Below are 114,371 nucleotides of genomic sequence, written 5' to 3'. Positions count from 1 at the left end.
ACCGCTACTCCCGCCGCCCGCCCGGCGTTCCCCGCGCTCGCCGACGTCACCCGTCTGCGCAGCGACTTCCACCGCGTCAAGACCGAACGGAACCTGCGCGATCGCGACGCCGCCGCCGCCCTGGGCGTCTCCGAAGGCGAGACGGTCGCGGCGTTCGTCGGCGAGCACGTCGTGAGGCTGCGTCCCGAGTTCATCGAGATTGTCGAAGCGTTGCCCGCGCTGGGGCGCGTGATGGCGCTCACGCGCAACAACGCCGCGGTTCACGAAAAGGACGGTCAGTACGAGAAGCTCTCGCACACGGGCACCATTGGCCTGGGGCTCGGCAAAGACCTCGACCTGCGCGTCTTCTATCACCAATGGGCGTTCGGGTATGCCGTCGAAACGCCGACGGAGAACGGCCCCCGCCGCTCGTTGCAGTTCTTCGACAAGACCGGCACTGCCGTGCACAAGATGTTCCTGCGCGATCACAGCGACGCGCTTGCGTATGACGCCCTCGTCGCCCGCTTTCGCGCGAGCGACCAGACGCCGGGTCAGCACGTCGTCGCTGCCGACGCCCCGAAGGCCGAGACGCCCGACGCCGACATCGACGCCGCCGCCTTCCAGCGCGACTGGCTGGCCATGACCGACACCCATCAGTTCTTCGAACTGCTCAAGCGGCACCGAGTGTCGCGCGCCCAAGCGTTGCGTCTCGCCCCCGAAGGTCATGCGCAGCGCGTGAGGGCGGCATCGGTGCGCGCGTTGCTCGACGATGCCGCCGGCACCGCCCTGCCGATCATGGTGTTCGTCGGCAACGCGGGCATGATCCAGATCCACACGGGGCCAGTCACGACGATTCGCGTCATGGGTCCGTGGGTCAATGTGCTCGATCCGGGCTTCAACCTGCATCTGCGTGAAGACCTCGTCGACTCGGCCTGGATCGTGCGCAAGCCGACAGCAGATGGCATCGTCACCTCGCTGGAACTGCTCGATGCCTCGGGCATGGTGATCGCCATGTTCTTTGGTGAGCGCAAGCCCGGGCAGGCCGAGCGCGACGACTGGCGCGAGACGCTCGCTCGAGTGAGGCATGCGTCGCACGCGGAAGACGCACAAGGCGTCACGGAGACTTCGACGTGAACCGCCCGATCGACACACGCGGGGCCTCGCGGCGCGCGCTGTTGACCAGGAGCGCTGCGCTGGCAGCCGGCGCGTGGCTGGGCGCGCGAGTCATGACGGCGCAGGCCAACGCAACGACGCCTGAGGCGCCTGGGCGAGGCGGTCCGAAGCGCGTCGTGGTCGCAGGCGGCGCACTCACCGAAATCGTCTACGCGCTCGGTGCGCAGGATCGCGTGATCGCCAACGATCTGACGAGCCTGTATCCGGAAGCGGCCACCCGGCTGCCCAAGATCGGGTACCTGCGCACCTTGTCGGCGGAAGGCGTGCTCTCGCTGCGTCCCGACCTGCTGCTCGCGGGCGCGGAAGCGGGTCCGCCCAACGTGCTGTCGCAGATCGCGGCGGCGGGCGTGCCTGTCGAGCGCTTCGTACACGGCTATACCGCCGAGCGAGTGATCGACAACATTCGCGCCGTTGCCACCGCTCTGCGCGTGCCCAAGGACGGCGCACGTGTGGCGGACCGCTTTACCGCCGACTGGCTGCGCGTTCGCGACGACGTCGAACAACGGTATGGCATCGCGCGCCGCCCACGCGTGCTGTTCATCCTCGGCCACATGGGCAACCAGGTGATGGTGGCGGGGCAAGACACAGCGGCGCACGCCATGCTCGCCTACGCCGGTGCGGAGAATGCGTTGCGTGGCTTCACCGGCTACCGGCCGCTGACGGCGGAAGCGGCCGTCGCGGCCCAGCCCGACGTGCTGCTCACGACCACAACCGGGCCATCGCCCGCCGATCCCGCGGTAACGCTGCTCGCACAACCGGGGCTCGCGAACACACCCGCCGGACGCGCCAAACGCGTGGTGAGCTTCGATGCGCTGTATCTGCTCGGCTTCGGTCCGCGACTGCCGCTGGCGGTCGCCGATCTCGCGCTGCGCGTGCACACCGTTTGACCATGCGCCAAGGCTATCCCGAAATCCGCCATTCGCCCGCAAACGAAACTATGCCAGCCGCGCCTGCGCTACCAAAGTCGTTGCCATCACGCCCCTCTGAAGCGGGACGGCCCACGACCGTTGCCGCCACACTGCATCACACCGGCACGGTGCGACGCCGCCCGCCACGATGGTGCGTCATGACGGCACTGGCCGCCTTGCTCGCCGTCGCGGTGCTCGCTGCGCTGTGCGGCGGGGCCTATCGCATCGCGCCCGGAGAAGCGATTGCTGTGCTGTTCCGGGGCGCCACGGGGGACTTCGCGCAGGACCAGGCACGCAACGTCATGTTGCAGATTCGCCTGCCGCGCATCGTGCTCGGTATCCTGGTCGGCGCGGGCTTCGGCGCCGCCGGTGCCGCGTTGCAGGCCCTCTTCCGCAACCCGCTCGCCGACCCCGGACTGATCGGCGTGGCCAGCGGTGCGGCGTTGGGCGCGGCAGGGGTGATCGTCCTCGGCGGTGTTCTGCTTCCGGCGGCGCTCGCGGCGTCGCTCGGCCTGTGGTTGCTGCCGGTGGCGGCGTTCGTCGGCGCGCTTGGCGTCACCACGCTCGTCTACCGTCTGGCCGCGGGACGCGGTCGCCTCGCCCTGCCGTTGCTGTTGCTCGCCGGCATTGCGATCAATGCCGTCTCGGGGGCGGCCATCGGTTTGCTCACCTACCTCGCCGACGATACGCAGTTGCGCACGCTCACCTTCTGGACGCTCGGCAGTCTCGGCGGCGCGCAATGGCCGATGCTCGGCGTAATCGTATGGCCGGTCGCGCTGGGGATCGTCGCGCTCGCCACACAGTGCCGCTCGCTGAACGCCTTGTTGCTGGGCGAAGCGGAGGCGTTGCATCTGGGCGTCGCCGTGCAGTCGGTCAAGCGTCGAGTGATGGTGGCATGCGCGCTGTGCATCGGTGCGCTGGTCGCGTCGAGCGGCATGATCGGATTCATCGGCCTGATCGCACCGCATATCGTGCGGCTGGTCGTCGGGCCCGACCCGCGCGCCGTGCTCCCGGCAGCCGCGCTCTTCGGTGCGATCCTGACGTTGCTTGCCGATCTGGTCGCGCGCACCTGGGTTTCGCCGGCCGAGTTACCGTTGGGCATTCTCACGGCACTGCTCGGCGCGCCGTTCTTCCTGATGCTGCTGTGGCGACGCCGCGGACAGTTTGGGCTATGACGCTCATCGATCCGGTCTGATAGAACAGGACATCGCCATGCTCAGTGCACACGACCTCACGATTGCCCACACCGATTCGCCCGTGCTCGACGGCCTGTCGCTCGACATCCGTCCCGGCGAACTGCTGGTGCTGCTTGGCCGCAACGGCGCGGGCAAGAGCACGCTGCTCAAGGCGATGGCCGGCGATCCGCTGCCCACGCGCACGCACATGCGCGGCGACATCACGCTCAACGGTGCGCCGCTCGCGCAATACGCCCCGGCGGCGTTGGCTCGCTTGCGTGCCGTGCTGCCGCAAACGGCGCAGTTGGCGTTTCCGTTCAGTGCGCTTGATATCGTGGCGATGGGGCGTCTGCCCTACCCGAAATCGCACAGACGGGACGCCTCCGGCAAGACCGTCGCGAGCGATACGGAAATCGCGACGCTCGCGCTGGAACGCGCGGGGGCGCTGCCGCTACGGCAGCGTGACGTGATGACCTTGTCTGGCGGGGAATGGGCGCGAGTGCAGTTTGCACGAGTCCTTGCGCAGCTATGGCCCGACGACGAGGCTTCGGCCCCGTCGGTGCCGCGCTATCTGCTGCTGGACGAACCGACGGCGGCGCTCGACCTGGCGCATCAGCATCACCTGCTCTCGCTCACGCGCGAACTTGCCGCAACGTGGGGATTCGGTGCGATGGCCATCGTGCACGACGTCAACCTCGCGGCGCGTCACGCGGACCGTATGGCGTTGCTTGCCAACGGACGCATTCTTGCAGAAGGGATACCTCGCGACGTGATGCGCGCCGACCTCATCGAGGCAACGCTCGGCTTGCCGGTGCACGTGATGACGCCTGAGACATTGCCCGGCTATCCAAGGCTCAAAGCCGCATCCGCAGGCGTGCCCTTCGCATTGCCCGCGTGAACACGCCACGCGGTTCACGCGTCGGCGCGACCTGGGCCCAACCCCGTTCATCCCAACGGCGTCAGACCGCTCAGGCAGCGGGCACGCCGTCCTTTGCGAGATTCGCGCGTGCGCACAAGACGGCGGCGAGATCCCACAGGGCGTAGCCCACGCTCTTGAAAATCACCGGCCCGCTCGAACGGAAGCGATCAGGGGTGATGATGGCGTCGAGCAACGGTGCGGCACGTCCCCAGTCGATGGCCGCATGCAGCAGATCGCCGGCTTCGTGCTTGACCTCCCAGGTATCGACGACGAGCGTGCCGCGCACGGCGGCGTCGCGACACAGCTGCGGCGGCAACTCGCGCATGTCCGGACGGAACGCACCGACGCCCGCGACGAAGATGTCGTCGCGCCAGCGCAGCACGTCGCTATCGGGCAGCACAGGCTCGCTGCTGGTGGTCGCGGCAATCACGATGCTCACGGTGTTCAGCACAGGCTCCACCGCGTCGACCACGGTCGCTTCCACACCAAGCGTAGCGGCATGTTCCGCGAGCGCGTGGGCGCGCTCCGCGCTGCGTGAAAAGATCATGAAGTGCCGCGTGCCCATGCCTGCGGCAAACGCTTCCAGGTGCGCCCTCGCCTGCACGCCCGCTCCGACGATCAACACCGGTCCCTTGGGGCGCGGCGCGAACTTGCGGGCGGCGAACAGCGTCACGGCGGCCGTGCGTCGACCGGTGATGGTGGGCCCGTCGAGCAACATTAATCGCTCTCCGGTATGCGGATCGAACACCATCACCTCACCGATGATGGAAGGCTTTCCCGCACGGCAATTCTCCGGATGCACGGTGATGTGCTTGGTCATCGCGACATCGCGATTGGCGGCGGGCATCACCAGCAGCACACCGCCACGGCGGCCGCGTTCCGGTTCGGTCAACGCGAAATGCAGACGCGCGGGCGCGCGCGCGGTGCCCGCGCGCATCTCCATGAGCATGGCCTCGATGCCGTCGGCCAACTGAGGGTACGGCAACAACTGTGCGGTTTGACGCGCATCCAGCGTGATCATCGATATGTCTCCGCTCCGGGGCGTGCGTCATTGTCGGGCGGCGGCGCGCTCGTCGCCGTCACATTGCGTCACGCATTGGCAGGTCTGATTCGAGTGTAGCCTGCATCGCGTGAACGCGTCTGCCGCATCAAAAATTATTCGCGATGCAGCGCACATGCGCTCAGCGACTCGCATTGCGCATGCGCTTGCCATCGTCGAGCGTCGCACCGCGCACTTCGAAGTGCACGCGGTCACGCATTGCTCCGGCAGCATCGACGAGTTCGAGCGTGTGACGCCCCGGCCACGGCAGCCACCCCACACGCGCACGGCCCGCAAGCGGCTTGCCGTCGAGCCGCCATGCCGCCCCCTTCGGCCAGGCGGCCGCCACCTGGAACCACAGACGCTGGTTCGCCGGCGGAATATCCGGGTCGAGCGCCACGATCGTGCCGTCGGGCGGCCCGGCAATTCGCCAGAGCGGTCCGCCGGGCGCTTTGGTCGCGAGCGAGGAAAGCACGATTGTGCGCTGCGACGTTCCGCGAAGGAACCACTCGTCGCGTGCAGGTTCAACGCGCTCGGCGTACTGCACCGCAACATGCTCAAGTCCGGGCGGCGGCGTGGGCGGCAGGCTCGCCGTGCGTCGATGCAGATAGTCCATGAGGCGATGCCAGATCGGTGCGGCTCCCGACACCCCGGAGACGTCCCACATCGGCGCACCGTCGGCATTGCCCACCCACACCCCGACCGTATAGTGTCGCGAGTACCCGACGGCCCAGTTGTCGCGCATGTCCTTGCTGGTGCCCGTCTTCACGGCGGTCCAGTAGCGCGTCGAGAGCGGGCTGTCGAGCCCGAACGTGCGGGTGCGCGCCTGCCGGTCGGCGATCATGTCAGAGACGATGAAACTCACCTGCGGCGAAAAGACGGTCGTGGGCATCACCTCCCTCGCGCGCGCTTTCGTGACGTCACCCGCGCGCGGGCGTACCGACGCCGGCATGCGCTCGTTCACGCCGCTGGCGGTGCCTCCGTTGGCGAGCGCGCGATAGGCATTCGCGAGCGTGAGCAGTGTCACGTCGGCGCTGCCAAGCGCGAGACTGTAGCCGTAGAAGTCGCCGCTTTGCGTGAGCGGCAAGCCGAGTGACACGAGCGTCTGGGCGAACCTGCGCGGTGTGACCATCACGAGCGTGCGCACGGCCGGCACGTTCAGCGACGAGGCCAGCGCCGTACGCGCGCTGATCCAGCCCTTGAAGTGATGATCGTAGTTCTGCGGAATGTACAGGCCGCCCCCCGTGGGCAGATCGATGGGAGAATCGTCGAGGAGCGACGCTGCCGTCAGGCGATGCTCCGCAATCGCCTGGGCGTAGAGAAATGGCTTGAGTGTCGAGCCGGCCTGTCGCAGCGACGTGACGCCATCGACCTGCGCCGCCGACGACAATGGCCCGGAGGAACCAACCCACGCGAGAATGTCGCCGCTTGCGTTATCGATGACGACAATGGCCCCGTCCTGCACGTTGCGCGAACGTCCCGGCGTGCCCAGCTCGCGCAGCGTCTGCTGCAAGGTGGTCACCGCCATGCGCTGGAGATTTGCGTCCAGCGTGCTGACAATTCGCGTGCCCGCGGGCGGACGACTCGCGCTGAACACTCGACGCGCGAAATGCGGTGCAAGGCCAACGGCATCGCGCGTCGTCATGACGCTTGCCGGTCGCGAAAACACGAGTTGCGCGTAGCCATCGAGGCCGTTGCAGTCAGACGCCTGCCTCATGTCACGCAGAATGCCGCAGGCGCGCTGCGCCACGCGCGCGGCGGGCGCGTTCGGCGCGCGCAGCAGCGCAACGGCCAACGCCGATTCGCGCGCGTCGAGTCCGCTGGGGAACTTGCCGAACAGCGTTTGCGAGACGGCCGAGATGCCGACGAGCTCGCCCCGAAACGGCACGAGGTTCAGATAGGCCTCGAGAATCTGATCCTTACGCCAGCGCTGCTCCAGCCACAACGCCGTTGCCGCCTGACCGATCTTCTGCGAAACGGATCGATTGCGGGTACTCGGTCGCAGATCGTCGTCGAGCAGCCCCGCCAACTGCATCGTCAGCGTGGAGGCGCCGCGCGTGCGCGTGTGCCAGAGGTTGCCCCACGCGGCGGCGGCCACGCCGCGCCAATCGACGCCACTGTGCTCGTAAAAGCGCTTGTCCTCGGAAACGATCAACGCCTCGCGAAAAGCGGGCGAGACATCGGCGAGCGTTACCCAGTCGCCGCGTTGCGCCTGCATGTCGGCCCGCAGGCGCTGCAAGGGTTCGCCGCGACGATCCAGCAGGATCCAGTCCGACGCGCGCCAGTCACGATGCACCTCGTCAAACGACGGGACGGCGCGCGCGGGTGCCGGGGACAGAAATGCCCCGAGCATCAGCGCAACGCTCAACACGACCTGACGGCCAACGCCCCAGCCCCGATGTTCAATCACGGCGCACATGCGTCTCACCCGGTTGCGACAAATCCGCGGGACGCACTGCCAGGATGCCGGCCGCGAGCATCAGTTGCGCGAGTGCGTAAAGAATCCAGATGGCGTACTCCTGCGCCATGATGGGGCCCACGAAGCGCGTGGTGCCGATGAGCGCGTCCGAGACCGTGAAAAGCAGCGCGCCGACGGCGGCCCATTCGCTCGGCAGGTCGGCCAGCAGCGCCGCCGAGGCCATCATCGCCAGCACGATCACGTAGCACGCCACTGGTGCCTTGAGTTCCCCCATTCCCGGCCAGTACATCGCGTACGCCAGCGCCGCCGCCGCCCACACCAGCACGATGGCGACGCGATGCCAACCGGGCACCTTCGCCCAAGGGCGCCGCAAGCGCCAGAACAACACGAAATACGCGAGATGGGCCAGCAGGAATGCGCCAAGGCCCAGAATGAAACCTTGCGCCAAGGTCGGCGAGGCGAGCAGCACGTCACCCGCGCCCGACAGGATCAGCGCCGCGCAAAGCCACACCCGCTCGCGCGGCACCCGGTGGTAAAGCGCCGCGAACAACAACAATGCACACAACAGCACCTTTGCAATGCCCTGGTCGGCATAAGGTGCGCCGCGCAACGCCAACGCATAGGCGGCGCCCGCAATCGCGGCCAGCCACCAGAAGCGGCGCGCCTCTCGTGGCAGCGCCGCCGCCGGGTCAAAGAAGTTCGACGTCATGACAGTGCGCCCCCATTCGTCATTACTTCGCCGGCACCACTTGCACCGGCGCGTTAGGCGTCTCGCCGTACATCGCCGGTTCGTACATCGCCTCGACCCGCGTTGGCGGTGTCGCGAACGTGCCGACGTTGTTCAGCCGCACCGTGTACTCGATCCGATGCTGCCCCTTCGGCAGGTAATCGTAGTAGGCACGGTAGGTGTCCTGCGCGCGCTCCTCGAAAGCGGGCGTGGCGCCTTCGCTCTTCTCGCCTTGCGTGGCGATGACCGAATCGCGTCCAAGCCCGCCACCCAGCACTGTCGCCCCGCCAGGCAGCGGATCGCTCACCACGACCCAGCGCATGTCGGCCTGCGCGTCGATATCCAGACGCACGCGCAATACCGCACCACGCACGAAGCGATCTCCCGAACGATCGGCGACGTCCTGCACTTGAACACTGCGCGTCACGCGATAGCCGGCGGAGAACGGCGCCTTGAGCGGAACGGCGGCCAGGCTCTGGATCGTTGCCCAAGGCTTGCCGGCGCCCGTCTGATCCAGGCGCAATACATCGCGCGCGCTGTCCTTTCCGGCTGCCGCGTTGCTCAACCATGGCAACGAGACGGCCGGCGGCACGGTGCCTGCCTTGAGCTTGTCCCAGTCGACGGTTTGCACGCTGCCGCTCGTCTGGTTGTCGCGCTGCCACTGAATGGCCGTGTGTCCCGTCGGCGTGTCGCGCTCGAATCGTGCCGAGAATCGATCCACGGCCAAACCGCCCCAGACGTTCGCCGTGGTCGTCGACCAGGCCCCGCGCGACTGCAGTCCCAGCAGGCCGATCACGAGACGCGGCATCTCGTCCTTCCATGCCGGGTTCGCGTTCATCAGCAACGCCAGCCGCGCCGCGTTAGTCTCGGGGCCGACCATCAGCCACCAGAGCCCGTCGCTTGCCTGCGTGGAGAAACCCACACGTGTTCCCTGATATGACAGACGCGCCCGCAGGATCTGCTCGGCCTGCGCCATGCGCTCGGCACGCTGTGGCGCGTCGGGCAGGCGCTGCAGGATCGCGTACCAGTCGATGACCGCAGACGTCGGCCAGTCGTTCGGCGCGAGGGTGAGCGAACTCAGCATGCGTGCGCTTGCCCGACCGTACCGGGACAACGCTTCGATGGCGCTCAGCTTGCGCAACGTCAGGTCGTCACGCGGGGCCCAGAAGCGGCGCGTGAGACGCCCTTCGACGAACGCCGTCAGTCCGTCCTCCATGCGTGCCAGCGCGTCGTCCGGCAACGCATAGCCTGGGTCGAGCGCCTTCGCTTCGCTGCTTACGGCCAGCAGATAGGCAGTGAGCGTATCGCTGCCCTGATTCGCAAAACCCTCTTGCGGCGGGAAGTAGCTCGCCAGCCCGTCGTCGTCGAGATACGACGGCAGCGTGCCCATCACCCGTTTCCACTGCGCAGTGTCGCGCATGCCGATCGCCTTCGACGCCAGTTGCTCCAGGCAACCGTACGGATAGACCTCGAACCAGCGCTTCACTCCCGGCAATCCCTGCGACAGACGCGGTTGCAGGCTGATGCGAACCCCGCCGCGCAACTTTCCGGTGCTGTCTGCCACCGCGCCCGCTGGCGGTGCCATGGGCAGCGTCAGACTGCCTTCCACCTGCGTGAGCACCGACTGCTGGACGCTCGCAGGCAACGACGGCTGAATGTCCTGCCCGACCTTGATGGCATCGCTCGCGGCGGGCGCCGTGCCCGTCGCCGGTGCCCGTGCGCTGACTTCCCACAACACGCGTTGGGCACGCGTGTCCGCCAGTCCGGCAGGCGCCGTCACGTCCCACGTCACTTCACGCGATTCGCCGGCCGGCACGTCAACCCGCTGCGGTGCCAGGGTCAGTTGCGTGGCGCGTGCGGTCAACTGCACCTGCATCGCATGTTGCGTGGTATTGCGCACGGTGAATTGGGCACGATACATGTCGCCCTCGCGCACCAGCGGCGGCAAACCCGAGATCAATTGCAGGTCCTGCGTGGTGCGAATGGTCGCCGTCCCGGTGCCGAACCAGCCAAGCGCCTGCGCACCGGGCCTGCCATCATCGGCCACGGCCACGATGCGGAAACTGGACAGCGCGTCGCCCAGCGGCACGTCCACACTCGCCTCGCCCTTGTCGTCGAGCACGACGCGCGGTTGCCAGAGCAGCAGCGTGTCGAACAGCTCGCGCGTCGGACTCTTGCCGCCGCCGCCGCCCGCCGGTACGGCCTTGCGACCGTAGTGGCGGCGTCCGATGATCTCCATCTGCGCGGTGGCCGTCGTCACGCCGTAGCTGCGACGCTGCCACATGGCATCGAGCAGATTCCAGCTGGTATTCGGCGCCAGCTCCAGCAGCGCCTCGTCGACGGCCGCAACGGCAACCTCGGTGCCGGCCACGACAGGCTTGCCGTCCGGCTGCGTGACTTTGATGCGCACCTTGGCATGACCGCGCACCGGGTACGTCGCCGCGTCCGGCTTTACTTCCACGCCAAGACGCTGCCCCGCCGTGCCTACACGCAACTCGGTCAAGCCGAAGCGATAGGCCGGTTTGCCCAGATCCACCAGCCCCGTCGGGGCCTGATACTCCCGGCCCTCGTACCAAAACGCCCGGAACCATTCCAGCGGCTGCTTCCAGCCCCATTGGAAGAACGAGTACCAGGGCACTTCATGGATTCGACCCCGCACCGCGAGCACCGACACGTAAACGTTGGGGCCCCAGGTGGGTTCGACCTTGAGCGAAATGCTGGGGTCCTTGCCGGAGATCTCCATCGTGCGCGTCTGGATCACGCCTTCGCGCTCGATCGCGACGAGCGCCGTTGCCGAGCGGAACGGCATGCGCACCTGAAGCTTGGCCGTCTCGCCCGGCTCGTAAGCCCGGCGCTCCGGTAGCACATCCATCCGGTCGGTATTGTCACCGCCGAACCAGACCTCGCCGCGTCCCGTCACCCACACGCTCGTTGTCGACGTACTCAGATTGCCCTTGTCGTCCTTGGCCTGTGCCACGAGCGTAATTTCGCCCGGCTGCGAGAGCGAAACGTCGCACGCCAGCAAACCGCGCTCGTCCGTCTTGCCGCTGCACACCGTGCCGAGATCCTTGACCTCGGTGTGGTTGTCGTACGCATAGAACCCCCCCACCATGCGCTTGCGACTGCTGGTGGTCATCCGCGCCTCGGCGCGCACGTCCATCGCCACCCCGGCCTTCGGCTTGCCCTGCAAATCAAGCGCGAGCGCCTTCACCGGAAGCTTGTGGGTCACCGACACCCAGCTCTCGCTGCGCACGCCTGTGATGAGATTCGCGGGCCACAACGTGGCATTGCCCCGAAGCGTCTGAATTTCGCCGTTCGGATCCGCGAAGCTCGCCTCGAGCACGAGATCGCTTGGACGGTCGACCTTGGGCAAGTCCTTGAGCGTCAGATTACCTGCACCGTTTCTGTCGAGCACAAGCCGTTGCTTGTCGGCGACCAGCTTCTGATCGCTCGCTCCCGCACTCTCGTCATTGCCCTGATCCCCGTCATCGGCCCCCGATTGCGCCGACGGCGGACGGTACGGCGTGAAGCTGAAATCGTCGTACCCGTCGAAGGTCATGTCTCGCACGCGCAACAACGCCGAGACGCGCACCGGCAAGTTGCCCGCCGGGCCACCCGCCACGTAGTTCACCTGCACATTTACCGGGGCTTCGGTCTTGTTGATGAGCGGTGACTTCGCGGCATCGCGCACACCAATCGATCCGGCCAGCACCGGCAGACGGAAAGCCTCCACGCGGAAATGCCCCGCGTCGAGCGATGATGGATACGACTTCGGACGCGAATCCGCCTCCGTGTAGTCGAGCGTCACCGCGTACTCGCCAAGCTTCGCGCCCTGTGGAATCTGGAAAGTGTTTTCGGCGAGCCGTCCATTGCGCCACTTGATGGGCTGCGTGTAGGTTTGTCCGGAACCCTCATGGGTGATCGTCAATTGCGACGGCAGACTCGCGGGCAACACCAGCCCCTGCATCGTTTCCTGACGGATGAAGTGCTTCATCGACACCGTTTCGCCAACGCGGAACAGCACGCGGTCGAATACCGTTTGCGCGCGCACGGTGGGACTGCTGCCACCGTCGGTCGGCACATGAAACCGCCAGGGCTCGATGCCGCGATCCCAGTCGGAAGACACGAACGCCATGTCGGGATCGTTACCCTGCGTGCGGGCGACCACGAAGTACCCCGAGCGCATCGTCTTCTCGCAGTACCGGTATCGCTCGAGCGACTTGTCGATCTTCGCCACGCCCGTCTTGTCGGTCACGGCGCTCGCCACTTCGCTGCCATCGCAATCGAGCACTCGCACCTTCGCATTGGCCACCGGCTGGCCTTTGTCCAGCGTCGTCACCCACGCAATGGCATTCTCGCGGCCCATCTTGAAATGCACCCCAAGATTGGTGACGAGCACCGTCGTGCGTACGTACATCGGCAACGACTTGCCCAACAGGGCCGCCCCGAGCGATGGCGAGGCCAACTCCACGACATAAAAGCCGGGCTTCTGGAATGGAATGCCGACCACTTCGAACGGGCGCGGATCTTTCTCCTTGGGCACGGGCAGGGTCAACGCCTGGACGCCAGGCCATCCGGACAGCAACGACAGGCTGCGCGTGTCATAACGCGTGATCTTGTCCTCGACAATCACCGCGGCATTCGGCCCGAACGCCACATTGGCCGCCGGGGCAGTAAGAATCGACGGCATCGCCTGCGCAATCTGCTTGCGGGTCATCGTCGTTTCGTCGAATCGGCGCACGCGCGACATCCAGTTCATGACCTCGGCGTCGTCGTCGACCCGCAGTTGCAGGGTGCGCCCGCTCTCGCCGCCCCCGCCGGTCTTCGCGGCCTCGCCAGCCACCCCCAGCCCGTTGATCTGCAGCGCAGGCTCGACCTTGCGCAGCGTGACCGGCAGCATCGGCGGCATGCCGGGCTCGGCAAAGCGCTCCACAATGCCGAACGGCGCGGCCGCGAACTTGGCCAGCGGCGGCATCGTCGCTGTCTTCGTCTTCAACGGGAATTCGCCTGCGTTGTCGAGCGCTCGGCCACTGTCGTCCGTAAATCCTTTCGGCAGCGAGATCGTCAGCTCGGCCTTCTCGGGGAACGGCGCGTTGAAGGTGACATCGCTCACACTGGACGTGCGATCCGAATCGCTGAACGTCGGCGACCGTTCGGCACCCGCGCCATGCAGACGAATCTTGGCCGCCATGTCGCGCGCAACGGGCGAGTTGAACGTCAGACGCAGTGGCCGCAACGGCGTGCAGGGCGCGTTCGCATTCTCGCGCTCGCAACTGAAACTGGCCGTGAACGGTTCACGCACGTCGTATTCAAAACGTCGCGCCTGCTTCGTTGGCACGCCCGATGGCGTGGTGATACCCGCGCCCCACACCAGATGCATCTTGGCGCCCGCCGCAAGCGTTCGGTTGCATTGCAGCATGACGACACGCGCTGCCTGCTTCTCCAGACTGAAACGCTTGAGCAACGCCAAACGCGTGCCGCCCTCGATTCCCTTCACGCCGATGCGTTCCCCAACCCCTTCCGTTTCGCACCAGGCGTGTTGAATCACACTGGCGGGCTGCGCCGCGCCATTGAGCGTAAGGATGAAGATCTGGTTTTCGTCGATGGGACCGTACGACGGACGGATGGACGTGACGGCCGGGCCGCCCGTGTTGAACGCGTAACGCGTGGTGCCCGACAGCGCGGCGCCCGAGACGGCGGACAACCCGCCGCGCAGCTCCACCGAGCATTTCGCACCCGGCGGCAGCGACGACTTGAAATCGTAGACCCAGATCTTCGGTTCGAGCCAATGGCCCTCGCCTGCGAGCGACGTGTCGGTGCACTTCACGGCGGCTGGCGCCTGCGCGCGCGGATCGCCCACCGGCACCATGGCTTCGTCGAACTTCACGACGACCTGGTCCACACTCGCGACCTCGCCTTGCGGACTGACGCTCGTGACGCGCGCCGCCTGCACGGGCGACGCGGCGAACCCACCAAGACACAGCACCGCCCACACCCACGGCGCGGCCGGCCAGACGCGTTGCGTTCGGCTTTGCATGCCGGTCTCCTCCCGAGTTCTGGTCAGGCGATTCTACCCCGCAGTCGTTGGCATTTCGAACCGTTTCCCTTCCCATGCACATCGGGAAACCGCATTTCGGATCGGCCGCTCGACCGAGGCGGAATCTTCTGGGTTGGGTTCCAGGATTCGCCTATGTCACACTGGCACCTTTCCATGTTCGCAACGTGGGCGCGTCATGTCTCTAGCCATTCTCCACCCCAAGAAGAACGCACTGGTCTATCTGGTGAAGATTCTTAGCGGCTCGCTGATCGTCTGGTTCGGCCTGCGGGCGGCAGGCTTTCCAGAGCCTTATTGGGCAATGATCTCGCTCATCATCGTGACCGAACCGGACCCGATGCAGGCGCGCAGCAACTTCAAGGCGCGCTCGATCAACACGATCACCGGGGCCGTCATCGCTTGCATCGTCTTACTCGTCTTCGGGCCCGGGCTGGCGGCCATGCTTGTGGGCATCACGCTGGCCACGCTGGCTGCAATGCTGGTGCAGAACTATCCGGCCAATTGGCGTCTGGGCCCGGCCACCGTGGTCATTCTGATGTCGGCAGCGTTGAGCGGACAGGGGCAAGGGCTGCATCAGGAGCTCAGCCTCGCCATGTTGCGCGTGATCGAAGTGCTGATCGGCTCCACTGTCGCGCTCATTCAGTCGCTAATCTATGGGCGCTACGTGAAGCCCTGGTTGATGCCCACTGACTGAGCCGTCGAACATAAGGCCGCGCAAACGGCTTGCCGTCCGATCCATCGATCGGACAAGCGAACGCCTGCCCCAAGCGCGCAGGGACATGCCGGGACATCCGGCAAAGGGCGGGAAAATAGCGATGCGAGGCGGCGTGGCGCCGCGCCCGCTCAGCGAGACGATTGTCGGTTCGCCAGATAGTGCAGCGGCAGCGCATTGCTGCGCTTGAAAGCGCTGAGCACGATGTTCGAGCGCACGTTCTCCACGCCCGGCACCTGCATCAGCCGCTTCATGACGAAGGCCGACAGGGCATTCAGATCCGGCACCACGATGCGCAGCAGGTAATCCGCCTCGCCAACCACCGCGTGACACTCGAGCACTTCGGGCAACAGATCGATTTCCGCCTGAAAACGTTCGATGACCTGATCGCCATGATGTTGCAGACGCAACGTCGTGAATGCCGTCACGGCCAGACCCAACGCTTCGGGTCGCAGCACCACACGATATCCCTCGATAACGCCTTCAGCCTCGAGCCGCTGCAGGCGGCGGCCTATCTGCGACGCGGAAAGCGCCACGTGCTCCGCTAACTGATGGTGCGTGGCACGCCCCTCCTTCTGCAACGCGTCCAGAAGAGCCAAATCGAAGTGATCCAGAACAAGCATGACGATTCTCCGCAATAATTCACATTTTTATGCGAAATTTATGCAAACGACTTTCACCACAGGCGCATTATGCGCCCATTTCGCATGCCATGCGCACTACACTTTCAATCACTGTCACTGCCTGATTGAGTCGTTCGCATCATGTCCCTTACTGCCATGCTCCGAGAGCAATTCGATGCCGGTCTCACGACCCGGCCCGACTTCACCATTGAACAACCCGTCGATCAATACGGCGCGGTCGATCACGCGGTGTGGCAGCAACTCTACGAACGTCAAACGGCGATGCTGCCGGGCCGGGTCTGCGATGCGTTCATGGACGGCATTCGCGCCCTCGACATGGACGCGCGTCGCGTGCCGGAGTTCGAACACCTGAACGAAAAACTGATGGCGGCGACCGGCTGGCAGGTCGTTGCCGTACCCGGACTCGTGCCGGACGATGTCTTTTTCGAGCATCTCGCAAACCGCCGCTTCCCGGCGACGTGGTGGATGCGCCGTCCCGACCAGCTCGACTACCTGCAAGAGCCCGACTGCTTTCACGACGTCTTCGGTCACGTGCCGCTGCTCGCCAATCCGGTGTTCGCCGATTTCATGCAAGCCTACGGCAAAGCCGGCAAGGTCGCGCAATCGCTGGGGGCACTCCCGTTGCTCGCCCGTCTGTACTGGTACACCGTCGAATTCGGCCTGATGCGCGACGGCGACGGCCTGCGCATCTATGGCGCCGGAATTGTCTCGAGCCGCGGCGAAACCGACTTCTCGCTGACCTCGCGCGCGCCGAATCGGCTCGGATTTTCGCTCGAGCGGGTACTGCGCACGCAATACCGCATCGACACATTCCAGCAGACGTACTTCGTGATCGACGACTTCGCCCAACTGTTCGACGCCATGCGTGCCGACCTGCCCACGCTGTTCAAAACGTTTGCCGAGCAGCCGGCATTCGAGGCCAACGCCCGCCATACCGACGACACACCTATCCTGTTGCCGGCATGATGCACGGTCTGGCAGGCCCCGGGTCGCGCCGCGGCCTGTCGTTCGACGCCTCCTGGCGCCCGGTCTTATGTCCCGACCCTTCGCGTTATAGGACAGGGCTCACGCACACGCCCAGCTCGCCTGTGAAACAATAGGTCGCATGAACCGGCAACCCTGCCGCTTCGTGGGCGCTGCGTGCGGCCCAGCCGACAACCCTCCTGACAACCGTACGCAGCCATCACTGACGCCATGCCGGCGTCGGTGCATGCCCGTTGGCCCGATTTGCACTGAACGCTTTGAAAGGAATGCCATGACAACACGACTCTCCTCCGAGGCACGCGCCAGCCTGACCGAAGTGCTGCCAGAGTGGCACCAGGTGGTCGGACGCGACGCCATCCAGCGCAGCTTCACATTCCACGACTTCAATGAGGCCTTCGGCTTCATGGCTCAGGTCGCGCTCAAGGCCGAGAAGATGAACCACCATCCAGAGTGGTTCAACGTCTATAACCGGGTAGACATCACCCTCTCGACGCACGACGCCGACGGCCTGACCCAACGCGATGTCGATCTGGCCGTGGCCATCGACCAGTTCGCAGGCGATCGCGCCTCCAACTGACCTGCCGCTGCGCGCTTGCTGCCGCGGGTAACGCCCGACGCGTTCAGCGCTTCGGTGCGAGCAGCGTGCCACGGCACGCCTTGGTACCGCAGTGGCAAGCGTATTCGCGTTTCAGTTTTGCCGTGTAGCGCGCGTCGATCACCAGACCGTAGTCGTAAAACAACTCTTCGCCAGGCTCGATGTCGCGCACGGCATAGATATAGACATGTTCGCCCTCTTCACGCGCTTCGCAGTTGGGTGAGCAGGCGTGGTTGATCCAGCGGGCGTTGTTGCCGTCGACCTTGCCGTCGATGCATCGTCCGTCTTCCAGACTGAAGTAGAAGGTGTGCGTCGGGTGGGCCGGATCGTGAGGATGGCGGCGCAAGGCCTCACGCCACGAAATGATCTCGCCCTTGTACTCGATCACGCGATCCCCTTTCTTGAGACGCTTGAGCGCGTACACCCCCTTACCGTGGACGCCGGACTTCCTGACTTCGATTCTGCGCTTGGCTGCCATCTCTGTGCGATGAGGTTTCGTGGATGCAAAAAAGCGCAGTGTACAGGCAGGCGACACTCATGTGCGTGACAAGCGTCGACGAAAAAAAACGTCACCCGGTACCGAATGACGTTCTCCCCCTGGCTCGCGCCGCCTGCGCGTGACGAATGCCGGTCAGCCGCTCAGGTTTTGCTATACAGCTTCCAGACTTTGCGCTGCATGGCGATGTCGGCGTCCTCATGCGCGTTGCAGTCCAGCGGCAGGCGCGAATCGTCGTACGTCACATTGAAGTGATCGCAGTGGTATTGGCCTTTGCCGCGCGCCGAGACTTCGAAGTGGCTGCACGTCAGGCACATGCGTTGCGGTGGTACGTCGCCCCGCTCCTGCATCGTGAAGATCAGCTTGACGAGCGTTCGGTAGAGTTGGGCACATTCCTTCTCGCCCAGCGATTCCGACGCCGTGGTCAGGAAGTTCGGCCATTGCGACGCCTTTTTTGCTGCCGTCTTGCCGCGCGCAGTCAGACGCAGCGCCAGGGCACGGCCGTCGTTCGCATCGCGACGCTTCTCGACCAGACCCTTGTTTTCCAACGTGCTTACGGCCTCGCTGACCGTGGCCGATGTGAGTGCGGCATCCTCCGCAATCTCGCCCAATCGCATCGGCACGCCACGCGAGAGCAAGAGCGTCAGAATCTCGCCCTGCGTCGGCGTCAATCCAGCCATTGCCGCGCCCTCCCAGGCGTGGCTCCGTAACGCGGTTCCCATGCGCAACAAACCGGCTGTCACGCGCTTGGGCAGCGCTTCATCTAGTGGGGTCGGAGTAGCCATGATTTTCGTTAGGATTTCTAAAAACTATACGTCAGTAAAACAGCTTGTCAAATGAACTTACGGGCGGTGCATCACACGTCTCGTCATTGCCTTGCATCCATGTCGGCGCCCCGCCCGGGGGAAACCCTAAGCCACTTCCGTGTCGATACGCGACGGCAAGTCGCTGTTGAACCCACCGCCCCACCACGATTCCATTGTGTGTTCTGAGTTTGATTTTGGCGTATCAGTTCTTGTACTGATCTCCCAAATCCTACTCAAGATGTTTACAAAATATTGGTGTCCTGCGCACTCGCTTTGCGAAGGATCAAATTGGGAAAAACATTTCGCATCCCATGCCAATTACACGGCAGATCGAGCAGGCGTCGCCCGCAGCGGCCGTTGGGAACCGCCTCGCATCCCGCACGATCGCCGCGCACATCGGCAAAGCCTCGCCAGACATGGCTCGCAGACCTTAGCGATCCCACCCACGGGCCACCATCGCGGACAACGATCTTGTGAAAATCCACTCGATTTTCGAGACATTTCGGCGCCATCCGACATGCGGCGTGAGCGTACCCGATGCCCTGCGTTTCGTAGCAAACGTCCAACGACATGCGAATCATTTGAAACGCGACCGTAAATCGCCAATCGGCGAGGGAGGTGCTGCGCAGGAAACTGGAGGGAAGTGCGGGGCAACGTGTCCGCAGGAGGCCCCTTCCGGACACGCGAATTGAAGAATTTGACAGTACCAACGATCTCGCTCGTTACATTCAGCAAAACCAGCATCTTTCACTTCTTGCACCACGCACGCCAAGTCACATTTCAAAGTGGCGAGATTGTATCCGCGAACCGTTCGGCTAACGCAGGAACGTCAAAATTATCCACAAAACCCCGTTTTCGAGGGTGTCCTGCACAATATTTAGGCGCCTGTGGATAACTTTCTGGATAACCTGTCGGACTGGTTGTGCATGGGTTCGGGATAACTCGCGAATCTTTCCACAAGGCCAAAAACTGTTCCGAGTTGTTCTTGGGATACCCGCTGTTTTTCCATCCAGTTCTCATTCGGGCAACTTTCTGTTTACTCAACGTTAACTGTGGTTATCCACAGGAGTGGGCCGCCTTTGTTAACTACTACTATGTATACATACAGTAAACCTATTAAAACCTTAAAACCTTGCTATGGGCGACGCAAAATCGGCAAAACGCGCTCAGCCTGAATCGTGGAAAACGCATCGCTTGCGATGCACGATTCGGCCAACGGCGCCGGGACACGGCGCGTCGTGGGTGGGACTAAGCGGAAACGTTTGCTGCCCGGTAGCGCGTGCTGGACGGTTGCAAAACGTACGGGCAAGAAAAAACCCCGCCAAGGCGGGGTTCCTCACACCGATCGCATAACAACGATCGCGTCCAGAGACCGACGGTACCCAGTCCGGCCCGTCGGCCAAGGCCTCAGTTCATGCGGCCCATCGCAAGCATTGTTGGCGAACCATTTCGTTGAGTGACTTGGCTTCCCCGTGGACGTCGCGCAGCCAAACAGCGTCGTTCTTGCCGGATGCGACAAGCTGACGGACTTCTTCGCAGGCTGCTTCGGCCTCCAGCACCGCCGCGTGCGGCTTGATGATCTCCAGCGTCCGCATGATGTGATGCCCCAATGTGGTGCGCTCGCCGGTCTGAGGATCGACGTAAGCCCCTTCCAGCCCAAAGCGGCAAGCTTCGAAGCGATTGAACGTGTAGACGAGGTAATCGTCCTCGCTCAGCACGAACGGACGCTCCTCGAGCAGATAACGGGCCAGGGACTGGATGTAACAGGCGATAGCGGCCGCGCGGCCGACCGATAAGGGGGTATCCATGACTCGCACTTCGATCGTCCCAAAACCCGGTTTCGGCCGAATATCCCAGTAGAAGTCCTTCATGCTCTCGACGACGCCGGTTTTCACCATCTTGTCGAAGTACGTCTCGAAGTCTTCCCACTTCAGCACGAATGGCGCGCGGCCCGAGAGTGGGAACGCGAACACCGAGTTCAGACGTGCCGAGTGGAAGCCCGTGTCGACACCTTGCACATAGGGCGATGAGGCCGATAGCGCGATGAAGTGCGGGATATAGCGCGACATGGCGTGCAGCAGGTACAAGGCGCTGTCCGGATCCGGGCAGCCGATGTGCACGTGCTGGCCGAAGACCGTGAACTGCTTGGCCAGGTAGCCGTATAACTCGGACAGGAAGTGAAAACGTGGCGAATCATAGATCGTACGTTCGCTCCAGCGCTGAAAGGCATGGGTGCCGCCGCCGCACAAGCCAACGTTGAGCTGCTCGCTCGCCGCCACCAGCACGTCTCGAACCCGGCCCAGCTGCGCGACGGCATCGCTATGTCGATGGCAGATGTCCGTCGACAGCTCGATCATGCTTTCCGTCATCTCTGGCTTGATCTCGCCCGGGTGTGTCTCCTTGGCCACGAGCCGCATCAGATCGGCGGCGGCTTTGGTCAGATCGTAATCGTGGCGATTGACGATCTGCATCTCCAGCTCCACACCGAAAGTGCACGGCTTCGAGGGAATGAATGCTTCTAATGACATGGTTTAATCCTTCCGTTCACCGACCAGGGCCAACGCCCAATAAACCACCAGCGGCGCGACCAGTTGCAGTGCTGCGACCGTGCACATCACCACGGCCTTGAGCGTCGGGTCGAACTGCGGGTAAATGTCGTACGTGTCGGCAACGAGTACGAACGCGAGACTGGCCATCGGGCACAACGACAACCCGAGCGCGACGGCCTGCTTGTAACTGATCCCCGCCTGATGGGCGACGGCGACCGTGCCCACCACCTTGGCGATGCCGCGCACCACGATGATGGCTGCCGCGGCCAGACCGCCGATCACGACGTATTCCCACCGGAACGCCAGCGACGTCAGCACGAAGAGCACCACCGCAAGCAACCAGCCGGCCGTGCCGAAGTACGCGGGCCAAAGCTGCGGACGCTCATCCAGATTTCGGAAAATGATCCCGGCAAGCAGCAATGTGAGCGAGTTCGGTAACTTGAGCATATGCACCAGCGCGACCATCAGCATGATCAGGCCGATGAGAATCACGAAAGCATGCTGGTCCTGGCTACCGAACTTGCGAAAGATCAGATTGCACGCCTTGGCCAGTACGAACGCCAGCACGATCGAGCCAATGAGCAGGTACAAAGGATGAAACAGGACGACCCACACGCTCGAGTGATACGCCTGGTGCATCCATCCGTAGACAAGCTTCACCGCGACGACCGCGTACACGCTGTTAAGCGCCGCCAGGGCCAGCAAACGCTCCGTTACCTGCCCCTCGGCACGCAGCTCGTTCTTGAGCTGGATCACCACGGCCGGCGAGGTCGCCATGCTGATGGCGGCGATGAGCACTGCGCTCAGCGGCGCCACCCCGAACACCCACAGCACGGCATAGACCGCCACGAAGGTGAGCAAAGCTTCGAGCGCGCTGGTAACGATGATCCAAGGGTTGGCCCGCATCCATTTCAGGTTGAGGCGGCTGCCCAGTTCGAACAGCAACAAACCCAGCGCCAGATCGATCAGCAGCCGGATGGCCGCGCTCGTCTGCGCGTCCAGCATCGAGGAAAGACCCAGGGTACCGCCGACCAGCCCGACCACGGCGTAACCGGTGATCCGCGGCAGGCGCAGTCTCCGGAAACAGATTTCCCCCGCGAGTCCGGCAAAAACCAATGCCAGCCCAGCGAAGAAAACGGGATCGGGCGTCGGCGGCCAGCCCGGAAAGAGGGACAGTTCCGACGTCATTAATGCTCGCTTTGCGCCGCTTGACGGCGCATCAAGTGGTGGAAAGGAAAGAAAGTCGCGCGCGGGGTTGCAGATTAAGAACAAATGCACGACGAACCCGAAGGGTTGGGCCCATTTTGCCACACTCGGTTTCCGACGCTTCCAAACGGGCGTCTCGATGGCAGGAGGTTTGACCTGGCACAAACCCATTTCATCCCGATGCCGAACGGTGGGGACGGCGCACCTTGGAGGCGGGATATGGCCCTTCAGCCGGGAGTTACGGGGGCAAGCCCCGAAGGGGCGCCGCCCCCGCATGGGGCGGGGTTACCGTCGCTATAGGGTCAGATTCGATTTATTGAATCCCCGTGTATTTTCGGAGAACGACGGCAGGCGGGCGTGGGCCGCGCGTCATGAAGGAACGTGGGAAACGTCGATGGGAGATAGCGAGGTCGCGGGTCGCGGGGGCGGCGAGCGAAGGATCCGGCCAAGCCCGACGGCGCGCGAAGCCGGCGTGCCTGTTGGGGCACGCGCGTTGTCAGCCTTTGCGCAGCCAGTGCATCAGGTATCGCGCCGGGTCGATGGCGTCGGCCAGATCGCTGCCGACCGGCCACGGTTCGCCCTCGATCTGACTGGCGACCAGCTCCGCGCACAACGACGCGAACACCAGGCCCCGAGAGCCGAACGCGAAGCTGGCATACAGGCCGTCAAGGCGCGGCAGATCTCGGAGATGCCCGCCGCCCAGCTGTTGACGTTGCGTGTCGAGAATGGCCATGTCAGGCAGTTGCCCCGCCATCGGCAGGCGGTCGGGCACCATGGAGCGAAACGCCGTGCGCCCGCCCAATTCGGCGGCGGCGTGCTCGCTCGCCAGCCCACCATCGCCGAGCGTGCTCGCATGGGCTGGCAACAGCGCGGCAAGCCGACGCAGATTGGCCTGGTGATCGGTGACGCGTATGGCCTCGGCCGGGTCGTCGAAGCCGTAGGTCGCACCTGTGATGGGCCCAGTGCCCCCCAGCGACGACGGCGTTACGTAACCGTCTCCGCAGACCGGCACGCGCAGGTCGGTCAACATGTCGGGGGGCAGGAACGTCAATTGCCCGCGCACCCGTTTGACGGGCAAAAACTCGGGCGCGAGGTACGGCGCGAGCAGTTTCTGGGAGATGTCTGCGGCCGTCACAACGATGGCGTCGGCCTCGGCCAACACGTGACCCGCTTCGTCGATCGCGGTCCAGCGGCCATTGCAGCGTTCGAGCCGTTCCACGTTCACGCCGTAGCGGGCATCGAGCAACGGCCCGGCAGCAACCAATTCGGCCCGGCAGAGCATCGCCGGCGCCAGCCAGCCGCCTTCCGGAAACCAGACGCCGCCGCGCGCGAGCGTTTCGCCGGCAAGCGCCGATGCTTGCGCCGCATCAACCCACTTCGCGTACGTCTGCGGATACCGGTGCGCCGCTATGAGTTGCTGCAACGCGTGCGCCTGATCGTCGTCCGTGGCAACCTGGAGCAAGCCGTCGGCATGCCCGGGCAGTCCACCCGGCAGCGTTCTCCACTGCGAGAGTGAGTACAGAAAGCCCGCCCGCGTCAAGCGAGACAGCACGTTATCGTCAACCGAGAGTTGCGGATGAAAGACCCCCGCCGGGTTGCCCGACGCCGCCGTGCCAGGCGCTTGTGCCCGTTCGAACAGGCGCACCCGCCAGCCGCGGGCGACAAGACGCCGCACCATCGCCGCCCCCGCCATTCCCGCGCCGACCACAATCGCCTCACGGGCGCGCTGCGGGGGCACGGTGGGCGGATCGTAACGCCGCATGCGATAAGGCGGCGCGTAATCGCCCGCAAGCACGTCCGGCTTGCCGCCGTGTCCGGCACGCGGGGCGACTTGGAAACCCGCGCCGATGAGATCACGTCGTACCGCTTCGACGGCGGTATGCGTCGCCAGCGTGGCCCCGTCACGTGCCAGACGGCCAAGCGTCTTGAAGACGTTAGGCGTCCACAGATCGGCGTTTTTTTCAGGCGTGAAACCGTCGAGATAAAACGCGTCCGCGCCGGCTCGCAGCGACGGCATCAGATCGAAGAAGTCGCCGAAACCGACGCTCAGGACCACGCCGGGCGCCGGCTCCAGCCGGTGCCAGCCTGCCACGGGGCCTGGCCAGACGTCGCACAGCTTCTGTACCAGAGGCGCGAGTTGCGTCATGCCGGGCAGAACGAGCATCGCCTCGAGACAATGCCGTAAATCCTGCACCCGGAACGGAAACTTCTCCACCGACACGAAATGCAGCCGCGCGGGCCGTTGCGGATCGTCCCGCCAGGCGGCCCACGTTGCCAGGAAATTCAGACCCAGGCCGAAGCCGGTCTCGACGATCACGAAAGCCTCGCGACCGCGCCAGCGTTCGGGCAGACGGTTGCCGCCCAGAAAGGTATGTCGCACCTGACCGAGCGCGTCGTCAGTGCGGTGATAGGCCTCGTCGAAGACTGCCGAACAGGGGGTGCCGTCCGCGCCGGTCGCCGGTTCTGCCGGCATGATGGGACTGGCGCCTGCGCGACGCTTCATTCGCCGCCCCGCTCTTCTGTCACGATCTCGATGAGTCCCGGTAGCGACACCACGCCCAACCATTCGCCCGCCTCGTTCGCCACGGGTACCCAGTCGACGTGCAGCTTGCCGACGGCGCGCAGCGCGCCGACCAGCGTCATCTCGCCATCGAGCGCTTTGCACGGCACGATCACCTCCGTCCAGACAGCGGGTTCGCCGGTGGCCTGCCGCCGCCACCAGCGTGCGGCGTCGAGTGTTCCGACAAGACGGCCGTCCTGGTCGCGGACGACGAGGTTGCGATAGCCGGTGGCGATAAAGCGCTCGCCGAGGGCTTCCGAGGTCATGGCGTCGTTGACGACGGCGTCGTTGTCCGTCGCCAGCGACGACAGGCGCATCTCGCTGCCCTCGCCGGTCATCGACAGCCATCGGCCTGCCACCTGATTGCGGCGCAGCGATTTTGCGTAGACGGAATCCGCGCGTAATGTGTGAGCTGTGATGTAGGCCGTCACGCACGCCAACATCAGCGGCAGCACGACCTGATAACTCAGCGTCATCTCGAAGATCATCAGAATCGACATCAGCGGCGCATAGGTCGTTGCCGCAAGGAACGCTCCCATGCCGACCACGGCGTAGCTGCTCGCCACCGAGGCGGCGGCAGGCGCGAGCGCATTCATCGCGATGCCATAGAGGCTGCCGAGCGCGGCACCGACGAAGAGCGTTGGCGTGAACACGCCACCCACGGCGCCGGAGCCCGCCGACGATGCGGTCGCCAGCACCTTGAACACCAGCACCATTGCGAGCGCTTGCCATGCCCAATGCGTGTGCAGGATCGAGTTGACCACGCTGTAGCCGTTACCCCAGACGTGCGGCACCTTCAGCGACAGTATCCCCACGATGAAGCCGCCAAGTGTGAGGCGCAGGAACAGCGGCACGGGTAGCGCGCTGAAACGATGCTTGGCGGTGTCGAGCAGGCGCAGGAACAGCGGCGCGAGTACGCCGGCGAGAATGCCGAGGCCGACGTAGAAAAAGACTTCCCAGCCGGAAACGAAATCGAAGCGAGGCATCTGGTAGACCGCTTCGTAGCCGAGAAACTGACGGATGACGATATTCGCGATGACTGAGGCGACGACCAGCGGGCCGAGCGTTGCGGTTGAAATCGAGCCGTAGACGATTTCGGAGATGAACAGCGCGCCCGCGATCGGCGCGTTATACGCCGACGTGATACCGGCCGTCGCCCCGCAAGCGACGAGCAGGCGCAAGCGCTCGGGCGGGAAGGCGAGCATGCGGCCGACGAGCGACGCGAACATTGCGGCGAGTTGCACCATAGGCCCTTCCCGGCCGATCGACGCGCCCGAGGCCACCGAGCACAGCGACGACAAGCTTTTGACCAGGGTCTGGCGCAGGCTCAGCACGCCGGTGCCGATGGCAATGGCTTCCATGTAGTCGTCGGAGCCCTTCTTCGGCACCCACAACGTGGCGAACTGCAGGATCAGCCCGGCGATCAGGCCGCCGGTGGTCGGCAGCAGCAGGCGTTGCCACCAGTTCAGGCCTTGCGCCAGCTCGACCATGCCGCTGCGGTGGCCGGCGAGGAGAAATTGCAATCCCGAGAGCGCTTCGCGAAACGCCACGGTGGCTAACGCCCCCAGCAGACCGACGATGCCGGCAAGCAGCAACGTGATTTGCAGGGTATTCGGGGCGAACTGACGCCGCACCCATACAACAATGGGCGATTTCGCCCAGGCAGATACTGCTGACACGGATAAAAGACAGTCGAGATCGGAATTGGGTCTCATGGTATCGAGCGACGCTCATTTTTGAAAGCGCGCCGCTGGACGGCGGGTTAACGCAACAAAACTGAGTAATGCTCAGGAAATGGGGTTTTGGGCGTTGATGACGGAGAATTGATCATCCGAATCGAATGTCAGTGTCGCGCGCATCGATTTGCCGATTTCGACTTTTTCAAAGCGATCGCGAGTAGAGGCCGCGACCGACGCGGAGATTATCTGAGCGTTATTCAGATAAAGGTAAATTTCGAGGCTGCAAACGCATTTGAACGGATGCGCGTGACCGTTTCCCGTGACGGTTGCCGCCGACAACGACATCGTCCGAAGGCGGCGCCGCGCGACAAACGGTCGGCGCGGCCGCCCGACGCTCGATATACCTACCCTGTCGTCGCACCTTCACTCGCAACGGTGGGGCCGGTGCCGTTCCACCGAAACGCCTGGTGCGGCACGTAAGGCGACGTGTCATTGCACCTGGCCACATTCCACGCGGTGAAATAGAATGGCGCGCAATTGAATTGGATTTGAAAAGTCGTCTACGAATGGCAGTGAACAAAAAAGCCGCACAAAAAACACCCGTGCGCCTGGAAGATCAGTTGGGTTTCGCGCTGTACTCGGCATCGCTTGCCATGACGAAAGCCTATAAGCCGGTGCTCGATAGACTGGGCCTAACGTATTCGCAATACCTGGCGATGCTCGTGCTTTGGGAGCAGGACGACATTGCCGTCAATCAGCTTGGTGCGCGCCTCGGACTCGACTCCGGCACGCTGACGCCGCTGCTGAAACGACTCGAATCCATGGGGCTTTTGACGCGTCGACGAGGCGAAGTGGATGAACGTCAGGTGTTCATCGATCTTACGCCACGAGGGGTGAGTCTGCGTCGTGACGCGCGTCAGGTGCCCGCGCAAATACAGGCGGCCACGGGGCAGTCCGATGCCGCGCAAAAGACCTTGCGCACGCTGCTTCTTCAGCTCAAAGACACCCTGAACGACGCTTGATCTCAAGCGAAACGCGCGCTTCCCTTTGGGTAAGCGCGCGTCATTCAATTGTGCGCAATGGTTCGCGCGAACGGGGAAAGATCAGTTGGCTGGGACGAGCGATTCAATGCCATCGATCTTGTCGACGGTGTAGCCGGCATTGCGCCAGGCATCGAGTCCACCGAGCAACGGACGAACTTCCGCGAAGCCCTGCTGACGCAGGCGCTGCGCCAGGCGCGCGGCCGATACTTCATTCGGGCACGCGCAAAACACGACGATGCGGCGATCGCGCGGTACATCTCGCAACTTTTCCTCGATTTCGCTCGGGGCGATGGCCAGCGCTCCGGGGATCGTGAACGGATCGACCGCCCGAAGTGCGGCGGAGCGCACGTCGATCACAACGGGCGTGACGTCGTCTTTCATCCAGCTTTCCAACGTCTGAACGCCAATGCGCGCCATGCGTAGCGAGCGCAGCAGACGGTATCGATTGAGCCAGCGGTTGAGCAGATACAGCGCGAAAACGAGCACGATCAGCCACAGCACGCCGCGGCCGAGCGTGTCGAAGGTGTCGAGCAGGGCGACGATGTGCGAGGCGAAGCCCACGCCGAGCGCCACGGCGACACCCGACCAGACCAAAGCGCCGATTGCGTCGTACATCAAGAACGTGCGCCACGACACCCCCAGCGCACCGGCCATCGGCACCGACAGCGCCGAGAGTCCCGGCACGAAGCGGGCAAACATCAAGACGCGCACGCCGTGGCGGCCCATCGCACCCTCCGTGCGGCTCACACACGTATCGGGCGAGATCGACAGGCGACACATCAGCCGCAAGATATGGTGACCATAGCGGCGTCCGGCAAGAAACCAGAGCGCGTCGCCCAGCAGCGCGGCGCCGATCGCCAGCGCGACGATCAGCGGCGCCGGGAACAGCGATGTCGACGCCGTGACAATGAGTGTGGGATAGGCCGGCAACGGCAGCCCCAATGCCTGTCCGAAGATATTCAGAAAGACCAGCCAGAGCCCGTAGCGGGCGATCAGATCGAACAGCATGCAGGATCCCTGTCGGCAAATAGTCGCAATACCGCATGGTAGCGTCCGGCGGTCACAGCCAGAAGCCGCGAAGCGGAGACGTAGTGTTGCTTTTCTGGAACGATTGCGGTGTCGCGTTGCGACGGGGGGGGGCGGGGTCGTCACGGGGCGCCCGCGTCAGTGCCCGACCGCCGCCTGGGCCCCGCGCTTCGGTCGAGTCAGCCAGACGAGCACCGCCATGGCGAGAAAGACATATCCCGACAGATGAAAGATGTCGTTCGTCGCCAGCATGAACGATTGACGTGTCACGAGATCGTTGAGCACGCCGAAGTCGGTCCCGTTCGCGAGTCCCAGCCCTTGGCGCAGTTGGTCGAGATAGCTCGTCGTCGCGTTGGAATACGGCGTGAGGTTCTCGGCGAGCCGGGCGTGATGGTAGATCGCCCGGTCCTCCCACAGGGTGGTGCTCACGGCTGTGCCGATAGCGCCCGAGAGCGTGCGGAAGAAGTTCGACAGGCCGGCCGCCGCCGCCAGGCGCTCGTCGGACATGCTCGAGAGCGTGATGGTCGTCATCGGCACGAAGAAGCACGCAATGCCGATGCCCTGGACGAGCCGGGGCTCGATCACCTTCGCGAACGACAGATTTAACGCGAAGTGCGAATTCCAGAACGACACGCCGGCGAACACGACAAACGCGAACGAGGCCACCGCGCGCAGGTTCAGCCGGTTCATGTTCTGGCCGATGATCGGCGAGAGCACCAGCGCCAGCAGGCCCACGGGGGCCGTTGCCAACCCGGCCTTGCCTGCCGTGTAGTCCATCACCGTTTGCAACCACAGCGGGAAGATGACCACCGAGGCGAAGAATGTCATGAAGCCGAACGAGATCACCACGACGCCCAACGCGAAGTTGCGATCCTTGAACAGCGTGAGGTCGACGATGGGCTTGTCGGACGTCAGCTCCCAGATAATCAGGAACGACAGGCAGATGGCCGCGGCGAGCGCGAGCGTGACGATCAAGCCGCTGTTGAACCAGTCGCGGTCCTTGCCGAGGTCGAGCATCATCTGCAACGAACCCACGCCGATAGCAAGCAGCGCGAGACCGATCAGGTCGATGGGCAGCTTCTGGGTCTTCGTCTCATGCCCGCGCAGCAGGACGAAGCAGGACACGGCGGAGAAGATCCCGACCGGCACGTTGATGTAGAAGATCCATGGCCAGGTGTAGTTGTCGGTGATCCATCCGCCCACCACGGGACCGAAGATCGGCGCGACGATCACGGTCATGGCCCACAGGCCGAGTGCAAGACCGCGTTTTTTTTCCGGGAAGCTGCGCAGTAGGATGGTTTGCGAGAGCGGCACCATCGGGCCGGATACGAGCCCCTGCAGCAGCCGGAAGAGGACGAGCGTCTCCATATTGGGCGCCAGACCGCACAACATCGACGCCACGGTGAACGCCGCGACCGACGACACGAACAGCTTCGCCTCCCCAACGCGACGTGCCAGCCACCCAGTGAGAGGCACCGCGATGGCCGCGGCCACCGCGTAAGAGCTGATGACCCATGTGCCCTGGCTGTTCGATACCCCGACGCTGCCTGCAATGGTGGGCACCGCAACGTTCGCGATGGACGTGTCGAGCACCTCCATGAAGGTACCCAGCGCGAGGCCTACCGTGAGAATCGCCAGTCGCGTACCGGTCAACGGCGCGCCCTGCGGCGCTGCGGTGGCGTTTGCGGTGGCTGCGTCGGCCATGTGAAGTGTCTCCGTGGAATGCTGGCCGGGTCGCAGCGACTCGGGCCAATGTGATTCCCGGATGGTGCCGCAGAACGGCGATGGTGTGCGACGAGGGTTTGGAATTCGCGCTCTAAATCGTCAGGATGTGCGCCGATTGGCCGATCAACCAGAGGGCGTTTGCGCGGATCACGCGCCCGGTAAGGGTTTGGGACGAGACTGTTTCGTTGGGTGTAATCGACGTGCGGCAAATGATCTTCGTTTGGCGAACGCAAGACGTTTTTGCCCCTTGACGTCGCCGGGCCGTCGAGATTGAATCGCCGCTGACGTCCGACGTGTGCGAAGCCACGTCGCGGCCCCCTGGGCGTCGTCGTGCAGGCTCAACTACCGTTCGCTCGTCCGCGCTTTTGGCACCCCGGCGACTGCGAAATCACAGGATCAGCCCATGCAGCCAGGTAGCGTCGTTCCGCTTCAGTACAGTGAATTCCTCGTTCTGCTCTCCTTCGTGATCTCGGCGCTGGGGGCCTATGTGGCGTTGGTGGCCGCGTCCCGTATTCGCGACGACGACGGCCGCATCAGTGTCGGCTATCTCGTGGTATCGGCCCTGGCCTTGGGGGGCATTGGCATCTGGGGCATGCATTTCATCGGTATGGCCGCGCAGCGCATGCCATTTCCCGTGTCGTATTCGCTATGGCCGACGCTCGGCAGTCTGCTGTTGGCGGTGGTGGTCTCGGGGGCGGCGCTCTGGTACGTTGCGCGCGCGCCCTATCGCAATGCCGTGCGCTGCGTGATCGGTGGCGTGGCGGGCGGCTTGGGCGTCGCGGGCATGCACTACCTGGGGATGAACGCCGTGCGCACGCAGGCGTATTTCGAATGGAATACGGCCATCGTCGCCCTGTCGGTGGTCATCGCGATCGTGGCGGCGAGCGTGGCGCTCTGGCTGGCGTTCCATCTCGAGACGAGTCTGCAACGAGCGCTGGCGTCGCTGGTGATGGCGGTGGCCGTTTGCGGGATGCACTACACGGGCATGCGCGCCGGCACGATCATCTGCACGTCGTCCACGCCTGCGCAGATCAGCATGCGGCTGCATGGCGACATGCTGCCGTATGGCGTGTTCCTGATCGCCTGCGTGGTCCTGCTCGCGATGGCGGTGCTGCTGTATCGTACGTCGCGTCGTCGGCGCGAGCGCATGGCGGCGCGCCTCGACGCCCTCATGCGTCAGCACGCGGGACCTGTCTGACCTCGCAGTGGCATGCGTCTGAAATGCGAAACGCCGGCCCGTCGAAAAGACGGGCCGGCGTATTGATGGGCGAGCGCCCTTCGGCGCCGCGCACGGTTCAGTGCAGGATGGGGCTGCCTCCGACAGGCATGACATCGCCTGTTTCGATCAGGTCGGCGATGAAGAACGGTTCGGTGTTGAGTTGTTTCGATGCACCGGGCTGGCCGGAATACCAGCACACCATTGCCATGTCGCCCAGCACGCGGGTGACGATGCCCATGGCACCCTGCGGCACTGCGATGTGATTGGATTTGACGATCGATCCGACTTGCACTTGAGCCTCCTGCGAATGACGAAAAACCGATGCACCAACCGGTCGGCCAATGCATCGTCATCCGACTATACCGTATTGCGTTATTGGCATCGCCGATTTCTCGGGAGCGGTCGTGCTAAAGCCGTCGGACGCTCCGCCGTGGTGTTGCGCGAGCACGCGGTAGTGCGGGCCACGTGGCGTGCGCACCGAGTGGACGAGCGCATATCCCTCGCAATGCCACACGATCGGACGGGGATTCAGATCGGACGGCGCGCGCCGCGCATGGCGCAGCAGCGTCACATGCGGGCGAAACGATTGCGTGACGACGGGCGCGCCGGTTGCGCGCCATTGCGAGAGGAGTGCATCGCGTGTGGCGGTGAGGCTCTCGGGCACACCGGTCGCGCCAGCCCAGACAACCTTGCGATCGGCCCAATAGCCCAGATGGTCGAAGGTGAGCGTGAACGGCGTGAGCGGCGTGCGTTGCATGAGCGCGAGCAGTACCGGCAGACGGGTGGGATCGACTTCGTCGAGAAAGGCCAGCGTCAGGTGCAGCGTTTGGGCACGCAGTACACGTCCGCCGCATTCCGCGTGAGCTGAAGCGGCCCACTCGTGAAGCTGCGCACGTACACCTGACCCAGGCCACAGGGCAAGGAAGAGTCGCATGAGAACACCACAGGTTGGATCCTGCTGATGATTCTCATAGTAGACGGGCTACTGGTCGAACGCCAGTTGGGCCGGGGGCGGGCGAGCGGCACCCGACGCTCTGACGAGGCGCGCTCGCTGGCAGCAAAAGCGTGAGGCTGGCGCGGTGCTCGTTCCGTCAATTGGTCGAGATGGCGGGGGTGATGCCGCGACGGCCGCGGCGGGGCGACTCCGCCGGTTTCTCTTGGGGTTCGGCCTGCACGGGCGGATGCATGATGCTGTTCCAGTTGTTCTGGATGGCGGTATCGGCGGTGTCGTGGGAGATGGCGCGCGAGATGTCGGCGCTCGGATTGAAGACGCCCGATCCCGTGGCGCCATTGGCGCCGGCCGACGTCGTTGCATTGCCTGGGTTGGCTGCTGAGGGGGTGTTCTGTGCGTGAGCGTGCGTCGTCAGCATGAACGTGGCGCAGACGGAGACGATGATGGCGGGCAGAATCACCCGGCGGGAGGTTTGCAGCACGGGCGTGTTGAGCGTACGTTGGCCGGTGGAATCGTGGGTCATCAAGTGTCTCGGGCAGAGCGATGCAACGTCGCCGACAGCGCATGCCGGGGCGACGTCGGGATCACGTCATTTTTATGGAATCAGTAGCTGCCGGGCGGGGGCTTCCAGCCCGGGGGCGGTGGCGGCGGTGGCGCATAGCGCTGCACCGGTTGGGGCGGCATCATCATGTCGCCGCGAACCGGGACACGATTGCCGGCCGCATACATGCACTGAACGTAGGCCTGATCATAGCGGCTTTGGGTGACGTATGCAGACGATTGCGCGTTGCCCATGCCGACGGCACTCCCGGTGAGCAGGCCCGCGCCGGCGCCGATGGCCGCGCCAGAGCTTCCGCCGAAGGCTGCGCCGGCGGCCGCGCCGATGGCCGTGCCGAGGACGGCGCTGCCGATGGCGCTGTTGTTGGCAGCGGTGGCGGTATCGAGTCCGCCGTTCTGGCCTGAGGCGTATTGGCGGCAGTTGAAATCGTCGCGACGGAACTGGTCGAACGATTTACCGGTGCCGGGTAACGCCATGAGACTCGGGCCGGTGGGGACCACGGCGCATCCTGCGAGCGTCGCGGCGGCGATGACGATGGCCAGCGGCGCGGTGAGACGTTGCGCGCGCCGCTTGCGTCCGGTGGCGGGCGTTGCTTGGGGCGATTGAGGCGAGGCAACCGACCGATGACGCGCTCGGGAGACTGACGATTCGAATGACATGGTGCGTCTCCCGATCAGTTCGACGCCGGTTGCGCGGGCACTTCGCGCCATCCGGCCGGACACGTTTTCACGTAGGGGTAGTAGGCGCCGGCCTTGTCGCAGTAGTACCAGGTGTCGCTGTTCGCGCCGGACGGGTCGCCTTGGGCGCCGGGTTGCGGTTGTTCGATGTACTGCTGCGGCTGGCTGGGAACGACGACAACGGGGGGGGCGTAATACGGCGCAGGTGGATAGTAGGGATAGCCGTACGGGTAGTAGCCGGGGCCGACCCAGACACGCACACCGCCGCCATGCCAGGCGAGCGCGCTGCTGCTGGCCATGGCAGCGGCCACGGCGACGACGCCAAAGCCGAGGACAACAGGAAGACGTTTCACGACACTGACCTCGAAATACGAACGCCGGGCGCGGTGGATTCCGCCTCGCGTACGCGTGTCGTCAACGAGGGGAATGTGACCCGACGAGACGCAACGCCGCCCGGGAGTTGATGATTTCCAGTCTAGGCCCGTCGCCCCGACGGAGCAATTACGACGCCTGTGAGAAGTGTTTCAAAGCATTACGTTTTCTATGGGACGGCACGACGATGGGATCCATCTGACGCTCGATGGTGGCGATGCTGGTCGCTGCCAAGCCTCCACCCGGCAGGGGCACATAGCGATACGTATTAAGGTGCGGTTGCAGCACGAGATCATCGGTGAGGGTCATGAATGAAGTCATTCTCCCCACTCCATCCATATCGGCGTCAGTTTATCCATTGCCGCGAAACCCTCGCAGCTTTCCGCAATGAACCGATGAAAGGGGGTATTGAATTGGCGATTCCCCCGTTTGTGTCATTCGATTGCCCTGTTTACAAAACTCGCCCAAAGCCCCCATCACTTCCCAATACAAAACCGGCTGAAAATCACCCCGAGCAGATCGTCCGATGTGAACTCGCCGGTGATCGTGCTGAGTTGCTCCTGCGCGAGGCGCAACTCCTCGGCGAAGAGATCGAGCGCGCTTGCGTTGCGGCGAGCATGTGCGTCCGCCATCTCGATATGGTCGCGCGCCGCGCGCAGTGCCGAGAGATGTCGTTCACGGGCCAGAAACACCCCTTCATTGCCCGCTTGCCAACCGGCAATCTTGAGCAGCTCCGCGCGCAGCAGATCGATCCCCTGCCCGCCCTTTGCCGATAGCCGCACGCCGAGCGGCGCCGCGCCCTCTTTCGGCAACACCGTCGCCGGCTCGCCCGCCAGATCCGTCTTGTTGTACACACGCACGATGGGCACATGCTTCGGCAATTGCTTCGCGATGACCTGGTCTTCCGGCGTCATGCCGGTGCGCGTGTCGAGCAAATGCAGCACGGCGTCCGCCTTCGCGATCTCGCTCCAGCTACGCGCAATGCCGATGCGCTCGACTTCATCCTCCGTTTCGCGCAAGCCCGCCGTGTCGATGATGTGCAGCGGAATGCCGTCGATCTGAATCGTTTGTTGCACCTTGTCGCGTGTGGTCCCGGCAATCGGCGTGACGATGGCCAGCTCCGCACCGGCCAGCGCGTTGAGCAACGACGACTTGCCCACGTTCGGCTGCCCCGCCAGTACCACGTTGATTCCCTCGCGCAGCAACGCCCCCTGCCGCGCTTGCGACAGCACCCGCGCCAGTTGCGCGCGAATCCGCTCGAGCTGCCCAAAGGCATCGGCTGCCTCCAGAAAGTCGATTTCCTCTTCCGGGAAGTCGAGCGTCGCCTCGACCAACATGCGCAGATGAATCACCAGATCCACCAGGGAATGAATTTCGCGCGAGAACGCGCCGTCGAGCGACCGGCTCGCCGAGCGCGCCGCAGCCTCGGTGCTCGCTTCGATCAGATCGGCCACGGCCTCCGCTTGCGCGAGATCGAGCTTGTCGTTCAGAAACGCGCGATGCGTAAATTCGCCCGGCGTCGCCAGGCGCACGCCCAGTTCCGCCCCTTCATCGAGACACCGCTGCAACAGCAGCTGCAGCACGATTGGTCCGCCGTGACCCTGTAACTCCAGCACGTCCTCGCCCGTGTACGAATTCGGGCCGGGGAAGTACAGCGCGATGCCGCGATCGAGCGCCTCGCCGGTGGCATCGAGAAACGGCAGATACGACGCATGACGCGGCTTGAGCGGCTGCCCGACCAGACGCGCGATCACACGCTGCACGGCGTCGCCGCGATGCTTGCCGAAGGACACCCGCACCACGCCGATCCCGCCGCGTCCGGGGGCGGTGGCAATGGCAGCAATCGGGACGGCGGAGACAGTGGCGCTCATGGCACGGTTCTTTGAAAATCAGAGGCTTATTTTGACATGCACCAAACAAAACCGCCCGCGAGAGACTCGCGGGCGGCTGTGTCAGTCAGACGGTCGGACCGGAATACGTCAGGCCGCCTTCTTTTCCTTCTTGTTGCCGAGCATTCGGTTGATCGACCATTGCTGCGCAATCGACAACGAGTTGTTGACCACGTAGTACAGCACCAGGCCCGAGGGCAGGAAGAGGAACATGAACGAGAAGATGAGCGGCATGAACATCATCATCTTGGCTTGCATCGGATCCGGCGGCGTCGGGTTCAAACGCGTCTGGATGAACATCGACACGGCCATCAGCACCGGCAGGATGTAATACGGATCCTGCGTCGAGAGGTCATGAATCCAGCCCAACCACGGCGCACCGCGCATTTCCACCGACGAGAGCAGCACCCAGTACAAGGCAATGAACACCGGAATCTGGATCACGATCGGAATACAGCCGCCGAACGGATTGACCTTCTCGGTCTTGTACAGCTCCATCAGGGCCGCGTTCATCTTCTGCGGATCGCTCTTGTAGCGTTCGCGCAGTGCCTGCATCCGCGGCGTGATTTCCTTCATGCGCGCCATCGACTTGTAGCTCGCGGCCGACAGCGGGAAGAACACCAGCTTGATGATCACGGTCACGGCAATGATCGCCCAACCCCAGTTGCCGATCAGCCCATGCAGCTTCGAGAGCAGCCAGAACAGCGGCTTGGCGAGGATCGTGAAGTAACCGTAGTCCTTCGTCAGCTCCAGGCCGGGCGCAATCTGCTCGAGCATGTGCTCTTCCTGCGGACCGGCGAACAAGCGCGCATCGACCGTCTCGCTGCCACCGGCCGGAATGCTCGCGAGCGGTTCTTTCACGCCCACGCGATACAGGCCGTTGTCCAGCTTGCCGATGTAGTTGTCGCGCTTGGCGCCTTCCTTCGGAATCCAGGCCGTGGCGAAGTAATGCTGCACCATGCCGATCCAGCCATCGCTCGACTGCTTGACGTACTTCGCCTTGTCCTTGTCGATGTCGCTGAACGTGATCTTCTGGAACTTCTCGTCGCTGCTGTAGACCGTCGGGCCCGTGAACGTGTGCGAGAACTTCGCGCCGCTGATCTCACGGCCGTCGCGCACCAGTTCCATGTACAGCGTCGGCTGAATGGCGGCGTCGGACTTGTTGACGATCGTGTTCGACACGTCGATCACGTAGCTGCCGCGATGGAACGTGTAAGCACGCACCAACTGCAGGCCGCCCTTGACCGGCGATTCGAACTTCACGGTCAGTGTGTCGCCCGTCATCGTGGTCGGGCCCGGCACCTGCGTGAAGATGTCGTTGTGGTTCGGGAAGTCGCCGCCGATCAGACCCGTGCGAGCGTAATACTGCTGGCTCGGCGTGTTGTCGAACAACACCACGTGCTTGTCGGCCTCGGTGGCGTCGGGCCATTGCTTGAGCGCCAGGAACGACACGGTGCCGCCTTGCGCGCTGATGTCGGCGTCATAGACGTCGGTCGTGATGCGGACATTCTGCGCAGCGGCAGCGGCCGGTGCGTTGCCCGGGGCACTCCCCGCCGCGGGCGCCGCGTTGGCACCTTGTGGCAGGTCGTTGGCCGGCGTCGGACTTCCGCCCTTGGCGGCCGGGGCGGAGACCTCGGGCGTCGGGAAGAACAGCGACGAATGGCCATTGGCGCGTTGCCAGTTGTCGAAAAGCATCACGACAGACAGCGCGAAAATGACCCAGAGAACGGTGCGTTTGATGTCCATGCGGTAACTCGTGGTGGACGAAACTCAGGAATGGCCCGGCGCGCGGCGCGTAACTGCCGATGCGGCCGCAGGCCCGGACGAGACCGTCTGTCTGGCTCTCGACGTACCGCTTCCGGCGGCCGTATCGGCGGCGCCTTGGTCGGTGTTATCGGGAGCGTGACAGACGTGTCGAGCCGGCGGTACAGGATCGAAGCCGCCGGGGTGAAACGGATGACAGCGACATAGACGCCGGGCCGCGAGATAAGTGCCGTAACCGGCACCGTGTTCGACGATGGCCTCGCGTGCGTAGTCGGAGCAGCTCGGATGGAAGCGGCAACGGTTTCCCAGCCAGGGACTGATCACCAGCTTGTAACCGCGCAGGAGCAACAACAGCACGCTTCGCATCTCGATTCCGCCTGTCAGTCCGGCCGAAGTGGCCGGTTGGGCGGCGCATGCCCGGGGTCGGGCGCTACCGTGTAGGACTCACTACCTTCTGTCTTGGCGTCGGTCGTGCGGCGCTTGCGGGCGGCTTTCTCTGCCGCGTCGAAGAGCTGCGCGAATTCGGCCTGGCACAGTGTATTCAACACTGGCGCGGCCGCCGCCGTGTACGTTCCCTTGTCGAAGCGCCGGGTCAGTCGCAGCACGAAGTCCCAGCCGGCCAGCGCGGTGCGGCGCTGGCGAAACATCTCGCGCGCCTGACGCTTGATCAGGTTGCGAGTGACCGCGCGGGGCGCGTGCTTCTTACCGACGACAATACCGATGCGGCCCTCATGAGGCGTGGCATCGATATCGACAAGGGCGTCCGGCGCAGACTCGCGCCAACGCATATACAACACGAAGTGCGCGCTGCGGCGCAAAGGACGCAAACTAAAAACGGATGAAAACTCATCCGTTTTGAGAAGTCGCGCAGCTTTGGGAAACCCCATTGCCGGGACTTCGCGCCTTGCGGATTTGACGCGCAAACCGCGGTACGACCGAGAACCGCGATTAGACGGCCAGGCGCTTACGGCCCTTGGCGCGACGAGCGGCGATGACCTTGCGGCCGCCACGGGTCTTCATGCGAACCAGGAAGCCATGGGTGCGCTTGCGGCGCGTCACGGAAGGCTGAAATGTACGTTTCATGATGCACTCACTGTGTGAAAAAATTCCCGCGCAGCAGCATCGTGAAACGCCACATGGACACCGTGAAAACCTGCAAATTCAAGGACTTTCACGCGCGGCCCAGCCGTCGGGAGTTGGATAGAATCCGGTTATCTTTCTAACGAACCCGCTATTTAATCGGCTTTTCCGTTGTGTGTCAATAGGTTAGCCATGACATGCGATACGCCGGTACGCGACCGGCACCGTCGCCGGCGGAGATCCGCCAGCCAGCGGCCTTCCGGCGGTCGATGATGGCTGAAATCGCTTGAATTGCTGATTTCTGCCGATAGGGAAACACCTGACGAAGAAGATATCCCGTCGGTCGCGGCAAATCGTCGTATTTGCTGGGCATTTATGCAGGGACGGCGCGAAGTCAGGCGGGTTAACGCGGCCCGCCCGCCCGGAGACGCCGGCGCTGTGGGCATTCCTGTGGATAACTCGCTTTGCCAACGCTTTGGCGGTAAAATCCCCCATCATTTTTTTTCCCAGCAGAGTACCGGTGACGCCGCCATGTGGACAGCGCGCCGGGTTTTGTCGTCTGCGCGCGCCGACACCGGCCGTACGCGCGAGGCAAAACCCGAACGCAGCGCCATGGTTCGTGGTTTGCCGGGTGCCTGCAATGCGCCGCCGGTCTGACTCGACCCCGGCCGGTCGTGCCCGTCCGAGCGTTGCTCTGGAACGGGATCGCCGGCTTGGTTTGCGACGTTCTGCCCCCATGTCTGATGTATCGGATAGTGGGTGGCATGAGCGTCGGCCGAACGAGTCGGACGAGCGCCCGCGCCACCTGGATACGCCCTGCATGAATGACTTCTGGCAACACTGCGCGACACGTCTCGAACAAGAGCTGACGCCCCAGCAATTCCGTACCTGGATCAAACCGCTGGCGCCGCTCGACTTCGATGAACAGGCGCGCACGCTCAAGATCGGCGCACCCAATCGCTTCAAGCTCGATTGGGTGAAGAGCCAGTTCTCCGGGCGAATCCAGAGCATGGCGTCGGACTTCTGGAATGCGCCGATCGAAGTAACGTTTGTGCTCGATCCGAAGGCTGGCATGCGCGTGCCTTCGTCGACCCCCGCCCCCCCGCCTGCGCCGAGCGCGGCGCCTGCCCCGGCGCCCGTTGGCGGCGCGCGTGCGAATCCGGCCGTGGCTGCGTCGCAGGCTCCCGCGAACGGCGGTCGTGGCGCCGATTCGGCGTCGCTCGACGGTGAGCGCCCCGATCTGGAAGCGAGCGAGGCCGACGCGGTGCGCCGCAATTGGCGGGTGACGCCGCAAGAGCCGGTGCAATTGGGAGAAGTCGAGTCGATCTACGAGCGCTCGAAGCTCAATCCCGTGCTGACCTTCGACAATTTCGTGACCGGTAAGTCGAATCAGCTCGCGCGCGCCGCGGCGATCCAGGTCGCGAACAATCCCGGCACGTCGTACAACCCGTTGTTCCTTTACGGCGGCGTCGGCCTGGGTAAGACCCACTTAATCCACGCCATCGGCAACCAGTTGCTGGCCGAGAAGCAGAATCCGCGCATCCGGTACATCCATGCCGAGCAGTACGTGTCCGACGTGGTCAAGGCCTACCAGCGCAAGGCATTCGACGAATTCAAGCGCTACTACCACTCGCTCGATCTGTTGCTGATCGACGATATTCAGTTCTTCTCGGGCAAGAGTCGTACGCAGGAAGAATTCTTCTATGCCTTCGAGGCGCTTATCGCGAACCGTGCGCAGGTGATCATCACGAGCGACACGTATCCGAAGGAGATCACCGGCATCGACGACCGGCTGATTTCGCGCTTCGATTCCGGGTTGACGGTGGCCATCGAGCCCCCCGAGCTGGAAATGCGTGTGGCCATTCTCATCAAGAAGGCGCAGGTCGAGGGCGTGGGGCTGTCGGAGGACGTGGCGTTCTTCGTCGGCAAGCATCTGCGCTCGAACGTGCGTGAGCTGGAAGGCGCGCTGCGCAAGATCCTGGCTTACTCGAAGTTCCACGGTCGCGAGATCACCATCGAACTGACGAAGGAAGCGCTGAAAGATCTGCTGACGGTTCAGAATCGTCAGATTTCTGTCGAAAACATCCAAAAGACCGTGGCCGATTTTTACAATATCAAGGTCGCGGACATGTATTCGAAAAAGCGCCCGGCCAATATTGCACGACCGCGGCAGATCGCCATGTATCTGGCGAAGGAGCTGACGCAGAAGAGTCTGCCGGAAATCGGCGAACTGTTTGGCGGGCGCGACCATACGACGGTGCTGCACGCGGTACGCAAGATCGCAGAAGAGCGCAGCAAGGATGCGCAGCTCAATCATGAGTTGCACGTGCTGGAGCAGACGCTCAAGGGGTAAAGCCGGGCGGATGCGCGGGGTGGCGGGCGGGGTCGCCGGCATCCCTGTGGATAAGCGGGGGGCGGTTTGGGGGAAACTGGCGTTTTCGGGCACAATAGCGGGTCGGCGCACAAAGCGTCCCCGGTTCGTCCACAGCGTTTTCCGCCCTGTTATCCCTTCTGCAAGCACTTGATCGATAAGGGAATCTTCGGGTTTTCAGCAGAAACTGGCACCCGTTAACAGTTACTACGAAGGATAAATATGCAATTGGTCAAAACTCAACGAGACAATCTGCTGCGGCCGCTGCAAATTGTGAGTGGCATCGTCGAGCGTCGCCACACGTTGCCGATCCTGGCCAATTTGCTCATTCGCAAGCACGGACAGGACATTTCCTTCCTGTCGACCGACCTTGAGTTGCAGATCACGACCACCGCCGACTGCGGTGCCGGCGCCGATGACGTGGCGACGACCGTGGCGGCACGCAAGCTGCTCGACATTCTGCGCAACATGCCCGACGCCGAAGTGGCGCTGTCGCTCTCGGACAAGCGTCTGACGGTGCAGGCGGGCAAGAGCCGTTTCCAGTTGCAGACGTTGGCGGCGGAAGATTTCCCGACGGTGGCCGAGGCCAAGGACTACGCCGCGAGCTTCTCGCTGCCGCAGCGTGCGTTCCGCCAACTGTTGGGCATGGTGCACTTCGCGATGGCGCAGCAGGACATCCGTTACTACCTGAACGGCATGCTGCTCGTGGTCGAGGGCGAGAAGATCGAAGCGGTCGCAACGGACGGTCACCGTCTGGCGTACTGCAACACGACGATTGCCGGCGAAAAGTTCGCGCGTCAGGAAGTCATCATTCCGCGTAAGACGATTCTCGAATTGCAGCGTTTGCTCGAGGACATCGACGATCCGGTGAAGATCGACGTGGCGCCGAGCCAGGTCAAGTTCTGCTTTGCGAACGTCGAATTGGTATCGAAGCTGGTCGAGGGCAAGTTCCCCGATTTCAATCGCGTGATCCCGAAGGGGTATAACAAGAGCTTCGTCATCAGCCGTGAAGAGTTGCATCGTTCGTTGCAGCGTGCGGCGATCGTCACGTCCGACAAATTCAAGGGTGTGCGTTTCCTGGTCAGTGACAACCTGTTGAAGATCAGCGCGAACAACACGGAAAACGAAGAAGCGCAGGAAGAGATCGAGATCGATTTCACGGGCGAGTCGGTGGATATCGGCTTTAACGTGACGTACCTGCTCGACGTGTTGTCGAACCTCAAGGTCGAACAGGTGAAGGTGAGTCTGGGCGATGCCAATTCGAGCGCGTTGATCACCTTGCCGGACAACGACGAATTCAAGTATGTCGTGATGCCGATGCGCATTTGAGCGGATATTCCGCCGTACGCGCCGTTACATGCGCGAAGGGGCCGAGCGCCCCTTTGGCGTTTCTAGAGAATTATCCTTTTGCGGGATAAGCCGCCTTTGCGGCGCCGATGGCGCGCGGAGGGGGCAGGTCATGAAGCAGTAATTCGTCAGTTAATGACGCAGTAACCGGAAGATTGTCATGAGCGAACAGCAAAAGCAGGCCGATAGCGGCTATGGTGCAGCCTCCATCCAGATCCTTGAAGGTCTGGAGGCTGTGCGCAAGCGTCCCGGCATGTACATTGGCGACACGTCGGACGGCACGGGCCTGCATCACCTGGTATTCGAGGTGTTGGACAACTCGATCGACGAGGCGCTTGCCGGTTACTGCGACGACATCCACGTGATCATTCACGCGGACAATTCGATTTCCGTGACGGACAACGGTCGCGGCATTCCCACGGGGATCAAGTTCGACGACAAGCACGAGCCGAAGCGCAGCGCGGCGGAAATCGTGATGACGGAACTGCACGCGGGCGGCAAGTTCGACCAGAACAGCTACAAGGTGTCGGGCGGTTTGCACGGTGTGGGCGTGTCGTGTGTGAACGCATTGTCCACATACCTGAAGCTCACCGTGCGTCGCGACGGCAAGAAGCACTTCATGGAGTTCCACCAGGGCGTGCCGCAGAACCGCGAGCTTGAGGTGATTGACGGCGTTGAGACGTCGCCGCTGAAGCTGCTGGGCGACACCGACAAGCGTGGCACCGAGGTGCACTTCCTCGCGGACGAAACGATCTTCGGCAAGGTCGAATTTCATTACGACATTCTCGCCAAGCGTATGCGCGAGCTGTCCTTCCTGAACAACGGTGTGCGTATTCGCCTGACGGATCTGCGCACGGGCAAGGAAGACGATTTCGCGTTTGGCGGTGGCGTGAAGGGCTTCGTCGAGTACATCAACAAGACAAAGACCGTCTTGCATCCGACGATCTTCCACGTCACGGGCGAGCGCGACGGTATCGGCGTGGAAGTTGCGATGCAGTGGAACGACAGCTACAACGAGACGGTGCTGTGCTTCACGAACAACATTCCGCAGCGAGATGGCGGCGCGCACTTGACCGGTTTGCGTGCGGCGATGACGCGCGTGATCAACAAGTACATCGACGAGAACGAGCTGGCGAAGAAGGCCAAGGTCGAGACGACTGGCGACGACATGCGCGAGGGTTTGACGTGCGTGTTGTCGGTGAAGGTGCCGGAGCCGAAGTTCTCGTCGCAGACGAAGGACAAGCTGGTGTCGTCGGAAGTGCGTGCGCCGGTGGAAGAGTACGTGGCGAAGGCGCTCGACGAATTCCTGCAGGAGACGCCGAACGACGCGAAGATCATTTGCTCGAAGATCGTTGAAGCGGCGCGGGCGCGCGATGCGGCGCGCAAGGCGCGCGAGATGACGCGTCGCAAGGGCGTGCTCGACGGCGTGGGTCTGCCGGGCAAGCTGGCGGACTGTCAGGAGAAGGATCCGGCGCTGTGCGAGATCTACGTGGTCGAGGGCGACTCGGCGGGCGGATCGGCGAAGCAGGGGCGCGACCGTAAGTTCCAGGCGATTTTGCCGTTACGCGGCAAGGTGCTGAACGTTGAGAAGGCGCGTTTCGACAAGCTGATTTCGAGCGAGCAGATCGTGACGCTGATCACCGCGTTGGGTTGCGGCATCGGCAAGGACGACTACAACATCGACAAGCTGCGTTATCACCGCATCATCATCATGACCGATGCTGACGTGGACGGCGCGCACATCCGCACGTTGTTGCTGACGTTCTTCTACCGTCAGGTGCCGGAGCTGATCGAGCGGGGTTACGTGTATATCGCGCAGCCGCCGCTGTATAAGGTCAAGCACAACAAGGACGAGCGTTACATCAAGGACGAAGGCGAGCTGGCGCAGTACATGTTGAAGCTGGCGATGAACAATGCCGAGCTGACGCCGTCGACGGGGGCAGCGCCGATTGCTGGCGATGCGCTGGGCGAGTTGACGCGCAGCTACCAGTTGGCCGATGGCGTAATCGATCGTCTGAGCCGGATTTACGAGGCGTCGGTGTTGACGGCGGTGACGGAAGGCGTGGAGATCCAGCTGGACAACGAGGAAGCGGCGAAGCGCACGGCTGCGGCGTTGCAGGCGGCGCTGAGCGACGATCCGTTGGCACCGGAGATCACGATTACGGCGGTGATGGAAGACGTCGAGAATGCGGAGCCGGTGGCGGCACTGCGTGTGGAGCGTCGTCATCATGGCAACGTGAAGCTGAGCGTGATCGACCAGGGCTTCCTGCAAACGGCGGACTATGCGCAGTTGCAGAAGACGGCGGAGACGTTCAAGGGCTTGATCGGTGAAGGGGCGACGATTCGACGTGGCGAGAAGTCACAGTCGGTGTCGAACTTCAAGGCGGCGATGAAGTGGCTGATGGCGGATGCGGAGCGCAACGTCTCGAAGCAGCGTTATAAGGGGCTGGGTGAGATGAACGCGGCCCAACTGTGGGACACCACGATGGACCCGACCGTCCGCCGCTTGCTGCGCGTGCAGATCGAAGACGCAATCGCTGCGGATGGGATCTTCACCACACTGATGGGTGATGATGTCGAGCCGCGTCGCGCGTTTATTGAGTCGAATGCGTTGCGGGCTGGGAATATTGATGTCTGATGTTGTCAGTAGACGTAGGGCGCCAGAGTAAGTGCGACTGGCGCCACAGTTTTGCGACTGTGCGACTGAGTTTCTGCAATTGGCCTATCGAGGCAGGGGAGGTACCGCTCGATGTGCCTGCTCCGGAAACAAGTTTGGGGCCGGAATCGCAGTGGAATCATGGCCAAATGATGCTGCTAGGTGCCACCGCGTTCGCAATGCGAAGGTAGTGAGTTTGGTTCTCATCCACTCCATCAATAAAATTAAAGGGTTACAGGTGATTTTCCTGTAACCCTTTTTCGTTTCTGTCGCCGTGATGTTCGAAACGTGCGGCAAGCTGGACACTTTTTCTACATTTGCCGTGGGAATGGCTAGGATCCTCGACTGGCGTGAGTCGGTCGGTCGTTAAGGTGCCACGTGCGTTGCATAGACGGTTGCCCGCCCAGCCGTTCTCGCGTGTGGCGATCGAACCACCAGTGCCAAAGCCGCCCTGCCGTCACGTCCAGCCCAATCGTCTGTCATTGCCCCTTTCCATGGGCTGCAGGTTGGCCAGAGCGGTCAACTTATCCAGAATCGGATTTTCAATAGTCGGTGTAACCCTTTTCTCCCGGTGTGTAGAAGGTAGCGAAATCAGGTGCAACCCATTCCTGCCCCGACTTCAGCTTGGCTACCAGATCCGGATTCGAGATAAACGGGCGACCAAAAGCCACCAGATCGCCACGCTCTGCGTCGAGATCCGTATCTGCTCGGGCAGCATCGTAGCCACCGGAGAGAATGTATTGCCCGTTGAACGCGGCACGGAGCTTGGCTTTTAACTCAGGGCTGACTTCAGGCGCCCCCATGGCGCTGTGATCCACGATGTGGATATAGAGTAGGCCGAGCGCATTCAACTCGTCGATCAGACGCAGGTACACGTCATCCATCTCGGCATCCGGCGTTTGGGCATTGAAGACGCCGTACGGCGAGATGCGTATGCCAACGCGCTCTGCACCAATGGCGGCGACGGTCGCCTTGGCGACTTCGACCGCGAAGCGGATGCGGTTCTCCACCGAACCACCCCAGCGGTCGTGGCGCTGATTGGACGCCGTATTGAGGAATTGGTCAATCAGGTAGCCGTTGGCTGCATGCAGCTCGACGCCATCGAAGCCTGCCTGTATGGCCAGTTTGGCCGACGACGCATATTCGGCGATGCTTTGTGCAATATCCGCTTCGCTCATTTCGCGGGGTACGGGATGCGGCTGCATTCCGTCGGTGTCGGTCCACATCTCGCCGGGAACGGCGATTGGCGACGGAGCCAAAACGCCGGCGCCGGCCGGCATGTTCGCGGGGTGGCTGACACGCCCGGTGTGCATCAATTGAACAAAAATCCTGCCGCCGGCTTGGTGGACGCCATCAGTCACCGGTCGCCAGCCCTGTACCTGCGCTTCGTTGAACAGTCCGGGGATGCGTGGGTAACCCAGACCGTTGGGCGATGGCGAGGTGCCTTCGGTAATGATCAGTCCGGCATCCGCTCGGAGGCGGTAGTACTCCGCCATCAGTTCATTGGGCAGGTTGCCGATTGCCCGGCTGCGCGTCAGCGGCGCCATGACGATTCGGTTCTTCAGTGGCAGGCTGCCGAGCTGGGTAGGCGTGAATAACATGTTGTTCATTGAAATTTCGTTGGCGTGGGGTTCACGTTCAGTCTATCTGGATGAGGCGCTAAGGCTTGTGGCTGATATCGTTCAGCCGCATGGGCCTGTCGAATATCCGACACCAGCCCTTGACGCGCACCATCCAGCGCATCCCAGCGCTCGGCGACATGAAGCGGAGGTATCGTGACCAACTCGCGACGGTCGAAACCGACCAGTGCAGCATCGACCAGTTCGCCGACTTCCATCACCTCGGGGAGGGTGTTGATATCAATGCCGGCACGCTCCCAAATCTCGGTGCGCGTCGATGCCGGCAGGACCGCTTGCACGTAAACGCCCTTCGGGGACAGCTCCAGGTGCAGACCCTGTGACAAAAATAGAACGAAGGCTTTGGTCGCTCCGTAGATCGACATGCCGAACTCGGGCGCGAAACCAACCACCGAACCAATGTTGACGATTGAACCCGTACCGGACTGCGCGAGGCGCGGTGCGATCGCCGCAGCGAGCCGCGTCAACGCGGTGGTGTTGAGCGTGATCTGGTGTTCGATGGCCTCAGCGGATTGCTCCAGGAAGCCCCCCGATTGAGCCATGCCCGCGTTGTTGATCAAGACGCCGATACGCGCGTCATTCCGCAGCCGAGTTTCAAGCACAGACAAGTCCGCGCGGCTTGTAAGGTCGGCTTGCAGCACTTCGACGGCCACATTGCTTTCCTCATGCAAGCGTATTGCCAGCTTTTCCAGGCGCGACTTGTCGCGCGCAACAAGGACGAGGTCGTGGCCACGGCGGGCGAAGCGCTCGGCGTAGGTGGCGCCGATGCCGCTGGAGGCGCCGGTGATGAGGACGGTCGGACGTGTAGTCACGGATTTTTCCTTTGCATTAATTGTGCTGGTGGTGGGGAAGGGAAACACAGCGCCCGTCACATCTTGACCACGACCTTGCCCTTGGATCGTCCTCGGGCGAGGTACTCAAGCGCCTGCTTGGCCTGCTCGAACGGAAACACCTTGTCGATCACCGGCTTGATGCGCTGAGCTTCGAGAAGTTTGCCGATTTCTGTGAGTTGGGCGCCGTCGGGGTGCACGAAGAGAAATGAGTAGGTGACATCCCGCCTTTTCGTGAGACGCATGATTTTGCGGCTCATCATTCCGAATACGAACCGTAGAACGAAGTTCAAGCGCTTGGCACGAGCGAATGCAGCGTCCAGCGGGCCGATGAGCGAGACGATCCTGCTTCCCGGTTTGAGGATGGAGATGGATTTTTCAATCGCGTCACCTCTGACGGTGCCAAGCACCGCGTCATAGCCGCGCAGCACGTGCTCGAATTCCTGCTTCTTGTAGTCGACCACCTCGTCTGCACCGAGGCTACGCACCAGTTCGACGTTGCCCGTGCTGACGGTGGTGCCCACCTTGGCGCCAAGGTGCTTCGCCAACTGGATCGCAAATGTGCCAATCCCGCCGGATCCCGCAGGAATGAACACCTTTTGGCCGGTCTGAAGATTGGCGCGTTCCTTCAACGCTTGCCACGAAGTGAGGCCGACCATCGGGATCGACGCGGCTTGCACGAAGTCCAGATTGGTCGGCTTCGGCGCTGCAGCGCTCTCCGGCACGACGGCGAATTCGGCAATCGACCCTGTACCAATGTCGAAGATGCTGGCGAAGACGGCGTCGCCTGGCTTGAAGCGGGTCACATTGCTGCCAACTTCAGTCACCACGCCAGCCAAGTCGCTACCCAGTGTGGCCGGAAACTGAAAATGCAGAACCGGTTTGAACGTCCCGGTCGGAATCATGTTGTCAATCGGGTTCAGACCGGCGGCGCGAACCTGTACCAGCAGTTCATCGCTCTTTAGCGTGGGCCGGGGTACCTCGGCGAGCCCGATCTCGGGCGATTTGCCATAGCGCTTGAAGGTGAGTGCTTTCATGGTTTGATTTTTCATCCTTGGCGTTTCGTTCTTATCTGTTCGGTTCAGTCGGCGAGGAAGTCCAGCACCGCGGGCACAAAGGCCAGGTGATGCTGGAAAACGCCTCCGTGCCCGGAATCCGGGTAAATCGTGAGCCGGGCATTCGGCAGCCGCCGGGCCAAGTCGGCCGACAGGCTGCTGCCGACCATCAGGTCGTTGTCGCCGTTTGCCACGAACACAGGCTGTTTGATGGCCGATAGATCGTCGGGCGTGCTCAAGCCCCAGTGACGAATTGCCTTGAGTTGAGCAAGACGAGCCTGAAGCGAGATCGCCTTATCGCGGTCCTTGGTCCGCGCCTTCAGTCCGGTGACGTAGTCTCTCGCGGCGCGCTTTCCCGCTGGGGTGCGGGGGAAAAACAGGAAGTTCCTCGCATCGCTCCATGTCAACGCCGCCTTGATGTAAGCAAGCACAGCGACTTTGGTGACCTCGTCGATGCCACCGCCGCCCCGTGGGCCTGTGCCCGCGAGAACCACCCGTCGAACGAGATCGGGTGCTTGCAGCGCCACGGTCTGCGCCACGCCACCACCCATCGAGAACCCGAGCAGATCGACTTTGCCGAGTCCCAGGGCACGGATGAACGCGATGGCATCGCGGCCCATTTCGTCGATGGTGTGTGGCACCGATCCTCCCGAGGCGCCGACCCCGCGATTGTCGAAGGCGATCACCCGACGCTGAGCGGCGATGCCGTCGATAACACGTGGGTCCCAGTCGTCGAGTACGGCCATCAGGTGGTGCAGGAGGATCATCGGCACGCCGGATTCGGGGCCGAGTTCCCGATAGGCGAAAGCCACCCCGCCAACGTCAATCGCGCGGGTCGGGACATCTTTCCATTTCACGTTGCCCATCGGCCGCGCCGTCACGGTGGCGCCGATGCGAGAAGATGCTCCGGCTACCGGAGCGGCGCCTGAATTGTTCCTGCTCATCAATGAAATCTCCGTGCCGGGTGGATTGCTAGTCCCTAAAGTGTTAGTATCGAATTGATAGTAACAATACTACCAATTTGAGACTAAGTCACTATCAAAATAGTATGGACAAGCAAAATTGTTGCAATAACCCCTGCCCGATTGCGCGCAGCCTAGCCGTCGCGGGAGACGCGTGGAGCATATTGATCCTGCGGGACGCCCATGCCGGCCTTACCCGCTTCGACCAGTTCCGGAAAAGTCTGGGCATTGCGCCGACGATGCTGACCCGCCGGCTGGCGGCACTGACGGAGGAGGGGCTGCTGGAGAAGCGGCGCTACTCGGAGCACCCGCCACGCGAGGAGTATTTGTTGACCGCTGCCGGTCGCGACTTTCTGCCGGTGCTGTTCATGATTGGTGAGTGGGGGCGCCAACACCGGGGTGGCGGCAAGCTAATCCGTTTCTTCGACAAGGAAACGGGCACCGAAATTAGAGCCGTCGCCGTGGATGAGGTCACCGGGGCGAAGATCGGCACTCGTCCCATGCGCATGGACACGCCGGACGAAAGCTGAGAGGTGATCCGACCGAGACCTGCCCATTCGCGGGTTCGCAGCTCAATTGCGATTCCGACGCGAGAAAGCATTCAATCGCTTGAGCGAACCCAGATCACTCACCTCAGCCCAGCAGCTCGACCATCACGACGTCAGTGTCGCTGATCGCGTTAATCAAAACCTCGGACTCGCCCGTCACGAGAGCGCCATCGCGCGGTTCAAGCCGTGCCCCCGCAATGTCGATCCGACCGTGGTCGGTTACGAAATAAGCCGCCTGCGGTGAATCCAATGCAACGCGCATCGATAGCCCTTCGCGCAGCGTCGCGATCCTTACGCGCGCATCGGTATCGATCGGCAATGCACCTGCTCGCACGTCGGCCGGATCACCGCTCGCGAGGGTCACGAACCGCCCGTCGCGTTGCGCCTTCGAACAACTCCCCATCGCCCAGTGCGGCGTCCCGCCTGGCGCACGCGGCTGCAGCCAGATTTGAAACATCCGCGCCGGTGCGTCTTCGTCGTTGCGCTCGGCGTGATGAATGCCCGTACCGGCATGCATGGCTTGCACGCTGTCCACCACGAGACGGGCGCGATTGCCCGCATCGTCCTCGTGCGTGACCGCGCCCGAACGTACCCACGTGACAATTTCAATATCGCGATGAGGATGAAGCCCGAAGCCAGAGTGCGGCGCGACTTCGTCGTCGTTCCAGACGACCAATGGCCCCAGCGGTCGATGCGCGAGTTGTCCAAGATTGCCGATGCGAAAATGCAACCGAGCGCTCAGCCACTCGCGCGAGAGTGTGCCCAATGAAGTAAAGGGCCGATGTTCAGTCACGATGCAGCCTCCAAAGGAGGCCGACTGCGCCACGCGATGTGGGCCGTCGGCCTCGACGCCTGTTTCGTTCAGATCTGCTGTTGACCGCCGTCGACGAACAGCTCGGCCCCATTCACGAAGCTTGCGTCGTCGGAGGCAAGAAACAGCGCAGCGCTTGCGATTTCCTCCGGCTCGCCGAGACGTGCCAGCGGGATCTGCGCGGCAAGGTAATCGGCCAGACCTTGGCGTTGCGCGGCGTCGTCGCCAGCCAGATCGAGCAGACCGGGCGTGCGGGTCGCACCCGGGCTGATCGTATTCACGCGGATCCGGCGCGGCTTCAGGTCAAGAATCCAGCTGCGGGCAAACGCGCGCACCGCCGCTTTCGACGCCGAGTACACGCTGAACGCCGCGGTACCCGAGCTGCCAGCCGTCGAGCCGGTCAGGATCACTGACGCACCGTCGGCCAACAGCGGCAGCGCCTTCTGCACCGTGAACAACACGGCCTTCACGTTGCGATCGAATGTTTCGTCAAAGTGCGCCTCGGTAATCTCGCCGAGCGCGAGCATCGAGCCGCCGCCAGCGTTCGCGAACAGCACATCGAGACGGCCGTGCGCCTCGCTGATCTGCGCGTAAAGCGAATCCAGCTCGTCCAGCTTCGTCGAGTCGACGCGCAGGCCGGTGGCCGCGCCGCCGGCGTCACGGATCGATGCGACGGCCGCATCGAGTTCGGCCTGACGGCGACCGGTCAGATAGACGTGCGCGCCTTCGGCGGCAAAGCGTTGCGCGGTGGCCAGACCGATGCCGCTGGTGGCGCCGGTGACGAGGGCGATCTTGTGGTCGAGCTTGCGTGCCATGGTGTTGCTCCTTCGGTGTGTTGGGTCGATCGGTGGCGCCGGTATGCGGCGTTCGCGGCGGGTTGTTTGCTGCGATGTAAGGAGAATATCGATGGCTCGACCTTTTCGAAATAGAATGCATTGCAAATCAACGTTGCAAATTTGAAATGATGGGGAATCATGTCGAAGCTGCCTGATTTCGAAGGGCTCGCGATGTTCGCCAAGGTGGCCGAGGAAGGCTCGTTCGCGGCCGCAGCGCGGGAGATGGGGGTGTCGGTCGCCACCGTGTCGCGCGGCGTCGCTCGTCTGGAGGACCGCCTGGGCGCACGGCTGCTCAATCGCACGTCGCGCCAGCTCGCGCTGACCGAGTTCGGCAGGACGCTGTGCGAGAAGGCTGGCGAGATCTATCGGCAGGCCGAGGCCGCGGAAGGCGCCGCCCGCGAATTGTCGGTGCAGCCTCGCGGGCTCGTGCGACTGGCGGTGCCCATGTCGTTCGGGCTGAGGTGGGTTGCGCCGCTGATGCCGGAATTCTTCCGCCGCTATCCAGACGTGCAAGTCGATCTGCATCTGGCCGATTCGACGGTCGATCTGGTCGCCGAAGGGTTCGATGCCGCACTGCGAATCGCCGCGCTACCCGATTCGGCGCTGGTTGCCCGGCGTCTGTGTGCGGTCACGCAATATGTCGTCGCGTCGCCCGCCTATCTGGCGCGCGAGGGACGGCCGGTGCATCCGCGTGAGCTTGTGGACCGGCCCTGCATGTCCTATGCGTATCGCGCGCGCAGCGATGTCTGGCGCTTCACCAACGACGCTGGCGACGAGGAACCGGTGATGCCGAACGGCCCGCTGCGGGTGACCAATTCCGATGCGCTCCTGCCGATGCTGCTGGAAGGGCTCGCCATCGCAGAGCTGCCGGAATTCATCGCGGGCGAATATCTGAGCGACGGGCGGCTCGAGGCGATCCTCACCGACTGGTCGTTGACGAAGGGCGGCCTGTACTTCGTCACACCGTCTGCGAGGGCGCGGCCAGCGAAGGTGAGCGCGTTGTCAGACTACCTTGCCGAGCACCTGAGCGAACCGACCTGGCGATGGCCGAAGTAATCACTGTGCATCAGCCAATGACGTCATTGCGATAATGCGACGACAAGTTTCAATCACTTCTGCTCTGGCCCAGATATAGCTGAGCAGATCACCTCGGCCCCGATGAGGCGCAAGAGATGGGTTTCGCTTGCGGCTCAGAGATCGAGCACCAACTCCGCTGATTTCGCGCGCGATACACAGACCATGATCTGCGTCTCCTCCTCGTCGTCGCGCAACACGAGATCCCGATGATCCGCCTCGCCTGAGCACAGCCCCGTCTTGCATGAACCACAGGTGCCGCTTTCGCACGAACTCGGCACGCGAACGTTTGCGTCGCGCAACACGTCGAGGATCGAGCGGTTGGCGGGAATGTCGAACGACGTACCGGTGCGGGCAAGCCGCACGGTGAACGGCGTGTTCTCGCGCGTATTCGCGTTGCTCGCACCGAAGCTCTCGAAGTGAACGGTGCCCGACGGCCAGTGACCCGTCATGTCCCGCACGGTGTCCATCAGCGCCTGCGGGCCGCAGCAGTACACATGCGCTGACTTTGGCCGCTCGAACACAGGCCAGAAGTCGAACGCTTTCGACGGATCGCCGTGATCGTGGTGAATCGTCACGTCCGAGCGCCACTCGTCGCTGCTGAGTTCATCGACGAACGCCGTGCCTTCCGGATCGCGGGCGAGGTAGTACAGCTTGAACGAGCGCAGGCCCTCCGCTCGCAACTGTCGCGCCATCGACAGCATCGGCGTAATCCCGATGCCGCCTGCGACGAGAATGAACGACTTTGCCCGTTCGTCGAGCGGAAATTCATTGCGGGGCAGAGATACATCCACGTCGTCGCCCTCTGCCGTGTCGTCGACGAAGCTCATCGAGCCGCCGCGTCCGTTGCTGTCACGCTTCACCGCGATGACGTAACGATCGCGCTCCTGCGAGTCGTTGCACAGCGAATAGCTGCGTCGCAAACCGTTGGGGGCCACAACGGTCAAGTTCGCGCCCGCCTCGAACGGCGGCAACGGCGCGCCCTGCGGGTCGGTCAGATCAAAGCGCCAGATGTCACGGGCGATCTTCTCCTTGCCCGCAATCTTCAGACGAAGAAAGCCGTCTTCCTGGGGTGTCGTCATATCTGTCTCCTTCTGGCCGATCCGGCGCTGCGCTGCCTCAACATGAATCGTATATTATTACTAGATCTCTAATTTATCAAGTCAAGACGCGCGACGCTTCGCGACCTTACTCTCGGTATAAACCCGTGCTTGCCAGCGACAAAAAGCCGCCGTAACCTTAAGATTAGAAATCTAATTATGTGATGGGGGAACGCCTGTTCCAGCCGGCATCACAAATGAAATTCGGAGACATTGAGACATGGCACATTCAACGTTGCACTCTGGGGACGTACCCCTGCCTGCCGTAGCCGACTCGGCGGCCGAGGAGGCGACTTACCGCAAGATCACGCTGAGGTTGATGACCTTCCTTTTCTTTTGTTGGGTCCTTAACTATCTCGACCGCGTCAACGTCAGCTTCGCGCAATTGCAGCTGAAGCACGATCTCGGTATGAGCGACGCCGCTTACGGCCTTGGGGTGAGTCTGTTCTTCATTGGCTACATCCTGCTAGAAGTGCCGAGCACGCTCTTGCTCCGTCGCATCGGCGCCCGCAAGACCGTCACGCGAATCATGCTGTTGTGGGGGGGCATCTCCACTGCGATGGCGTTCATGACCGCTCCGTGGCAGTTCTACCTCGCCCGAACACTCCTCGGCGCGGCGGAAGCGGGCTTCTGGCCCGGGATCATCCTCTATCTCTCGTACTGGTATCCGGCCAAACGCCGTGCTCGCATCACGTCGCGATTCTTGCTGGCGATTGCGGTGGCGGGGATCGTCGGCGGACCGCTTTCCGGCTACATCCTGCAAAACTTCATGGACGTCTGGGGTTTTCGCAACTGGCAGTGGCTATTCTTTCTCGAAGGATTGCCGGCTGTGATTGCAGGCGTCGTTGCGTATTTCTATCTGATCGACAGACCGCAGGAGGCCGCGTGGCTGACCGATGAGCAAAAGCGTCTCGTCATTGGCGCACTGGAGGAAGAAAGCCGCAGCAAGCCGCACGACGCGCCGAGCAATCTGCTCGCCGCACTGCGCGACCCGCGCGTGTACGTGATTGCTGCAGGCTGGGCCACGGTGCCCATTTGCGGGACCATCCTTAACTACTGGACGCCGACGATCATCAAACAGGCAGGCGTCTCCAACCTGTTGCAGATCGGCTTCATGTCGGCCCTGCCTTACATCGTCGGCGCCGTTGCCATGTTGTTCATCGCGCGCAGCTCGGACCTGCGCCTCGAGCGCCGCTGGCACTTCGTCAGTGTGACGACAGCAGGCGCGGCAGGCGCTGTGCTCCTCACCCTGGTCACGCATAACTGGCTCGCTGCGATCGGATGCCTGAGTCTCGTCTCGATCAGTTATTTCGCGGCCGCAGCGATTATTTGGACTATCCCGCCGACGTACCTCAAAGGCACGGCCGCCGCCGGCGGTATTGGTGTGATCAGCAGCCTCGGGCAAGTTGGCGCCTTCTTCGCGCCTATCGTGCTCGGCTGGGTGAAGAGCGTAAGCGGCAGCTTTTCAGCGGGCATCCTGCTGGTCGCATTGTTTACGTTTGTAGGCGGCATCGCCGTGCTTCTGGGGGTTCCGCGCGAGCGGCGAGCACCGTAACGCCCGACGCAGGGTGCGACACCAGGATTTTTCATTGTGAGAAGGGAACAGGAATGAGCAAGCTTCAACTTTCCATCGCCGTGGGCAACTACGACCGGATGCGTCCGCTGATCGACGGCGACGTCCAGATCGACGGCGTGGACCCGGTGTTTATGTTGCAGGATCCGGAGGAGATTTTCTTTCGTGCGTTCCGCCATGCCGACTATGACATTTGCGAGCTATCGCTCAGCAGCTACTCGGTGAAGACGGCGGCGGGCACGTCGCCGTACATTGCCGTGCCGGTCTTCCCGTCGCGCGCGTTCCGACACAGCTCGATCTACGTGCGCGCCGATCGCGGCATCAACCGGCCTGAGGATCTCAAGGGCAAGCGCATTGGTGTGCCGGAGTATCAACTCACGGCCAACGTGTGGGTCCGAATGTTCCTGGAGGAAGAGTACGGCGTGAAAGCCTCGGACATTCGCTGGGTGCGCGGCGGCTACGAAGATCCCACGCGCGTGGAGAAAATCGCACTCAAGCTTCCCGAGGGCGTGGTGCTGGAAAACGCACCAGAGGGCCGGACGATTTCGAACTTGCTGGCCGAGGGAGAAATCGACGGCGTGATCGGACCGCGCGCACCGTCGTGCTTCGACCGCGGACATCCGCAGGTGAAATACCTGTTCGAAGATCCGCAGCAGGCCGCCGCGGAATGGTATGAGCGGCGAAAGCTGTTCCCGATCATGCACACGCTCGGCATTCGCAAGTCGCTCACGGAGCAGCATCCGTGGCTGCCAGGCGCCATCGTCAAAGCGTTTGAGAAATCGAAGGAGATCGCGCTCGCACGCCTGAGCGATACCTCGGCAACCAAGGTGACGCTGCCATTCATCGAGGACCAGTTGCGCAACGCGCGACGACTGATGGGCCACGACTTCTGGTCGTACGGCTTCGCGGAGAACGAGAAAGTGATCGACCGCTTCCTCGCCCAGCACCATGCGGAAGGGTTGTCGAGCCGCCGTGTGCAGCCCGCTGAACTGTTTCACCCGGCAAGTCTGGAGAGCTTCAAGATCTGAGGTCCCGCCTCGCGGGTTCGGTCGCCGCCGCGCGCGAACTCCCGCCGTACCCGTCTGCTGTGGCTCATGCGCCGGATTCGGCGATATGATTGCCGTATGTTTGGTTATTACGGGATGAGGAAGGTATGGCAACAGCACGCTCCCTTGGCAAATCCGGGGCACAAAGCACAGATCCCATTCTCCGGCACTGGCGCGAGGCGGTGCCCGACGATCGTCTCGCCCACCTGATCAAGGATGCAGCCCGCGCGATGGTGCGCGGACTGCAAATGCGCCTCGCGCAACATGAGGTGTCATTTGGCCACTGGGCTTTCCTGCGCGTGCTCTGGGTCAACGACGGGCTCACGCAAAAGGAGCTCAGCGACGAGACCGGAACCACGACGCCCACCACCTTCAGCGCGGTGCAGGCGATGGAAAAGCTCGGTTATGTCGAGCGTCGTTATGCCCCCGGCAACCGCAAGAACACGCACGTCTACCTCACGCCACGCGGCCGTAACCTCAAGAAAAAGCTCGTTCCGCTTGCAGAAGAAGTCAATGAGATCAGTGTTGACGGTTTAAAGGCGACCGAGATTAACGTCGCGCGCAAGGTTCTGCTGACGATCATCGAGAACATGGCACGCGACGAATCCGAGTCTAACGATCCGTCGCGTCGCATTCCGTCGACGCGCGAGGTAGGTAATCTCATCGCGGCACGCGCCGAAGCGTCCGAACACGATTGACGCGCAGCGCGACACTTCAGACCATTCCCAGCTGGCTATATTATTATAGATCTAATAATATTGGTGGCCGTGCCCACGCACGATGGCAGGCCACTGCATGCTGCTTTCCCGCTCAATAATACGGATACTGGAATGGATGAAATGACCCGCGCGGCGATGTTGCGCAACGTCCGCGATGCGCTTGCGGAAGATGTCGGCAACGCCGACTGGACGTCGCTGCTGATCAACCCAGACGCCTCAGCCGAGGCCGTCCTGACCGTGCGGGAGCCCGCACGGCTATGTGGCAGGCCGTGGTTTGACGAAACCCTCCGGCAGGTGGACCCGCGTATTGCGATTGAGTGGTTTGTCGGCGAAGGCGAAGGAATGCACGAAGGGCAGATCGTTTGCCGGATCACCGGTCCAGCCCGCGGCATGCTCGTGGCCGAGCGCACGGCGCTCAACTTCCTTCAGTTGCTTTCGGGTGTTGCCACCGAGACGAGTGCGATGGTGCGCATCGTCGAGGGCACGGCGGCGCGCATCCTCGACACGAGAAAGACGCTTCCGGGCTTGCGCCTCGCGCAAAAATACGCGGTGCGTATCGGCGGTGGCGAAAACCATCGTCGTGGCCTGTACGACGGCATCCTGATCAAGGAAAACCATATCGCGGCCGGGGGCGGCATTGCCTCGACGGTTCGGGCAGCGCAGGCTCTGGAGGCGGGCGTACCGGTGCAGGTCGAAGTGGAAACGCTCGCTGAGTTAAATGAAGCGTTGGCCGCGGGCGCCAAGGCGATTCTGCTCGACAATTTCTCGCTCGACGCGATGCGTGAGGCCGTGGATGTCACCGCAGGGCGCGCTGAGCTGGAAGTGTCGGGTGGCGTTACGGAGGACACCCTGCGCGCCATTGCGGAGACCGGCGTGGACCGCATTTCGTTAGGCAAGCTGACGAAGCACGTCACGGCGACCGATTTTTCGTTGCGCTTTGCAGCGTTCGCCGGATAGCGCAGTCGAGCGCATATACGCGCCCCGCAGAAGTCGGGGCCGTTGCCAGCGTTCCAGTTTTCCAACTGTCCGGAATGCCGCAGGCGCCGATAAAAAATCCCTCGTTTTAACTGTACTTGGCTCAGTTCAAAACGAGGGTAACAAGGGATCTTGCGCTTTCCTGAAGCGATCAAAGGGTTACATCTGCGCCCGTTTCGCTCGACTTCAGAATCGCGATGCAGATTTCCAGCGTGCCTTTCGCCCATTCGCCATCGTGCAGCGGTCTGCGTCCGTCGACGACCGCGCCATACAACTCGTCGATGACTTCAGCGCGCGGCACGACGGGCACAGGCAGCGGCAGCGTTTGGCGCTGCTCGTCGCCGTAGATGACGATCGAATCGGGCAGCGGGCGCAGGTCCGCATGCTCGCAGGACACGATGATCGGGCCGAAATGCTGATGGAATCGTTGTGGCTCGTCCGCGGCGGCGGTGGGCGGTTTGTATGCCGATCCGCCGTAGGTGCCGGCCGCCTTGAGGTCGGCCTCGTCATCCGAGGACGCAAGCGTCCTCAGACGGCGGCGGGCGCTGCCGTACGTGTCGGGGCTCGTACGATCGCCCATTTCGCCGATCCAGCCGCTCCACTCGTCGGTATTGAAGTGGCCGTACCCGTTGTATGAGAGCGAGGCATAGGCGCCGTTTTCGAACCAGATCAGCGCAGAATAGGCTCCCTCGGTGGGGCGCGACGGATCCCACCGGCCGACACTCGCACGCAGCCGGATTGCGCGTGAGCCGGCCAGCATTCGCACGATGTCAACCTGGTGCGCCGCCTGGCTGAAGACGGCGCCGCCGCCTTCAGCCGTCGCCAGCTCCTCGGGCCGGCGTGGGCGGTACAGGTAGTCGGTGTAGTTGATGGCCTGGATCATCTTCACCGCGCCGAATTCGCCGAGACGGATCAATTCGCGCGTACGCAGGTACGGCGTATCGAAGCTGTGGCAATGGCCGACGATCAGATGCACGCCCGCGGCACGGCATGCGGCGATCATGCGGTCGCAATCGGCGGTGCCGAGCGCCATGGGTTTCTCGACCAGTACGTGTTTGCCTTTTGCCGCGGCAATCTCCGTGTGCTGCGCGTGGAACTGGTGCGGGCTCGCAACGTAGATGATCTCGACGTTATCGTCGTCCGCCAACTCCGCCACGTCCGCATAGGTGGGCGCCGCGAAGTCGGCGGCGAACTGCCGCCGCGCATCCGCACGCGGATCGCACGCAGCGACGAGCTGGACTCTGGGGTCGCGCAGGAAGGTCGGCAGCATCAGCGAGAATGCCCGTCCCAGTCCTGCGACCCCGATGCGCAAACGGCGCTGCTCCATAACCGTGTGCCTCCCGTTATTGCTTGACCTGATAGTCCGTTGCGAGCGCGGCCGGCTGGTCGGCGAGTTCCGGGTTCCGCTTGCTGACGTAACGCACGGCATACGTGCGCCAGTCGATTTCCTTCGGCACGACGGCCTGGTACGAGCATGTGTCCTGGGGAATCGCCTTCGCACCGGTGCCAATGGCGTTGCCGTCCTTGTCGAATTCCGCGAGTGCGTCGAGCATGCGGCGCCGGAATTCGACGATCGCGAGATCGCTTGCCCCGAGACGCTCGTCAGAGCGGTCAGCGATCGGACCCATCGTGACCCACATGGCGATGTCCTGGTTGGGGAAGCCCGAAATGCCCGTGAAATTGCCGGCCTTCATCGCCTGGCGGTCCTGCCAGAAGCGGTTGTCGTGATTGCGCAGCGGGCGATAGTGCTGGTCGAGATCGATGCCGATCTGCTGACGCAGGAACTTGCGCCAGGTTTCAGTTTCCGGTGTCGTCTCCGGATCGCCCCAGGCGATGAAGTAGAACGCCGTGTTCGTGTCGTCCATCGGCACGTTGATGTTCGCAACGTTGTAGAGATTGTTCGGGGGAATCAGCACCGTGCCCGGCGCCACGAACACCGTCGAGCGCACGTAGTCGTGCGTGCCGGCGTTGAAGATCGGGCGGCGCAGCGCGGCATAACGGAAGCCGTAGTCGGTACGCTCGACCTGCAGGCGCGGGGCCTTGTCGGTGGAGGGGCGCAGCCAGTTCTTGTCGGTCGCTTCGGCGCCGCCGACGCGTGCCGGCACGAAGTCGGACGAATGCAGGCTGGAGCTGTGTGCGGAGTCGATCGCGCCTTCGAGGATCTGCGCCCAGTTGCACGGCAGCAGTGCTTTCGCGATGCTTACGCGGGTGTCGGCGGTCGGTGCCCAGGCCGGCGGCTGGAAGTCGGGGATGGCGTCTTGCGGGCCCATATACGCCCACACCATGCCGCCCCATTCCCGCACCGGGTAGGCCTTGTGCTTGACCTTGTTGGCCATGCAGCTCGTCGCCGGCTCGGACACCATTTCGAGCACGTTGCCCCCGACATCGAACTTCCAGCCGTGATACAGGCAGCGCAGGCCGGCGTCTTCATTGCGGCCGTAGACGAGCGATGCGCGACGGTGCGGGCAGTACTCGTCCAGCACCCCAACGCGGCCTTCCGAGTCACGGAATACGACGAGATCCTCGCCAAATACGCGCGCCTTTACCGGCGCGCCATCCGGCTCGGCGACTTCTTCGATCAGGCAAACCGGCGTCCAGTGTCGGCGCATCAGTTGGCCCATCGGGGCATCCCCTTCGACGCGGCACAGCAATTCGTTCTCTTGGTGGGTCAGCATGTCATGTCTCCCGGCGACAGGTCGCCTTCATCAGCAGGTTTTGCTAACTATATTAGATATCTAGTTAAATTGGCAAGAGACTTGCTGGCGCCTCCGGGAAAGTACGCATGGCGGATAGCGTCGCTGGACCGGAGATATTCGATCCCAAAATATAAGGAAGCGAGATTCAACGACGATAGATACCGGAAAGAAAAACAGATATCTAATCTTCAGATATTGCCGAGACGACGATGTCGCGCTGTCGGCAACGCGACGCGGGACATCGAAGCGCTGGTCGGCGCACGTTCAGCAGGGAGTAACACGGGCGGGCGTGGCAGGCGTGCGCGTCGACGAGATACGCAATACCGTTCGATAAGTTGATGGCGTGCTACGAAAGATCGCGTCCGAGTCTGAGGAGCAACGCAACGGCGTCGAAGCGCTGTCACGTGCGTTGTCGCAGAGCGATGTTGTCACGCAACACAGCGCATCCCTCGCGCGAAAATCCGCTGCAGCGACTGAAACGGTGCGAGATCAGGCCGGAAAGCTGCTCGGAGGTGTTTCGAGTTTCACGCTGGCATAGGCGGGCTCTTCTGCCCGTCGATCATCAGTGTCCGGCATCGAATTGCGCTCGTCTTTACCTCGAACCCCGCGCCAGGCGCACTGCGCTGCTCAACGGTGACACCCGACGTCATTCCGTTGCAACCGCAGCAGAGGGGTTTTGCAACATTGTCCGGCGCTAGAAAATATTCCTCACGAAGCGCGCGAAGTTCGCATGTTTTTGGAAACACTTTCCATTTTGACAGAATTAAGCTTGTCTTCAGTCGATCGACATATGCGATTGCCGAATGGACTGACCGCCGCGCCGGCTTGACTGTGTCCCTGCTCCCCACGAACACCGGCGTTGACGCGATGCCGCTCGCTGAACAATTAAACGAACTACATCAACGGAGACAAAAATGAAGGGACTCAAGTCGCGGTTCAAGCCAGTACTTGCCGCCACACTTCTCTGCTGCGTCGTGGCCACCTCCGCCCATGCAACCGATCTGCTCGACACCGTCAAGCATGCTGGCGTCTTGCGGATCGCAATGGAAGGCACCTACCCGCCTTTCGACTACCGCAACAACGATGGGCAACTTGAGGGATTCGACGTCGAGGTGGCGAAGGCCGTCGCGGCTCGCCTCGGCGTCAAGCCCGAATTCATCACGACGGAATGGAGCGGGATACTCGCCGGTCTTCAGGCCGGTAAGTTCGATGTGATTGTCAACCAGGTCGGGATTACCCCGGCTCGCAAGCAGGTACTCGACTTCAGTGAGCCGTACATCTACTCGGCGGCAACGCTCCTGCAGCGGCGAAACGATACGCGCCAGTTCAAATCGCTTGAGGACCTGAAAGGTCTCAAAGTCGGCGTAACGATGGGAAGCAATTACGTCGACCTCGTGAAGACCAATCGCGCGGTCAATCTGCAGGTCTACCCGGGCACACCCGAAAATCTCAGCGATCTGGCTGCCGGCCGAATCGACGCGGCGCTCAACGACCGCCTGATGATCAAATACCTGATCAAGAATTCTCATCTGCCATTGCGCCCAGGCGAAAGCATTCCGGGAGGCGAGACCGAGATGGGTATTCCGTTCCGCAAGGGCAATCCAAAATTTGCGAAAGCGGTCAACGACGCAATCGGCACGATGCGTCAGGATGGCACGCTGAAGAAGCTTTCCATGCAGTGGTTCGGCACCGACACGACGACTCCGACGCCGCAATAACCCATCAGATATGTACGCGCATCTGCATGTGCCGTGCAGATGCGTCTAACAATGGCCAGGAGACAAATTCATGGACGCCTTCCATCTGATCGTGCATATGCTCCCCGTTATGGCGATGGGCGCAGTACTCACGTTGAAGTTCGCCGTCGCTTCGATGGTGCTGGGATTGATCGTAGGACTCGTGGTCGCCATCATGCGGATCGGTAACAGTCGGACCTTGTCCGGCATCGCACAAGGCTACGTCAGCTTGATGCGCGGCACGCCGCTGCTCGTGCAGATTTTCGTCGTGTACTACGGCCTTCCCGATATCGGAATTTCGCTCGACCCAACCACGGCCGGCATTCTCACGCTAACGCTCAATACCGGCGCCTATCTGTCCGAGAGCATGCGTGGCGCGATCCTTGGCATCGGCCGTGGCCAGTGGGCCGCGTCGCACAGCCTCGGCCTCACCCACCTGCAGACGCTGCGCCACGTCGTGTGCCCGCAGGCGCTACGCCTTGCCGTGCCGAGCCTCGGCAATACGCTCATCAGCCTGATCAAGGATACGTCGCTCGTCTCGGTCATCACGGTAACGGAATTGCTGCGTTCGACCCAGGAAGCCATCGCGTCGACGTTCCAGCCGCTGCCGCTCTATTTGACTGCCGCTGCGATTTACTGGGTACTGAGTACGGTGCTTGCCCGGCTGCAAGGAGTGGTCGAAGCGCGCTGCGCGCTACCTTCAAGCCACTGAATCCGTAACTTCAGCCAATGACTAAGAGTCCGAACATGATTTCTCTCGACAGCGTATCCAAGTGGTATGGCAAGCATCAGGTCCTCGAAGATTGCAGCGCCGAGGTCTCGAAAGGCGAAGTTGTCGTCGTCTGCGGCCCGTCTGGGTCGGGCAAGTCAACGCTCATCAAAACCATCAATGGTCTCGAACCTTTCCAGAAGGGCTGCATCACCGTCGACGGTGTGCGTCTCAACGATCCGGCGGTCAAACTGTCGAAGCTGAGAGCGCGGGTCGGCATGGTGTTTCAGCATTTCGAGTTGTTTCCGCACCTGTCCGTGCTCGACAATCTCACGCTCGCCCAGACCAAGGTGCTGCGCCGATCGCGAGATGAGGCCCACAGCACTGCACTATCCCTGCTAGAGCGCGTCGGACTTAAGGCACACGCGCAGAAGTACCCGGGCCAACTGTCGGGTGGCCAACAACAGCGCGTGGCAATTGCTCGCGCGTTGTCGATGAATCCGGTGGCGATGCTGTTCGATGAACCGACGTCGGCACTCGATCCGGAAATGATCAACGAGGTGCTCGACGTGATGGTCGAGCTTGCACGCGAAGGGATGACGATGATATGCGTCACACACGAGATGGGCTTCGCCCGCAAGGTCGCGCACCGCGTGCTCTTCATGGATCGCGGCGTAATCGTCGAAGATGCGACGAGCGATGCGTTCTTCAATACGCCACGTGCCGAGCGGGCGCGGGACTTTCTGGACAAGATTCTGCATTGACCCGCCAAACGCCGTCGGCCGCCAGCCCGCGTCACCCCCACACCGTGCCGTTCCCCGTATGAAAACGACAAATCTTTCCGCCAGACTCGAGACTTTTGCCCGCTTGAACCTGATCGAAACGGCAACACCTCTCCAGCGGTTATCGCGTCTCTCAGCCCGCTTGGGTCGCGACATCTACGTCAAGCGCGATGACTTCACGTCGCTCGCCATGGGCGGCAACAAACTGCGCAAGCTTGAGTTTCTCGCGGCTGATGCGATCCGGCAGAAGGCCGATGTGTTGGTGACCGCCGGGGCCATCCAATCGAATCACGTCAGGCAGACCGCGGCGCTTGCCGCACAGCTCGGCCTCGAATGCGTCGCCCTATTGGAGAATCCGATCGGGACCGATCGCGACGACTATTTGCGCAGCGGCAATCGCCTGCTGCTCGATCTGTTTCGCGTTCGCGTCATCGACGTCGACGGCCTCGACGACGCGGACCGACTGCTCGAAGCGACGGCACAGCGCCTGCGGGATGAAGGTCGCCGTCCGTACGTGATTCCGATCGGAGGGTCGAATGCGCTCGGCGCACTCGGCTACGTGCGCGCAGGTCTCGAACTCGAGCAGCAGATAACCGCAACCGGGCTCACGTTCTCGAGCGTCGTACTGGCGTCGGGCAGTGCCGGCACGCACGCGGGCCTCGCGGTTGCGCTCGCGCATGCGCTTCCGGCGACACCTGTGGTCGGTGTCACCGTGTCGCGCACGGACGCAGCACAGCGTCCGAAGGTGCAAAATCTCGTCGACCGAACGAGCGAATTGCTCGACATCGAGATGCCGCCCGGCACGCGCATCAATCTATGGGACGAGTACTTCGCGCCGCGCTACGGAGAACCGAACGACGCCTGCATCGACGCGGTCAGACTGCTCGCCGAAACGGAAGGACTACTACTCGATCCAGTCTACACTGGCAAGGCGATGGCTGGCCTGATCGACGGAGTCACGCGCGGCCGTTTTGACGGAAGCGATCCGGTGCTGTTCCTGCACACCGGCGGCGCACCTGCGCTGTTCGCCTATCGCGACGCGTTGCGAGCAGGCTGACGCGCAGTATCTTGACGTATACCCCGCAGCCTCACGGCCATCGTGAGTGTTGCGCCGTCTGTCGACAGACATCGACAGACGGCGCGTTCGCGTCAGGCCCCCGGAACGTAACTGAGCGGAAGCGCGGTTGTCCGTTTAATGACCTCCATCGCGAACGCCGAGCTCACGTCCATCATCTCGACGCACTTGATCAGCCGCTTGTAGACGCTGTCATATCCGGCGATATCCGGCACGACAACCTTCAGCAGGTAATCGACATCGCCGCTCATCCGATAGATCTCGACGATCTCCGGGATCGAGCACACGCCTTCGACGAAACGCCTCGTCCACGCGTCGCCATGCTGGTTGGAGCGTACGGTCACAAACGCGGTCAGTCCCAGATTCAGCTTTGCCGGATCGCACAGCACGACCTGCTGCTGAATTACGCCTTCATCGCGAAGCTTTTGCAGCCGACGCCAGCATGGCGTCGGCGACAGGCTCACTGCCTTGGCCAAGTCATTCAGACCAATCGTCGCGTCTTTCTGAAGCAGCGTGAGAATTTGAACATCGCGTTTGTCCATGTTGTCTCCTATCTAGAAATAATTTCCAATCATAGCGATATTGACGACATTTTTTAAAAACAATTTTCGTCTGCGCGCAATTAACATGGCTTCAAGAACAGCGGTGGCGGCGATGCGCTTTCACCACGCCGTTTTCCCCGACCGAACAGATGAACAGAGGATGGCGCCTTGAACACCCAGCACTCAACCGACACAATCCTGGCCCACGAAGGCCGCTCGCACAGCCAACTCGGCGTACCGGTGAATCCGCCCGTCTACCGGCAGTCGACGTTGCTATTTGAGAGCATCGAAGCGCTGAAGGTGGCAAGCGGTACGCCGAACGCTTATGGGCGCGGTGGCAGCCCGACTACGCGTTCGCTCGAGCGCACGCTCGCCCGCCTCGAAGGGGCGCACCGCGCCCTGCTCACGCCGAGCGGACTCAGCGCAATCACGACGTCGCTGCTCGCCGTGCTCAATCCCGGCGATCATTTGCTGATGACGGACTCTGTCTATGATCCAACCCGCTCGTTCTGTGCGGGGACGCTCGCCCGCCTTGGTATCGAAACGACGTACTACGATCCTGCGATTGGCGCGGACATTGCGGCCTTGATGCGTCCGAACACGCGTGCGGTGTTCGTCGAGTCGCCAGGCTCGCTGACGTTCGAGGTACAGGACATCCCGGCGATCAGCCAGATCGCGCATCGGCACGATGCGATCGTGATGATGGACAACACTTGGGCCACGCCGCTGCATTTCCGCTCGTTCGAGCACGGCGTTGACGTCTCTATTCATGCAGCGACCAAGTACATCAGCGGACACTCCGACGTGATGATGGGCGCGATTCTCACAACCGAAGCGCTGTATCCGAAGATCAACCATCTCTACCGGCAGCTCGGCATGACCGTGAGCGGCGATGACGCATATCTCGCGTTGCGCGGCCTGCGCACGTTGTCCGTCCGGCTCGAGCGGCACCAGCGCAACGCGCACGCGGTGACCGAGTGGCTTGCAAAGCAACCGGAAGTCGCCGAGATCCTTTATCCCGCCCGACCGGGCTCGCCTGGGCATGCCCTATGGCGACGCGACTTCACGGGGGCGTGTGGCCTGTTCGGCGTCGTGCTGCATCCGCAATCCGATGAATCGATTCGGTCGATGCTCGATGGCATGACCTGTTTCGGTATGGGCTATAGCTGGGGCGGCTTCGAAAGCCTGATCCTCCGTTCCAGCCCGTCGAGCTATCGCACGGCGACAACGTGGCCGTGGAAGGGTCCACTGCTGCGGATTCACGCGGGCCTCGAAAATCCCGACGACATGATTGCCGACCTAGAGGCCGGATTCGAGAGGCTGCGCGTCGCCACCCTGACACAAATGGAAGCGTGAACGGTCGCGATACCGCCAGGGCGCCGTGGAATGTACGTATCGATTCTTCCGTTTGTGACACGGCATGCGGGCGCATCGCTTCACCCATGACTGCAATTTTTCACATTCACCTACAGCGAGACAACCATGAAAGACAAACTGTTCATTCTTCGTCCGGGCTTCTTCAAGGAGGCTGAGGGCCCGTTCTATTGCGGCGACTCGGTATCTGTCGAGGGTTTGTTGAGTTTCTGCCCCCAGCTTCGCGACTCGGTTGATGTGGAGTACATCGATGCGCCGCGCCCGCGCAAGGCGATCATCGAACTGATCGGCGCAGACAACCAGTCGGCTCCCGTGATCGTGCTTGGCGAAGGGCGGGCTCCGAAGGACGGGGGCGTCGCCGTTCAGGACTACAACGGAACACGCTTCATCAATGCGCCTGACGATATCCGGCGTTACCTGTCATCTCAGTATGACGTCGCTCAAGCATCGTGACAGTTGACGAGCCGCCTGATTCATCAGGCAGGCGCGTTTGACCGCGTTGCTCCGCGAGTGCGCTGCGCGACCCAGAGAATTCCTCTGCCGGTGCACAAGCTCACTATGTTTTAGCGCGCCGCTGGCCAATGAGGGACATGCCCGCGGCGCGATTGAGGATTCGCGAGGCGAGGATAACGAGGAACGGCGAAAGAACTCTCCGGGCGGATTAACGCACACAATCCATGTGCAGAGATCTCTAGCCAAGGCGCTTTGCTAAGCGCGGGGAAGCCCTGCCACGATGCACACCAGGTGCCCAGTAAGCCGGCCTATCAGCGGTGCATGCCGCTGATAGCTATGCTTGGGATCACTACCCAGCCAATTGCACAAGCGCCCGATTGAATGCGCCAGGGTTAGCGATGTTCATGCCGTGCGAGGCACCAGCGATGGTTTGACGTTCAGCGTGTCCGATCCACGCCTGAAGTCGCTCGACGGTGTTCCGGAACATGCGCGGGCTCTTCTGCCCATCGATCAACAGCGTCCGGCACTGGATGTCGCGGGCGGCTTCGGGGGTATAGGCGGGCAGCGGATCGCGCAACTGCTTCGGGAGCGTTACCGCATTGTCCAGCGCCATCCTGCGGAAGCTCTGGGTGCTCTTGCTCCAGAAGCCCGGCAGGGTGACCGAGTCCACAAACAGGTTCAGGCCAGCGTCGAATTTGCCTTGCTCGATCAACTCGGCGGCCGTGGCTCTCAGCAATTGCGTAGCGGGCGGCAATTTACCGGTCTCCGCGTTCGGCGTCATCTGCAACGGACCGCCGGGGTCGGCCAGCGTGAGCGTCTTCACCAGATGCGGGTATTGGCGGGCCAGATGAAACGCCACGCAGCCGCCACGCGAGTGGCCAACCAGATGCACTGCGCCAAGGCCCAGCGCCTCGATGAACTCCGCCATCTCCACCACGTGCGCTTCCCAACTGAAGTCACCATGCCCGAACGCGTGCGTCTCCGGCCAATAGTGACCCAGGCTCGGAGCGAAACAGTGGAAGTGCGCCGACAACGCGGCAAGCTGAGGATCCCAGTAGCGGTAATCGCACAACGATCCGTGCACAAAGACTATCGGCTCGCCGCTTCCGGCTTCCACGTAGGGCACCGAGGCGCCTGACGCAATGGCCGCAAAATTGGGTTGCGGCTGCACACCGGCAAGGGCCAGCGTCGTCAGGGGCGTGTGGGCATTCATGGTCAAGACTCCGTTTTCCCAAACTTTGCGCCAATGCAATGGAAAAGAAAATCGCATAATATTGATGCAATCTTTCAGTTTTTCTGATGCATCTACGCGAGCCAATGCCCATGAGTACCGAGATGAAAGCCCTCGACGTTGGCGTTCTCACCATGATCGTGGCCGTTGCCGATACGGGCACGATCAGCCGAGCCGCCGATCTCGTGCATCGATCGCAATCGGCGGTGAGCATGCAGATCAAGGCGCTGGAATCGGCCCTTGGCAAAGCGCTCTTCGTGCGCAAGCCGCGCAGCGTGGTGCCGACGCAAGACGGAGAGGTGCTCCTGGCGTACGCGCGGCGGATCATTGCACTTCGCGACGAGGCCTGGGCAGCGGTTGTGCGGCCGGACGTGACGGGCCGCGTGGTGATCGGTGTGCCGGACGATTACGCGTCGTCGCTCTTCCCGCCGATTCTCAAGAAATTCTCGGCCAGCTACCCCAAGGTCGAAATCCAGGTGATTGGCCTGCCCAGCGTTGCGCTGGCGCCGATGCTGCGCGACGGCACGGTGGACCTCGTATGCGCAACGCGGGTTAAAGGACTGACTGGTGATTTCTTGCGGCACGAGCCGATGGTGTGGGCCGCCGCCCCGGGCGCGACGGACATTTGGCGAGAGCGGCCACTGCCCATCGCGGTGTTCTTGCCGGGCAGCGTGGCACGCGAGAAGGCGATTCGGAGTCTGGAGCGCGCAAAGATCGCCTATCGAACGTCGTATGAGAGTCCGAGCCTGCTGGGCCTGCTGACGATGGCCCGCGCCGGCCTCGCCATTACTCCGCTGGCGCGATGTGCCGTGCCGTCTGATTTCACGTTGCTCGGGGCGGCGCATGGTCTGCCGGAGATTGGCACGCTCGAGATCGTGCTTGCGCGAAGTGTGACGTCCAACCGACAACCCTGCGATTTTCTCGCGGAGCGCATCATTGCTGAGCTGAATGCATGAATGCGCTGAGATGTGCCTCGTCTGCCGTTGTCCGCGGCAACATCCTGACCGAAAGCGCTGCCTTGAGACGGATAATCTGCTGACCAAGCGCGGAGGTCCCAACGCCTGGTTCGGCGGCGGCCCGGTCCATCGGAGAGCGAACGGCGCACGCGACCTGCGAGCGTGCGCCGCCACGCGCATTTCTAATGGACGCTATGTGGCTGCCCATTCTTGTTTTCGCGCGCTAGTACCGACATGACGTCGGTTACCCGCTTCGATGTAGTTAAAACCGGTGACGAAGGCCGACGGTCACAGCCGTCTGATTGTTTGTGGACGACGCCGTCAGTCCGTCGATGTCGGCCGTAATGCCAGATCGTCCCGTTCCGCTGACATGCTGATAGATGGTCTGCAGATAGACGTCGGTTCGCTTCGACAGCAGATGATCCAGCTCGACATTCACCTGGTTGAACTTCGGCGACACACCATTGAAATTTGCGTCAGTGAACGTGTACGAACTAAGCAGCATCCATGCGGGTGTTATGTTGTAACGCACGTTGACTTCGTAGTTCGTGAAGCGCGCACTGCTTCCTGCGAGTGCGAGATTGCCGGAACGTCCAGACGCCGAGCCGCTGATGGAGACTGGGTTGTCAAGGCGCGTTTGCGTAAATACCAGGCCGACGGTTGTCTTGCCGAATGCGTAATTGAGCCCGGCACCATAGGTGCGCTGACGTTCAGCAGTAAAAGGAGCATCGTCGCTGACAGCGCCGCTGGGATTGACGGAGGTTCCGCCGTGATTGACGAACAAATACGAAGTAGCAAATCTCAGCGATCCATACGCATAATCCACACCAAGATTCCATGTGCGATTCGCGCTGAAACCTCCTGCTTGGTTCGAGAAGCCATAAATGCCGCCGAATCGTAATCCGCCATACGTCGGGCTCTGATACTTCACAGAGTTATTGACGCGGAAAGAGTTGTTGAGATTGTCGTTGTCGTATGGGTGATTGGACCAGGAGCCGGCGGGAAGCGACATCGGACCGAGGTAGTCGACGATGTTGCTTGTCTGCCTCCCTACCGTTACGGTGCCGTATTGCGTGCTCGCTAGACCGACGAACGCTTGGCGTCCGAATTGCCTGCCACCCTGTTTAAGCTTGCCATCGAGAATGCCGTACCCGCTCTCAATGGTGAACAGCGCGGACAATCCCCCGCCGAGATCCTCGGCGCCTTTCAAGCCCCAGCGGTTGCCGTTGAGGCTGCCCGCGGACGTCTGCACATTGTGCGAACCTCCTTGATTGCTGACGAAGGTAATTCCGGTGTCGATGAGGCCATAAAGCGTCACTGAACTTTGCGCATGGGCGAGCGACGTCGTTGCGGACAAAATGCCCGCAAAAAGGAGTTCTTTTCTCAAGATTCAATTCCCTGTAGATGTGAGGGTATTCGACGCGAATCCGCAAGCATCGTTGAAACGCATAAATGCCGGATTTGCCGAATGCCAAACGCTATTTCATCGCCATTGGCCAGATGGGTATTGAGTAACTCGTGCCGAAAATTACCAAGTCAATTTGGGATTTGAAATTAATTTTTTCTTATGCTGCATAAGTGCGATGAATTGTTCACGCCTGAGCGCGCGACATGTCGACACTTATCTCTGAGGGGGAAGTGATGCAGGAATGCAACGGCGATGAGGGCCAGCACGCTATCGAGGCGTCGATCCGACCCAGGGGAATCAATGTGGCAACGCGAAGGCCAGTCGAGGATCTATATCCCAGCCATCACATGGCGAAGGAGCGCTGTCCTTCTTGCTTGATGACACTTACACGTTTGACGGCGTACATGCCTTCTGAACGATATCGCGGCGCAGTTGAGGGGCGAGCATCGTGATGAACGCGTAAGTGTATGGCCGCAGGTAATGCTTGTTGTTCAGTACGAGATAGGTGGTGCTCTCTGGGAACAGGTGATCGACGTTGATTGCGCGCAAGCCGAAATCACGCTGCGGATCGAACGCGATGTCGGGTAACACGGTAACGCCGAGTCCATGTTCAACGTACGCTTTGACGACGTCTGCATTGGTGCCTTGCAGCAGCGTCGGTGATCTGAGCTGCAGTCGATCAAGCTCGCGCAGCAGTGTTGTGCGCGAGTTCGACGGCTCGAAAACCACGATCGGATAGCGTGCAATATCTTCGAGGGTAGGTCGCCCCACGTCGAGGAGTGCATGCCCGATCGGAACCAGCAACACCCGCCGGTACGTGTGGAAGGGAAGCGCCACGAGACCCACGGGCAGCGAGTCGAACGTACTGAGCACACCAATGTCCGCGCGCCCGGTTATGATCGCGTCGAGAATTGCTTTGCCGCTCTCGGGCCGGATGGTAATTTGCACCTTCGGGTATTCCCGAGTGAATGTGCTTAATACCGTGGGCAAACGAAAGCGCGCCTGAGTGTGACTCGCTGCAATGGCGAGCGTCCCGTTCTCATCGGTGCGATGCGCCCGCCCAAGTTGTCGGATGTCGTCGATCTCCATCAACGCGCGCTGGGCTCGCTCGATGACCAGCGCACCATCACTACTGATCGCAACCAGGCGGCTGCGCTGCCGGACGAAGATTGCGAAGCCGAGTTCCTCTTCCAACTGTCGGATCTGCGTGCTTACACCAGGTTGCGACGTATTCAACGTCTCGGCTGCTTTGGAAACATTGAGATCCTGGCGGGCCACCTCGCAAATGCAGCGTAGTTGCTGAACGTTCATGGTGGACCTCCCCCTGCATGTATAAAAAAATCGTATAGCACATTATAGAGAGTTACTTCCTCTGCAAAAAATGAATTGGTAACGTTTCTCCATCAAACAGGAGAAATAGACATGGATCGTCGGACCAAACGCCACGCCCTTGTGCAGGAAACAATGGCGGAGATCATCGAACGAGTTGGGCAGCGCACCCCCGATCGCGCGTTGCTGAGCGAAGTGAGCCGGATTCTGCAACGCCTCACCGCCGCGCAGGACTTATTCCCATTAGAAGATTTTCCCGCGCCGGAGGCCGGTGCTCCGCAGACTTCGCTGCGTTATCTGCTGAATGAGCAGCCGGATCATGGCTTCGCGCTGTACGTGAATTCGATCGTGCCGGGCAAGCGCACTGCGCCGCATAACCACGGCACTTGGGCCGTTATCGTCGCCTTGGCGGGAGATGAGCTGAACCGCATCTACCGGCGCATCGACGACGGCAGCGACCCGGAGCGCGCGCAGCTCGAACTGGATCGGGAATACGTGGTCCGGCCGGGCGCGCCCATCGAGTTCATGCCGGACGATATCCACAGTATCCACGTTGACGGCGCCAGCACTGTGCGGCATCTGCACTTGTACGGCCGTGCTCTCGAAACGTTGAATGAGCGGATTGGCTTCGATCTGGAGACCGGTCGGGTCCTCAACTACAACCAGAATTTCATGCGGCCGACCGTCGGCAAGGATTTCGCGTAACCCACGCGATTTCGATGGAGCGCTCGCGCGACGGTATATGCGGGCGACGCAGATATTCACACGGGGGTCGTCAATGATTGATGTATGGGGACGCAACACATCATCCAATGTCGCGAAGGTGGTATGGGCGCTGAGGGAGCTCGATGTGCCGTTCGAACTTCACCTTGCGGGTGCAAACTTCGGTTCCCTGCGCTCCGAGGAATACCTGTCGCTCAATCCCAACGGACGGATTCCGACGCTGCGTGACGGCTCGTTGGTGTTGTGGGAGTCGAACGCGATCGTCCGTTATCTTGCCGCGCGTTACGGTGACGGCACGCTGTGGCCGGTTGATCCGGGCGCACGCGCGGCCAGCGACAAATGGATGGATTGGGCATCGTTGAATCTCGTCCCGGCGCTGCGGGCGCTGCGTGAGGCTCAGAAACAGTCGGCGCCGATTGACCATCGACGTGTGCTGCGCAACAGCGTTGTCGCGACGGTGAAGATCCTGGATGCGAGCCTTGGCGAGGGGCCATTCATCGCCGGCGCCGGGCTCACGATGGGCGACATCGCACTCGCGCCACACATTCATCGGCTGTCGCTCGTTGACGATGTACTCGCCGAACTGCCCGCGGTTGAGCGCTATCGCGCGGCGCTGAAGGAGCGCATTGGCTATCGCGAATGCATCGAAGCGCACATCACTTGAGTTGAAGCAAGGTCAGCGCGGGCGTGCGCCGAGCATTGCCAGGAACGAACGTATGCATCGCTTGGATTGCTCGCCTCGCGCTTGCGCCACCGATCTCGTCGAGGCGGCACATTGCCCGTCGATGAACCTTAACGCAAACGGACAAACTATTTCATGAAACGAGCTGATACGGTATTGACCCATGCCGGCCGTAGCCCCGCCGACCAGGAGGGGATGGTCAACCCGCCGGTATATCGAACATCGACGGTGATCTTTCCGACGCTGGCATCTTATGAAAAGCGGCACGAACTGGGTGACCATGGCGTGCGCTATGGTCGTCATGGCACGCCCACGACATTTGCTTTCGAACGCGCTGTCGCTGAGCTGGAAGGCGGCTACCGGTCTGTGGCGCTACCCAATGGTCTGGCGGCTATCGCATCAACGCTTCTCGCCTTGGCCGCGCCGGGTAGCCATGTATTGGTGCCTGATACGGTGTACGCGCCAGCGCGTAAATTCTGTATGCGGCGACTAGTGCCGCTCGGCATCGATGTGCAGTTCTACGACCCAAAGATCGGCGCCGGCATCGCAGCATTGATTCGTCCGGAGACTGCAGTTGTGTATTGCGAATCGCCCGGATCGATGACGTTCGAGGTGCAGGACATTCCGGCGATCGCCAAGGCGGCGCGGGCCGCGGGCTGTGCGATCGTCGCCGACAACACATGGGCTACGCCCTACTTCTACTCGCCATTTGAACATGGCGTCGACGTATCGATCCATGCCGCCACCAAGTATATCGGTGGTCATTCCGATCTGATGATGGGCGTGATCACAACCAATGAACGCTATTGGCGCGTAGTGCGCGATGCAGTGAGCGATTTCGGCTACGGCGTGAGCCCCGACGACTGCTACCTCGCGTTGCGAGGACTGCGCACGATGGGCGTGCGATTGAAGCAGCAAATGGAGAACGCACTGGCTGTCGCGCGCTGGTTGCAGGCGCGCCCCGAAGTCAGTCGCGTGCTTTATCCCGCGCTACCTGAAGATCCGGGCCACGCAATATGGCAGCGAGATTTTCGTGGGGCGGCGTCGTTGTTCGCCATCGTGCTTCGCGAGGAATGCGCAAACGTACGAGCCTTCGTTGACGCACTTCGGCTATTCGGGATTGGGTCCAGCTGGGGTGGCTACGAAAGCCTGGTCAACGTCGTCCACGCCGAAGCGGTGCGCACCGTGAACGCGTGGCGGCCGGAGGGGGCCGTGATCCGACTTCACGTCGGTTTGGAGGACGTGGCGGATCTGATCGGCGATCTGGAACAGGCAATGCCCGCGCTGCAGACCGCGTGCTGACATGCAATTTCAACAAAGAGAAGGAGACGAACATGAGTAAAGGCATCTTCTGGAAAATCGCGGCGTTGTTCGCAGTACTGACGTCGTCGCTACTGACGACGGGCGCGCACGCAGCCACGCTCGCGGAAATCAAAGCGCGCGGCAAGTTGATTTGCGGTACCCAGAACGCGACTGCTCCGTATGCGTATCAGGATCCTAAGACCCGCACTTTCGTTGGTTATGACGTCGATATGTGTCATGCGCTTGCCGCCGGGCTAGGCGTTGCGCTCGAGCACAAGCCGATGTCGACCGAGGCGAGAATCGCGGAATTGGATATGGGTCGGGTTGACGTGGTCGCAGGCTCAATGACTTATCTGCCGCAGCGCGCGCAACAAGTCGACTATAGCCTGCAGTACCTGCAGGACGCGATCCGTGTTCTGGTCAAAAGGAAGTCGGGCGTCACCGACATCTCGCAGCTCAAGGGTGCTCGCGTGTGCGCGACCAGCGGCTCCGGCTCGGCCGCAATAGCAGGCCAAGTGCTCAAGCAGGCAAAAATCATTACGTTTAGCGACATCGCCGCATGCTATCTCGCGCTGCAGGACGAGAAGGTTGACGGCGTGGTGGGCGGTGAATTGGGTTTGATCCGCTTTCAGAACAATACGAAAAGCGGGGACGACCCGACCGTGCTGCTGCCGCAACCCGTATTCACCGAACATATGGGAATCGTCGTGAAGAAGGGCAATGCGGCGCTCTTGGCTGCGATTAACCAAGTGGTCACCCAAATGGATCGTAGCGGTGCACTCAGTGCGATTTACGACAAGTGGCTCGGGTCGCAGTCGATCTACAAGCTGACTCGCACCTTCAAGGTCGAACCCGTCGATCAGCCCTGATTTGGCCAAATTGAACGATGCAATTTAATCTTTCGTTCCTCCTGACGAACGGTTTTGCCGACCTGCTCGCCTCAGGCGCGCGCACCACGTTGTCCCTGTTCGCGTGTGCGTGGGTCGGCAGCTTCATCGTCGCGCTGGTGATCGTCGTGCTGCGGGTAGTACCCGCTAAGCCGATCGCCGCGTTGATGAGCGCGTTCGTCATCTACCACCGCAACGTGCCGACCGTCGTGCAGATCATGGTCTGGTATTTCGGGGTGCCACAGATGCTGCCTCGTGTCATCCAGCTCTGGATCAACCACCACGACAGCGAGTTCCTATTGGCTGCCGTTGCATTGTCTCTCAACGCCGCCGCGTACTTTTCGGAGGACATTCGCTCGGGACTGCGCTCGGTTCCGTACGGGCAAATTGAAGCGGCGCGCTCGATCGGCCTGAGCGCCGGCGGATCGATGCGTTACGTGTTGTTGCCGCAGGCGCTGCGTATCGGACTGCCGTCGCTGCTCAACCGCTCGCTGATCCTTTTCAAGGACACGAGCCTTTCGATGGTGATCGGGGTAGCGGAAATGACGTATCAAGTGCATGCGATCGAAAACCAAACGTTTCGCGCGTTCGAAGTGTTCGCGGTATCGACGGTGTTTTATCTAATGTCCTGTTGGCTTCTGATGGGCCTGGGCGCGTGGTTGTCCCGGCGCTATGCGCCGGCGCCGAGGGGGTGAGCGCGATGTTCGACATTCTGCATCGATACCTCCTGGTCTTTCTGGTGGGAGGCTGGCCGAGAGGGCCGATCGGCGGCTTCGCGTTGACACTGATCCTTGCGGTCCTGGGCTTGGGGCTGGCGTTTCCAGTCGCACTTGCGCTCGGTCTGGCAAGAATGAGTCCTTGGCGAGTACTGCGCTGGCCCGCATTCGCCTGGGTTTACACGCTGCGTGGTATCCCGCTCCTGATGATTGTGTTTTGGGCCTACTACGTGATTCCGCTTGCCACTGGGCGGACCATTTCGGCGTTCCACACGGCGCTCGCAGCAATCGTCGCCTACGAGGCGGCGTTTCTCAGCGAGATCGTGCGGGCCGGATTACTCGCATTGCCGCGCGGGCAAATCGAGGCGGCCCGCGCATCAGGTTTGTCGTACCTGCAAGCGCTACGGCACGTGCTGTTGCCGCAGGCGCTGGTGAACATGATTCCTTCGTTCGTCAATCAGTTCGTGTCGACGATCAAGGCAACCTCGATCGTGTATGTGATCGGCGTGCAGGAAGTGACGTTCTCGGCGCAGCAGGTCAATAGCATGGAAACGACGAATGCGCTGCAGGTTTTTCTAGTGCTGGCCGGGTTTTATCTGCTGGCCTGTGCATCGCTTTCAGCGCTTGCGCGAATGCTGGACAGACGTATCCAGCGGCGACGAGCGGCGCAATGAGCATTCGGCAAGTGATGAGCAAAGGATTGGAAATGGACGCGATGATCGAGTTCGACAACGTACAGAAATGGTATGGCAAGTATCACGCGCTGAACGGCGTCAGCGGGAGCGTGAACAAAGGTGAAGTGGTCGTCGTCTGCGGGCCGTCGGGCTCCGGCAAGTCGACATTGATCCGCACCGTGAATCGTTTGGAGGATATCGGCGGCGGCACGATCCGCGTTGACGGCAATGACATCCACGCCAAAGGACGGAGTCTGAACGCATTGCGCGCCGGAATTGGCTTCGTGTTTCAGCAGTTCAATTTGTTTCCGCACTTGTCGGCACTCCAGAACGTCATGCTTGCGCAGATGAAGGTGGCTGGAACGTCGCGGCAGCGCGCCGAGCAGCGCGCAATGGCGCTGCTGGAACGGGTTGGACTCGGCCATCGCGCGGACGCAATGCCGAGCATGTTGTCGGGAGGGCAGCAGCAGCGCGTTGCAATCGCGCGCGCGTTGGCGCTGCAACCCCCGCTGATCCTGTTCGACGAGCCAACCAGTGCGCTGGATCCCGAGATGGTGTGCGAGGTGCTTGGCGTCATGAAAGCACTCGCGGCGGACGGCATGACGATGGTGGTGGTCACGCACGAGATGGGCTTCGCGGCCGATGTGGCCGACCGGATCTGGTTCATGGATGCCGGCACGCTCCTCGAAGATACGACGCCGCAACAATTCTTTTCGGCGCCGCGCCACCCGCGTGCGCGCCAATTTCTATCAGACGTGGTCCGGCCTCAGCCGTTGGCCGATTCCCATCCTGTTTTGCAGCCGGCCGCGGGCGCATGAGCGCGTCTTCGTAGCGCCACCGTATCGACATTGGAGAAAGGTAGATGATGCATCTCGACGACGTCTCGATCGAGCAATTGAAGCAATGGTTGGCGGGTAGCGACGAGTTCGCGCTCATCGACGTCGGCGAGGAGGGCGAATTCGGACTCGGCCATTTGCTGCGGGCGATTAACGTGCCGTATAGCCGGCTCGAACTGCTGGTGCCGCCGCTTGTGCCGCGCCGCACCTGTCCGGTCCTGCTGATCGATCATGGAAACGGCATCGCATCGCGCGCGCGTGAACGGCTGCATGCGCTCGGCTATACGCAGGTAGGTGTAGTACGGGGGGGCGTACCAGCGTGGCGTATGGCGGGCAACGAGGTATTTCAAGGCATTTATGTCCCGAGCAAGGCCTTTGGCGAGTGGGTTGAGCATACTTTCGGCACGCCTTCGATCGATGCAGGTCAGTTGGCGGAATTGTTGGATGCCAATGCCGAGGTGATCGTGCTTGACCCGCGCACGGAAGCGGAGCACGCCGCCCGGCATGTGCCGTCCGCCGTATCTTGCCCGGGTGGGGAATTGGTCTATCGATTCGACGATCTCGTGTCGTCGCCTGATACGCTGGTTGTCGTTGCGTGTGGCGGACGCACGCGTGGCATCGTCGGCGCCCAGACGCTGATCAATTCCGGCGTGCCAAATCGTGTCGTTGCGCTTGCGGATGGCAACCACGGTTGGCGCCTCGCGGGCTTCGAGCTGGAGGTAGGCATGCACCGCCGCTTTCCTTCGGTGAGCGCGGCGGGTGGTGCACGCGCAGCCGAGCGCGCGGCGGGAGTCGCTCGCCGCTTCGGCATCGCACGCATTGATCGCTCGACGTTCGACGACTGGATGTCCGAAGCACAGCAGGCGCGTCGCACGACGTACGCGTTCGACGTCCGTACACCCCAGGAATTTGCATGCGGCCACCTCCCCGGTACGAGGTCGGCGCCGGGTGGGCAGTTGATTCAGGCGACCGATCAATGGGTCGGCACTTTGAATGCACGTGTCGTGCTGATCGATTCGGACAATGCGCGTGCGACGATGACTGCGCACTGGCTTAAGCATATGGGCTGGGACGTCTACGTGCTGACGGACGCGTTCGGCATAGATGCGCCGTCGTCGGACGCAGCTCAGGTTAACGGCTATGCCGTCGGCGCCGACGCGGCAGATCGAGCGGCGCGAGTCGAGCGCGAATGGAGCGCCGGCGTTCGGGGTGCCTGCGAAATTGCGCCAGCCGATGCGATGGAGCGAATTCGATCCGGCGCACTCGCCGTTTCGTTCGATTCGAGTGCGGACTATCTCGCGGCACATCCGCCCGGCGCGGTGTGGGCGAATCGAGCGCGCCTGGAGAAGATCAAGGCGCACGTTCGAGATGGCCGGTCGCTCGTGCTTTTTTCGAGCGATGCGGCTACTGCCCATCTGGCCGCGCTCGATCTGGCCGAAATCGCTGGTGAAGACGTAGCGATCGCCGTTGTGGCCGGCGGGCTGCGCGCTTGGCGCGAGCAAGGGCTTCCAATCGAGGCGTCTCCCGAAAGCGCATTGTCGCAAGACGCGCGTGTAGATGTGCTGTATTGGGCGAATGATCGTCGCCAAGGTAATGCTGACGCGATGCGCGCGTATCTCGATTGGGAGAAGCATCTGCTTGCGCAAGTAGCCGCAGACGGCCATTCTTTCGGGTTGGGTGGAAGATCGATCGACGCGCCCACGCTGAAGCGATGGCTGCACGACGGCGACGAAATCGCACTCTTCGACGTTCGCGAACATGGTCAATATGGCGAAGGACACCCGCTCTTCGCGGTGTCGCTACCGTACAGCCGGCTAGAAATCGATGCCGAACGGCTTGCGCCACGAAAAGATGTCAGGGTCGTCGTATTCGACGGCGGCAGTGAAAGCAGCGATGACGGCGCGCCGCCGGTCGCTGCGCGGGCCTCGCAGAGGCTGGCCGCGCTCGGATATACGAAAGTGCATGTTCTCAACGACGGCATGCATGCGTGGCGAGACGCCGGGCTGAACGTGTTCAGCGGCGTGAACGTTCCGTCGAAGGTCTTTGGGGAACTGATCGAGCATGCATACGACACGCCGCGCGTCGGCGCCGACGAGCTCGTCGCTTGGCGTGCTAGTGGGCGCAATGTATTGCTGCTCGATGGACGCCCCATTGACGAACACCGAAAAATGTCGGTGCCCGGTTCAATTTGCGTGCCAAACGGCGAATTGGCGCTTCGCGTCGATGATTTGCCGGGCAGCAACGAGGCGATCCTCGTCGTCCACTGCGCCGGACGTACGCGCAGCATTGTGGGCGCCCAAACCTTGATCAATCTGGGCTGGCCCAAGGACCGCGTTCTGGCGCTCGAGAACGGAACGCAGGGTTGGTATTTGGCCGACCACGCGCTTGAACATGGGGACGAACGGCGCTATTCGGACACTGTGTCGCCTGCCGCGCTTGCCGCGGCGCAAGTTGCAAGCGCGGCGCTCGCGGAGCGCTTCGGGGTGCCGAGCGTCGATGCTGACGCGGTCGTGCGATGGCAGGCGGAAGGCGAACATTCCGTGTTTCTCTTCGACGTGCGGACGGGTGACGAATTCGCCGCTGGCAGTCTTTCTGGCGCACGCCACGTGCCAGGCGGGCAGCTGGTGCACGCAACGGACCGCTACGTCGGTGTGCGCCACGCGAAGGTGATCGTATTTGACGACGACGGCGTTCGGGCACCCGTCATCGCTAGTTGGCTGCGTCAACTCGGCCACGACGCCTACGTGCTGACGGCCGGCTTGCGTAGCGGGCTGACGCTGCCGCGCCCGGACGGGTGGCGAGCGCAGGCTCTGCCAGGCATTGACGCGCGCGAGCTATCGGCGCGTCGGTACGATGCGAAGGTCTGCGTGATTGATGTCCGCTCGAGCATGGCGTTCAGGCGCGCGCACATGGCGGGCGCCATCTGGTCGATTCGACCGCGCCTCGCGACGGTCGCGTTACCGTCCGATCGCTCGGATGTCGTGCTCGTTGCTGACGATGATGCCGTTGCTGCGCTAGCGGCGGCAGAATTGCTGGCGCGTCGCGATGTCTCGAGTGTGTCGGTACTGACGGGCGGCTTCGCTGCGTGGGCGGCCGCCGGGCTGCCTTGCGAAAGCTCACCGGATCAGCCGTCGGATCAGGCCTGCATCGACTTTCTGTTCTTCGTGCACGACCGGCACGAAGGTAACCGAGAGGCGGCGCGGCGCTATCTGGAATGGGAAACCGGACTCATCGCACAGCTTGATTCCGACGAGTTGGCCGAGTTCGACATGCGCGGGGGGCGGTGATCCACTGAGTTAGCCTTTGCCCGTACCTTAGTCCGCTGACAGCTTCATCCGCACCGATGAGCATAAAAAATGGCGCCGCGAACTGAAGGTTCGCGGCGCCATTTCACTGTGCTTCCCGCATTACGGCCCAACCAACGTACCGTAACGCGCCATCAAACTTACATCTGCACTGTGTCGGCGACTTCCTTGAAGTCTTCGATTTGGTCGAAGTTCATGTACTTGTAGATCTTGTCGCCGTCGGTGGCGAGCACGCCCATGTCGGCCATGTACTCTTCCCTGCTCGGAATCTTGCCCAGACGCGAGCAGATCGCCGCCAGTTCCGCCGAGCCGAGATACACGTTCGTGTTCTTGCCCAGACGGTTCGGGAAGTTGCGGGTCGACGTCGACATGACCGTTGCACCTTCGCGCACCTGTGCCTGGTTACCCATGCACAGCGAACAGCCCGGCATTTCCGTACGCGCACCCGCCGTACCGAACACGCCGTAGTGACCTTCTTCGGTCAACTGCTTCTGGTCCATCTTCGTCGGCGGCGCCACCCACAGCTTGACCGGAATGTCGCGCTTGCCTTCGAGCAGCTTCGATGCCGCACGGAAGTGACCGATGTTGGTCATGCACGACCCGATGAACACTTCGTCGATCTTCGCGCCGGCCACGTCCGACAGGGTCTTCACGTCGTCCGGATCATTCGGGCAGGCCACGATCGGTTCGTGGATGTCGGCCAGATCGATCTCGATGACCGCGGCGTACTCGGCATCCGCGTCCGGCGACAGCAGTTGCGGATCGGCCAGCCACTGCTCCATGGCCGCGATGCGGCGTTGCAGGCTGCGCGGATCCTGGTAGCCCTGCGCAATCATCCACTTCAGCAGCGTGACGTTGCTGTTGAGGTACTCGATGATCGGTTCCTTGTTCAGGTGCACCGTGCAACCGGCGGCCGAACGTTCGGCGGAGGCATCCGAGAGTTCGAACGCTTGCTCGACCTTCAGATCGGGCAGGCCTTCGATTTCGAGCACGCGGCCGGAGAAGATGTTCTTCTTGCCCTGCTTGGCGACCGTCAGCATGCCTTGCTTGATGGCGTACAGCGGAATCGCGTTAACGAGATCGCGCAGCGTGACGCCCGGCTGCATCTTGCCCTTGAAGCGCACGAGCACCGATTCCGGCATGTCCAGCGGCATCGTGCCGGTGGCCGCGGCGAAGGCGACCAAACCCGAGCCTGCCGGGAAGCTGATGCCGATCGGGAAGCGCGTATGCGAGTCGCCGCCGGTACCGACGGTGTCCGGCAGCAGCATGCGGTTGAGCCACGAGTGGATCACGCCGTCGCCCGGACGCAGCGCAATGCCGCCGCGCGTGCTGATGAAGTTCGGCAGGGTCTGGTGCGTCTTGACGTCCACCGGCTTCGGATAGGCGGCGGTGTGGCAGAACGATTGCATGACGAGATCGGCCGAGAAGCCGAGGCAGGCCAGATCCTTGAGTTCGTCACGGGTCATCGGACCGGTGGTGTCCTGCGAGCCGACCGAGGTCATCTTCGGTTCGCAGTACGTGCCCGGGCGGATCCCCTGGCCTTCGGGCAGACCGCAGGCGCGGCCGACCATCTTTTGCGCCAGCGAGAAGCCGCGGCCGTTGTCGACCGGTTGCTGCGGCAGACGGAACAGGGTCGACGCGGGCAGGCCCAGCGCTTCGCGCGCCTTGGCCGTGAGGCCGCGGCCGATGATCAGCGGAATACGGCCGCCGGCGCGCACTTCGTCGAACAGCACGTCGGACTTGACCTGGAATTCGGCGATCACTTCCCCGTTCTTGAGGGCCTTGCCTTCGTACGGGCGCAGTTCGACCACATCGCCCATTTCCATCTTCGACACGTCGAGTTCGATCGGCAGCGCGCCGGCGTCTTCCATCGTGTTGTAGAAGATCGGGGCGATCTTGCTGCCCAGACACACGCCGCCGAAGCGCTTGTTCGGGATGAAGGGGATGTCTTCGCCCGTGAACCATAGCACCGAGTTGGTGGCCGACTTGCGCGAGGAGCCGGTGCCGACCACGTCACCCACATAGGCGACGAGATGGCCCTTTTCCTTGAGCGACTCGATGAACTTGATCGGGCCGCGCTTGCCGTCTTCTTCCGGGGTGATGCCGGGGCGCGCGTTCTTGAGCATCGCCAGCGCGTGCATCGGAATATCCGGGCGGGTGGTGGCGTCCGGTGCCGGCGACAGGTCGTCGGTGTTGGTTTCGCCCGTCACCTTGAATACGGTGATGGTCAGGCTCTGCGGCACTTCCGGACGGCTCGTGAACCATTCGGCGTCGGCCCAGCTTTGCAGCACCGCGCGGGCGTTGGCGTTGCCCTTGTCGGCCAATTCCTTGACATCGTGGAACTGATCGAACATCAGGAGCGTTTTCTTGAGGGCGTCGGCAGCCACGGTGCCGACTTCGGCGTCGGACAGCAGCTCGATGAGCGGCTGGATGTTGTAGCCGCCCAGCATGGTGCCGAGCAGTTCGGTCGCACGGGCGCGCGAGATGAGCGAGCAGGCGGTCTCACCCTTGGCGACGGCGGCGAGAAAACCGGCCTTCACGCGCGCGGCTTCGTCCACCCCGGCGGGCACGCGGTTCGTGATGAGGTCGAGCAGCGTTTCCGCTTCACCCGCCGGCGGATTGGTCAACAGCTCGACCAGTTCAGCGGTCTGCTGTGCCGTCAGCGGCAGGGGCGGAATACCAAGCGCGGCGCGGGCGGCCACGTGAACACGATAGTTTTCGAGCATGAGAAGACCTGCTGGCAATTCGTTTCGGGGGGAGGGGTTCAGCCCTCCGAGGTGTTATCCAAGACTGCGTTTCCCGTGATTTTAGTCCTTATGCCGGATAAGATCAAACGTCTTATGTCTTATGTCTTATATAAGACGTTCCTGTGCTGCGTAAGCGAGCGTTTCAGTAGCAGCAGAGGGACAGGCGAAGACCTCCCCCGCCCCCGCCGCTTTCTTTGTCACCTTTTCGCCGTGGCGCGCGTCTAATAGGCGAACACGAACATCATCGTCAACCGCGTTCCCAACGGAGTCTGCCTATGCCACCGGCCATTGATGCCCGAACGGACGCCGATCTGCTCGCAAGCGCTCGCGCCGGCGACGCCACCGCCTTCGAAGCCATCATGCGGCGCAACAACCGCTTGTTGTTTCGCACGGCGCGTGGCGTGGTGTCGAACGATGATGAAGCCCGGGACGTCGTGCAGGAAGCTTACTTGCATGCCTTCACCCGCCTCGAGTCGTTTCGCGGTGAGGCCGCATTGAGCACCTGGTTGGCGCGTATCACGATCAACGTCGCCCTGACGGCGCAACGCAAGCAAGGCCGGATGGCTCGGAGGGAACTGGCGCTCGACTACGACGATCCGCCCGGCGACGATTCACAGGAGAACAGCATGGCTTTGCGCACCTCCAGCGGGGACTCGCCCGACGTCATGGCCGAGCGAAGCCAAGTGCGCGACATCCTGCAGGCGGCGGTCGAAAATCTGCCCGCGATTTACCGGTGCGTGTTCATCCTGCGAGCGGTCGAGGACATGAGCGTCGCCGAAACGGCCTACTGCCTGGATGTCAGCGTCGACGTCGTGAAGACACGGTTTCTCCGGGCTCGCACGATGCTGCGTCAGTCACTGGCCGAACAAGTGAAACCCTACCTGCAAAGTACTTTCAGTTTCGCAGGGGCGGATTGTGACGCGGTGGTTCATCACGTTCTCGGCGCTCTCCGCCTGCGCGGAATGGTCCGATCGCACTGACCGGGTTCGCTGGGGACTTTTCTGGGAGTAGGACACGGAGGTTCCATATCATGAAGATTGCAAGCATTCTCTTATCCGGCATGCTCGCCTGTGCGGCGCAAGCTGCCATGGCGCAGGGGGCCGCACCGAACGACGCCCAGATCGCATCCATCGTCGTCACGGCGAATCAGGTCGATATCGACGCCGGCAAACTCGCCGAGTCCAAGGCGGCAAGCAAAGACGTGAAAGCGTTCGCCAAGCGGATGGTCGTCGATCATACCGGCGTGAACCAGTCGGCCGTTGCCCTGGTCGAGAAGCTGAAAGTCACGCCTGAAGACAACCCCACCAGTCAAAGCCTGAAGACCGGCGGCGACACGAACATCCAGTCGCTGAAGGCACTCAAGGGGGCGAAATTCGATCACGCGTATATCGACCACGAAGTTGCCTATCACGAGGCGGTGATCGACGTGATGGACAAAACCCTCATTCCGAGCGCCAAGAACGACGAGTTGAAGGCGCTGTTGGTCAAGGTGCGGCCGGCCTTCGTCGCGCATTTGGACCACGCGAAACATATCCAAAGCGAACTGGCCAGCAAGTCCTATTACTAGACCATGCGACGACCATCGATCGCGTTGCTGATGGCATTGAGCCTGGGGATGGCGGTGGGCTCGGCGCAGACCGTTTGCGCCGAGCCGGCGGTCCACACGGTCACGATAGACAGCATGCAATACTCACCGCCGACTCTGACCGTCAAGGTGGGCGAGACGGTCGTGTGGGTCAACCGCGACCCTTTCCCCCATACGGTGACCGCGCAAACCGGGGACTTCGACTCTAAGGGCATCGCGCCCGGTGAGTCATGGCAGTTCAAGCCGACGAAGAAGGGAAACTTTCCCTACTTCTGTCGATTTCACCCAACGATGAAGGGCACGTTGCGGGTCGAGTAGGGGCCGTTGCCGGTCGATTACCGTCGCGCGGATCTTCTGCCGGACGACGCCAGTGAGAACGGCCTCGCCTCGGCCCCGTGCTGCGCCGCCGCCTGGCGAGCGGTGACGTCGGAAAAGACGGCCGATGCGCCGATTACTCGAATACGACGAGGGTCTCGGGCGACGGTGGGAGGGGCGCGACACTTATCTTTGAAAAGCCGGCTTCGCGGCCCATCTCCTCGAGCTCACGCGCGGTGTATGCATCGCCTCGCGGCGTCGATCCGAGCATCATGAAGGAGAATGCCGCGGCGAAGGGCGGCGAGACGCGATCGTCGTCAGGCACGAACTCCACCGCGAGCACTCGCCCTCCGGCCCTGAGGCTCTTGCGCACTTTCGAGAGCAGTCCCACGCAGGTGGGCGGATCGAAGTGGTGCAGGAAATTCGAGATCAGAACAAGATCGAAGTCCGTTCCCCATTCGACGTCAAACGCGCTGCCCTCGATTGTCTGATAGCGCGCGCTTACACCGGCCGCGACAGCGTTCTCTTTCGCGACCTCCAATACCGCCTGCCAGTCGGTTGCCACAACGTCCGCCGCGGGAAAGGCGCGAGCGATCGCAATGCCAAAGACCCCATGCCCGGCGGCAATGTCGAGCACGCGCTTCGGTGCTTCCGGCCATGTGCCGACGTGTTCGGCCACCGCCCGCGCGGTTGGCGCCACAAAGGGCACCATGGCGCGCGCGAATTTCACCCAGACGGGGTTGTCAGGGGACATGTTGCCCAGCCCTACGGAGCCGCCGTTTCGAACGAACGCAACCGGATCCTCCAGCCACAGCGCCGTCATTTCGGGGGCCGCGAGAAAATCAGTAACGCTTCCCATCCAAGCCGGCGATGAAGTCGTAAGGAACGCTGCAGTCGACGGCGTCAACAGATACCGCCCCATCTGCTTCTGCAGCAGCCCCAGCACGGTCAGGTAATCGCACAAAATGCGAACGCCGCGCTCGGAGGCCTGCACGCGTTTCGCTATCGGCTCAAGTTCGCCTTTTTCATGCTCGATCGCGGTGAACAGATCGAGCGCGATGGCGGCTTTCAATGCAGCGGTCTTCTGATATCCGAGTAAGGCATCTACGAAGGCTTGCGGAGAGATGTCGTCCATGACCAAAGTCCTTTCGCGAAATACCGCTGCAAGCGGCCTTGCCGATGAGGACGGGCGGTCATACCCACAGGGCGACGGGCAGACGGCTCCGGGAATCTGTTCGAGTATAGGAAATTCGCTGCCAGGTACCAGCGTTTTAATTCCACGCGCGTCGACGAAACGCCAGCGCTGACCACAATGCGCGGCACGCAACGCCCGCTTATGTCGTCGTGCCGTCGCCCCGACGCGAGACCTCTCGAATCTCGACCCCGTCACGCACAATCGTTCCGTCGTGTTCCAGTTGTGCCAACGTTCGATAGAGGGTTTCATGGGCGATGCCGAGCGTGGAGGCCCACTGCATGAGCGTTCCGGGTGGTTTGAACCGTCCCTGGTCGTCGCACTCCAGCCGCAGGCAATGCAGCACACGCTCGCGAGGCGAGCGCAGTGTCAGACGTTCCGCGCGGGCACGGGTGCGCACGAGTTGCCGCGACAGCAGCCGGATCCAATCGATGGCGAACCCGGCATCACGCTGCAGACACGACAGCAGGGTCTTCGCTGGAAAGGCCAGCAATTCGCTCGCACTGCCGCTAAACGCGTCACAGTGATAGTGAGAACTGAAGAGGCTCGCCTCGGCCAGGAAATCGCCAGGCCCACCGGTTTGCAACGTGATGGATTCGCCGTGCGCTTCGTCACGTCGCAACAGCACCTGCCCCGTTTGAATCAGATACACCGACTCGACGCGCTGTCCGCGCTTGAACACATAAGTGTTCGCTTCGTACCGGCACAACCGGGCCGATTCGCGCAGTGCGTCCGGCCACGTTGGTGCACACGACACCGATCCGGGGGTGAGGGCGTCTGAGAGGTCGGCCATGCGTGTCCCGGTGGGTATGCGCGACTTACTTCGACATCGAAGCGTTCATCTGATGGTGGTGCATCATGCCGGGATCGTGTCCCGCCATGGCGTCATGACCATGATCGGACAACTGTGCGTCGAACCATGCATGCAGCGCGTCGACCACGCGCGGCTCGGTCGCGCGATAGACGATCTCACCGCCATTCGGCAAGTCGCGATAGCTGACCTTCAGTTCGCCCGGCGGGGCGTTCTGCAACACCTGTAGACCTGGCATGTCGTTGCCGTGAATCGTCTCGGGCGCCCCGAAGTTGCCCGCCGCGAATTGTCGCGCGATGACGGTCATATGCTCGCGGATCAGCGCGACCTGCTTCGGGTCGCGATGCTTTGTGACAACCTGCTGGACGCCTCCCGTGGTCGTTTTCGTAAAGACATGGGTCGTCGCGGCCAAGGAGAACGGCATCACCTCCGCCCCGTGCTGCGCCACCGTCGCCTGGCGCGCCGTGAGGTCGGCGAAGGCGGTCGACGAGAAAACGACGCCACCGAACAGGGCGGCGGTCGCGGCCCCAACTAACAACACTGAAGGGCGTTTCATGGATAACTCCAATCGAAAGTGCATTTGAAGTCTACCGGCGGCAAGCCACGCTGACTATGACTGAAATCATACGGTGCGCCATACCGCTCGACTCGGTCAATACTGTGCGACGCTCCGGAAATACCGTCGCGTAGTCACGATTGGGTGCGAGCCCGTTCCACCAGGTGTTCGACCATTCGCTGCGCTGCGGGCGGTAACGTTTCAAAGTCGCGACGAGATCCGACGCCATCTGCGCAATTCGCTTGCGGATCGCCGACGGCGATTCGATGCCGCGCCAACGGGATCGTGTATTCGGCCAGTCGGGCGGGCGCCATGCTTTCCGGCTTCCTCATCGCGGCTTTGCTGCGCGACTTCGGGGTGCCCGGCGTCTTTGCCGGCATTACGGTCTGCATGCTGGTCGTCATGATTTCCATCGGGGCTTTCGGGCCCAAGACGAACGGCATACGTCTGGAAGCGCTGTCGCACTGACGTTGATGTTCCCCCGTTGATGGCCGGACAATAAGGCGTACGATTCCCATTGCGTCCCGGTCGCCCGACGGGGACCGGGCAGGCCCATCGCGCAGGCGATGGGTTACCGAGAGGACTCCGTCGATGGGTACGCCTTCCCAGGTCATGTCATCTGCCGTTCATCACGAAGCGGATGACCCGCTGCCGCCCACCGACCCTACGAAAGGGCTGACCGCCCACGCGGCGCAGGATCGGCTGCAACGGTTTGGCGCCAATGTCATCGAGGATGTGCAGCGCCCCGCCTGGCGCCAGTTCGCAGGCAAATTCTGGGGGCCGGTGCCGTGGATGCTGGAAGCGGTCGTTGTGCTTCAAGTAGCGCTGGGCAGACCTCAGGAGGCCCTCGTCATCCTGTTTCTATTGGCCTTCAATGCGGCCGTCGCGTTTGTCCAGGAACGTCGCGCCAAGGACGCGCTGGCGCTGCTGCGTCGCCAGTTGCAAGTCAGTGCGCGCGTGATGCGCGACGCGCAATGGATGCGGTTATCGGCCACCCAACTCGTGCCGGGAGATGTCGTCCACGTGCGCGCCGGCGACATCGTGCCCGCCGACCTCAAGTTGTTCGACGGCACCGTATCGCTCGATCAATCGGCGCTCACGGGCGAGTCGCTGGCCGTTGGCGCCGGTCCGGGGCAGCCGGCTTATACCGGGTCGATCGTGCGTCAGGGGGAAGGCAGTGGCGAGGTCACTGCCACCGGGGCGCGCACTTACTTCGGCCGGACTGCTGAACTGGTGCGCACCTCGAATGCACCGAGTCACATGCAGCGCACCATTTTCGCGATCGTCAAACGCCTCGTCGCGTTCGACGCCGTGCTGGTTGTCCTGGTGATTCTCTACGCTGTGACGCACGGACTTCCCATGACGGAGACGGCGATCTTCGCGCTGCTGCTGCTCGTGGCGTCCGTGCCGGTCGCGCTCCCTGCCACCTACACGTTGGCCACCGCGATGGCGAGTGCCACGTTGGCCAAGCAAGGCGTGCTGGTCACGCGATTGCCGGCGGTTGAAGAGGCTGCGGCGATGGACACGTTGCTCTCCGATAAGACTGGCACGCTGACGAAGAACGAGTTGTCGGTCGCGAAAGTGACCGCCTTCGAGGGTTTCGATGACATGGCCGTGCTGCGCGCGGCCTCGCTGGCGAGCGACGATGCTTCGCAAGACCCCCTGGACCTCGCTATTCTTGCGGCCCATCGTGGCCAACCCGGTGCGCAAGCGCTGCCGGTGCGCAAAGCCTTCCGCCCTTTCGATCCCGCGACGCGCTTCAGTGAGGGGGTCTATCTCGTGGATGGCACCGAATGGTATGCGCTGAAGGGCGCGACCCGTGCCGTGCTGGCACAGTGCAGCGTGTCGCCTGCGCAACCCCATGCGATTGCCGAAGCGGAGCGGCTGTTGGAGGGCGCCGGCGCGCGCGTGCTGGCTGTTGCGCAAGGGGGCGCTGGCGCTATCCGGATGGTCGGCCTCGTAGCGCTATCGGACCCGCCCAGAGAAGATGCCCACGATCTCATCGTCAAGCTGGGCAACCTTGGGGTGCGGGTGTGCATGGCCACAGGCGACGCGCTGGAAACGGCGAAGGCCATCGGACAACGGCTTGGCCTTGGTGCGCGCGTATGCTCCGCGCATGCCGAGGATCTGCGTCACCCCGAGCAATGCGACATCTTTGCGCGCGTGTTGCCTGAAGAGAAGCATGCCATCGTTGCCGCGCTACAAACGGCAGGACACGTGACCGGCATGACCGGGGATGGCGTGAACGATGCCCCCGCGTTGCGTCAGGCGGAACTCGGCATCGCCGTCGCCAGCGCGACCGACGTGGCCAAGGCGGCGGCAGGCGTCGTGCTGACCGATCCAGGTCTCGAGGGCGTATTGTCGGTGGTCGCGGCGGGACGGGAGGTGCATCGTCGCATGCTGACGTACATCCTCAACAAAGTCGTCAAGACGCTGGAAATCGTCGTGTTCCTGACGCTCGGTCTGTGGTTCACGCACGGCTTCGTGATCTCGTCGCCGTTGATCGTGCTTCTGCTGTTTGCGAATGACTTTGTCACGATGAGTATCGCCGCCGACAGGACACTGCCGGCAAGCCGACCGCAGCGCTGGCAAGTAGGACAACTCATCAGTGCGGCAGCCGTTCTGGCGGCGGTGTCGCTCGTGTTCTCACTGTCGCTCTATGCGACGACGCGCAGCCGGCTCGGATTGGATCCTGCGCAGATGCAGACGCTGGTATTTCTCCTGTTGGTCTTTACAACGCAGGCCAACGTCTATGTGCTGCGCACCGACGGGCGAATCGGATCGTTGGCGCCCAGCCGGGTCCTCGTGGTGGCGAGCGTGAGCGCCGTGTCCATCGTCAGTGGCATGGCCGCGAGTGGAACGTTGATGGCGGCTGTGCCGATAACGCTCATCGGCATGCTCCTGGTCGCCGTGACCGTGTTCGCATTCGTTCTGGATGCGATCAAAGGCGTTGTGTTCAGGCACAGCCGTCTCGTCGAGCGGTAGAGAAGTCGTCGTTTCGTGCACCGAACCGCACTCACGCGCGTGTGACGAAAGACCGAGGGGCAACGCGCGATCGCGCTAAGGGTTCGCTAAGGCAGCGCGCCTACGATCAATGTGAAGGTTGTGCGATGGCTGAGTCATCGCCCCTTCACACCCATCGTCACCCTTAGGAGTTCGATCATGAAGACCTCATATGTTGCTGCGCTCGTCGCCGTGGCGGGATTGCTTGGTGCGGTACAGATCAACGCTCAAGCGGCGCAAAGCCAATCCGTGATGTCCAGCGGTGCTCAGTCCTCTTCGCCCACACGTGCGCAGGTGTATGCGCAACTCGTGAGCGCGGAAAAGCATGGGCTGTTGCAGCAAGGCGACACGGTCTATCCCGAGACCGCGATGAACCCACGTTCGCAGATGCACGTCACGCGGCTTGCCGTCGAGCAAAGCCTGAGCCGGGCCGAGCAGCACGGCTTGCTCACGCAGTCCCGTAACGCCTATCCCGTGGTTCACCTGACGGCCCGCACGCAAGCGGCATGGGCGCCGACGATGCAGGTCGCGAGCGAGTCGTCGATCGAGCGTGAGTATGCGCATCCGTAATCGTCACGCGGCGTCTGGCCGATCGATATTGACGATTCGGTCACGAAATGCGCACTTGCTAAGTCTTCGCTAAGTGTCGCGCCCCAGAATTCTGATCCATGGGGCACGGCGCTTGGCGACCGTGTCAGCCGGATTACGTTTTCAATCAGTGGCGAAGAGGCTTCGATGAAACAAACCATTACCCGTTACGATGCGGCATCCCGCTATCTGCACTGGCTTACTGCAGCCTTGTTGGCTGCGCAATTCGTTGTCGCCTTTGCGATGCCCGATATCACGCGCAACACGCCTGCCATCGGACTGGTCGCGTGGCATCTCTCGCTGGGCGTCACGATTCTGGGACTCACTGCCATTCGACTGGTGTGGGCGCGTTGTCGCAGCACCCCGGTCAAAGGCGTGAAGTCGATCTTGCATACGTTCGCCTCCATTGCGCACAAGGGCTTGTACGCACTGTTGGTGGTGGTACCCGTTCTGGGTTGGATCAACGCCTCGGCGCGGGGCTATGGGCTGAAGTTGCTCGGTGCGGTGCCGTTGCCTGCCTTGTCGGCACAGGGGTCGTCGTTCGGACACTCGATGGGCGACGTGCACTCGTTCCTCGCGTATGTATTGCTTGGCGCGATCGGGCTGCATATCTGTGCGGCGCTCTACCACCACTGGGTTCTGCGTGACGGCACCTTGCACAAGATGCTGCCCGTGCAGAACCAGCCGGCGCCCAGCACGACCCGTTGATAGGCTGTCTCTTGCGCGACGCTGTCTGATCGCCGTCGCGCCGCACGAATTCACCCGTCGAATCCATTCGCCCGCCCACCGTTCCCGGTGGCTGCGGGCGAATGCGTTTTCGGATCGCCACGGTCTTTACACGCCATGGCCATCAACGCGCCGCGACCGCTCCAATAGCGACGGTTTCTAATGCGTGGCTAAGTGAGGAAGGTTAGGCTTCGTTTTGCGCGAATTCCCGCGCCACTTTAAGCCATCTCACTTCAAGGAAGACGCCGCATGGAGCGCCTGAATGACACGTTGTTTCTCATGCTCAATGCGTCGGCATTGCCCACGCCCCCGGTATTCGGCCTGGCGGTTTTCTTTGCGCAGTACTTGATTCTGACGGTGCCTGTGGCAATGGGGCTGTTGTGGCTGCGCGCCGACGAGGCGCAGCGTCGGTCGCTGATTGCCGCCGCCATGGCCGGCGCCATCGGCCTAGCTGTCAATCAGGCGATTGGCTGGGTGTGGCAACATCCGCGCCCGTTTGTCGTTGGCATCGGACATACCTATCTCGCACACGGCGCCGACACCTCATTTCCCAGCGATCACCTCACGCTGATCTGGTCCGTCGCCTGCGCGCTCCTGTTGGACAACCGAACCCGAACGGTGGGCATTGCCGTCGCACTGCTCGGCCTCCCCGTGGCGTGGGCGCGCATTTTCCTCGGCGTGCATTACCCGATGGATATGGCGGGATCGGCAATTGTTGCGGGCATTGTCGCCTGGCTTGTCGCCCGGCAAATGCGCTGGCCTCGGATCGCCGCATACCGCCTGGCTATGTCGATTCACCAAAAACTTTTCGCGCGATTGATCGCACGTGGGTGGGTGAGGGCATGAGCAGCATGGCGTACTAAGGATGAACTAAGCGTCCCGTTAGATACTTCACATGTTATCTAATAAACCCGGAGGCAAGCATGAATCGTATCAATGCATCTAGCCCGGTATGGTTGAATAAAGTGCCTGAAGTGACCTTGACGTTCTGGCTCATCAAGATGATGTCAACGACGGTCGGAGAGACGGCGGCCGACTTCTTGAACGTCAATCTCGGGTTCGGATTGACCGGTACGTCTGCCGTGATGGGCTTGCTTCTGGCGATCTTCCTGGGACTGCAAATCAATGCGCGCCGATACATCCCATGGCGCTATTGGAGCACCGTCGTATTTGTCAGTGTTTTCGGAACGCTCGTCACCGACAACTTGAGCGACAACCTTGGCGTACCGCTTGCCGTGTCGACGCTTGCGTTTTCGGCCGCGTTGCTCACGACATTCGGGATTTGGTATGCGAAGGAGCGGACCTTGTCGATTCATTCGATCGACACGATGAAACGTGAGCTTTTCTATTGGACCGCAATTTTGCTCACCTTCGCACTCGGCACGGCAGCGGGCGACTGGGTGGCCGAAGGTCTGAATCTTGGGTACGCGAACTCCGCTTTGATGTTCGGTGCGCTGATCGGCCTGGCTGCCATTGCGAGATTTGTGTTTCAGCGAAACGCTGTCACCACGTTCTGGATCGCCTATATCCTGACTCGCCCGTTCGGCGCCTCGTGTGGTGATCTTCTGTCGCAACCCATTTCCAATGGTGGTCTGGGCCTGGGTGTTGTCGGCACGAGCGCCGTATTCGTTACGGCAATCATAGCGCTGGTCCTGTATCTCTCCATTGCCGAGCGCAATGCAGCGCGTCAGCAAGTCTGAATTCTCTAGGACACTTCCAACCGTGAATACAACCGTACAGAAAACACTTAGCAAGGTCCCCGAGGTCACCCTCTTGTTCTGGGTGATCAAGATCGCCGCCACGACCCTGGGCGAGACCGGAGGCGATGCCGTCTCGATGTCGATGAATCTCGGCTACCTTGTCGGCACCGCGATCTTCGCGGTGGTGTTCGCCATTGCCGTCTCGGCGCAGATTCGTGCCAAGGCATTTTCGCCCGCGTTGTACTGGGTGACGATCATTGCCACGACGACGGTCGGCACCACACTCGCGGACTTCGCCGATCGGTCGCTTGGCATCGGCTACGCCGGAGGCTCGTCGATCCTGCTCGCCTTGCTGCTTGGCTCTCTGTGGCTCTGGTACCGAACGATGGGCTCCGTGTCCGTGCATTCGATCCACTCGCCCAAGGCCGAAGCGTTTTATTGGGTTACGATCATGTTTTCCCAGACGCTGGGCACCGCATTGGGTGACTGGACGGCGGACACCGCGGGGCTCGGCTATACGGGCGCGGCCGTGGTGTTCGGCGCGCTCCTGTTGATTCTCGTCGGTGCGTATTTGTGGACACGCACGTCGCGCACGTTCCTGTTCTGGGCAGCGTTCATCCTGACGCGTCCGCTGGGTGCCGTTGTCGGCGATTTTCTGGACAAGCCGGTCAGCGCCGGTGGGCTTGCCCTGAGCCGGTACTCGGCGTCGTTTGCCCTGCTTGCATTTATTCTGACGAGTCTGCTCTTGTTCCGGCAACGCGCCGCGGCGAAAGCGCATTGATCCGTCGCTAGAAAGGAAATGACATGCGCATCTTGCTCGTCGAAGACGATCCAATGATCGGCAGTGTTGTTCGCGATTCGCTCAAGGATGCGACATTCGCCGTGGATTGGGTGACCGACGGGCAGGCGGCGCTGGCGGCAGCCGACTGCCAGCATTACGACCTGGTACTGCTGGATCTGGGCCTACCGGGCAAAGACGGTCATGCGGTGCTGCAAAGCCTGAGATCGCGAGGGCATCAGGTTCCCATCATCATTGTCACGGCGCGCGATACACTGCCGGAACGATTAAAGGGCCTCGACGCCGGCGCTGACGACTACGTGCTGAAGCCTTTCGAGATGGCGGAATTGCTCGCCCGCATCCGGGCCGTCATGCGGCGTCAGGCGGGACAGGCGCTGCCGGTCATGTCGAATGGCATCGTCACCCTCGATCCGGGCACCCGGCAAGCCCATACGTCGGACGTTGCACCAGTGCAATTGTCGAATCGGGAGTTCGCGTTGCTGCAGGCGTTGCTGACGCGGCCCGGGGCCATCCTGTCCAGAAGCGATCTGGAAGACCGGATTTACGGGTGGGGGGACGAGGTCGAGAGCAATGCCATCGAATTTCTCATTCACTCGCTTCGCAAGAAGCTCGGCTCGAGCATCATTAAAAACGTGAGGGGAGCGGGATGGATGGTATTAAAGGGCGATTGAGCGATTCCATTCGCCTGCGCCTGAGCCTGTGGCTCTCGGTGGCGATCCTCGTCTTTGCCGTGATCGCCGGGGTCATTTCGTTCGCCGCAGCGTTCGACGAAGCCCATGAACTGCAGGACGATGTGCTGCGTCAGGTCGCGGCCCTCGTCGACAACAACCATCTGCAGACCAGCGAATTTCGCAATCTCCAGGCGCCTCAGGCGCCGCAGGCGAGCGGTGAGGAGGCTCGCGTGGTCGTTCAACCGCTCGGCGTGGCAACGCGTCCGGGTGCGGGCGACGGCGACGACAAGCTGCCGCTGTCGCTGCCGGTGACGATGGCCGACGGCCTGTCGACCGTCACCGTGGGCAAAGAGCCGTATCGGGTGCTGGTCAAGACACTGCAATCCGGCTCACGTATCGCGGTGGCGCAAGAGACGGACGTGCGCGACCAGATCGCCCGGACCAGCGCGATCCGGACCATCATGCCGCTCGTGGCATTCGTTCCCGTGTTGCTGCTGGTGGTCGGTTGGCTGGTGCGCAGGATATTCCGGCCGGTGGCGAGCCTGTCGAGCGAGATCGACAGGCGTCAATACAGCGAGCTGCATCCGGTGTCGACCGAGCATCTGCCGAACGAGATTCGTCCGTTTCTGCGTGCTATCAACAACCTGTTGTCGCGCGTGTCGACGTCGGTCGACGCGCAGCACCGCTTCGTGGCCGACGCCGCGCATGAATTGCGCACGCCGTTGACGGCGCTTTCGCTTCAGGCAGAGCGCCTTGCCGAGGCGGATATGTCCGCGACGGCCAGGGAGCGCCTGGTGGAATTGCGCCAAGGCATCGAGCGCGGTCGACACATGCTCGAGCATCTGCTGACGTTGTCCAGCGTGCAGGCGACGCAGAGCGACGGGCATGCCGCCACCGATTCCGTTCTGCGGGTCTTCCGTCAAACGCTGGAAACGCTGTACCCGCTGGCCGAAGCGAAGGGAATCGACCTCGGCATCGAGGCGAGTGAGGACGCGTCGCTACCGATGAGCGAGGCGGACCTGAGCATGCTGATCAAGAACCTGGTCGACAACGCCATTCGCTATACGCCGGCCGGGGGGCGCGTGGACATGATGCTCTCGTCGGGCAAGGGACAGACGGTTTTGTGCGTCAAGGATACCGGTCCGGGGATCGCGCCGAAGGAGCGCGATCGTGTTTTCGATGCTTTCTACCGAGGGCTGGGCACCAGCGAAGTGGGGTCGGGCTTAGGGTTGTCGATCGTGAAGGCCATTGCAGAGAAGGCCGGCGCCGATGTGCGCCTCGCCTACGCGGATGAGGTCGCGCGAACGGGCCTGAGCGTGACCGTCGTCGTACCGGGCGCATCGACCAATGTGCATGAGGGGGGCGGGGCGTGATGGGCTTCTCCGACGTCTACGAGAAGCGGCTCCATTTCGTCTTCGAGGCGAGCCTGTGGATAAAGGCGCTCTTCGCCCTTGCCGAGATCGTCGGCGGCGTCGTGGCGTACTTTATCCCCCGGCATTTCCTGCTGTCGACCGTGCTTTGGGTGACGGGGAACGAAATTGCGGAAGATCCGCACGATGTCGTCGCCCGCTTTTTGCTGCATACGGTGCAGCATCTTTCCGTCAGCTCACAGAAGTTCGCGGCGGCTTACCTGCTCGCGCACGGCGTGATCAAGTTATGGCTGATCATTGGCTTGCTGCGCGACAAGCTCTGGTATTTCCCCGTTTCGATGGTCGCGTTCGCCCTGTTCGTCGCCTACCAACTCTACCGATTCACGTTCACCCATTCGCCTTGGCTGCTGGTCCTCTCGGCACTCGACATTGCCATCATTGCACTGACGTGGCACGAATATCGCCTCTCGAAGACGCTCCATGCGCGTGGGAACGCCGGAACCGTCACGCGCAGCTAACGGCCTCCGGGCGTCAGTGAAACAGGCTCGTAAAACAAAAAGGCAGACGAACTCGCGTTCATCTGCCTTTTGAATGCCTGGTGCCCAGGGCGGGACTCGAACCCGCACGCCTCTCGGCGCTACCCCCTCAAGATAGTGCGTCTACCAATTCCGCCACCTGGGCAGGGGACGGCGATTGTAACGGGAAAATCGAGTTTTGTGAACGGCCGTTATAGCCCCTCAGGCCGCCCGACGCTTCGTCGACCCCACGACCGACAACGACGGCGCGTGCGGCGCCGCGTGCTGCCCATCGCGCAGACGGAAGCGCGCCACCGTCTCCGCCAGCATACGAGCCTGCTCGCTCAGCATGGCCGACGCGGCCGCCGATTCTTCCACCAGCGCGGCGTTCTGCTGTGTGGCCTGATCCATCTCCGAGACCGAGCGGTCGATCTGGCTGATGCCCGTGCTCTGCTCGGTCATGGCGCCGTTGATCTCGCTCACCAGACGCTGTACGCGCGTAATCCCGTCAACGATTTCGTTCATCGTGGTGCCTGCCGCCTGCACCCGTTCCGTACCGCTCTTGACGTTCTGCACCGACGTCTCGATCAGCGTCTTGATTTCCTGAGCGGCCGCCGCACTGCGTTGGGCCAGCGTGCGAACCTCGCCCGCCACCACGGCGAAGCCGCGTCCCTGCTCGCCGGCACGTGCAGCCTCCACCGCCGCGTTGAGCGCCAGGATGTTGGTTTGGAACGCAATCCCGTCGATCACGCTGATGATTTCCGTGATGCGTTCCGACGACTGCGTGATGGCCGCCATGGTGCCGACTGCATCGGTGACCACCTGACCGCCACGCGCGGCGGCGGCGCTCGCATCGTTGGCCAGGCGCGTGGCATGCTCGGCGGTCTCGGCCGTCTGCTTGACGCTGGACGTCATCTCCGTGAGCGCCGACGACGTCTCCTGCAACGAGCCCGCCGAAGCTTCCGTACGCTGCGACAGATCGCGGTTGCCCATCTCGATCTCGCTGGTGGCCGATGTCATCGACGACACGCCCGAGCGCACGTCGAGCATCACCGAGCTGATCTTGTCGACGAATGCGTTGAACGACTTCGAGATTTGCGCCACCTCGTCCTGCCCGATGACATCGAGACGCTGCGTCAGGTCGCCGTCGCCCGAGCCGATGGTGTCCATGGCGTCGCGCACGATCGACAGACGCTTGAACGCGCGCGACGTAAAGATGGAGGCAATGACCAGTGCGATCAACGTCAATATCACGAGCGTGATGCCTGTTGCGTCCAGCACATGCGTCAGGCCCGCTGTGGCTTCCGTGCGGTCGAGCGCCACCACCAGATACCAGTCCGTGCCCGGAATGCGCTTGGCCTTGAGCAGCTTGGGTGCGCCGGAGAGTTCCATCGCAACCGGTGCGGCGCCGTCGGCAGCCATGCCCGGCAGCGAGTCGGCGGTGAGCGCGGGCGCGACGTCCGTCGACGGCTTGAGCGAGAACTTGTTATCCGGGTGAGCGATCACCTGACCGTCGCTCGCCACCACCAGCGCGAGGCTCGACGGCGTGGGATGCACCGCCTTGATGATGTCCTGCACACCAGTGAGCGCCACGGCGCCGCTGACCACGCCGGTGGTCTGGCCGTCACGCAGGATCGGCGCGGTGAAGGCGACATACGGAATGCCCGTCGACGAATCGCCATACGGCTTGGTGACGGTGAGCTTGCCTGCCGCCAGGGCGCTCTTGTACCACGGACGCGCCGTCGGGTCGTAGTCCGGCGGCGTGGGCGCGGTGGAGAAGAATGTCTTGTCCGACCAGCCGATGCTCGTGATCGGGAAGTCGTTGGTCTTGCCCATGAGCTTCACGAGCCCGGCCGGATCTCCTTTCTCGACGACTTGCGACGTCGCCACGACCGCCTGCGCTTTGTCGGCGGACCAGCGCTCGATGGTGCCGGCATTCCCATTGGCCACGGCCGACAGCGTGTCGGCGATGCTCGACATCATGCTGTCACGCACGATGACGTAAGTCGTGATGCCAGAGAGAATCAGCGCGCCCACCACCGTCAGGCAGGAAATGAGCAGAATCCGGGTTCGCAACGAAGTGACTTTCATGAGCTTTCATCGGTAGGCCCGCGTGCGGACCGTTGAATGGGGGGGCGACGGGCCAGGCGGTGCCACCTGCGCCGTCGCATTGATACATTGCAGCATTACTCTCTGCGCTTACGGCTGGGGGAGGCCGAAACTTTAATGAGTGCGGATCAATGAGCGCATGAGTGCGCCTTGCGGCCCACGGCAGGGCGAGCGGGAATTCAGCGGGTGCTGGGGCGCGTGAGATCGGGGAAGCCGAGCGTTGTCGCGTGGCAACCGTCAGCCAGCGCATCGTCGTGGGTCGAGAAGAAGACGCAGCAATCCTTGCCGAGGGTCGTGAACCAGTCGATCAGCACGGCGCGCGAGGCGGCATCGAGTCCGCCACTGGGTTCGTCCGCGAGAATCACACGCGGGCTGCCGAAGTGCGTGGCGGTCAAATAGTATTTTCGACGTGTGCCGAGCGACATCTGGTCGAAGCGCTTTTCCATATGCGGCATCAGCCCGAACCGCTCGGCCAGATCGAGCACGCCGGCACTCACGTGCGTTTGCCTGTCGGCGGCGCGCTGTTCGAGAAAGCCACGTCCGGTTTGCGACGGCTCGCCCAGGCAGTCGAACGGCACCACGGCGAGCGACGCCTTGGCCTCGGCAGGGGCGTCGCGCATGGCATGTCCGTCGATCCAGACCTGGCCGTCGTCCGGCACGACCGTGCCCGCGAGCATGCCGAGCAGCGTGGTCTTGCCGCCGCCCCCTTCGTCGCGCAGAGCAAAGCATCCGCGCTCGGCGCGGAAGCTCAGGTGCTGGAAAAGCGTGAAAGTGCCGAAGCGTTTGGCAAGATTCTCGAAACGAAGCATGGGCGTGTGACGGCTACTTCAGATAGGCCTTGATGACATGAAGCACGGGGGCCAGTTCGGCCTCGCGACGCGCCTGCTCGGACTCGTTGACGAGGTGATCGACGAGATGCCCCTCGATGACCGCGCCCATCAAGCCGTTGACCGCCCCGCGAATCGCCGCGATCTGCTGGAGAATCTCGATACAGTCGCCCTCTTCGTTTAGTTGCCGCTCCAACGCCTGCGCCTGGCCCTGAATGCGACGTACGCGTGCCAGCAACTTGTGCTTTTCCCGAATCGTGTGCACGGTCTGTCGCGCTCCTGTCTGTGTCGTTCAAATGGCCGAAAATGTTAGCACGTACATACTAGGGGGCAGTATATCCCCGATTCGGCTTCCCGCGGATCGGAGGCGCGCCGCCGATTACTCGCCGATCAGAAACGGTGGACCGAAGCGCGTGGCGATGTGCTCCGTCGACTCGAACAATTCGCGCAGGACCTGACTTGTACACGTCGGCTGCACGTATAGATAGAACGCGACGTCGGGCAAGCGCGGCAGGCCGTCGGCTTCAGAGAGCACGCGCATGTTCGCATCGAGCAGCTCGGTGGTGCGAGCTGTCACCCCGAGGCCCGCGCTGATCGCCGCCCTGATGCCGGTCAGTGTCGGCGAGATGAAGCTCGTGCGCCAGGCGATGCCCGCCGCGTTGAGCCGCTCGATGGACAGGCGGCGAAACAGGCTCAGTTCGTCGGCCATCACCAGCGGCACAGGCGCGGACGAATTGAAGATGAAGTCGTCGGCACAGATCCACACCATCGGCGAAGTGCGCAGCTTGATGCCGGGGAAGGCTTCGTCGTAGCGCGTCGAGATCGCCAGATCCAGCTCCTTGTCGCGCAGGGCGTCCATCAAATGCGGGCTGCGGCCGACGATGATCTCCAACTGCAATTCCGCCGAGAGTTTCGATAACCGTCGCAACATGCTCGGCAGAATCGAGTCGGCCACGTCGTGCGGCGATCCAATGCGCAGCTTTTCCACCGGTCCGCGCGTTTGCATGACCTGTACGGCCTGGTCGTTGAGCGCCAGGATCTTGTTCGCATAGGCCACGAGCCGCACGCCATCGGCGGTCATCGCCTTCTGCCGGCCCTGCTTTTCGAACAGCGCGCACCCCATCTCCTGTTCGAGCCGCTGCATCTGCTGGGTGATGGCAGACTGGGTGCGTCCCACGCGCGTGGCGGCTGCCGCAAACGTCTCGTGCTGCGCAATCGCCACGAAAGTGCGCAACAGGTCGATATCCAGATTTCGCATGACGGTTCTGCGCCAATGCTTCAGGCGCGCTAATGTTTCAGGGATAAAAATTAAATTGTTCTCGGGGATTTTGGTCGATAACCTGCCTGACACTCAAGCAATATTTATGTAATCGGGCGGAAGCCGGCGTTGACCGGTCCCTCGATCATCGATTCGCCCTTCGGTCGAACTCAAGGAGACTCAGGATCATGTGGCAACGACACTTTGCAGCGGCGCTGTTCGCGACACTCGCCATCACGGGCGTCGCACACGCTGACCAACTGGCCGACATCAAGGCGCGCGGCACGCTTGTTTGCGGCACGCAGAACGCCAGCGAGCCGTATGCGTTTCCCGACGCGGCCACGCGCAAGATCGTCGGATTCGACGTTGACGTGTGCAACGCGATCGCGAAGGGGTTGGGCGTGAAGCTCGAACACCGTGCGCTGTCGACCGACGCCCGCATCCCCGAACTCAAGACGCATCGCGTCGACGTGCTGGCCGCCGCCGTTGCCTGGATGCCGGCCCGTGCCGCTCAGGTCGACTTCAGCGACCAGTACTTCGTTGCCCCGATTCGCGTGCTGGTGCGCGCCGACTCGCCGGTGCAGACGCTTGATCAGCTCGCGGGCAAGAAGATTGCCGCGTCCGAGGGGTCCAGCTCGGCCGCCGTGTCGGTCACGCGTCTGCCCGATTCGAACCTGCTCACCTTCCACGACATTTCGTCGGCGTTCCTCGCGCTGCAGCAAGGTAAGGTCGAGGGGCTGGTGGCGGGCCAACTGATTCTGGCGCGCTTCGCCAATGAAGCTGCCGCCAAGGGCGGACAGCAATACCGACTGCTCACCAAGTCGGTCTTCGAAGAACGTTGGGGCGTGGTGACCAACAAGAACGAACCCGCTTTGCTCGCCGCCGTGAACAAGATTCTGGTCGACTACGACAAGTCGAATGGTTTGCAGGACAGCTTCGACAAGTGGCTCGGCAACAAGTCGGTCTACAAGTTCACGCGCGACTATAAGGTCGAGCCGATCAAGGTGCAGTAAGCGAGACGCGGCGTAATGTTCGATCTTTCGTTTCTGCTCGAAGACGGCTACCTGAAGCTGTTTCGCGACGGGGTGCTGACCACGCTCCAACTGTTCGTGGTCTCGGGACTCCTGGCGATCGTGGTGGGCGTGGTGCTCACCACGCTGCGCGCCCTGCCGGTCAAGCTCTTCAAGGGCTTCGTGATCGTGGTGGTGGAATATCACCGCAACGTGCCGGTGCTGGTGCAGATTCTTGTATGGTACTTCGGCGTGCCGCAACTGCTGCCTGAAGGCCTGCGCGACTGGATCAACGCGGGCAACACCGAGTTTGTCTTCGCAACGCTGGCCCTGGCGCTCAATGCCGGCGCGTTCATCTCCGAAGACCTGCGCTCGGGGCTGCGCGCGATTCCGCACACGCAGCAGGAGGCCGCGTGGTCGATCGGTCTCACGTACTTGCAGTCGTTCCGTTATGTCGTGCTGCCGCAGGGTATTCGCGTGGCGACGCCCGCGTTGCTCAATCAGGCGCTGTTGCTCTTCAAGAACAGCTCGCTGGCAATGGCGATTGGCGTGCACGAACTGATGTATCGCACGCGTCAGATCGACAACCTGACGTTCCGCACGTTCGATGTGTTCATGGTGGCGACGATCCTGTATCTGATCGGCACGCTGGCCTTGATGGCGCTCTCCGAGCACGTTGCCAAACGCCGTACGGCACCCTCGGGAGTTTGAGACGATGTACGAGATCCTGCATGACTATCTCGCGCTGTTCCTCGTCGGGAGCTGGCCCAACGGCCCGCTTGGCGGCGTGGCGATCACGCTCATTCTCTCGGCGCTCGGGCTGGTGATGTCGTTTCCCATCGCGGTGGTGATCGGCATGGCGCAAGTCTCGCCGCTGCGCTGGCTGCGACGTGCAGCCGGTGTATGGACGCGACTGGTGCGCGGCATCCCGCTGCTGATGATCATCTTCTGGGCGTACTTTGCTGTGCCGCTGCTCGTGGGCGCCGAGGTATCCGCATTCACGACGGCCGTGTGCGCGATCATCGTCTACGAGAGCGCCTTCCTGTCGCAGATCGTGCGTGCCGGCCTTGAAGGCCTGCCGCGCGGCCAGATGGAAGCGGCGCGCTCGAACGGGCTGTCGTGGCTGCAAAGCATGCGTTACGTGCAATTGCCGCAGGCGCTCGCGAACATGTTGCCGTCGATCGTCAACCAGTTCGTGTCGATCATCAAGGCGACGTCGCTCGCCTATGTGATCGGGGTGCCCGAGCTGACGTACTCGGCCGCGCAGGTCAATACGATCGTGCTGACCAAGCCGCTGCAGACGTTCCTCGTGCTCGCAGCTTTCTATTTCGTGTTGTGTTTCGCCATTTCGCGTTTCGCCGGCTGGCTCGAGCGTCGTATCGCCCGTCAGCGTGCGGGATTGGCCTAAGTGCAGGATTCAAGAAGGAGAACGCGATCATGACCATGCTCGCATTCGAGAAAGTCGATAAGTATTACGGCGAACATCACGTCCTCAAGGGGATCGATGCCACCATCGGGCGTGGCGAAGTCGTGGTCGTGTGCGGCCCGTCGGGCTCCGGCAAGTCGACGTTGATTCGTACCGTCACGCGGCTCGAAGCTATTCAGAAAGGCCGCATCCTTTTCGAGGGCAAGGACGTCACCGCGCGCGACATCAAGCTCAATCAGTTGCGCGCCCGCATCGGCTTCGTGTTCCAGAGCTTCAATCTGTTTCAGAACCTCTCGGTGCGCCAGAACCTGATGCTCGGACCGACGAAGGTGCTCGGCATGTCGCGTGACGAAGCCACGGCCCAGGCCGAGACGTTGCTCGCCAAGGTCGGCCTTGCCCACAAGATCGACGCCATGCCGGCGAACCTCTCGGGCGGTCAGCAGCAACGTGTGGCCATTGCCCGCGCGCTCGCCATGAAGCCGCCGCTCATGCTGTTTGACGAGCCGACGAGCGCCCTTGATCCCGAGATGGTGCAGGAGGTCTTGCAAGTCATGCGCTCGCTGGCGGAGGAGGGGCTGACAATGATGATCGTCACGCACGAGATGGGTTTCGCGCGCGACGTGTCGAGCCGCGTCTGGTTCATGGACCAGGGGCAGTTGCTCGAAGACGCGCCGCCGGCGGAATTTTTCAGCCAGCCGAAGCACGCGCGTGCGCAGCGATTCCTGCAGGACGTGCTGCGCCCGTCGCCGATGATCGGCGTGCCGCGCGACGCCGTGCCTGCCTAAGGCCGACCCGACAAGCACGACGCACACGACACTTACGCCATACCCGAACACGCGACCGCGCCCCAGCCGGGACCCGTCGCAGAACAAGATCCTACGGAGAAGACTTCACATGTCCACGCCCACCCTAGCCGAACAACGTCAGGCCGCCGTCGGCGACGCCATTGCAGCCATGAAGGCGTCGCTGGCCCCTGAGGGCGAGACGCGCCCCGCGCTGGCCGCCGTACTCGATCAGGTCAAATCCCTCGCCGCGCGCACCGCGCTGTGGAACGAGGCCGACTTCCCGCCGCCGGCCGATGGCGAACTGCAAGCGCGTTATCTGATTCATGAAGATGCTGACAAGACCTACGCGCTGTACCTGAACGTCATGCGTCCGGGCAAGAAGATCACGCCGCACAACCATACGACGTGGGCCTGCATCGCGGCGGTCGAAGGCGTCGAATACAACTACGTCTACCGTCGCACCGACGACGGCAAGACACCCGGCGTCGGCACGCTGGAAGTGAGCGACACCGTCGTGGTCGATCCGGGCCACGGCATTGCGCTGGCGTCGGACGACATTCATGCCGTCGAGATCCAGGGCGACGCGCCGATTCGCCACCTGCACATGTATGGCCGCGCGCTCGAGACGCTGACCGAGCGCATCACGTTCGATCTCGTCAAGGGCACGTATCAAGTCATGGATATCGGCGTGAAGACCCGCCGCTAAAGCTACCGTGACCGCCGGCGACGCCCGGCGGCGAACTCCCTGACGGCGCGAGCGTTCCTCGCGCCCCCAATTCACATCGCCCCGCCGGGCGGTGCGGGCCCGTTCATCCCTACGTTTTGGACATGACCGGGCGGAACCTGACAACCGACGCAACGCTATGACCTCGTTTACTCCTCACTTCGTGCCGCCCGCCCGCCTCAAGGAATGGTTGCACGACGGCGCCGAGATCGCCGTGTTCGACGTGCGCGAGCATGGCGAGTACGGCGAAGCACATCTCTTCTATGGCGTGACGCTGCCCTACAGCCGCCTCGAACTCGACATCGTGCGACTTGCACCGCGCCGAGACGCCCGCGTGGTGCTCTATGACACCGACGCGAGTGTCGCCGTTCAGGGGGCGCAGCGCTTGGCCGCGCTCGGATATTCCGACGTGTACGTGCTCGAAGGCGGCACACAGGCTTGGCAACAAGCGGGCTTTCGTCTGTTCGCCGGCGTGAACGTGCCGTCAAAGACCTTCGGTGAGTTGGTGGAGATGGCGTATCACACGCCCCGTGTGTCGGCGCGCGAGCTGGCCGCCATGCGCGAGCGCGGCGACGACGTCGTGATTCTCGACGGACGTCCCGTGAGCGAATACCTGAAGATGACGATTCCGTCGTCGATTTGCTGCCCGAACGGCGAACTCGGCTATCGCATTCGCGAGCTGGTGCCGAACCCCACCACGCCCATCGTCGTGAACTGCGCCGGACGTACGCGCAGCATCATCGGCGCGCAGACGCTCATCAACCTCGGCATTCCCAACCCGGTGATGGCGCTGGAGAACGGCACGCAGGGCTGGTATCTGGAAGATTTGCCGCTGGAGCATGGCAGCACGCGCCGCTATCCGGACGCGGTCGCGCCGTCGAGCCTCGCGCAGATGCGTGAAGCGAGCGGTGCGTTGGCCGAGCGCTTCGCTGTGCCCGAGGTGGATGCCGCGACGTTTGCGCAATGGGCCACGGACACGACGCGCACGCTGTTCCTGTGCGACGTGCGCACGCCGGAAGAATTCGCTGCCGGGTCGCTGCCCGGTGCGCAGCACACGCCGGGCGGCCAGTTGATTCAGGCGACGGATCAATACGTGGGCGTGCGACACGCGCGGCTGGTGCTGTTCGACGACGACGGCGTGCGCGCCCCCATCGTCGCGAGCTGGCTGCGTCAGTTGGGGCACGACGCCTATGTGTTGCGCGGCGGACTCGCCAGCGGCGCGTCGTTGCCGGGCCGTGCGCCGGCCGTGGACACGACGCTGCCCGAGATCGATGTCGCCGCGCTCGCCGCGGCACTGGCCGACGAGCGTGTAACCGTCGTCGACCTGCGGCCGAGCATGAGCTACCGTCGCGAGCATGTGCCGGGTGCGCAGTGGGCGATTCGTCCGCGGCTGCCGAGCCTGCCTGCGTCGCGTAACATCGTGCTGATCGCGGACGAGCGCGGCATCGCGGAACTGTTCGCGGCCGACTGGCGGCGTGCGCATGCCAACGACGCGCGCACGGTCTCGCTGCTTGCGGGCGGCTTCAAGGCTTGGGCCGTGGCCGGCCAGCCGGTGCAGAGCACGACCGATGTGCCGGCGGACGCCGAATGCATCGACTATCTGTTCTTCGTGCACGATCGTCACGACGGCAACAAGGCGGCGGCGCGCCAGTATCTGGCGTGGGAGACGGGTTTGCTGGCCCAGCTCGACGACCGCGAGCGCGGTGCGTTCCGTATCGGTGAGCCTGCCGCCGCGAAGTAAATGCAGACGCTGGCGTGCGCAAGCGTTGCGCACGCCATGCGTTATCTTGTGATTTGTTCGAATCGTTCAAAACCTTATCCCCCCAACGTCCGATCATGTCCCGACAATCGACCCCCAAACGTCTCGCTACCCGTCTGGTCAAGGGCGGCATGCACACCGCCGTGGTTGGCGGTCGTGCCGTCAATCCGCCGGTGGTGCGTGCGTCCACCGTGCTATTCGATACGATGGACGACCTGAACGACGCGCGCCGCCGTCGCGGCACCGAGCGCATGTTCACCTACGGGGCGCGCGGCAATCCGACGGGCTTCGCGCTGGAGGATGTCGTCGCCGAGCTGGAGGGCGGCTATCGCACGCGTCTGTTCCCGACGGGGCTCGCGGCGATTTCGATGGTGTTTCTGGCTTACGTGCGTCCGGGCGACCATGTGTTGATTTCGGACTGCGTGTATCAGCCGCTGCGTCACTTCGTTGAGACGTTTCTCAAGCCGTGGGGTGTGCACGTCACCTACTTCCGCGCCGATGGCAGCGACGCGGCGGAGCACATGACGGCCCGTACGAAGATGATCTACGTGGAGACGCCGGGCTCACTCGTCTACGAGATGTGCGACATCCCGGCGCTGGCCGATCTGGCGCATCGTCATGGGGCGCTGCTCGTGGCGGACAACACGTGGGGCTCGGGCGTGCAGTGCCGTCCGCTGATGTTGGGGGCTGACGTCTCGGTGATGGCCGCGACGAAATATCTGAGCGGGCACTCCGACGTCATGATGGGAACAGCGACCACGACGCAGGACGTCTGGCACACGCTCTCCACGATGGCGGATGCGCAGGGCGTGGCCGTGAGTCCGGACGACGCGTATCTCGTGCTGCGCGGCACGCGCACGCTGGGGGCGCGCTTGCAGATGCATGAGCGTCATGCGTTGGAAGTTGCGCATTGGCTCGGCAGTCTGCCGGACGTGGCGCGCGTGTTCTGCCCGGCGCTGCCGGCGCATCCGGGGCATGCGCTGTGGCAACGCGACTGCGTGGGCACGAACGGCCTGATTTCGTTTGAGTTCGCCAACGCCACGACGGCACAAGCGGACCGCTTCGTCGATGCGCTCGAGCTGTTTGGCATCGGCGCGTCGTGGGGCGGCTTCGAGAGTCTGGCGACGGTGTCGAACGTGGCGGGCACGCGCACGTGCGAGGACTGGACGTCCGCCGGCCCGATCGTGCGTCTACATATCGGTCTGGAAGATCCGCAGGATCTGATCGAAGATATGGCGGCGGCGCTTGAGCAGGTGTTTGGGCGCTAAAGCCTCAGGGACTTCAGCGCCGAGTCAAATTCACGACGACGGCGCGGGCGAGGACGCCCGCAGCCGCGCACGTCGTCACTTCCCAGCGGGGGAGGCGTGTGCACCGCCGTCGAGGGTGGTCAGGATGTCGTGCGCCGCGCGGATGCGCTCGTCCATCGCGTAGTTCTTGTTCGCGAGCAGTACGATGCCGATCTGCTTCGACGGGACGAAGGCGACATAAGCGCCGAACCCATTCGTCGAGCCCGTCTTGTTAATCCAGGCGACGGGCGTGGGGGCCATCGGAGGCGCGAGTTCACGAACGGCGGTCGGCTCGTAAGCCATTCGGGCCGAGTTGCCGTCAAGCAGCGCATCGACGCTGACCGGATACGGGTACTGCTCCCAGATCAGGTCCTGCGTGATCGGCTTGTCGAAGAAATAGCCGGTGTGGGTCGCGTTGATCGCTTGGCGCAGCCGGTCGTCCTGCACTGGCTGTCCGAGGTTGGCGCGCACGAACCGCAGCAGGTCGCTCGCCGTCGTCTTCACGCCATAGGCTTCCTGATCGAACACGCCCGACGAGACGCGAATCGGTTTGCCATTCTTCCCATATCCCCACGCATAGTTGGCCTGTTGGTCTTTCGGTACGCGGAGGTAGGTGTGCTTCATGTCGAGCGGCTTGAAGACGTGCTCGGTCACGAGTGTTGCGAAGTCGCCGTGCATTGCGCGTGCGGTGATCCAGCCGAGGGCACCGATACTCACGTTCGAATAGGTGCGCACCGTGCCGGTGGGTTTCGCCGGCTTCCACGACTTGAGGTATTGCAGGACGTCGTGAGTGCCATGAACGTTGTCCGGCACTTGAAGCGGCATGCCGCCGGTCGTGTGCGTGCCGAGATTGACGAGTTTCACGTCGCCGAAGGGGGTGCCTGCAAGTTCGGGGACAAAGCGGCTGGTCTTGTCGGTGAGCGAGAGGGCACCGACGCCTTGCGCATAGGCGGCGAGCGTCGCGGTGAATGTCTTGCTGACCGAACCCAGTTCGAAAAGCGTGTCGGCCGTGACGGGTGTGTTGGCCTTCTTGTCGGCCACGCCGTAATTGAAGATGTAGGTATGCCCGTCGAAGACGATGCCGACGGCCATGCCGGGGATTTGCTGTCGGGCCATGAGCGGGGTGATCGTCTTGTCGACGATCGATTTGATTTCGTCTTGCCGGGGATTGGTCTGGACCTGTGCTTGCGGCTCTGCGGCGTAACTGCGCGCGCTGAACGTCATCCACGTGATGGCGGCGGTCGCCGCGAGTGCGGCGAAAACGGTGAGATAGGGCTTTGTCATCGAGGGTCGTCTCCGTGTGGGCAGGCGCTTGGGACGCATGAGGCACAAAGGCACAGCAGGCCGGTTGAACCTCATGGTAAAGCGCGGTGATTCATGCCCGGAAGCGTAATCGCAAATCGGTGTGCATCCGCGGTACAGCGACGTAACGGACGTAACCGATGTAATGGATGCAACCGGAGCGCGTGAGGAGCGGCGGGCTCGCTAAGCTGGGCGGACGGGAGTGGTGCGTCGGCCAGAAAGTCGCCTTTCTGACGTCAAGCGCTATTCCGATCGACGATGCCGGCAACGTTGACGAGATGGACGCGGTAGATAAAAAACCCAACTGAAGCATTCGCGTTATCCGCTTAACCTAAGCAGGTGTCGCTGGGTCATTACACTTGTCTGTCGGCCACTAGGACGACATCAACGGGGACTTGGCGAGTGCCCGTTTGCTTAAAATAAAAATTTCTCCAGAAGCAACTCTCTTTCGAATTTTCATGGACGAGGTGTATCGTGCGTTTCAATTACCAGCCGATACGCTTGCGATCGTAGAGCCAAACTCCGACACCGGAGACGATGGTCGCGAAGGGAACCAGCTTACACCAAGCGTAGATGCGCGACTTCGACGGCCAAAGGTAACCGTCGTAATTGTGCATCCATGCAACAAATGGAACCCAAATGAGTTCGATTACCAATCCGCAGAGCGAATAGGTAATAAGAAACACGAGCAGAAAGCTGACAAGGGCTCTGATGCTTCGCGAAAGACGTGTGCTCATTTACTCTTCGGCATTAAATTGGGACCAGTATTTACTCCAGCGCTCGTCGATTCGGATGCGATTGCACCTGCCGTTGTTCCGGCAACCGAAGGGATTGCGCTTGGCGGAACGTGCTTCGAAATTCAGATATCAACCCATTCTTCTCTGTACCAATGGTTCACGCGTTTACCTATGGCACTCCTTAGTCTAAAGTTTCAAGTGCTTAAATTAAACCAACTGACCTTCTCGAATATGAGGGAATTCATTGCGTTCTTCGTTGACGCCTGAACTTGTTTTCTAGAAATTGGATTCGACAGCCGTTCGAGCTATTTTGTTTTGAATGATCCATACATATCTTGCCCCGTAAGTTCGTTAACTTTTCGCAACAAATTTTCGAGCGATACATACTCTTGACCGTAATCTATTTTTTTAGTCGCCAGCGACATGCATTCCGACCTAAGGTGCGCGGAAAGCTCTAGCATGGTTGCCATTACATCAGCATCCTCTCTGGACTTGCTTAACACTTCGCTACCGATACGGTAGGCGTCTTCGTAAGCGCCGGCACGAACATCTCTCAGAATGTGGTCAGAAAATTCACTCAAGTGATGCCTCCTAGTCTCCTCCGACCCAAGCAATTGCGAAGGCCAGGAGCCAAATGCAGACGTCGCCAGTTGATTCTTTGGCGGATCCGCTGTGCTCGCAGCGTAGGCACCCTTCAGATCGGTGTTACTCATCACGCCGACGTCGAACCCACCGCCTAAGTCTTGAATCCCTTTTCAACCAAGCCTCGGCGATTGGCACAACGGGCCTCTAACACCTGGATTCCCGCCATTAGCGCTTTAGGGCGCGAAGCTCCTTCGTCTCGTGTGATTCTATCCGTCTCAACGTAAACCAACTTAACTCCTCGAAAACCGAGGCAATTGGATGTGTTATCGGGATCGTCGTCTTGACCAGGTAATGAATGTGACTGCAATTGCGAAAAGCGTTCCTCTTGCAATAATACCTCTAGTGTTCAAGCGCTCAAGAAGAGCGTGTGAATAAAGTAGGGCAAAGCAACCAGGAATGAATGCGCAGTGAATATATTCATTGATTACCCATGCGGCGGCTGCGCTGAGAAGGCAAACGCTCCAAGCCAGTAGAAATCCAATAATCCATCTGATCATTTATTTCTATTTCCGGAGTTCATAGATGGAATGACAGTTTCCGTTGCCTGTTGCCCCATCCCATCCAGAAAGGTTCCGTCGACTACTACTGTGTTGTTAGGTGTGAAGAGATTTTAGCTATTGACAAATCAGGCAGCCTGTTGCGTGCATCGTCAAATTATTAGGATTGTTAGCGTGATTTGTTTTTTATAGCAGCAATGAACAAAACAACGATGGACGATATCGTTCCTTTTACTAAAACGCTCTTTCCGTTCACGGCCAGCATAATATTTTCTAGACTTATCGATCGCACGCAGTCGTATGAAATAATGCATTTTATGGTTAATCCAGATATCCAAATAAGATAGAATCCGACGACACAAATAATCCATGCCGAAATAATGGCTAACAACCATCGCATCATTTTTTATGTCCGTTAGATTTTGGAAAATTCTGTATGGCGGGCTTGACAATTTCTTGTCCCACGCCTCCGCCGAATGTGCCAACTGCGACTGCCGCAGAATTTTCACCAAACAGATTCCAGCCACGTCCTGCCCATGCCCCGGTAGACGCCCAATTTGATGAATCTAGTCCTGGCTTTAGAAGACTATTTACCCAATTCTCGGCAAACTTACCAGCTCCATAACCTAACCCCGAAAGAGCGCCGCTTATGAGTGCCGCGCCCGCGACATTGTTTTCTTCGCCACGCAAATAGTTGTTGATGCCTGTGGTTGTTGCGCCACCAATTGCGTTGGCCAACATGTTTCGAAGTAGTCCTCCAGACGCCCCAGCTACGCCAGTTACATACGCTCCGGCCACGTCCACGGGATTGATGTCGCCGTTTTGAACGTACTGCGAACCCGCATTGATGGCCGCGCTAATGACACCCGTGCCATTTGCCGAAGCCGCCGCACTAGAGCCAAGCATCCCGCCCGTACTAAAAATCGGCGTTCCGGGCAATGCCACCAAAGGGCCGCCTATTGCTATCGTCGCCGCGCCAGCTGCCGCTCCAATCGTCCCCTTCGCATAGGCGTCTCGATACGCTTGTTCGCGACTCATTGAATCCTTGATTGCTTGTCCTCCCGGCACATTCATACCAGTGCCGTTTGCGTAGTGCTTCGCATACATTTCGACGTTCGCCTTCTGCTCTGGCGTCGCAAAAAACATATACCCCGGCCCGCTGTTACCATCAGCCGGCAACATGCCATGTGCTTGCCTCAGAAAGTCGCTCGCTCGTTGGTTCCAACTGCCCGGCGTACCGCTCTGCACCTGCAAATTGGCCTGCATTGTCAGTTCGTCTCGCGCCTGTTCGGGAGTCAATCCATATTTCTTCGCATAAGCCGATTCCCGGTCGTTAATCCATTGCTTCTCATCCGGATGCAACTGCCTATTAAACCGATCAGTATTGAACCCGGTAAACGCCCCCGAAGTCCCACCCGCCACCGCACCTACCGCAGTACCTACACCCGTTGCCACAATCTGAGCCAATGCCCGATCGATATCGGCGTTGCCCGTCGGACTGGCATTCTTAATTTCGTCACTCAGCTTGTTTAGCGCCGGAC

General features: G+C 62.2%; 101 protein-coding genes, 1 tRNA gene and 3 pseudogenes (1 of these 105 running past the window's edge). 56 read left to right on the top strand and 49 right to left on the bottom strand.

Going from position 1 to position 114,371, the window contains the following annotated elements; all coding sequences use genetic code 11:
- The 4 genes from BGP02_RS22175 to BGP02_RS22160 form a co-directional block, all read left to right on the top strand.
- Positions 1 to 1,113: the 3' portion of a hemin-degrading factor gene (locus tag BGP02_RS22175; protein ID WP_017233854.1), read on the top strand. Its footprint begins 15 nt before the window's first position; the window shows 1,113 of its 1,128 coding nt (coding positions 16-1,128); its start codon lies beyond the left edge, outside the window; it ends in the stop codon at positions 1,111 to 1,113.
- Positions 1,114 to 1,205: 92 nt separating this feature from the next.
- Positions 1,206 to 2,039 carry a heme/hemin ABC transporter substrate-binding protein gene (locus BGP02_RS22170; RefSeq protein ID WP_502688507.1) on the top strand — a complete coding sequence of 278 codons (834 nt, stop codon included), beginning with the start codon at positions 1,206 to 1,208 and terminating at the stop codon, positions 2,037 to 2,039.
- A gap of 50 nt (positions 2,040 to 2,089) precedes the next feature.
- A complete protein-coding gene (locus BGP02_RS22165; RefSeq protein ID WP_286799297.1) occupies positions 2,090 to 3,235 on the top strand; it encodes a FecCD family ABC transporter permease in 1,146 nt (381 codons plus the stop codon).
- 37 nt (positions 3,236 to 3,272) lie between these two features.
- A complete protein-coding gene (locus BGP02_RS22160; protein WP_017233857.1) occupies positions 3,273 to 4,133 on the top strand; it encodes a heme ABC transporter ATP-binding protein in 861 nt (286 codons plus the stop codon).
- 70 nt (positions 4,134 to 4,203) lie between these two features.
- Here the strand turns inward: BGP02_RS22160 and BGP02_RS22155 are convergent, their stop codons facing one another.
- The 4 genes from BGP02_RS22155 to BGP02_RS22140 all read right to left on the bottom strand — a co-directional run bounded on the left by BGP02_RS22155 (position 4,204) and on the right by BGP02_RS22140 (position 14,376).
- Positions 4,204 to 5,175 carry a delta(1)-pyrroline-2-carboxylate reductase family protein gene (locus tag BGP02_RS22155; protein ID WP_017233858.1) on the bottom strand — a complete coding sequence of 324 codons (972 nt, stop codon included), beginning with the start codon at positions 5,173 to 5,175 and terminating at the stop codon, positions 4,204 to 4,206.
- 160 nt (positions 5,176 to 5,335) lie between these two features.
- Positions 5,336 to 7,612 (bottom strand): penicillin-binding protein 1C, encoded by a 2,277-nt coding sequence (gene pbpC, locus BGP02_RS22150; protein ID WP_268567080.1) that lies wholly within the window; start codon positions 7,610 to 7,612, stop codon positions 5,336 to 5,338.
- Positions 7,596 to 8,321, bottom strand: coding sequence for a lysoplasmalogenase (locus BGP02_RS22145; protein WP_017233860.1), 726 nt, complete (start codon positions 8,319 to 8,321; stop codon positions 7,596 to 7,598). The genes pbpC and BGP02_RS22145 overlap by 17 nt, the downstream gene beginning before the upstream one ends.
- A 22-nt stretch (positions 8,322 to 8,343) precedes the next feature.
- On the bottom strand, positions 8,344 to 14,376 hold the full coding sequence (locus BGP02_RS22140) for an alpha-2-macroglobulin family protein (RefSeq protein ID WP_286799294.1): 6,033 nt from the start codon (positions 14,374 to 14,376) through the stop codon (positions 8,344 to 8,346).
- Between the two features lie 196 nt (positions 14,377 to 14,572).
- Between BGP02_RS22140 and BGP02_RS22135 the strand changes: the two genes are divergently transcribed.
- Positions 14,573 to 15,088 carry an FUSC family protein gene (locus tag BGP02_RS22135; RefSeq protein WP_017233862.1) on the top strand — a complete coding sequence of 172 codons (516 nt, stop codon included), beginning with the start codon at positions 14,573 to 14,575 and terminating at the stop codon, positions 15,086 to 15,088.
- Between the two features lie 149 nt (positions 15,089 to 15,237).
- On the opposite strand, the gene BGP02_RS22130 is transcribed toward BGP02_RS22135, so the two are convergent.
- Positions 15,238 to 15,729, bottom strand: a complete 492-nt coding sequence (locus BGP02_RS22130; RefSeq protein WP_017233863.1) for an Lrp/AsnC family transcriptional regulator — start codon at positions 15,727 to 15,729, stop codon at positions 15,238 to 15,240.
- Between the two features lie 141 nt (positions 15,730 to 15,870).
- Here BGP02_RS22130 and phhA point away from each other — a divergent pair, with 141 nt between their 5' ends.
- On the top strand, positions 15,871 to 16,716 hold the full coding sequence (gene phhA / locus BGP02_RS22125) for a phenylalanine 4-monooxygenase (protein WP_051060174.1): 846 nt from the start codon (positions 15,871 to 15,873) through the stop codon (positions 16,714 to 16,716).
- Positions 16,717 to 17,005: 289 nt separating this feature from the next.
- Positions 17,006 to 17,311 (top strand): 4a-hydroxytetrahydrobiopterin dehydratase, encoded by a 306-nt coding sequence (locus BGP02_RS22120; RefSeq protein ID WP_017233865.1) that lies wholly within the window; start codon positions 17,006 to 17,008, stop codon positions 17,309 to 17,311.
- Positions 17,312 to 17,354: 43 nt separating this feature from the next.
- On the opposite strand, the gene BGP02_RS22115 is transcribed toward BGP02_RS22120, so the two are convergent.
- The 6 genes from BGP02_RS22115 to BGP02_RS22090 form a co-directional block, all read right to left on the bottom strand.
- Complete coding sequence (locus BGP02_RS22115) at positions 17,355 to 17,807, bottom strand: SET domain-containing protein (protein WP_017233866.1); 453 nt, start codon at positions 17,805 to 17,807, stop codon at positions 17,355 to 17,357.
- Positions 17,808 to 17,968: 161 nt separating this feature from the next.
- Positions 17,969 to 18,610: a MarR family winged helix-turn-helix transcriptional regulator gene (locus tag BGP02_RS22110; RefSeq protein WP_051060175.1), complete on the bottom strand. Its 642-nt coding sequence runs from the start codon at positions 18,608 to 18,610 to the stop codon at positions 17,969 to 17,971.
- A 1,433-nt stretch (positions 18,611 to 20,043) separates the two neighbouring features.
- Positions 20,044 to 21,159, bottom strand: coding sequence for a YbdK family carboxylate-amine ligase (locus BGP02_RS22105; RefSeq protein ID WP_261939538.1), 1,116 nt, complete (start codon positions 21,157 to 21,159; stop codon positions 20,044 to 20,046).
- 3 nt (positions 21,160 to 21,162) lie between these two features.
- On the bottom strand, positions 21,163 to 22,368 hold the full coding sequence (locus BGP02_RS22100; RefSeq protein WP_017233869.1) for a cation:proton antiporter: 1,206 nt from the start codon (positions 22,366 to 22,368) through the stop codon (positions 21,163 to 21,165).
- A gap of 514 nt (positions 22,369 to 22,882) precedes the next feature.
- A complete protein-coding gene (gene mnmC / locus BGP02_RS22095; RefSeq protein WP_261939537.1) occupies positions 22,883 to 24,859 on the bottom strand; it encodes a bifunctional tRNA (5-methylaminomethyl-2-thiouridine)(34)-methyltransferase MnmC2/FAD-dependent 5-carboxymethylaminomethyl-2-thiouridine(34) oxidoreductase MnmC1 in 1,977 nt (658 codons plus the stop codon).
- 26 nt (positions 24,860 to 24,885) lie between these two features.
- Positions 24,886 to 26,661: a ClcB-like voltage-gated chloride channel protein gene (locus BGP02_RS22090; protein ID WP_502688506.1), complete on the bottom strand. Its 1,776-nt coding sequence runs from the start codon at positions 26,659 to 26,661 to the stop codon at positions 24,886 to 24,888.
- A 530-nt stretch (positions 26,662 to 27,191) separates the two neighbouring features.
- Here BGP02_RS22090 and BGP02_RS22085 point away from each other — a divergent pair.
- Complete coding sequence (locus BGP02_RS22085) at positions 27,192 to 27,647, top strand: MarR family winged helix-turn-helix transcriptional regulator (RefSeq protein WP_017233873.1); 456 nt, start codon at positions 27,192 to 27,194, stop codon at positions 27,645 to 27,647.
- Between the two features lie 81 nt (positions 27,648 to 27,728).
- Here the strand turns inward: BGP02_RS22085 and BGP02_RS22080 are convergent, their stop codons facing one another.
- Both BGP02_RS22080 and BGP02_RS22075 read right to left on the bottom strand, forming a co-directional pair.
- Complete coding sequence (locus BGP02_RS22080) at positions 27,729 to 28,676, bottom strand: DedA family protein/thiosulfate sulfurtransferase GlpE (RefSeq protein ID WP_268567085.1); 948 nt, start codon at positions 28,674 to 28,676, stop codon at positions 27,729 to 27,731.
- A 156-nt stretch (positions 28,677 to 28,832) separates the two neighbouring features.
- The gene (locus BGP02_RS22075; protein ID WP_286799291.1) at positions 28,833 to 30,398 is read right to left on the bottom strand and encodes a DHA2 family efflux MFS transporter permease subunit; all 1,566 of its coding nucleotides are present in this window, start codon (positions 30,396 to 30,398) and stop codon (positions 28,833 to 28,835) included.
- A 424-nt stretch (positions 30,399 to 30,822) separates the two neighbouring features.
- On the opposite strand from BGP02_RS22075, the gene BGP02_RS22070 reads away from it, so the two are divergent.
- On the top strand, positions 30,823 to 31,617 hold the full coding sequence (locus BGP02_RS22070) for an MHYT domain-containing protein (RefSeq protein ID WP_017233877.1): 795 nt from the start codon (positions 30,823 to 30,825) through the stop codon (positions 31,615 to 31,617).
- 97 nt (positions 31,618 to 31,714) lie between these two features.
- Here BGP02_RS22070 and BGP02_RS22065 read toward each other — a convergent pair whose 3' ends face one another.
- From BGP02_RS22065 to rpmH, 11 genes and pseudogenes are all read right to left on the bottom strand, one after another.
- A complete protein-coding gene (locus BGP02_RS22065; RefSeq protein WP_017233878.1) occupies positions 31,715 to 31,930 on the bottom strand; it encodes a hypothetical protein in 216 nt (71 codons plus the stop codon).
- Positions 31,931 to 31,987: 57 nt separating this feature from the next.
- Positions 31,988 to 32,572 carry an RNA 2',3'-cyclic phosphodiesterase gene (gene thpR / locus BGP02_RS22060; protein ID WP_017233879.1) on the bottom strand — a complete coding sequence of 195 codons (585 nt, stop codon included), beginning with the start codon at positions 32,570 to 32,572 and terminating at the stop codon, positions 31,988 to 31,990.
- Between the two features lie 157 nt (positions 32,573 to 32,729).
- Positions 32,730 to 33,113, bottom strand: a complete 384-nt coding sequence (locus BGP02_RS22055) for a hypothetical protein (protein ID WP_286799289.1) — start codon at positions 33,111 to 33,113, stop codon at positions 32,730 to 32,732.
- A gap of 80 nt (positions 33,114 to 33,193) precedes the next feature.
- A complete protein-coding gene (locus BGP02_RS22050) occupies positions 33,194 to 33,808 on the bottom strand; it encodes a YMGG-like glycine zipper-containing protein (protein WP_017233881.1) in 615 nt (204 codons plus the stop codon).
- Positions 33,809 to 33,822: 14 nt separating this feature from the next.
- Positions 33,823 to 34,179: a hypothetical protein gene (locus tag BGP02_RS22045; protein ID WP_017233882.1), complete on the bottom strand. Its 357-nt coding sequence runs from the start codon at positions 34,177 to 34,179 to the stop codon at positions 33,823 to 33,825.
- A gap of 148 nt (positions 34,180 to 34,327) precedes the next feature.
- Positions 34,328 to 34,507: a hypothetical protein gene (locus BGP02_RS22040; protein ID WP_026131941.1), complete on the bottom strand. Its 180-nt coding sequence runs from the start codon at positions 34,505 to 34,507 to the stop codon at positions 34,328 to 34,330.
- 167 nt (positions 34,508 to 34,674) lie between these two features.
- On the bottom strand, positions 34,675 to 36,069 hold the full coding sequence (gene mnmE / locus BGP02_RS22035; protein ID WP_017233884.1) for a tRNA uridine-5-carboxymethylaminomethyl(34) synthesis GTPase MnmE: 1,395 nt from the start codon (positions 36,067 to 36,069) through the stop codon (positions 34,675 to 34,677).
- A gap of 108 nt (positions 36,070 to 36,177) precedes the next feature.
- A complete protein-coding gene (gene yidC, locus BGP02_RS22030; protein WP_017233885.1) occupies positions 36,178 to 37,833 on the bottom strand; it encodes a membrane protein insertase YidC in 1,656 nt (551 codons plus the stop codon).
- A 174-nt stretch (positions 37,834 to 38,007) separates the two neighbouring features.
- Positions 38,008 to 38,217, bottom strand: a pseudogene (gene yidD, locus BGP02_RS22370) (membrane protein insertion efficiency factor YidD); the annotation flags it as partial.
- 14 nt (positions 38,218 to 38,231) lie between these two features.
- Positions 38,232 to 38,738, bottom strand: a complete 507-nt coding sequence (gene rnpA / locus BGP02_RS22020; RefSeq protein ID WP_083902298.1) for a ribonuclease P protein component — start codon at positions 38,736 to 38,738, stop codon at positions 38,232 to 38,234.
- Positions 38,739 to 38,799: 61 nt separating this feature from the next.
- Positions 38,800 to 38,934, bottom strand: a complete 135-nt coding sequence (gene rpmH / locus BGP02_RS22015) for a 50S ribosomal protein L34 (protein WP_010806664.1) — start codon at positions 38,932 to 38,934, stop codon at positions 38,800 to 38,802.
- Positions 38,935 to 39,222: 288 nt separating this feature from the next.
- Between rpmH and BGP02_RS22010 the strand changes: the two genes are divergently transcribed.
- The 4 genes from BGP02_RS22010 (at position 39,223) to gyrB (ending at position 45,287) form a co-directional block, all read left to right on the top strand.
- The gene (locus tag BGP02_RS22010; protein WP_157211457.1) at positions 39,223 to 39,588 is read left to right on the top strand and encodes a hypothetical protein; all 366 of its coding nucleotides are present in this window, start codon (positions 39,223 to 39,225) and stop codon (positions 39,586 to 39,588) included.
- Positions 39,589 to 39,751: 163 nt separating this feature from the next.
- The gene (gene dnaA, locus BGP02_RS22005) at positions 39,752 to 41,284 is read left to right on the top strand and encodes a chromosomal replication initiator protein DnaA (protein ID WP_261939530.1); all 1,533 of its coding nucleotides are present in this window, start codon (positions 39,752 to 39,754) and stop codon (positions 41,282 to 41,284) included.
- Positions 41,285 to 41,524: 240 nt separating this feature from the next.
- Positions 41,525 to 42,631: a DNA polymerase III subunit beta gene (dnaN, locus tag BGP02_RS22000; RefSeq protein WP_017232945.1), complete on the top strand. Its 1,107-nt coding sequence runs from the start codon at positions 41,525 to 41,527 to the stop codon at positions 42,629 to 42,631.
- Positions 42,632 to 42,809: 178 nt separating this feature from the next.
- Complete coding sequence (gyrB, locus tag BGP02_RS21995) at positions 42,810 to 45,287, top strand: DNA topoisomerase (ATP-hydrolyzing) subunit B (protein WP_017232946.1); 2,478 nt, start codon at positions 42,810 to 42,812, stop codon at positions 45,285 to 45,287.
- A 560-nt stretch (positions 45,288 to 45,847) separates the two neighbouring features.
- On the opposite strand, the gene BGP02_RS21990 is transcribed toward gyrB, so the two are convergent.
- The 4 genes from BGP02_RS21990 to BGP02_RS21975 are packed head-to-tail and all read right to left on the bottom strand — an operon-like array spanning position 45,848 to position 49,771.
- Complete coding sequence (locus BGP02_RS21990; RefSeq protein WP_286799318.1) at positions 45,848 to 46,906, bottom strand: alkene reductase; 1,059 nt, start codon at positions 46,904 to 46,906, stop codon at positions 45,848 to 45,850.
- 5 nt (positions 46,907 to 46,911) lie between these two features.
- Positions 46,912 to 47,754 (bottom strand): SDR family NAD(P)-dependent oxidoreductase, encoded by an 843-nt coding sequence (locus BGP02_RS21985; RefSeq protein ID WP_286799285.1) that lies wholly within the window; start codon positions 47,752 to 47,754, stop codon positions 46,912 to 46,914.
- Positions 47,755 to 47,810: 56 nt separating this feature from the next.
- Positions 47,811 to 48,809 (bottom strand): NADP-dependent oxidoreductase, encoded by a 999-nt coding sequence (locus BGP02_RS21980; protein ID WP_286799284.1) that lies wholly within the window; start codon positions 48,807 to 48,809, stop codon positions 47,811 to 47,813.
- A gap of 44 nt (positions 48,810 to 48,853) precedes the next feature.
- Complete coding sequence (locus BGP02_RS21975) at positions 48,854 to 49,771, bottom strand: alpha/beta fold hydrolase (RefSeq protein WP_353744125.1); 918 nt, start codon at positions 49,769 to 49,771, stop codon at positions 48,854 to 48,856.
- 104 nt (positions 49,772 to 49,875) lie between these two features.
- On the opposite strand from BGP02_RS21975, the gene BGP02_RS21970 reads away from it, so the two are divergent.
- Positions 49,876 to 50,319, top strand: coding sequence for a winged helix-turn-helix transcriptional regulator (locus tag BGP02_RS21970; protein WP_261939474.1), 444 nt, complete (start codon positions 49,876 to 49,878; stop codon positions 50,317 to 50,319).
- 103 nt (positions 50,320 to 50,422) lie between these two features.
- Here the strand turns inward: BGP02_RS21970 and BGP02_RS21965 are convergent, their stop codons facing one another.
- Complete coding sequence (locus tag BGP02_RS21965; protein ID WP_286799283.1) at positions 50,423 to 51,130, bottom strand: pirin family protein; 708 nt, start codon at positions 51,128 to 51,130, stop codon at positions 50,423 to 50,425.
- Between the two features lie 68 nt (positions 51,131 to 51,198).
- Positions 51,199 to 51,963, bottom strand: a complete 765-nt coding sequence (locus BGP02_RS21960; protein ID WP_017231437.1) for an SDR family NAD(P)-dependent oxidoreductase — start codon at positions 51,961 to 51,963, stop codon at positions 51,199 to 51,201.
- A gap of 159 nt (positions 51,964 to 52,122) precedes the next feature.
- Between BGP02_RS21960 and BGP02_RS21955 the strand changes: the two genes are divergently transcribed.
- Complete coding sequence (locus BGP02_RS21955; RefSeq protein WP_286799281.1) at positions 52,123 to 53,040, top strand: LysR family transcriptional regulator; 918 nt, start codon at positions 52,123 to 52,125, stop codon at positions 53,038 to 53,040.
- A gap of 134 nt (positions 53,041 to 53,174) precedes the next feature.
- Here the strand turns inward: BGP02_RS21955 and BGP02_RS21950 are convergent, their stop codons facing one another.
- A complete protein-coding gene (locus BGP02_RS21950; RefSeq protein WP_268567096.1) occupies positions 53,175 to 54,140 on the bottom strand; it encodes a PDR/VanB family oxidoreductase in 966 nt (321 codons plus the stop codon).
- Between the two features lie 238 nt (positions 54,141 to 54,378).
- Here BGP02_RS21950 and BGP02_RS21945 point away from each other — a divergent pair, with 238 nt between their 5' ends.
- The 4 genes from BGP02_RS21945 (at position 54,379) to nadC (ending at position 58,453) form a co-directional block, all read left to right on the top strand.
- Entirely contained in the window at positions 54,379 to 55,713 is a 1,335-nt protein-coding gene (locus tag BGP02_RS21945; RefSeq protein ID WP_017231440.1) for an MFS transporter, read from the top strand.
- Between the two features lie 53 nt (positions 55,714 to 55,766).
- The gene (locus BGP02_RS21940) at positions 55,767 to 56,759 is read left to right on the top strand and encodes a PhnD/SsuA/transferrin family substrate-binding protein (protein WP_017231441.1); all 993 of its coding nucleotides are present in this window, start codon (positions 55,767 to 55,769) and stop codon (positions 56,757 to 56,759) included.
- A gap of 125 nt (positions 56,760 to 56,884) precedes the next feature.
- Positions 56,885 to 57,475 (top strand): MarR family winged helix-turn-helix transcriptional regulator, encoded by a 591-nt coding sequence (locus BGP02_RS21935; RefSeq protein WP_026131495.1) that lies wholly within the window; start codon positions 56,885 to 56,887, stop codon positions 57,473 to 57,475.
- 132 nt (positions 57,476 to 57,607) lie between these two features.
- On the top strand, positions 57,608 to 58,453 hold the full coding sequence (gene nadC / locus BGP02_RS21930) for a carboxylating nicotinate-nucleotide diphosphorylase (RefSeq protein ID WP_286799317.1): 846 nt from the start codon (positions 57,608 to 57,610) through the stop codon (positions 58,451 to 58,453).
- Between the two features lie 169 nt (positions 58,454 to 58,622).
- Here nadC and BGP02_RS21925 read toward each other — a convergent pair whose 3' ends face one another.
- Together BGP02_RS21925 and BGP02_RS21920 are read right to left on the bottom strand one after the other, a co-directional pair.
- Complete coding sequence (locus BGP02_RS21925) at positions 58,623 to 59,798, bottom strand: Gfo/Idh/MocA family protein (RefSeq protein ID WP_286799279.1); 1,176 nt, start codon at positions 59,796 to 59,798, stop codon at positions 58,623 to 58,625.
- Between the two features lie 16 nt (positions 59,799 to 59,814).
- Positions 59,815 to 61,146, bottom strand: coding sequence for a Rieske 2Fe-2S domain-containing protein (locus BGP02_RS21920; RefSeq protein WP_261939468.1), 1,332 nt, complete (start codon positions 61,144 to 61,146; stop codon positions 59,815 to 59,817).
- A 935-nt stretch (positions 61,147 to 62,081) separates the two neighbouring features.
- On the opposite strand from BGP02_RS21920, the gene BGP02_RS21915 reads away from it, so the two are divergent.
- The 4 genes from BGP02_RS21915 to BGP02_RS21900 all read left to right on the top strand — a co-directional run bounded on the left by BGP02_RS21915 (position 62,082) and on the right by BGP02_RS21900 (position 65,451).
- Positions 62,082 to 62,885, top strand: coding sequence for a transporter substrate-binding domain-containing protein (locus BGP02_RS21915; RefSeq protein WP_017231446.1), 804 nt, complete (start codon positions 62,082 to 62,084; stop codon positions 62,883 to 62,885).
- Positions 62,886 to 62,955: 70 nt separating this feature from the next.
- Entirely contained in the window at positions 62,956 to 63,615 is a 660-nt protein-coding gene (locus tag BGP02_RS21910; RefSeq protein WP_017231447.1) for an amino acid ABC transporter permease, read from the top strand.
- Positions 63,616 to 63,650: 35 nt separating this feature from the next.
- Positions 63,651 to 64,376 carry an amino acid ABC transporter ATP-binding protein gene (locus BGP02_RS21905; RefSeq protein WP_286799278.1) on the top strand — a complete coding sequence of 242 codons (726 nt, stop codon included), beginning with the start codon at positions 63,651 to 63,653 and terminating at the stop codon, positions 64,374 to 64,376.
- Between the two features lie 58 nt (positions 64,377 to 64,434).
- Positions 64,435 to 65,451 carry a D-cysteine desulfhydrase gene (locus BGP02_RS21900; protein ID WP_286799277.1) on the top strand — a complete coding sequence of 339 codons (1,017 nt, stop codon included), beginning with the start codon at positions 64,435 to 64,437 and terminating at the stop codon, positions 65,449 to 65,451.
- A 92-nt stretch (positions 65,452 to 65,543) separates the two neighbouring features.
- On the opposite strand, the gene BGP02_RS21895 is transcribed toward BGP02_RS21900, so the two are convergent.
- Positions 65,544 to 66,011, bottom strand: coding sequence for an Lrp/AsnC family transcriptional regulator (locus tag BGP02_RS21895; RefSeq protein WP_017231450.1), 468 nt, complete (start codon positions 66,009 to 66,011; stop codon positions 65,544 to 65,546).
- Between the two features lie 168 nt (positions 66,012 to 66,179).
- Between BGP02_RS21895 and metC (BGP02_RS21890) the strand changes: the two genes are divergently transcribed.
- Positions 66,180 to 67,367 (top strand): cystathionine beta-lyase, encoded by a 1,188-nt coding sequence (gene metC, locus BGP02_RS21890; RefSeq protein ID WP_017231451.1) that lies wholly within the window; start codon positions 66,180 to 66,182, stop codon positions 67,365 to 67,367.
- 126 nt (positions 67,368 to 67,493) lie between these two features.
- The gene (locus tag BGP02_RS21885) at positions 67,494 to 67,838 is read left to right on the top strand and encodes a DUF3088 domain-containing protein (protein ID WP_017231452.1); all 345 of its coding nucleotides are present in this window, start codon (positions 67,494 to 67,496) and stop codon (positions 67,836 to 67,838) included.
- Between the two features lie 349 nt (positions 67,839 to 68,187).
- On the opposite strand, the gene BGP02_RS21880 is transcribed toward BGP02_RS21885, so the two are convergent.
- Positions 68,188 to 69,051: an alpha/beta fold hydrolase gene (locus BGP02_RS21880; RefSeq protein WP_286799276.1), complete on the bottom strand. Its 864-nt coding sequence runs from the start codon at positions 69,049 to 69,051 to the stop codon at positions 68,188 to 68,190.
- Between the two features lie 122 nt (positions 69,052 to 69,173).
- On the opposite strand from BGP02_RS21880, the gene BGP02_RS21875 reads away from it, so the two are divergent.
- Positions 69,174 to 70,025 carry a LysR substrate-binding domain-containing protein gene (locus tag BGP02_RS21875; RefSeq protein WP_017231454.1) on the top strand — a complete coding sequence of 284 codons (852 nt, stop codon included), beginning with the start codon at positions 69,174 to 69,176 and terminating at the stop codon, positions 70,023 to 70,025.
- Positions 70,026 to 70,287: 262 nt separating this feature from the next.
- On the opposite strand, the gene BGP02_RS21870 is transcribed toward BGP02_RS21875, so the two are convergent.
- Both BGP02_RS21870 and BGP02_RS21865 read right to left on the bottom strand, forming a co-directional pair.
- Positions 70,288 to 71,412: a porin gene (locus BGP02_RS21870; protein WP_286799275.1), complete on the bottom strand. Its 1,125-nt coding sequence runs from the start codon at positions 71,410 to 71,412 to the stop codon at positions 70,288 to 70,290.
- A gap of 405 nt (positions 71,413 to 71,817) precedes the next feature.
- Positions 71,818 to 72,744 (bottom strand): LysR substrate-binding domain-containing protein, encoded by a 927-nt coding sequence (locus tag BGP02_RS21865; RefSeq protein WP_286799274.1) that lies wholly within the window; start codon positions 72,742 to 72,744, stop codon positions 71,818 to 71,820.
- Between the two features lie 111 nt (positions 72,745 to 72,855).
- Between BGP02_RS21865 and BGP02_RS21860 the strand changes: the two genes are divergently transcribed.
- From BGP02_RS21860 to BGP02_RS21820, 9 genes and pseudogenes are all read left to right on the top strand, one after another.
- The gene (locus BGP02_RS21860; RefSeq protein ID WP_150563948.1) at positions 72,856 to 73,467 is read left to right on the top strand and encodes a cysteine dioxygenase family protein; all 612 of its coding nucleotides are present in this window, start codon (positions 72,856 to 72,858) and stop codon (positions 73,465 to 73,467) included.
- A gap of 37 nt (positions 73,468 to 73,504) precedes the next feature.
- Positions 73,505 to 74,149, top strand: a complete 645-nt coding sequence (locus BGP02_RS21855; protein WP_261939464.1) for a glutathione S-transferase family protein — start codon at positions 73,505 to 73,507, stop codon at positions 74,147 to 74,149.
- 153 nt (positions 74,150 to 74,302) lie between these two features.
- Positions 74,303 to 75,469, top strand: coding sequence for a cystathionine beta-lyase (gene metC, locus BGP02_RS21850; RefSeq protein WP_286799273.1), 1,167 nt, complete (start codon positions 74,303 to 74,305; stop codon positions 75,467 to 75,469).
- A 32-nt stretch (positions 75,470 to 75,501) separates the two neighbouring features.
- Complete coding sequence (locus BGP02_RS21845; protein WP_261939462.1) at positions 75,502 to 76,338, top strand: transporter substrate-binding domain-containing protein; 837 nt, start codon at positions 75,502 to 75,504, stop codon at positions 76,336 to 76,338.
- A 17-nt stretch (positions 76,339 to 76,355) separates the two neighbouring features.
- A complete protein-coding gene (locus tag BGP02_RS21840; RefSeq protein ID WP_261939461.1) occupies positions 76,356 to 77,051 on the top strand; it encodes an amino acid ABC transporter permease in 696 nt (231 codons plus the stop codon).
- 5 nt (positions 77,052 to 77,056) lie between these two features.
- Entirely contained in the window at positions 77,057 to 77,746 is a 690-nt protein-coding gene (locus BGP02_RS21835) for an amino acid ABC transporter permease (RefSeq protein ID WP_150563943.1), read from the top strand.
- Positions 77,747 to 77,787: 41 nt separating this feature from the next.
- On the top strand, positions 77,788 to 78,564 hold the full coding sequence (locus tag BGP02_RS21830) for an amino acid ABC transporter ATP-binding protein (protein WP_150564012.1): 777 nt from the start codon (positions 77,788 to 77,790) through the stop codon (positions 78,562 to 78,564).
- A gap of 44 nt (positions 78,565 to 78,608) precedes the next feature.
- Positions 78,609 to 79,658 (top strand): annotated as a pseudogene (locus BGP02_RS21825) (rhodanese-like domain-containing protein); the annotation flags it as partial.
- A 597-nt stretch (positions 79,659 to 80,255) separates the two neighbouring features.
- A complete protein-coding gene (locus BGP02_RS21820) occupies positions 80,256 to 81,869 on the top strand; it encodes a rhodanese-like domain-containing protein (protein WP_286799313.1) in 1,614 nt (537 codons plus the stop codon).
- Positions 81,870 to 82,027: 158 nt separating this feature from the next.
- Here BGP02_RS21820 and acnB read toward each other — a convergent pair whose 3' ends face one another.
- The gene (acnB, locus tag BGP02_RS21815; protein WP_261939459.1) at positions 82,028 to 84,613 is read right to left on the bottom strand and encodes a bifunctional aconitate hydratase 2/2-methylisocitrate dehydratase; all 2,586 of its coding nucleotides are present in this window, start codon (positions 84,611 to 84,613) and stop codon (positions 82,028 to 82,030) included.
- A 296-nt stretch (positions 84,614 to 84,909) separates the two neighbouring features.
- On the opposite strand from acnB, the gene BGP02_RS21810 reads away from it, so the two are divergent.
- From BGP02_RS21810 to BGP02_RS21800, 3 genes are read left to right on the top strand one after another with little or no spacing between them, the layout of a single operon-like run.
- A complete protein-coding gene (locus BGP02_RS21810) occupies positions 84,910 to 85,614 on the top strand; it encodes an RNA polymerase sigma factor (RefSeq protein ID WP_017231458.1) in 705 nt (234 codons plus the stop codon).
- 50 nt (positions 85,615 to 85,664) lie between these two features.
- The gene (locus tag BGP02_RS21805; RefSeq protein ID WP_017231459.1) at positions 85,665 to 86,201 is read left to right on the top strand and encodes a DUF4142 domain-containing protein; all 537 of its coding nucleotides are present in this window, start codon (positions 85,665 to 85,667) and stop codon (positions 86,199 to 86,201) included.
- A gap of 30 nt (positions 86,202 to 86,231) precedes the next feature.
- Positions 86,232 to 86,537: a cupredoxin domain-containing protein gene (locus BGP02_RS21800; protein WP_017231460.1), complete on the top strand. Its 306-nt coding sequence runs from the start codon at positions 86,232 to 86,234 to the stop codon at positions 86,535 to 86,537.
- A gap of 133 nt (positions 86,538 to 86,670) precedes the next feature.
- Here the strand turns inward: BGP02_RS21800 and BGP02_RS21795 are convergent, their stop codons facing one another.
- The 3 genes from BGP02_RS21795 to BGP02_RS21785 form a co-directional block, all read right to left on the bottom strand.
- Positions 86,671 to 87,669 (bottom strand): methyltransferase, encoded by a 999-nt coding sequence (locus BGP02_RS21795; protein WP_261939458.1) that lies wholly within the window; start codon positions 87,667 to 87,669, stop codon positions 86,671 to 86,673.
- Positions 87,670 to 87,868: 199 nt separating this feature from the next.
- Positions 87,869 to 88,519 carry a Crp/Fnr family transcriptional regulator gene (locus tag BGP02_RS21790; RefSeq protein WP_268567102.1) on the bottom strand — a complete coding sequence of 217 codons (651 nt, stop codon included), beginning with the start codon at positions 88,517 to 88,519 and terminating at the stop codon, positions 87,869 to 87,871.
- Positions 88,520 to 88,544: 25 nt separating this feature from the next.
- Positions 88,545 to 89,093 (bottom strand): aspartate carbamoyltransferase, encoded by a 549-nt coding sequence (locus tag BGP02_RS21785; protein ID WP_268567103.1) that lies wholly within the window; start codon positions 89,091 to 89,093, stop codon positions 88,545 to 88,547.
- Positions 89,094 to 89,345: 252 nt separating this feature from the next.
- On the opposite strand from BGP02_RS21785, the pseudogene BGP02_RS21780 reads away from it, so the two are divergent.
- The 10 genes and pseudogenes from BGP02_RS21780 to BGP02_RS21735 all read left to right on the top strand — a co-directional run.
- A pseudogene (locus tag BGP02_RS21780) lies at positions 89,346 to 89,561 on the top strand (MFS transporter); the annotation flags it as partial.
- Positions 89,562 to 89,705: 144 nt separating this feature from the next.
- Positions 89,706 to 92,078, top strand: a complete 2,373-nt coding sequence (locus tag BGP02_RS21775; RefSeq protein ID WP_286799311.1) for a plasma-membrane proton-efflux P-type ATPase — start codon at positions 89,706 to 89,708, stop codon at positions 92,076 to 92,078.
- 177 nt (positions 92,079 to 92,255) lie between these two features.
- On the top strand, positions 92,256 to 92,666 hold the full coding sequence (locus tag BGP02_RS21770) for a DUF4148 domain-containing protein (RefSeq protein WP_286799270.1): 411 nt from the start codon (positions 92,256 to 92,258) through the stop codon (positions 92,664 to 92,666).
- A gap of 165 nt (positions 92,667 to 92,831) precedes the next feature.
- Positions 92,832 to 93,392, top strand: coding sequence for a cytochrome b (locus BGP02_RS21765; RefSeq protein ID WP_286799269.1), 561 nt, complete (start codon positions 92,832 to 92,834; stop codon positions 93,390 to 93,392).
- 267 nt (positions 93,393 to 93,659) lie between these two features.
- Positions 93,660 to 94,256, top strand: coding sequence for a phosphatase PAP2 family protein (locus BGP02_RS21760; protein WP_286799267.1), 597 nt, complete (start codon positions 93,660 to 93,662; stop codon positions 94,254 to 94,256).
- Positions 94,257 to 94,333: 77 nt separating this feature from the next.
- Positions 94,334 to 95,110: a COG4705 family protein gene (locus BGP02_RS21755; protein WP_286799265.1), complete on the top strand. Its 777-nt coding sequence runs from the start codon at positions 94,334 to 94,336 to the stop codon at positions 95,108 to 95,110.
- Between the two features lie 22 nt (positions 95,111 to 95,132).
- The gene (locus tag BGP02_RS21750) at positions 95,133 to 95,891 is read left to right on the top strand and encodes a COG4705 family protein (protein WP_026131502.1); all 759 of its coding nucleotides are present in this window, start codon (positions 95,133 to 95,135) and stop codon (positions 95,889 to 95,891) included.
- 23 nt (positions 95,892 to 95,914) lie between these two features.
- Positions 95,915 to 96,580, top strand: a complete 666-nt coding sequence (locus BGP02_RS21745) for a response regulator transcription factor (protein WP_017231474.1) — start codon at positions 95,915 to 95,917, stop codon at positions 96,578 to 96,580.
- Positions 96,556 to 97,953 (top strand): ATP-binding protein, encoded by a 1,398-nt coding sequence (locus BGP02_RS21740; protein ID WP_026131503.1) that lies wholly within the window; start codon positions 96,556 to 96,558, stop codon positions 97,951 to 97,953. The genes BGP02_RS21745 and BGP02_RS21740 overlap by 25 nt, the downstream gene beginning before the upstream one ends.
- A complete protein-coding gene (locus BGP02_RS21735; protein ID WP_017231476.1) occupies positions 97,953 to 98,468 on the top strand; it encodes a DUF2127 domain-containing protein in 516 nt (171 codons plus the stop codon). The genes BGP02_RS21740 and BGP02_RS21735 overlap by 1 nt, the downstream gene beginning before the upstream one ends.
- A 78-nt stretch (positions 98,469 to 98,546) precedes the next feature.
- On the opposite strand, the gene BGP02_RS21730 is transcribed toward BGP02_RS21735, so the two are convergent.
- The 5 genes from BGP02_RS21730 to BGP02_RS21710 all read right to left on the bottom strand — a co-directional run bounded on the left by BGP02_RS21730 (position 98,547) and on the right by BGP02_RS21710 (position 102,659).
- Positions 98,547 to 98,631 (bottom strand) — tRNA-Leu (locus BGP02_RS21730).
- A 56-nt stretch (positions 98,632 to 98,687) separates the two neighbouring features.
- Positions 98,688 to 100,556 carry a methyl-accepting chemotaxis protein gene (locus tag BGP02_RS21725; RefSeq protein WP_017231477.1) on the bottom strand — a complete coding sequence of 623 codons (1,869 nt, stop codon included), beginning with the start codon at positions 100,554 to 100,556 and terminating at the stop codon, positions 98,688 to 98,690.
- Positions 100,557 to 100,753: 197 nt separating this feature from the next.
- Complete coding sequence (locus tag BGP02_RS21720; protein WP_286799264.1) at positions 100,754 to 101,383, bottom strand: ABC transporter ATP-binding protein; 630 nt, start codon at positions 101,381 to 101,383, stop codon at positions 100,754 to 100,756.
- 13 nt (positions 101,384 to 101,396) lie between these two features.
- Positions 101,397 to 101,666, bottom strand: coding sequence for a metal/formaldehyde-sensitive transcriptional repressor (locus BGP02_RS21715; RefSeq protein WP_261939449.1), 270 nt, complete (start codon positions 101,664 to 101,666; stop codon positions 101,397 to 101,399).
- A 114-nt stretch (positions 101,667 to 101,780) separates the two neighbouring features.
- The gene (locus tag BGP02_RS21710) at positions 101,781 to 102,659 is read right to left on the bottom strand and encodes a LysR substrate-binding domain-containing protein (protein WP_017231480.1); all 879 of its coding nucleotides are present in this window, start codon (positions 102,657 to 102,659) and stop codon (positions 101,781 to 101,783) included.
- A gap of 188 nt (positions 102,660 to 102,847) precedes the next feature.
- Here BGP02_RS21710 and BGP02_RS21705 point away from each other — a divergent pair, with 188 nt between their 5' ends.
- From BGP02_RS21705 to metC (BGP02_RS21675), 7 genes are all read left to right on the top strand, one after another.
- A complete protein-coding gene (locus tag BGP02_RS21705; protein ID WP_017231481.1) occupies positions 102,848 to 103,672 on the top strand; it encodes a transporter substrate-binding domain-containing protein in 825 nt (274 codons plus the stop codon).
- Between the two features lie 15 nt (positions 103,673 to 103,687).
- On the top strand, positions 103,688 to 104,380 hold the full coding sequence (locus tag BGP02_RS21700) for an amino acid ABC transporter permease (RefSeq protein WP_017231482.1): 693 nt from the start codon (positions 103,688 to 103,690) through the stop codon (positions 104,378 to 104,380).
- Positions 104,381 to 104,384: 4 nt separating this feature from the next.
- Positions 104,385 to 105,077 carry an amino acid ABC transporter permease gene (locus tag BGP02_RS21695; RefSeq protein ID WP_017231483.1) on the top strand — a complete coding sequence of 231 codons (693 nt, stop codon included), beginning with the start codon at positions 104,385 to 104,387 and terminating at the stop codon, positions 105,075 to 105,077.
- 35 nt (positions 105,078 to 105,112) lie between these two features.
- Positions 105,113 to 105,880 (top strand): amino acid ABC transporter ATP-binding protein, encoded by a 768-nt coding sequence (locus tag BGP02_RS21690; protein ID WP_051060034.1) that lies wholly within the window; start codon positions 105,113 to 105,115, stop codon positions 105,878 to 105,880.
- 109 nt (positions 105,881 to 105,989) lie between these two features.
- Positions 105,990 to 106,586, top strand: a complete 597-nt coding sequence (locus tag BGP02_RS21685) for a cysteine dioxygenase family protein (RefSeq protein WP_286799263.1) — start codon at positions 105,990 to 105,992, stop codon at positions 106,584 to 106,586.
- Between the two features lie 157 nt (positions 106,587 to 106,743).
- Positions 106,744 to 108,345 carry a rhodanese-like domain-containing protein gene (locus BGP02_RS21680; RefSeq protein ID WP_286799262.1) on the top strand — a complete coding sequence of 534 codons (1,602 nt, stop codon included), beginning with the start codon at positions 106,744 to 106,746 and terminating at the stop codon, positions 108,343 to 108,345.
- Between the two features lie 95 nt (positions 108,346 to 108,440).
- Positions 108,441 to 109,631 carry a cystathionine beta-lyase gene (gene metC, locus BGP02_RS21675; RefSeq protein ID WP_286799261.1) on the top strand — a complete coding sequence of 397 codons (1,191 nt, stop codon included), beginning with the start codon at positions 108,441 to 108,443 and terminating at the stop codon, positions 109,629 to 109,631.
- Between the two features lie 75 nt (positions 109,632 to 109,706).
- Here the strand turns inward: metC (BGP02_RS21675) and blaPNC are convergent, their stop codons facing one another.
- Positions 109,707 to 110,933, bottom strand: coding sequence for a PNC family class C beta-lactamase (gene blaPNC / locus BGP02_RS21670; protein ID WP_286799260.1), 1,227 nt, complete (start codon positions 110,931 to 110,933; stop codon positions 109,707 to 109,709).
- A 476-nt stretch (positions 110,934 to 111,409) separates the two neighbouring features.
- On the opposite strand from blaPNC, the gene BGP02_RS21665 reads away from it, so the two are divergent.
- Positions 111,410 to 111,955, top strand: coding sequence for a hypothetical protein (locus BGP02_RS21665; RefSeq protein ID WP_286799259.1), 546 nt, complete (start codon positions 111,410 to 111,412; stop codon positions 111,953 to 111,955).
- A gap of 38 nt (positions 111,956 to 111,993) precedes the next feature.
- On the opposite strand, the gene BGP02_RS21660 is transcribed toward BGP02_RS21665, so the two are convergent.
- Entirely contained in the window at positions 111,994 to 112,269 is a 276-nt protein-coding gene (locus BGP02_RS21660; protein ID WP_261939444.1) for a hypothetical protein, read from the bottom strand.
- Positions 112,270 to 113,229: 960 nt separating this feature from the next.
- The coding region (locus BGP02_RS21655; RefSeq protein ID WP_286799258.1) for a hypothetical protein at positions 113,230 to 114,371 on the bottom strand (1,142 nt) is incomplete at its 5' end.

It is taken from the genome of Pandoraea sp. 64-18 (genome assembly GCF_001899225.1).
In the GTDB taxonomy this organism is placed as follows: Bacteria; Pseudomonadota; Gammaproteobacteria; order Burkholderiales; family Burkholderiaceae; genus Pandoraea; species Pandoraea cepalis.
The sequence above is the reverse complement of the archived record's forward strand: the minus strand, read 5'-3'. Positions and strand labels throughout refer to the sequence as shown.

What these genes read in the sequence shown, in the direction of transcription:
- BGP02_RS22170 (WP_502688507.1), top strand. Translation starts at nt 1,206, where the DNA reads ATGACGGCGCAGGCCAACGCAACGACGCCTGAGGCGCCTGGGCGAGGC.
- BGP02_RS22165 (WP_286799297.1), top strand. Translation starts at nt 2,090, where the DNA reads ATGCCAGCCGCGCCTGCGCTACCAAAGTCGTTGCCATCACGCCCCTCT.
- BGP02_RS22160 (WP_017233857.1), top strand. Translation starts at nt 3,273, where the DNA reads ATGCTCAGTGCACACGACCTCACGATTGCCCACACCGATTCGCCCGTG.
- BGP02_RS22155 (WP_017233858.1), bottom strand. Translation starts at nt 5,175, where the DNA reads ATGATCACGCTGGATGCGCGTCAAACCGCACAGTTGTTGCCGTACCCT.
- pbpC (WP_268567080.1), bottom strand. Translation starts at nt 7,612, where the DNA reads ATGTGCGCCGTGATTGAACATCGGGGCTGGGGCGTTGGCCGTCAGGTC.
- BGP02_RS22145 (WP_017233860.1), bottom strand. Translation starts at nt 8,321, where the DNA reads ATGACGTCGAACTTCTTTGACCCGGCGGCGGCGCTGCCACGAGAGGCG.
- BGP02_RS22140 (WP_286799294.1), bottom strand. Translation starts at nt 14,376, where the DNA reads ATGCAAAGCCGAACGCAACGCGTCTGGCCGGCCGCGCCGTGGGTGTGG.
- BGP02_RS22135 (WP_017233862.1), top strand. Translation starts at nt 14,573, where the DNA reads ATGTCTCTAGCCATTCTCCACCCCAAGAAGAACGCACTGGTCTATCTG.
- BGP02_RS22130 (WP_017233863.1), bottom strand. Translation starts at nt 15,729, where the DNA reads ATGCTTGTTCTGGATCACTTCGATTTGGCTCTTCTGGACGCGTTGCAG.
- phhA (WP_051060174.1), top strand. Translation starts at nt 15,871, where the DNA reads ATGTCCCTTACTGCCATGCTCCGAGAGCAATTCGATGCCGGTCTCACG.
- BGP02_RS22120 (WP_017233865.1), top strand. Translation starts at nt 17,006, where the DNA reads ATGACAACACGACTCTCCTCCGAGGCACGCGCCAGCCTGACCGAAGTG.
- BGP02_RS22115 (WP_017233866.1), bottom strand. Translation starts at nt 17,807, where the DNA reads ATGGCAGCCAAGCGCAGAATCGAAGTCAGGAAGTCCGGCGTCCACGGT.
- BGP02_RS22110 (WP_051060175.1), bottom strand. Translation starts at nt 18,610, where the DNA reads ATGGCTACTCCGACCCCACTAGATGAAGCGCTGCCCAAGCGCGTGACA.
- BGP02_RS22105 (WP_261939538.1), bottom strand. Translation starts at nt 21,159, where the DNA reads ATGTCATTAGAAGCATTCATTCCCTCGAAGCCGTGCACTTTCGGTGTG.
- BGP02_RS22100 (WP_017233869.1), bottom strand. Translation starts at nt 22,368, where the DNA reads ATGACGTCGGAACTGTCCCTCTTTCCGGGCTGGCCGCCGACGCCCGAT.
- mnmC (WP_261939537.1), bottom strand. Translation starts at nt 24,859, where the DNA reads ATGCCGGCAGAACCGGCGACCGGCGCGGACGGCACCCCCTGTTCGGCA.
- BGP02_RS22090 (WP_502688506.1), bottom strand. Translation starts at nt 26,661, where the DNA reads ATGAGACCCAATTCCGATCTCGACTGTCTTTTATCCGTGTCAGCAGTA.
- BGP02_RS22085 (WP_017233873.1), top strand. Translation starts at nt 27,192, where the DNA reads ATGGCAGTGAACAAAAAAGCCGCACAAAAAACACCCGTGCGCCTGGAA.
- BGP02_RS22080 (WP_268567085.1), bottom strand. Translation starts at nt 28,676, where the DNA reads ATGCTGTTCGATCTGATCGCCCGCTACGGGCTCTGGCTGGTCTTTCTG.
- BGP02_RS22075 (WP_286799291.1), bottom strand. Translation starts at nt 30,398, where the DNA reads ATGGCCGACGCAGCCACCGCAAACGCCACCGCAGCGCCGCAGGGCGCG.
- BGP02_RS22070 (WP_017233877.1), top strand. Translation starts at nt 30,823, where the DNA reads ATGCAGCCAGGTAGCGTCGTTCCGCTTCAGTACAGTGAATTCCTCGTT.
- thpR (WP_017233879.1), bottom strand. Translation starts at nt 32,572, where the DNA reads ATGCGACTCTTCCTTGCCCTGTGGCCTGGGTCAGGTGTACGTGCGCAG.
- BGP02_RS22055 (WP_286799289.1), bottom strand. Translation starts at nt 33,113, where the DNA reads ATGACCCACGATTCCACCGGCCAACGTACGCTCAACACGCCCGTGCTG.
- BGP02_RS22050 (WP_017233881.1), bottom strand. Translation starts at nt 33,808, where the DNA reads ATGTCATTCGAATCGTCAGTCTCCCGAGCGCGTCATCGGTCGGTTGCC.
- BGP02_RS22040 (WP_026131941.1), bottom strand. Translation starts at nt 34,507, where the DNA reads ATGACCCTCACCGATGATCTCGTGCTGCAACCGCACCTTAATACGTAT.
- mnmE (WP_017233884.1), bottom strand. Translation starts at nt 36,069, where the DNA reads ATGAGCGCCACTGTCTCCGCCGTCCCGATTGCTGCCATTGCCACCGCC.
- yidC (WP_017233885.1), bottom strand. Translation starts at nt 37,833, where the DNA reads ATGGACATCAAACGCACCGTTCTCTGGGTCATTTTCGCGCTGTCTGTC.
- rnpA (WP_083902298.1), bottom strand. Translation starts at nt 38,738, where the DNA reads ATGGGGTTTCCCAAAGCTGCGCGACTTCTCAAAACGGATGAGTTTTCA.
- rpmH (WP_010806664.1), bottom strand. Translation starts at nt 38,934, where the DNA reads ATGAAACGTACATTTCAGCCTTCCGTGACGCGCCGCAAGCGCACCCAT.
- dnaA (WP_261939530.1), top strand. Translation starts at nt 39,752, where the DNA reads ATGAATGACTTCTGGCAACACTGCGCGACACGTCTCGAACAAGAGCTG.
- dnaN (WP_017232945.1), top strand. Translation starts at nt 41,525, where the DNA reads ATGCAATTGGTCAAAACTCAACGAGACAATCTGCTGCGGCCGCTGCAA.
- gyrB (WP_017232946.1), top strand. Translation starts at nt 42,810, where the DNA reads ATGAGCGAACAGCAAAAGCAGGCCGATAGCGGCTATGGTGCAGCCTCC.
- BGP02_RS21990 (WP_286799318.1), bottom strand. Translation starts at nt 46,906, where the DNA reads ATGTTATTCACGCCTACCCAGCTCGGCAGCCTGCCACTGAAGAACCGA.
- BGP02_RS21980 (WP_286799284.1), bottom strand. Translation starts at nt 48,809, where the DNA reads ATGAAAGCACTCACCTTCAAGCGCTATGGCAAATCGCCCGAGATCGGG.
- BGP02_RS21975 (WP_353744125.1), bottom strand. Translation starts at nt 49,771, where the DNA reads ATGAGCAGGAACAATTCAGGCGCCGCTCCGGTAGCCGGAGCATCTTCT.
- BGP02_RS21970 (WP_261939474.1), top strand. Translation starts at nt 49,876, where the DNA reads ATGGACAAGCAAAATTGTTGCAATAACCCCTGCCCGATTGCGCGCAGC.
- BGP02_RS21960 (WP_017231437.1), bottom strand. Translation starts at nt 51,963, where the DNA reads ATGGCACGCAAGCTCGACCACAAGATCGCCCTCGTCACCGGCGCCACC.
- BGP02_RS21955 (WP_286799281.1), top strand. Translation starts at nt 52,123, where the DNA reads ATGTCGAAGCTGCCTGATTTCGAAGGGCTCGCGATGTTCGCCAAGGTG.
- BGP02_RS21950 (WP_268567096.1), bottom strand. Translation starts at nt 54,140, where the DNA reads ATGACGACACCCCAGGAAGACGGCTTTCTTCGTCTGAAGATTGCGGGC.
- BGP02_RS21945 (WP_017231440.1), top strand. Translation starts at nt 54,379, where the DNA reads ATGGCACATTCAACGTTGCACTCTGGGGACGTACCCCTGCCTGCCGTA.
- BGP02_RS21940 (WP_017231441.1), top strand. Translation starts at nt 55,767, where the DNA reads ATGAGCAAGCTTCAACTTTCCATCGCCGTGGGCAACTACGACCGGATG.
- BGP02_RS21935 (WP_026131495.1), top strand. Translation starts at nt 56,885, where the DNA reads ATGGCAACAGCACGCTCCCTTGGCAAATCCGGGGCACAAAGCACAGAT.
- nadC (WP_286799317.1), top strand. Translation starts at nt 57,608, where the DNA reads ATGGATGAAATGACCCGCGCGGCGATGTTGCGCAACGTCCGCGATGCG.
- BGP02_RS21925 (WP_286799279.1), bottom strand. Translation starts at nt 59,798, where the DNA reads ATGGAGCAGCGCCGTTTGCGCATCGGGGTCGCAGGACTGGGACGGGCA.
- BGP02_RS21920 (WP_261939468.1), bottom strand. Translation starts at nt 61,146, where the DNA reads ATGCTGACCCACCAAGAGAACGAATTGCTGTGCCGCGTCGAAGGGGAT.
- BGP02_RS21915 (WP_017231446.1), top strand. Translation starts at nt 62,082, where the DNA reads ATGAAGGGACTCAAGTCGCGGTTCAAGCCAGTACTTGCCGCCACACTT.
- BGP02_RS21910 (WP_017231447.1), top strand. Translation starts at nt 62,956, where the DNA reads ATGGACGCCTTCCATCTGATCGTGCATATGCTCCCCGTTATGGCGATG.
- BGP02_RS21905 (WP_286799278.1), top strand. Translation starts at nt 63,651, where the DNA reads ATGATTTCTCTCGACAGCGTATCCAAGTGGTATGGCAAGCATCAGGTC.
- BGP02_RS21900 (WP_286799277.1), top strand. Translation starts at nt 64,435, where the DNA reads ATGAAAACGACAAATCTTTCCGCCAGACTCGAGACTTTTGCCCGCTTG.
- BGP02_RS21895 (WP_017231450.1), bottom strand. Translation starts at nt 66,011, where the DNA reads ATGGACAAACGCGATGTTCAAATTCTCACGCTGCTTCAGAAAGACGCG.
- BGP02_RS21885 (WP_017231452.1), top strand. Translation starts at nt 67,494, where the DNA reads ATGAAAGACAAACTGTTCATTCTTCGTCCGGGCTTCTTCAAGGAGGCT.
- BGP02_RS21880 (WP_286799276.1), bottom strand. Translation starts at nt 69,051, where the DNA reads ATGAATGCCCACACGCCCCTGACGACGCTGGCCCTTGCCGGTGTGCAG.
- BGP02_RS21875 (WP_017231454.1), top strand. Translation starts at nt 69,174, where the DNA reads ATGAAAGCCCTCGACGTTGGCGTTCTCACCATGATCGTGGCCGTTGCC.
- BGP02_RS21865 (WP_286799274.1), bottom strand. Translation starts at nt 72,744, where the DNA reads ATGAACGTTCAGCAACTACGCTGCATTTGCGAGGTGGCCCGCCAGGAT.
- BGP02_RS21860 (WP_150563948.1), top strand. Translation starts at nt 72,856, where the DNA reads ATGGATCGTCGGACCAAACGCCACGCCCTTGTGCAGGAAACAATGGCG.
- BGP02_RS21855 (WP_261939464.1), top strand. Translation starts at nt 73,505, where the DNA reads ATGCGGGCGACGCAGATATTCACACGGGGGTCGTCAATGATTGATGTA.
- metC (WP_286799273.1), top strand. Translation starts at nt 74,303, where the DNA reads ATGAAACGAGCTGATACGGTATTGACCCATGCCGGCCGTAGCCCCGCC.
- BGP02_RS21845 (WP_261939462.1), top strand. Translation starts at nt 75,502, where the DNA reads ATGAGTAAAGGCATCTTCTGGAAAATCGCGGCGTTGTTCGCAGTACTG.
- BGP02_RS21840 (WP_261939461.1), top strand. Translation starts at nt 76,356, where the DNA reads ATGCAATTTAATCTTTCGTTCCTCCTGACGAACGGTTTTGCCGACCTG.
- BGP02_RS21835 (WP_150563943.1), top strand. Translation starts at nt 77,057, where the DNA reads ATGTTCGACATTCTGCATCGATACCTCCTGGTCTTTCTGGTGGGAGGC.
- BGP02_RS21830 (WP_150564012.1), top strand. Translation starts at nt 77,788, where the DNA reads ATGATCGAGTTCGACAACGTACAGAAATGGTATGGCAAGTATCACGCG.
- acnB (WP_261939459.1), bottom strand. Translation starts at nt 84,613, where the DNA reads ATGCTCGAAAACTATCGTGTTCACGTGGCCGCCCGCGCCGCGCTTGGT.
- BGP02_RS21810 (WP_017231458.1), top strand. Translation starts at nt 84,910, where the DNA reads ATGCCACCGGCCATTGATGCCCGAACGGACGCCGATCTGCTCGCAAGC.
- BGP02_RS21805 (WP_017231459.1), top strand. Translation starts at nt 85,665, where the DNA reads ATGAAGATTGCAAGCATTCTCTTATCCGGCATGCTCGCCTGTGCGGCG.
- BGP02_RS21800 (WP_017231460.1), top strand. Translation starts at nt 86,232, where the DNA reads ATGGCATTGAGCCTGGGGATGGCGGTGGGCTCGGCGCAGACCGTTTGC.
- BGP02_RS21795 (WP_261939458.1), bottom strand. Translation starts at nt 87,669, where the DNA reads ATGGACGACATCTCTCCGCAAGCCTTCGTAGATGCCTTACTCGGATAT.
- BGP02_RS21790 (WP_268567102.1), bottom strand. Translation starts at nt 88,519, where the DNA reads ATGGCCGACCTCTCAGACGCCCTCACCCCCGGATCGGTGTCGTGTGCA.
- BGP02_RS21785 (WP_268567103.1), bottom strand. Translation starts at nt 89,093, where the DNA reads ATGAAACGCCCTTCAGTGTTGTTAGTTGGGGCCGCGACCGCCGCCCTG.
- BGP02_RS21775 (WP_286799311.1), top strand. Translation starts at nt 89,706, where the DNA reads ATGTCATCTGCCGTTCATCACGAAGCGGATGACCCGCTGCCGCCCACC.
- BGP02_RS21770 (WP_286799270.1), top strand. Translation starts at nt 92,256, where the DNA reads ATGAAGACCTCATATGTTGCTGCGCTCGTCGCCGTGGCGGGATTGCTT.
- BGP02_RS21765 (WP_286799269.1), top strand. Translation starts at nt 92,832, where the DNA reads ATGAAACAAACCATTACCCGTTACGATGCGGCATCCCGCTATCTGCAC.
- BGP02_RS21760 (WP_286799267.1), top strand. Translation starts at nt 93,660, where the DNA reads ATGGAGCGCCTGAATGACACGTTGTTTCTCATGCTCAATGCGTCGGCA.
- BGP02_RS21755 (WP_286799265.1), top strand. Translation starts at nt 94,334, where the DNA reads ATGAATCGTATCAATGCATCTAGCCCGGTATGGTTGAATAAAGTGCCT.
- BGP02_RS21745 (WP_017231474.1), top strand. Translation starts at nt 95,915, where the DNA reads ATGCGCATCTTGCTCGTCGAAGACGATCCAATGATCGGCAGTGTTGTT.
- BGP02_RS21740 (WP_026131503.1), top strand. Translation starts at nt 96,556, where the DNA reads ATGGATGGTATTAAAGGGCGATTGAGCGATTCCATTCGCCTGCGCCTG.
- BGP02_RS21735 (WP_017231476.1), top strand. Translation starts at nt 97,953, where the DNA reads ATGGGCTTCTCCGACGTCTACGAGAAGCGGCTCCATTTCGTCTTCGAG.
- BGP02_RS21725 (WP_017231477.1), bottom strand. Translation starts at nt 100,556, where the DNA reads ATGAAAGTCACTTCGTTGCGAACCCGGATTCTGCTCATTTCCTGCCTG.
- BGP02_RS21720 (WP_286799264.1), bottom strand. Translation starts at nt 101,383, where the DNA reads ATGCTTCGTTTCGAGAATCTTGCCAAACGCTTCGGCACTTTCACGCTT.
- BGP02_RS21710 (WP_017231480.1), bottom strand. Translation starts at nt 102,659, where the DNA reads ATGCGAAATCTGGATATCGACCTGTTGCGCACTTTCGTGGCGATTGCG.
- BGP02_RS21705 (WP_017231481.1), top strand. Translation starts at nt 102,848, where the DNA reads ATGTGGCAACGACACTTTGCAGCGGCGCTGTTCGCGACACTCGCCATC.
- BGP02_RS21700 (WP_017231482.1), top strand. Translation starts at nt 103,688, where the DNA reads ATGTTCGATCTTTCGTTTCTGCTCGAAGACGGCTACCTGAAGCTGTTT.
- BGP02_RS21695 (WP_017231483.1), top strand. Translation starts at nt 104,385, where the DNA reads ATGTACGAGATCCTGCATGACTATCTCGCGCTGTTCCTCGTCGGGAGC.
- BGP02_RS21690 (WP_051060034.1), top strand. Translation starts at nt 105,113, where the DNA reads ATGCTCGCATTCGAGAAAGTCGATAAGTATTACGGCGAACATCACGTC.
- BGP02_RS21685 (WP_286799263.1), top strand. Translation starts at nt 105,990, where the DNA reads ATGTCCACGCCCACCCTAGCCGAACAACGTCAGGCCGCCGTCGGCGAC.
- BGP02_RS21680 (WP_286799262.1), top strand. Translation starts at nt 106,744, where the DNA reads ATGACCTCGTTTACTCCTCACTTCGTGCCGCCCGCCCGCCTCAAGGAA.
- metC (WP_286799261.1), top strand. Translation starts at nt 108,441, where the DNA reads ATGTCCCGACAATCGACCCCCAAACGTCTCGCTACCCGTCTGGTCAAG.
- blaPNC (WP_286799260.1), bottom strand. Translation starts at nt 110,933, where the DNA reads ATGACAAAGCCCTATCTCACCGTTTTCGCCGCACTCGCGGCGACCGCC.
- BGP02_RS21665 (WP_286799259.1), top strand. Translation starts at nt 111,410, where the DNA reads ATGGACGAGGTGTATCGTGCGTTTCAATTACCAGCCGATACGCTTGCG.